Consider the following 114393-nt stretch of genomic DNA (forward strand, 5'->3'; position numbering starts at 1 on the left):
ACCGTTCTTCGAGGCGACGAACACGACGTTGCCACCGAGATTTTGCCGTCGCAGCAGCCGGAATGCTTCGCGCGACACGAGGAAATAACCGGTGGCGAGAATGTCGATATTCTTGTTCCACATGGCGAGCGTGGTTTCTTCCACCGGCGCGGAGGAAGCGATGCCGGCGTTGGAAACGAGAATATCCACGCCGCCGAATTCCACACTCGCTTGTGCGAAAGCGGAAATGACGGCGTCTTCCTGCGTCACATCCAGCTTGACGCTGCGTACCGCGTCCGCGCTGTAGCGCTTGGCGAAATCGCCCTTTGCGGCTTCCAGCGCCGCCTCGTCAATATCGGCGAGCACAACGCAGGCGCCCTCGGCCACCAGCCGTTCCGCCGTTGCCCGGCCGATGCCGCCAGCGCCGCCGGTGACGAAGGCCACGCGGCCGGCAAGGCTTTTGGGCTTCGGCATGCGCTGCAGCTTTGCCTCTTCCAGCAGCCAATATTCGATATCGAAAGCTTCCTGCTCGGGAAGACCCTGATATTCGGACACGGTGGAAGCACCGCGCATGACATTGATGGCGTTGACATAAAATTCACCGGCGATACGAGCGGTGGCCTTGTCCTTGGCAAAGGACAACATGCCCACACCGGGGATCAGGAAGATCACCGGGTTCGGGTCGCGTATTTTAGGCGAATTGTCGTGGCGGCAGGCTTCGTAATAACGTGTGTAATCGGCCCGGTAAGCCTCGAGCGCCTTGTCCAGACCGGCCATCAGCGCATCCACATCGGGATTTGCCGTATCGAGGTCGAGGATCAATGGGCGGATTTTGGTGCGCAGGAAATGATCCGGGCAGGACGTGCCGAGATTACCGAGCGGCTTCAGGTCATTCGAATTGACGAATTCGAGAACCGCATCCTGATCATCGAAATGACCGAGCTTGCGCTCCTCGCGGCCAATGCGGCCACGGATTTCCGGCATCAGCCGGGCAGCGATGGCGCGACGCTCAGTCTCAGGCAGGCTCTTGGCCACGGCACCACCAAAGATCGTCTTGCCTTCAGTCTGCCCCGCAAACCATTCGATCGCCTTGTTGATGATGGCGAGCGTCAGTTCGTAACAGGCCTTGGCGTCGTTATCCCAGGTGAACAGGCCGTGGCTTTCCAGCACCACGCCCTTGGCCTTCGGATTGGCCTTGACGAAAGCTTCCAGATCGAGACCGAGCTGGAAACCGGGACGACGCCAAGGCAGCCAGCCGATTTCATCGCCAAAGATCTGCTGCGTCAGTTCTTTCGAATTCTTCGACGCTGCAATCGCGATGATCGCGTCCGGATGCATATGATCGACGTGATCATAAGGCACGAAACCATGCAGCGGCGTATCGATGGAGGCGGCGCGCGGGTTGAGGTTGAAGGTGCAATGCGGCAGGAAACCGACCATGCGGTCCTCGTCAGCAACACCCTTGTAGATGCCCTTCAGCGCTTCCAGCTTGTCGAGATAGAGTGTCGAAAAGCCATCGATCTTGATGGTGCCAACATCGCCACCGGAGCCTTTGACCCACATGACGCGGACCTTCTCGCCAGTCAGCGGATCGGTTTCCAGCACTTTTGCGGAGGTGTTTCCGCCGCCGTAATTGGTGATGCGCTTGTCAGCACCCAGCAGATTGGAACGATAAAGCAGCTTGCCGGGCTCATCGAGCGTTCTGGCGTAAGCGTCGTCCCAACGGCTTTCGAGAAGGCGGGATGTTCCCGTCATGTCTTCCTCCCATATCGGTCTGCATTGGCGGCACCGGCATCGGCCCGCATCCATTGATCGCAGGTATCGCGCATGCAAAAGCACAATGTCAATCAAAAACGATCATAAATTTTCATGTTGCACCGCGAAATTGTTTAATTTGATCGTTCTTGATTGACAAGTTAAAGAGATTGCGAATAATCACAATCAGGAGGACCCCATGCACGAACGCGAACGCCATCGCATCATCTTGAGCGCCACGCAGGAAAAAGCTGTCGTGACGGTGCAGGATATTGCTGAACTGACGGATGCGTCGGAAGCGACGATCCGCAGGGATATCGCGTCTTTGCATGTTCAGGGCAAGTTGCGGCGTGTGCGCGGGGGGGCGGAGGCGGTGCATCCGCCGCAGCTCGGCAATCTCGCCGCCCGCCCCTTCCGTGTGTCCGAATCAGTCAACATCGACAAGAAACGCGCAATTGCGCGCAAAGCGGTCGATCTCTGCCATGAGGGTGACGCGATCATCCTGAATGGCGGCACGACGACATTCCAGATGGTGCATTACATGGCGGCGCGCAGGCTGCAGGTGATGACCAATTCCTTCGCGATTGCCGAGCATCTGGTCAAGCATTCCAAATGCAGCGTCAGCGTACCGGGCGGCGCGATCTATCGCGACCAAAGCCTTATCCTGTCGCCCTTCGAAAACGATGCGATCCGCAATTTTTATGCGCGGCGGATTTTTCTCGGCGCGCAGGGCGTCGGCGCACTTGGCATCATGGAATCGGACGCGCTGGTCATCCAGAGCGAACAGAAGCTGATGCGACAGGCGGAAGAATTGATCGTCATGGTCGATTCCTCGAAATTCAGAAAACGGTCCAGCCTCATTCTTTGCCCGCTCGAAAACGTCTCGACCATCATCACCGATGACGGGATTTCGGATGAAGCGGCGAGGATGGTGGAAAATGCCGGCGTCGAATTGCTGATTGCCGGCGCGGTGGCGGCGGATAAAACAGCCGGTCCGCCGGATGAGGAGAATTCTTCTTCGGTCGCTTGAGGAGCACCGATCAAGGAAAAACAAGGTTCAAAACGGGAGGAAAAGGGACATGAAACTTACACGCAGAACATTGACGAGCGTTTTGGCGCTGAGCGCAGCACTCTCTGTCGCCGGCTTTGGCAGCGTTGCGCAGGCCGCCGACGTGAAGATCGCGCTGGTGGTCAAATCGCTCGGCAACGGCTTTTTCGAAGCCGCCAACAAGGGCGCGCAGGAGGCCGCAAAGGACCTCGGCGGCGTCGAGATCATCTATACCGGTCCGACCAGCACCACGGCGGAAGGCCAGATCGAAGTCATCAATTCGCTGATCGCGCAGGGTGTCGATGCCATCGCCATTTCCGCCAACGACCCCGACGCGGTTGTTCCAGCACTGAAAAAGGCGGCGCAGCGCGGCATCAAGGTCATCTCCTGGGATTCCGGCGTGGCGCCTGAAGGCCGCATTCTCCAGCTCAACCCCTCGTCCAACGCGCTGATCGGCAAGATGTGCCTGCAGCTCGCCGCATCGCATCTGGAAGGCGGCAAGGGCGATTTCGCCATCCTGTCGGCCACCACCACCTCCACGAACCAGAATATCTGGATCGACGAGATGAAAAAGCAGCTGAAGGACTTCCCCGGCCTCAACCTCGTCACGACAGTTTACGGTGACGACCTTGCCGACAAGAGCTACCGCGAAGCGCAGGGCCTGCTCTCCTCGCAGCCGAATGTGAAGGTCATCGTCGCACCGACGACGGTTGGCGTTCTCGCCGCCTCGCAGGCCGTGAAGGATGCCGGCAAGATCGGTCAGGTCTTCGTGACCGGCCTTGGCCTGCCCTCCGAAATGGCGGGCGCGATCAAGTCGGGCGCCACCAAGGAATTCGCCATCTGGAACCCGATCGACCTCGGTTACTCCGCCACCCAGATCGCCTATCACCTTGTGAAGGGTGAAGCAGACGGCAAGCCGGGCTCGGAAATCGAAGCTGGCCGCATGGGCAAAATCAAGGTCGGCGAAAACAGCGAAGCGGCGATGGCTGATCCGTTCATTTATGATGCGAAGAATATCGATCAGTTTTCGAAGATTTTCTGATCTGAGAAGTTGCTGACGGCGGGCGGAGGGCACCCCCCTCTGTCCTGCCGGACATCTCCCCCTCAAGGGGGGAGGTCGACTCGCGGATAAGTCTCGCCCATCTCGACATTTGCGAATGAAGTGGTGGTAGCGCCTCCTGCCGATCTCCCCCCTTGAGGGGGAGATGCCCGGCAGGGCAGAGGGGGGTATCCCTCGCCGCTTCACTCAAAACTGACCGGTATGACAGAAGATGCGTGCTGAACCCCAAACTTTACCAATGACAGAAACCTCCAGCGCCACGCCCATTCTGGAAATGCGCGGCATCAGCCAGATATTCCCCGGCGTCAAAGCGCTGGATGGCGTCGATATCGCGCTGTACCCCGGTAAAGTCACCGCACTGATCGGCGAAAACGGCGCGGGCAAATCCACGCTCGTCAAGATCCTCACCGGCATCTACCGCCCCAACGAAGGCGAAATCCTGATGGATGGCCAGCCCATCACGTTTCACGGCGCGCAGGATGCCATCGATGCCGGCGTGACCGCCATTCATCAGGAAACCGTGCTGTTCGACGAGCTTTCGGTCGGCGAAAACATTTTCCTCGGCCATGCGCCGAAAGGCCGTTTCGGCCTCATTGACTGGAAGACCATCAATGCCCGCGCAAGCGTGCTGCTGGAACAGCTCGAAAGCACCATCGATCCTACCATCCGGCTGAAGGACCTTTCGATCGCCCAGCGCCATCTGGTCGCGATCGCGAGAGCGCTGTCCGTCGAGGCGCGCATCGTCATCATGGACGAACCGACCGCCGCCTTGTCACGCAAGGAAATCGACGATCTGTTCCGCATCGTTGAAAACCTCAAGCGGCAGGGCAAGGCGATCCTTTTCATCAGCCACAAGTTCGATGAAGTCTATGAAATCGCCGAAAATTACGCCGTGTTCCGCGATGGCAAGATGGTCGGCACGGGTAATCTTGCAGCTACACCGCAGGACGAAATCGTTCGCCTGATGGTCGGCCGCGACGTGACGAACGCCTTCCCCAAACAGGCCGTCAGCCTCGGCCCGACGGTTCTGTCAGTCCGCGATTATTCGCACCAGACGGAATTCCGCGATATTTCGCTCGATCTGCGCAAGGGCGAGATTCTTGGCCTTTATGGGCTGATCGGCGCGGGGCGATCCGAACTCTGCCAGTCGCTGTTTGGCATCACCCGCCCGGCTTCAGGTGAAGTGACGTTGAACGGCCAGCCGCTCACCATCCGCTCGCCTGAAGATGCGATCCGCGCCGGCATCGTTTATGTGCCGGAAGAGCGCGGCCGCCACGGTCTGGCGCTGGACATGCCGATCTATCAGAACATGTCGCTGCCATCGCTGACGCGCACCTCGCGCAAGGGTTTTCTGGCGGCGGCCAATGAATTCGCGCTGGCGCGCAAATATGCCTCGCGGCTCGATCTGCGCGCCGCCGCCCTCTCCGTGCCAGTCGGCACGCTGTCGGGCGGCAACCAGCAGAAGGTGGTGATTGGCAAATGGCTCGCCACCCAGCCCAAGGTCATCATTCTCGACGAACCCACCAAGGGCATCGATATCGGCTCCAAGGCCGCCGTGCACGGCTTCATCAGCGAGCTTGCGGCCGAAGGCCTGTCCATCATCATGATTTCATCCGAACTTCCCGAAATCCTCGGCATGTCCGACCGCGCCATCGTCATGCGCGAAGGCCTGATGGCGGGCTTGTTCGAACGCGCCGATTTTTCTCCGGAAAAGCTGGTGCGCGCCGCTACCGGCAACGCCTGAGAGGGGCAAAACCATGCAACGTTTCCTCAAAAATCGCGAATGGCTGCTGGCAGGCATCATCGTCATCATGATCGCCGGTTTTGCGCTGCGCGCGCCCGGTTTCAGCCGACCGGGTAATCTGGTCAACATCTTCAACGATACCTCCATCCTCATCATTCTGGCGCTCGGCCAGATGGCGGTCATTCTCACCAAATCCATCGATCTTTCGGTTGCCGCCAATCTCGCCTTCACCGGCATGGCGGTGGCGATGACCAATGCCGCCTTTCCCGGCATTCCGCTGCCGCTTCTCATCGCCATGGCGGTCGGCATCGGCGCGTTTCTCGGGTCGCTCAACGGCGTGCTGGTCTGGTGGCTCGGCATTCCGCCCATCGTCGTCACGCTCGGCACGCTTACCATCTATCGCGGCATGGCCTTCGTGCTGTCGGGCGGCGGTTGGGTGAACGCGCACCAGTTTTCACCCACCTTCCTCAACGTGCCGCGCACCATGATTCTCGGCATGCCGGTTCTTTCATGGGTGGCCATCCTCATCATCGCCGGGGCTTGGCTGGTGCTCAGCCGCACTTCCTTCGGCCGTTCGGCCTATGCGTCAGGCGGAAATCCCGGTGCTGCGGTCTATGCGGGCATCGATGTCGGCCGCACGCGCTTCTTTGCCTTCGTTTTATCCGGCGCACTGGCCGGTCTCGCCAGCTATCTCTGGGTGTCGCGTTATGCCGTTGCCTATGTGGATATCGCCGCCGGTTTCGAATTGGATAGCGTCGCAGCCAATGTCATCGGCGGCATCTCGATTGCCGGCGGTATCGGCTCGGTGGCAGGGGCAGTACTTGGCGCGCTCTTCCTCGGCGTCATCAAGAACGCGCTGCCCGTCATCGGCATCTCCCCCTTCGCGCAGATGGCGATTTCCGGCGTGGTCATCGTGCTTGCCGTCGTCTTCAACGCCCGCGCTGAAGCTCGAAAAGGCCGCATCATCCTGCGTGACCGGGCCGCAGCCGATCAGGCCAAGGAGGCCGCAGCATGACCTCGCAACCGACACAGACCCCGCGCATCATCCCGGACAAGCTCGGCACGCCGCTGCGGCGCGTCTTGGCCAGCTGGGAAGTGCTGCTGCTAGGCGTCGCCATCCTCATCTTCATCGCCAATTCGCTCGCCTCGCCCTATTTCCTCAATGCCTGGAACCTGTCGGACGCGACCTTCAACTTCACCGAAAAGGCGATCATCGCCTTTGCCATGGCGCTTTTGATCATCGCCGGCGAAATCGATCTTTCGGTCGCCGCCATCATCGCACTCGCCTCCACCGCCATGGGTGCGGCGGTGCAGATGGGTGTCGGCACGCCCGGCCTCGTCGCCATCGGCATCGGCACCGGACTTTTGTGCGGAGCTTTCAACGGCTTTCTCGTTGCGGGGCTGAAACTGCCGTCCATCGTCGTCACCATCGGCACCATGAGCCTGTTTCGCGGCATCTCCTATATGGTGCTGGGCGATCAGGCCTATGGCAAATATCCGGCGGATTTCGCCTATTTCGGGCAAGGCTACGTCTTCTCCGTCATCTCCTTCGAATTCGTGCTGTTCATCGTCATGGCCGTCCTCTTCGCCATTTTGCTGCACGCCACCAATTTCGGCCGGCAGGTCTATGTCATCGGCACCAATCCCTTTGCCGCCCGCTTCTCCGGCATTCCCGTCGAGCGCGTGAAGTTCATCCTCTTCCTGCTCACCGGCCTGATGAGCGGCATCGCCGCCGTCTGCCTCACCTCGCGGCTCGGCTCCACCCGCCCGTCGATCGCTCAAGGCTGGGAGCTTGAGGTGGTGACCATGGTGGTGCTGGGCGGCATTTCCATTCTCGGCGGTTCCGGCACCATTGCCGGCGTGGTCATCGCCGCCTTCGTCATGGGCCTCGTCACCTTTGGTCTCGGGCTGCTGAACGTGCCGGGTATCGTCATGTCGATCTTCGTCGGCCTGTTGCTGATCATCACCATCGCCATCCCCATCGTCGTTCGTCGCCTTAGAGCCATGAGAGGCTGAGCCATGCCGGAATTCGAAAAACACGCCTTCAAGATGAAACTCTTTCCCGGTAAACAGGCGGAATATCAAAAACGCCATGACGAAATATGGCCGGAACTGGTGACGCTGCTGCATGAGGCGGGCGTGAGCGATTACTCCATCCATCTCGACCCGGAAACCAACATCCTGTTCGGCGTGCTGACCCGCCCGAAGAACCACGGCATGGCGGCATTGCCCGAACATGCGGTGATGAAAAAATGGTGGGCGCATATGGCCGATATCATGGAAAGTAACCCCGACAATTCGCCCGTCGCAAAAGACCTGGTGCCGGTGTTCCATCTGCCATGAGCGACAGTATCAAGCCCCGCCACATCGCGGTCATCGATATCGGCAAGACCAACGCCAAGGTCGTGGTCATCGACACCGAAAGCGGCGACGAAATTGCCAGCGACAGGCGCTCCAACCCCGTTCTTCGCGACGGCATCTATCCGCATTACGATGTGGAGATGCTGTGGAGCTTCATTCTCGCCGCTCTTCGGCGATTTGGCAAAGAGGTGGGTTTCAACGCCATTTCCATCACCACCCATGGTGCGGCAGCGGCGCTTCTCGATGAGAACGGCGAGCTTGCCATGCCGGTGCTCGATTATGAGCACGCCTATCCCGCTGCTGTTCAGGAGGCCTATCTAGACATACGGCCTGTTTTTACTGAGACCGGCTCGCCGCAGCTTCCCGTCGGCCTGAACCTTGGCGCGCAGATCCATTTCCAGAAAACCGCGTTTCCGCGGGAATTCTCCAGGGTTCACAGCATCGTCACCTATCCGCAATATTGGGCGGGGCGGCTCACCGGCGTTCACGCAACCGAAACGACGTCCCTCGGTTGCCATACGGACCTCTGGAACCCTCGGCGGAAAGCTTTCTCCACGCTGGTCCAGCGTCTCGGCATCGCGCAATTGATGGCGCCGGTGCGTTCCGCTTTCGATGTGCTCGGGCCCATCCGCAAGTCAATGGCGCAGGAAATGGGGCTTTCGCCAGATATTCCGGTCTATTGCGGCATCCATGATTCCAATGCGTCGCTGCTGCCGCATCTCTTGCGCCGGGAGGGCGATTTTTCCGTCGTCTCGACCGGCACATGGGTGGTGAATTTCGCCATAGGCGGCACGGCGGAGGCGCTGGATCCTGCCCGCGATACATTGTTGAATGTCGATGCTCTCGGACGTTCCGTTCCCTCCTCCCGCTTCATGGGCGGCAGGGAATATGAAATGCTGACGCAGCAATTCGGGTCTGCTCAACACGAAGAGATCGAAGCCGCGCTCGGAAAGGTGCTGGCCAAAGGCATGATGCTGTTGCCCAGCGTCGTCAGCGGCTCGGGCCCCTTCCCGGACAAAACGGCTCGCTGGATCGCCGACGACAATGCCACAGTCGCGGAGCGCCACGCGGCGGCAGCACTTTATCTTGCTTTGATGACGGAGTTCAGTCTTTCGCTGATCGGCCGGAAAGGCTCGATACTGGTGGAAGGCCCCTTTGCCAGCAATGCACTTTATCTCAAGGCGTTGGCCGGTTTTGCCGATACGGAGGTGATAGCCGTCGGCGGCTCCACCGGCACCAGCGCGGGCGCCGCACTCCTCACCGGCATCAAACCACTTGCCGGCCGGGAGCGTCATTTCACTCCTGATACCATTGCCGGGCTTCATCCCTACCGCACCGACTGGCTCGCTCATCTGGCTTGACGCAACACCCGCAAAACACGAAATGCGGCCGCATAGGGGGCCGCATTCCATTTCGCCTGAAGATCAACCCTTGATGAAGGCCAGAAGATCGGCGTTCAGCACATCGGCATTGACGGTCAGCATGCCGTGCGAGAAGCCAGGATAGGTCGTCAGCGTGCCGTTTTTCAGCAGCTTCACCGATTTCAGTGCGGAGTCGGCAATCGGCACGATCTGGTCGTCTTCACCATGCAGCACCAGCGTCGGAACGCTGATCGCCTTCAGGTCTTCGGTCTGGTCGGTTTCAGAAAAAGCCTTGATACCGTCATAATGGGCTTTCGCGCCACCCATCATGCCCTGCCGCCACCAGTTCTGGATCACGCCTTCCTGAGCGGTCGCCCCGTCACGATTGAAACCGTAGAACGGGCCGGACGGCACATCGCGGAAGAACTGCGCGCGGTTTGCGGCCAGCGCCGAGCGGAAGCCGTCAAAAACCTCTATCGGCAGGCCTTCGGGGTTTGCCGCCGTCTTGAGCATCAGCGGCGGCACGGCGGAAACGAGCACGGCCTTGGCGACGCGGCCTGAGGGTTCGCCATGTTTGGCGACATAACGGGCAACTTCACCGCCGCCGGTGGAGTGGCCGATATGCACGGCATTTTTCAGATCGAGCGCCTCGACGACGGCAAAGGCGTCGGCGGCGTAATGATCCATGTCGTGACCTTCGGCAACCTGGGCAGACCGGCCATGGCCACGGCGGTCATGGGCGACGACGCGAAACCCCTTGGAGAGGAAGAACAGCATCTGCGCGTCCCAGTCATCGGAAGAGAGCGGCCAGCCGTGATGGAAGACGATGGGCTGGGCATCCTTGGGGCCCCAGTCCTTGTAGAAGATTTCGGTTCCGTCCGTCGTTGTCACAAAGCCCATGATCGTTTCTCCTTCGGTTGCGTTGGCATCTTCCGATACGCTGTCAGTTGTGCGCCGGTTTGATGGAGGGATGATGACGCAGGACAACGGTTGCGACAATTGCAACAATAGTTGGCATTGAATTGCTGTTAGTGAAATTATCTTTTCGATCCGCGTGGATGCACACGCATCGAACCGCTCCGCGCCCCTCACTATGGAGTGAGAACGAGAGGATAGGCACACGGTTACGTGAATTCAATCACCTGTTGGGCGACTGTTATCTTCAATCCACGTCGGGATCGTATTCCCTCGGGCTGTCATCCCTAGAGAACAACACGCAGGGTCCGCGGGAACCGCGCGGATCATAGGCATAACCCTTGGCCGTCAGCGCCTGCATGATATCACGGACCCCGGCGAGGCCATAAAGATGGTCGTGCAACTCGACGAATATGCGCTCCACACCGGTCAGATCGGCTCTACCGAGCAGGTCGCGCTCGGCGCCTTCGATATCCATCACGAGGGCGGTAATGCCGTGGCTGGCAATAAACTCGTCGATATTTTCGGAGGAGATTTCGATGCGCTGTTCATAAGGTCCCTGATTTTCGTCCATGGAGGACATCCAGAGATCCTTGCGGACGTAGAAAGGATAGGTGCTCGGCGCATCGGCAGTGAGAAGCCCCTGTGAAAACACGACATTGCCGCGGCAATTGGCCTCGAGTACCCGTTCTGCCAGCGCCGCCGTCGAAGGATTGGCTTCGAAAGCCCACACCGAAACATCGTCTATGCCGGCGATGATGGAGGTGATGATGCCGATGCCGGACCCCAGTTCCAGCACGCGGTCGCCGGGTTTGATGGCTTTCAGGACGCTGCGGGCCTCCTTGGCCTCATAGCTGCCGTCGGTCAGCGCCTGCCAGATGACGGGTGACACCTCATCGGAAGAAAGAGGCAGGGCAACTCCATGCACGTCCAGTATTTCCATGTCTCAAGCCTTTTCGCAAAACCCGGTCGTTTTCACCAGAACGATCCCGTATCGACCGGGAATGCTCTACAGCATCGGTGCAGCAACCGGTATCGGTTTTAGCAGGAACCGATGCATCCGGTTAAAATTTCGATACGCTTGGGATGACACAAAAACGGGGATTTCAGACGGAACTCCAGAACACCAGTTCCTTGGCCGGCAACGGCCTGCTGATCAGATAACCCTGCACCTGATCGCACCCCAGACGTCTGACGCATTCATATTGCTCTTCCGTCTCGATGCCTTCGGCAATCGTGGTCATCCGCAGACTACGGCCCACCCCGACCACAAATTCGACGATCGCCAGCGCGTCACGGTCGCTGGTAATATCGCGCAGGAAGGACCGGTCGATCTTGATCTTGTCGAAGGGTACGCCGCGCAAATTCGCGAGCGAGGAATAACCTGTACCAAAATCATCCATGGCGATCTTGATGCCGACATCCTTCAGCCGGGTCAGCGTATTGATCGTCTGGTCGCTCTTGTTCAACAGGATCGATTCGGTGATCTCAAGCTCAAGCCGGCTCGGCTCCAGCCCGCTTTTTTCAAGAGCACCCATGACGTTCTGGATGAGGTTGGTGCTGTGAAACTGAACCGGTGACAGATTGACCGCCACTTTCATGTCCTCGTCCCAGCCCATCGCCTCACGGCAGGCGGTCTCCATCACCCATTTTCCGAGCGAATGGATAAGTCCGGTTCGTTCCGCAACGGGAATGAACACGCTGGGCGGTACATCCCCCCGCACGGGATGCTTCCAGCGCAAAAGTGCCTCGAAACCGCAGAGCTTGCGTGTCTGCGTCGCCACCTGCGGCTGGTAATAGACTTCCATCTCATCATTCTGCAGCGCCGTCTGCAGATCGGCCTCGAAGGATTTCTTTTCGGTCAGCTGCTTCTGCATACGGACCTTGAAAACACTCGCCCGGCCCGGGCCGATGGCCTTTGCCTCATAAAGAGCCAGATCCGCGCGCTTGAACAATTCGTCCGCATCGACTGTGCCATGCGATATGGCGATGCCGATGCAGGTGCCGATTTTGACTTCCTGCTCGCCAAGCTGGTAGGTGCGGCTGATCTGGTCGATGAGCTTGGAGGCAAGGCGGCGGGCCGTATCCTCGTTAAGGTCATCGGACACCACGGCGAATTCGTCGCCGCCCAGCCGGCACACCATGTCGTAATCGCCGCTAATGCCGGAAAGACGCTGCGCCACGGCCTGAAGCAGCGCATCGCCCGCATCGTGACCAAGCGTATCGTTGACGTCCTTGAAACCATCGAGATCAAGCAGAAGGATCGCCGTCGTTCCTGTCCCGCCGAAGGATCGGCGCAACCTCTCGATCAATTCCTGGCGGAACAATGCCCGGTTGGGCAACCCCGTCAGCGCGTCGTGATAAGCGTCATGTTCCAGCCGGACATTCTTCGCCTGCAACTCCAGCGTGGCGGCGCGCAGGTCGTCCGTCAGGCCGCGCATGCTTTTCTGCGCCCGGTTCAACAGGTCGTTCTGGCGAAGCAGCAATATGACAAGCGCGATGCCGCACAGAATGAGGCCACCCGCCAGCGCGGTATAGACGATGTGCAGCTTGCGCACATCCTCATGGGCCGTATCTATGAGATTGACATCATAAGCCACTGATGACGAGGCCAATGTCGTCATCGGCGCATCGAGCGCGCTCATGGACGAGAGCAGATCCGGAACATCAGCCGGCGTCAGCTGGTTCATCTGCTGCTCCAGACGGGCCAAAACAGCGTCGAGGCGGGTTACGAGATCCCGCCACTGTTGTTTTTCATTGATGAAAGCCCCCAGATTGCCCTGTTTCAAAAGCTCCAGGCGGCTCAACATGATGTCCAGACGTAGCTGCAATTCGTCCCGGTCGAGCTTGCCGGGGCTTAGCGCGAATATGGCCAGCTTGTTCTGCAGGCGAAGATATTCCGCCACGGTCTGGCTGACAGCCCACGAATCGTTATAGCGGGCGAACTTTTGCAGAGCGGTTTGCCGCTCGGCAATGACGAAAGCGATATAGCCCGTTGCCAGGACGAAGCAACAGATGATCACCGCCACAAGTTTTCGCAAACGGCACCTTTATTCCACTATCAATTTGGCGACTTGCCAGGCGGACCGCGAATAATAGGTCTGCTTCTGCAATTCCGGGTCGCTGTCATAGGGGTAGATGACGAACAACGGACCCTTTTCTCGAACTGTCATGTAGTTGCCATCCAGTTTGATCGCCAGAATAACGTTAAATTTCTTAAAATCCTCAACCGGTATCGTGCTGACATAATCATTGAGAGCGACCGCCGTGATGCTGGTGCCCGTCGCGCCGACGACGTCCATCAATTTTGCCAGCGAAACACCATCGAAACGGACGCGGCCATCATGCCATGGCGTCGTCGTCTCCACCGTCACCATGCCAAGCGCCTCCAGCATGTCGCGATCGAACTTCGCGGCGCCGTCGGCGTTCGTATTGGTGATCTTTCCAGATATGGTTAATATCGGCTTGCCTTGCGGTTTGGCAATCGTTCCGGCTTCGGCACAGGAAAGCCACACGAGCGACAAGAACGCACTAAGAAGTACCCGGGCGAAACTCATACTTTTTCTCCATCGATAACGTTCACGTCGAAGGTTTTCGCCAACCGCTGATGGTCAAGGGAACCGACGTAAGCACTATATATCAGGAACGGATGTTATATCCTCACTGAGATTTTATCCGTATTTTCTCTAGGTTTTGAGTAAACCCTTTGGATAATTTTTCCGTCTTATTTGTACTTTTTTACGTTTCGCGCACTGTTATGACGCAGGCGAACCTCACTAATGCCGTCTCATCAAATTCGTCCGGCGCGACGAAGGCCAAATTGTGGCGGGAGCTTTCCTGCTCACATGGAGAAACATGTGATTCGCGCGAGCCGGAGGTTGTGGCCGGAAATCCGGCATCGGCGTGCAGGCTAGACCGAAATGACAAAAGACAAGTTCCACGTCACAGAAAAATCATCGCCTTTGCCGGAGCCGACGGTTGAAACATACCGCGTGGAACTTAATATAAAGACTGTCGTTTCCGTTTCCGGCAATTCCAGAATCCTCCGCCGGAAATGTCCAGGCACAAGTTCTGCGCAGCGAAAGCCGCGATGCCGGATATCGTCCGGCCAGGAAAATTCTGTTCACGTCTCCGGGTCGGACGGCATCCGCCGTATCGGCCGCATCATGAAGGTAGCCCCTATGCACACCTATCCCGACATCAAACTTCTCATTGATGGCGAATGGCGAGACGCCGTTTCCGGCAAGACGATCGCCGTGTCCGATCCGGCAACCGACGAGATCATCGGCGCAATCGCCCACGCAGAGAAGGAAGACCTCGATCTCGCACTTGCAGCCGCTGACCGTGGCTTCAAGGTGTGGCGCGACACCTCGCCCTTCGAGCGTTCGAAGATCATGCGCAAGGCCGCGGATATCCTGCGCGAGCGCAAGGACAGGATCGCCTATATGATGACCCGCGAGCAGGGCAAGCCGCTGGCGCAATCCGGTACCGAAATCATGGGGGCCGCCGATACCATCGACTGGTTCGCCGAAGAAGCACGCCGCACCTATGGCCAGGTTATCCCGGCGCGCGCGGCCGGCGTTTCGCAGCTTGCCATCAAGCTGCCGGTCGGTCCCGTTGCGGCGTTTACGCCGTGGAACTTTCCGATCAACCAGATCGTCCGCAAGCTTTCCGCAGCGCTCGCCACCGGCTGCTCCATCATCGTCAAGGCGCCGGAAGAAACCCCGGCATCGCCGGCAGAACTCATCCGCGCCTTCGTGGATGCCGGCGTGCCGGCGGGCGTCATCGGCCTCGTTTACGGCGTTCCATCAGAGATTTCGGAATATCTGATCCCGCATCCGATCATCCGCAAGATTTCCTTCACCGGCTCCACACCGATCGGCAAGCACCTCGCGGCGCTGGCCGGCAAGCACATGAAGCGCGCTACGATGGAACTCGGCGGCCATGCGCCGGTGATGATCTTTAATGACGCCGATATCGAAAAAGCGATCGAGGTGACTTCGCTTTCGAAGTTTCGCAATGCCGGACAGGTCTGCGTCGCTCCCACCCGCTTCCTCGTGCAGGACGGCGTGGCCGACCGTTTCCTTGAAGGTTTCGTGGAGGCCACGAAGGCAATCAAGGTCGGCAACGGGCTGGAAGACGGTGTCATCATGGGTCCGCTCGCCAATGAGCGGCGTATTCCCGCACTGGAAGGTCTCATCAGCGACGCGGTTTCCCATGGCGGCGAATTGAAGACCGGCGGCCGCCGCATCGGCAACAAGGGCAATTTCTTCGAGCCGACGGTTCTGGCCAACGTGCCGACCACCGCCAAAATCATGAATGACGAGCCCTTCGGCCCGGTCGCAATCATCAACCGTTTCTCGAGCTTCGACGATGCGATTGCAGAAGCGAACCGCCTGCCCTTCGGTCTTGCATCTTACGCCTTCACCGGCTCGGTCAAGACGGCACATGCGCTCGGCCATCAGGTAGAGGCCGGCATGCTGACCATCAACCATAACGGCCTTGCACTTCCCGAAGTCCCCTTCGGCGGCATCAAGGATTCCGGTTATGGCACGGAAGGCGGCTCGGAGGCCGTTCAGGCCTATCTGGAGACCCGCTTCATCAGCCAGATGAGCTGATTTGTACGAAAATCTCTTCTCCCCGCCGGGGAGAAGATGCCCCGAAGGGGTAGATGAGGGGGCAAGCTCTCCGAATAACTCTGGCCCTGCCCCCTCATCCCGCTGCCGCGACCTTCTCCCCGGCGGGGAGAAGAAGCGAGCCTTACCCACCCAGTCAGCCAGCACTCTCTGAAAGTTGCTCAGCCATAGCTTGCCTCCAGCCTCATCCTGCCCTAAAAGAACAAAAAGTGAACTTTGAGGGCGATATGAGCGACACGGCGGCACCGGCATTGAAGGAAATCTTCAACCGCGAAAAATTGCGACATATCGCCGATCAGACCAAAGCCGTTCACGGGCCTTTCGATGTGTCCGCCTTCATGGCGCTCGCAACGACAAACCTCGAGGCGCTTGGCATCATGCAACGCATGCGGCAGGTGGCGACCAGCCTGCATGCCACGTTGCCCGGCGACTATGCCCGTAACATCGAAATCCTGACCGCTGCAGCCCCCGGCATCGGCAATGGTTTTGCATCCATTTCGCTGCCGGAATATGTGGCGCTTTATGGTCTCGATGATTTCGATATTTCCATGCGGGCATTATCCTATTTCACCGGCTTCGGCTCCTCGGAATTCGCCATTCGTCATTTTTTGCAAAAGGATATCGCCCGTACCCTTGCCGTGATGGAAACATGGTCGCGGCACGAAAACGAGCATGTGCGGCGTCTGGCAAGCGAGGGCTGCCGGCCGCGCCTGCCCTGGTCGTTCCAGCTCAAACCGCTGATCGACGACCCATCGCCGGTGACCGCAATCCTCGACGCCATGAAAGCCGATGAGGCACTTTACGTCCGCAAATCCGTCGCCAACCACCTGAACGACATCACCAAGGACAATCCCGCCTTCGTGCTGGCGCTGATCGATACATGGCCAAAGGATAATCCGCATACGCGCTGGATCATGCGGCAGGCATTGCGCACGTTGATCAAGAAGGGTGACGCCGCCGCACTCTCCCATCTCGGCGCGCATAAGGAAGCGCAGATCGCGCTTGCCGCGTTTCAGGTCTCACCGGAGAAGGTTGTTCTCGGCAATCCGGTGCGGATTTCAGCCTCTTTCACCTCCGCGGCAAAGAGCCCGCAGAAGCTGGTGATCGATTACGCCGTGCATTACGTCAAGAAGAGCGGCGATGCCTCCGCGAAAGTCTTCAAATGGAAGGAGATCGAGCTTCAGCCGGGGGAAAGCTGCGCGCTGTCGATCAGCCGCGCCATGCGCGATTTCACCACCCGCAAGCACTATGCGGGTGTTCACAGGGTTGATCTCATGATCAATGGCAGATTGGCGGCCGAGGCCTCTTTCGAGCTTCTGATCTAAAGGCGGCGAGCGCCGCTTAAGCCGCCGGGAAAATCTTTGCCCGGCGGATAATGACTGAGCCACGGTCACCGGCGGCGACGTCATTTTCCGGCGGCACGTCGAATTCCAGGAGATCACCGCCATCGGTGCTGGCGATAACCCGCCGCTCACCCGCCCGGTCAAGAACCCGCGCCACCGAGGCCGGAATGCCTTCATGCAGGTCTTCCCACTCCAGATCGGAAGGACGGGCATAAATCTCGACGGCACCGTCTCCCTGAGTGTAGGAGAAGGGCAGCTCGTTGTCGCCGACATAGACCTTGCCGCCGCGCGCCACACCGGAGACCCGGTTGGCATCGCCGAGAAAGCGCATGACAAAAGCACTGTTTGGTTGGCGGCAGACCTTTTTTGGTGTGCCCTGTTGCACGATCTCACCCTGATTGAGAATGACGACACGGTCGGCAAGATCAAGCGCCTCTTCCTGATCATGCGTCACGAAAATCGTGGTGATACCGAGCGCATCGTGAATTTCACGCAGCCAGCGACGCAAATCGCGGCGGACATTGGCGTCCAGCGCGCCAAAAGGCTCATCCAGCAAAAGCACCTTGGGATCGACCGAAAGGGCGCGCGCCAGCGCCACGCGCTGCCGTTGCCCGCCGGATATCTGCGCCGGAAAACGATCCCCCAGACCATCGAGTTTGACGAGGTTCAGAAGCTCTTCAACGCGCGCGTCGATCGCTGGTTTGTCACGCTTGACCTTCGAGACCTTCAAGCCGAAGGCGATGTTTTCGTGCAGCGTCATATGCGGAAAAAGCGCGTAGTGCTGGAATACGAAACCCACGCCGCGATCGCGCACCGGAATATTGGTGGCGTCCTCGTCCCCAAACAGGATGCGGCCGCCATCGCTATATTCGAGACCCGCAACCATGCGCAAAATCGTCGTCTTGCCGGAGCCGGAAGGGCCGAGCAGCGCCAGAAGCTCGCCGCTTTCGATATCGAGTGAGACATCGCGCACGGCGCGGAAGGTATCGAAGGTCTTCACCACATTTTCGAGGCGGATTTTCATGGGAATCAGGTCTCCGTGGCGATGGCGGCATCGCCGTTGGTCTTTTTGCGCCCACGCCCGGCACCCCGCCGTTCCAACGCCACCTTGGCGATGATGGTGACGACGGCGAGCAAAGCAAGGATAGAGGCCGAGGCGAAGGCGCCCGCCGTCTGGTAATCGTGATAGAGCAGTTCGATATGCAGCGGCAGCGTGTTGGTCTGGCCGCGAATATTGCCTGACACGACGGATACCGCGCCGAACTCGCCCATTACACGGGCGTTGCAAAGCACAACACCATAAAGCAGTGCCCATTTGATATTCGGCAGCGTCACCGAAAAGAAAGTGCGCCAGCCGGATGCGCCAAGCGAGGTCGCCGCCTCTTCCAGATCACGGCCCTGCGCCTGCATCAGCGGTATCAGTTCACGCGCCACGAAAGGTGCCGTGACGAACATCGAGGCGATGACGATGCCGGGCAGTGCAAAGAGGATTTTGATGTTGTGCGCATCAAGGAACGGTCCGAACAGCCCCTGCAATCCGTAAACGAACAGATAAGCGACACCGGCAACAATGGGCGAGATGGAAAATGGTATTTCAATCAGCACCAACAGGAAGCGCCGGCCGGGAAAATCGAACTTGGTGATCGACCAAGCGGCCGCAACCCCGAAGGCGGTATTCACTGGCACGGCTATCAGCGCCGTCAGCACCGTGAGCATGATGGCGTGGCGGGTGTCGGGGTGGGTGATGGTGGCGGAATAGACCTTCCAGCCCTGCGAAAATGCCTCTACGCCGATGATGATCAGCGGTGCGACAACCAGCAAAGCGCCGATGACCAGCACGAAGGCGATCAGGCTGCGGCGAACCCAGTTTGCATCTCCGACGCGCGGCGGCTTGCGATGTTGGGAAAAGGCGCGCATGTCTAGCTCCTCACCGTATAACGCAGCGCGCGCGTCTGCAGGTAATTGGTCACCGCCAGCATAATGAAAGCGGTGATGAGCAGCACGGAAGCGATGGCGGCGGCGGCCTGATAGTCATATTCCTCCAGCCGGATGAAGACCAGCAATGCCGTGATTTCCGTCGAGAACGGCTGGTTGCCGGCAATGAAGATGATCGCCCCGAATTCGCCAAGGCTGCGGGCGAAGGAAAGCGACAGACCGGCCAGAAGAGCGGGCGTCAAGAGCGGCAGGATAACCTTGCGGAAAATTTCCATATCCGAACCGCCGAGCGATTGCGCCGCTTCCTCCAGCGCCGGATCGAGGTCTTCCAGCACCGGTTGCACGGTGCGCACGATGAAGGGCAGGCTGGTGAAAGCCATCGCCACCATGATTCCAACAGGCGTATAGGCCACCTTGATGCCGAGCGGCGCCAGCAGCGAACCGAACCAGCCATTGCCCGCAAACAGCGTCGTCAAGGCAATGCCGGCAACGGCAGTGGGAAGCGCAAAAGGCAAATCGACAATGGCATCAACGAGACGCCAGCCGGGAAAGCGGTATCGCGTCAGCACCCAGGCGAGCGCCAGTCCGAAAATGACATTGAACAGCGTGGCGGCCAGCGCGCAGAGCACGGTGACGCGATAACTGGCAACGGCGCGCGGCGAGGAGATAATCGCCCAATATTCGGCCGGCCCAAGGCTTGCCGCCTTAAACACCAGCGCCGAGAGCGGCAGAAGCACGATGATTGCAACGTAAGTCAGGGTAACGCCAAGGGACAATTTCAGCCCCGGCAGAACATTCCGCTTCAAACCCCCGCCCCCATTTCATCATGAAGCGACCCGGCAGTGTCCCGCCGGGTCGTTTTCAAGTTTTGTTTCGCTGTGATTAGCGGCTGCCGTAAAGCGTATCAAGCGTCGCGCCGGATGCAAAATGCTCTTTCTGGATTTTATTCCAGCCGCCGAAGACGTCATTGACGTTTACGAGACGGATGGCCGGAAAATCGCTCTTGAACTCGCCGACGACTTTTTCATCATGCACGCGGTGGCCGAACTGCGCCGCAATGCGCTGGCCTTCTTCCGTATAGAGGAAATCAAGGTAGCTCTTGGCCAGTTCACGCGAACCGCGCTTGTCGACCACCTTGTCCACAACCGCCACCGGAAATTCGGCCAGCAGGCTGACGGAAGGCACGACGCCCTCAACCTTGTCCTTGCCATATTGCTTGGCAATACCACGGGTCTCGGCCTCGAAGGTGATCAGCACGTCGCCGATTTCACGCTCCACGAAAGTGGTGGTGGCAGCACGGCCCCCGGTGTCGAAAACCGGCGTGTTGTCGAAGATTTTCTTGACGAATTCCTGAACCTTCTTCTCGTCACCGTTGAACTTCTCCTTGGCGTAAGCCGTGGCGGCGAGATAGGTGTAACGGGCGTTACCCGAGGTTTTCGGATTGGGGAAAACGACCTTCACGTCGTCGCGGGCAAGGTCGTCCCAATCCTTGATGCCCTTGGGATTACCGGCCCGCACGAGGAAGGACGGGAAGGAATAGAACGGCGAAGCGTCATTCGGGAAATCCTTCTGCCAGTCGGCGGAGACAAAACCCTGCTTCACCAGAAAATCGACATCGGTCACCTGATTGAAGGTAACGACATCGGCTTCCAGACCCTCAACGATGGCGCGTGCCTGCTTGGAGGTGCCGGCATGCGACTGATCGACAGTGATGCCCGGATGCTGTTTGATGAACGCCTCGTTCTCGGCCGCAAAAACTTCACGGGCGACATCGTAAGATGCGTTGAGAATAGTGGTCGGAGACTGCGCCTGCGCCGCGCCTGCAAAAAGGGCGGCAATGGCAGTGCCGATAATGAGAAGACGTTTCATGAATACCCCCGGAAAATCGAATGGTCCTCAACATAGAGGGCGGAGGCAACTCCGGCGAGAAACAGTCGTGCTTTACGGGATCATGAATTGGAAATTTCACCCAAAGAACAAAATTTCTACAGGCGATAATTTCATATATGGCGACAAGGCGGATTTCTTTTGCGTCAGGCTAGAGACGATGTTCGGGAAACAGATTGCCGGAATGATCAACAAGGTAGCGTGAAATATCCTCCTCGCGCACTTCTTCCAGCCGCCCCGGACGCCAGCGGGGATTACGGTCCTTGTCGACCAAGGCCGCACGCACGCCTTCGTAAAAATCATGCTGGCGCAATATCTCGGTGCCGGCGGCAAACTCCCGCTCCAGGCACTCGATCAGGCTTGCACTTTCGCGGCCAAGCCGCAGAAGCTTCAGTGTCAGTTTAAGGCTGGTGGGAGAGCGTTTTTGCAGAACTTCAAGCGTTTCTCGCGAAAAGGCATCGTCCCGCGCGGAAAGGGCGGCGAAAATTTCCTCGACCGTATCGAAACGGAATGTCGCATCGATGATATCCCGGTTTGCAGCCAGTATGCCTTCACCCTCATCAGTGGCATAGGCCGCTATCGCTGCCTCCAAACCTTCGACATCCGTCGTTTGCGACAGATCCTGCACCAGAGCTTCGAGACGGTCCGAGGGGACGAAATAATCGGCAAACCCGGCATAGATCGCGTCGGCAGCGGTAACGGCGTTGCCGGTCAGCCCCAGCCACGTGCCGCACTCGCCCGGCGCCTTCGGCAAAAGCCAGGAACCGCCAACATCCGGGAAATAACCGATACCCGTTTCCGGCATGGCGAGCCTTGTGCGCTCGGTGACGATGCGGTGGCTGCCATGCGCGGAAATGCCGACGCCGCCACCCATGACGATGCCATCCATCAACGCCACATAGGGTTTGCCAAAACGGGCGATCCGATAGTTGAGCGGAAACTCCTCGCGCCAGAAATCAAGCACCTGCGGGTCACCGGCCTTGCCGAGATCATGAATGATGCGGACATCGCCGCCGGCGCAAAGCCCTTTTTCGCCCTCCCCCGTCAGCACGACGCAGGAAATGCCGGGATCGTCCTCGAAACGCTGAAGCGCCTGGAACAGGGTGCGCACCATCGGCAACGTCAGGCTGTTGATGGCTTTCGGACGGTTAAGGCTGATGATGCCGGCTCCTTGCCGTCTCTCGACGATGACCTGTACCTCCGCTTCGGTTCCCAGTTCCAATCTCGCCTCCTCCGCTGCCGGTTCTCCGCCCATCTTGGCGGCCTTGGCGCAATCACGCAACGTTGATCTTGTCGTATGGGAACGTCTTTCGCTTAAACCGCTTTCCCAGGCGTAAAATGCCTGAAATCCGCTTTCGCAATGCAGCATGTTTGCTTGACGCCCGGAAGATGATGGCATGTAATGGGTTCTGGAAATGCCGGCATTGATTCCTGTCGAGCGTGTGCCGGACCAAGCGAAATGTCGCCTTCTCAAAGGCGCTGTAAACAGCAACGGGAGACGAGCATGCAGGTTTCGGAAAACGAGTGGATCAGCAAACGCGCCTATACACTCTGGGAAAAAGAAGGCCACCCTCACGGCCGCGATGCGGCACATTGGGAACAGGCAAAACATGAATTTTCACTTCTGAAGACATCGGAAGCGACGAAACCCGCGCAGCGCAAGAAGGCAGCTCCCAAAGCCGTCTCCGCTGATGCCGCCGCACCGGATGCAGAAGCCCCGGCGAAACCCAAAGCCCGCGCTCGCAAGGCTGCCGCTGCGAAATAAAGACCCACACATAGTCATCTGAAGCAGCAAATGAAAAAGCCCGACGAAATCTCGCCGGGCTTTGTCTGTTTAGCGGGCGTCGCAGCCCGGATCGCCGATCCTGCAACCGCCCTGGAAGTTCTCCGAGCCAGGCGCGCGGCGCTGCTCGTCCCACTGGCGGCGTTCAGGGCGGCGCTGGCCTTCATCCTGATTTTGCTGACGGTCGCGGTTGCGGTCCCGGTTATCATCTTCGACGCGGGGGCGATTGTCCTCACGGCGCGGCCTGTCGCCCTGATTTCTGTCACCCTGATTGCGATCACCCTGGTTCCAATCGCCATAACGGCGCTCCCAGCGGCCGTCATTCGGTCCGCCGCCCTGGCGCGGATCACGCGATTCATCGCGGCGGCCGTCGCGCCAGTCGTCCCGGCGGCCATCACGCCAATCGTCGCGCGGACGTGGGCGGTCCCAGTCTGCGCGCGGTGGCGGCGGTGCGGCATTCCAGTAACCGCCGGAGGGGCGACGCCAGCGATCACGCTCGCGGTAAAAATCGCGGTCGCGGTAATAACGGTCCCAATAACGACCGGCTTCGAAGGTGATGATCGGCACGCCGAGATCGCGGTAATAACGCGGCTCGACATAGACCCGGTTCTGCCGGTAGGTCGTTTCGATATAGCGCCCGGCAACCCAGCCGCGACCAGCAACGAAGGACACGTCGCACCACGGCGTATCCGAGAGGCAGCCATGCACCGTGAGCGGTGCGCCGTTCGGGATCACGACGACGGCCGGATAAGCCGTGCTCGGGCCGGAGCGCATATTCACGTTCGCTGTGGCAAAGCCGCGTGTCGCGGCTTCGGCAAGTGCCGGCGCGGCGAGCATGGCCACCAGCGCAATTGCGCCAAACAGTTTTCTCTTCACTTCTTTCTCCTCAGGCAAAGGCCCGCTTTGCCCTTGTCGGCATCCATCGTCTTCGATGGACGAGTATGCGTTCCGCATACTGCCACGATCGGAAAATACGCGTCTCTCCATGAACGCAGCATGAAACAAATGAGGCGCCGTATCAGTTCCACCTGCGGCATTGCGCGCCCGACAAATTGCCAGCGGAATGGCCCGTCGGTCTTGACTTCGGGGGGCAATCATCCGACTTCAGTGCAACAGCAATATGGAGCAGAACCATGAGCGAAACCGCACAGACGACCGTCGACCAGAGCGAAGTGGATCGTTTCTCCGCGATGGCTGCCGAATGGTGGAGCCCAACGGGCAAGTTCCGCCCGCTGCACAAGTTCAATCCGGTGCGGCTGGAATATATCCGCAACCGCGTCTGCGAGAATTTCGGCCGCGACCCGAAGGCGCATCGCCCGCTGGAAGGGTTGCGCGTGCTGGATATCGGCTGCGGCGGCGGTCTTCTCTCCGAGCCCGTAGCGCGCATGGGCGCCACCGTGGTGGGTGCCGATCCCTCGGAGAAGAACATCGGCATCGCCTCCACCCATGCGCGTGAAAGCGGTGTCACAGTGGACTACCGCGCCGTAACCGCCGAACAGTTGCAGGAAGCGGGCGAAACCTTCGACGTCATCCTCAACATGGAGGTTGTGGAGCATGTGGCGAATGTCGATTTCTTCGTCACCACCTGCGCGAAAATGGTGCGCCCCGGCGGGCTGATGTTCGCCGCCACCATCAACCGCACGCTAAAAGCCCGGGCGCTCGCCATCTTCGCCGCCGAAAACGTGCTGCGCTGGCTGCCGCGCGGCACCCACCAATATGAGAAGCTGGTTCGCCCGGAAGAGCTTGAGCGGCCGATGGTGGCAAGCGGCATGGATATCATCCACCGCACCGGCGTCTTCTACAACGTGCTGCAGGATCGCTGGAATCTCTCGCCGGATATGGACGTCAACTACATGATGCTGGCGAAACGGCCGGCATAAATCGGCATTCAGACTGGAATAGCCTGCACCGCCAACAGCAGTTCCTTTTGCCCGGCAGCATTTCTTGCGGCGATCTTCCGGACCTCGGCCCGGTCGATTTCAATCGGAGTTCCGTTCGCCGCGAAAGGCTGCTTGAAATTAAACGCCTGTGGCGACGGGCCGTGGTCGTGCAGATGCTCGAACCTTCTGACGGCATCTGTCCAGAGAGGATTATCCGCCGCGTCCACCCACCATAGAACAAGCGGCGGCCATTTCTGTGGAATATTCCAGTTGCGTCCGTGCTTCAGGGCCTCCGCATGCACACCGGAGTAGGAATACGCCATCAGCGATTCGAGATCGCGCCAGAGCGAAAAGGACGAAACACCGCTTGTCGCGCCGTTTTCCTTCAGGAAACGTGGGAAGACCTGCACGCCCCAGCTTGCGGGTCCGGGTTCGCCTTCGTAACCGGACCGGCCGATGAAACCTTCCGCGCGTTCGGCGGCCATGAAATTCAAAGGTTCGCGCCGGGCAAATCCGGCAACGGCGGGATCATCATAAGCGGCAATCTGTATTCCGAAATTATAGATTGCTAACCGCATAGCCAAACTCAGTTTATGTCGTCAGGTAAAGACGGCAGCGGCGCGATTTCTATGCCCTCGTCCAGCAAAGCCTTGGCTTCCTGCACGGAGGCATTGCCGATAATGCCGCGCTCGTCCGCCTCGCCATAATGGATTTTGCGGGCTTCTTCGGGGAATTTATCGCCGACATCCTCCGCATTGGCGCGGATATTGGCGACGGCCTCGCGGATTTTCGCAATCGCTTCTTTTTTCGCCGCGTCCATGGCGAGCGTCTGGCGTTCGTCTTTTTTACGGGCGGTGGAGACCGAAGGCGCCATCAGAAGTTTGGAGACCTGCACGGAATTGCAGACCGGACAGGACAGGAAACCGCGCTGCAACTGATTGTCGAAATCGTCGCTACCGGCAAACCAGCCTTCAAACTCATGGCCCTTCTCACAGGCCAGCGCATAACGGATCACGCCGCCTCACCTCCGGCAGGTTTCAGGAGAATAACCGTATCCAGCCCGAACTCGCGGGCATTGCGCAGATTGGGGATTTTTCCGCGCGCTGCCGCCACAAGAGACGTGTCGATCTCAGCGAAAATGATCTCTTCCCCCGCACCGCCGGCAATGGCCAGAACCTTGCCCCAGGGGTCGATGATGATGGAATGGCCGAAAGTTTCACGCCCATCTTCATGCACCCCGGCCTGTGCGGCGGCGATGACGAAAGCGCCGTTTTCAATGGCGCGGGCGCGCAGCAGAATTTCCCAATGGGCTTCCCCCGTCTGGCGGGTGAAGGCGGCAGGCACCGTCAGAATTTCGGCGCCGGCCAGCGCTTCTGCGCGGAAAAGCTGCGGGAAACGGACGTCATAGCAGATAGAAAAGCCAAATTTCGCCAGGGGAAGTTCGGCGATACGCGCCACTTCGCCGGGCTCATAGGCAGCGCTTTCACGCCAGCTTTCGCCATTATCGAGATCGACATCGAACATGTGGATCTTGTCGTAGCTGCAGATGCGCGAACCATCCGGCGCGAAGAGAAATCCGCGATTGGCAATCTTGCCATCCGGCCTGGCAATCGCCGTGGAGCCAATATGGACATGGATACCGAGTTCGCGCGCCAGCCTTGCGGCGGTGGCAACGATGATATCGCCATCGTCATCGCGCAGCTGGGCACGAAGCGCCTGTCTGTCCTTCTGGATCGCACCCGTCATTTCCGGGGTCTGGACATAAACAGCGCCTTCCGCCGCAGTGGCGCGCACCAGCCGTTCCATATCGGCGGCGTTTTTCGCTGGATCAACGCCGGAGCGCATCTGGATGGCAGCAACCTTGAAACTCATCACATCCTCCGTCGATCGGGCCGATCAGACAGCCAGCATCGCGTCCAGTTTGCCGGCACGCTCCAAGGCGTGCAGATCGTCGCAACCGCCAACAAGCTCGCCATTGATGAAGATTTGCGGAAAGGTCGTTCCGCCGGATTTCTCGATCATTTCCTGCCGGTATTCCGGTGTCGTGGTAGCGTTATATTCCGCATAATCAACGCCCTTGCTGTCCAGCAGCGCCTTGGCGCGCGCGCAATAACCACAAAAATCCCGCGTATAAATCGTCACCGGTGCCATGTCTTTCAAAGCCTCGCAAACGTGCGATGAACGCACGGTTTCCTCACATCATTCAGGCTTCATATAGGCCCGGAAATGGCCATTGCAAAGGTCAAAACTGTCACATCCGCGGCACCTGCCTTGCGCAGGGCACGGCTTGCCGCACCCACCGTCGCGCCGGTCGTATAGACGTCATCCACCAGCACCACGCGCTTGCCATGAACATCGGCTTCCCGGCCGGGCGCAAGCGAAAAAGCGCCGCGCACATTATCCCGTCGGGCGAGTGCGGAGAGCCCCACCTGACGCTCGGTCGGCTTCACACGCAACAGCGTGCCGGCGAGCAGAGGTTTGCCGGCCGCCCTCGCCAGATGCCGCGCCAGCTCAGCGGACTGATTGAAGCGACGGCGCAGGAAACGGTAGCGATGTAAGGGCACGGGCACAATGCAATCGCAGGCATCCACCGTTCCGTCGCTTGCCCGCAGCATCCATATCGCCATCAACCGGGCGAGATCAGTACGGTCCTGATATTTCAGCCGGTGCACCAGCTTACGGGCAGTGCCCTCATGGCTGGCAACGGCGCGCAGGCGATCAAAGGATGGCGGATCGGCAATGGCCCGCGCACTCACAACGCCTTCGCCATGATCGCGCGAAAAGGGGACACCCAAAACCTCGCAGAAAGGCCGTTCGATGAAGGCAACCTCCCGCCAGCAATCGGGGCACAACGCCCCCTCGCCGCCGGTCATGCGATTGCAGCCGGCGCAGGTTGGTGGGTGGACCATGCGGAAGGCCGCGCGCAACAGGCCACGGGCGGCGGCCGGCACGCTGGCAGACTTCGACAGCAACTCCGAAAACAGATCTTCACCAGCACCCATAAGGTTGACTTTAGCGCCGAACGGGTGCCTTTGCGAGAGCGATATGGTCCGGCCAGACACCGGAAAACGATGCCCCTGACGGCATGACAGCAAAGAAGCGGCCCGCCGACCCCAAGGCGCTATTGGCCGAGCAGGCAAGACGATGGATATTCTCTTTGACCAAGCCCTGATCGAACAAAACCGTCGCCGGGCATGGAACCGGCGCGACGACAAGGCCCTGTTTCTTCTCGATATGGCAGCTGAAGAACTCGCCGACAGGCTCGCCATTGTCGAGCGCCAATTCGAGACCGCGATCGAACTGCATGGCGGAACCGGCATCACCGCGCAGCGCCTGGCCGAGACGGGCAAGGTGGAGGCAATCCGCCGTATCGAGACCGAGAGCTGTTTTGCCACGGATGGGAATATTCCGCAGGCAGCCTCAATGGAACATCTGCCGCTTGAGGAGGCGTCCGCCAATCTCGTCGTTTCGCCGCTTGCACTGCATCTCACCAATGATACGCCCGGCGCGCTGATCCAGATCCGGCGGGCATTGAAGCCGGACGGCCTGTTTCTCGGCGCCATTCCCGGCAGCGGCACACTGCATGAACTGCGCGACGTGTTGCTGACGGCGGAGGCGGAACTGACCGGCGGCGCCAGCCCGCGCGTCATTCCCTTCGCCGATGTGCGTGATGTCGGGGCGCTTTTGCAGCGCGCCGGTTTTGCCCTTCCGGTCACCGATTCGGAAACCTATACGGTGCGGTACGATTCGATTTTTCCGCTGATGCGCGACCTGCGCGCCATGGGCATGGCCAATCCGCTGGCAAGCCGCAGCAGAAAACCGCTCAACCGCGCGTTCTTCCTGCGCGCGGCGGAGCTTTATGCCGAACGTTATTCAGACCCGGATGGACGGATAAGGGCGACATTTTCCATCATCTATGTTTCAGGCTGGGCGCCGCATGAGAGCCAGCAGAAACCGCTGAAGCCCGGCTCCGCCAAAATGCGCCTTGCGGATGCGCTGAAAACCACCGAGGTGAAATTGTCCTGAGCGCCCGCCCCAGCACTTTCAACTGTTTGCGAAAGTATCGGCGAGAAACTGAAAAACCGAATTGATATTGCTGCCGATGGTGCCGGCGCCAGCGATGAGCGCGGCGGAAATCACCCCAACGATCAGGCCGTATTCAACTGCGGTGGCAGCGTCGTCGTCCTTGCAGAAATTGATAAAAGAACGCAGCACAGGATATTCCCCATCCACCATCCGGTCTATCCGCAGGCCGGCAATATGCTTTATTGAAATCGAATATATCTTAAGACGACCAGTGTGAGGAATCGGTTACCGATGATGGTAAACGATCAGCAACCGCTATCGTTGTTATAACCGGTCACGACACAGGGCATTTCCGGCATCGGCTGGGTTATGCTGCGGCGAATGGAATAGGTCTTGCCCGTATCGGTCTTCTTGATCGAGCCGGTGCTGATCATGTCATAATTGTCGGGAAACTGTGCCACACGGGTGGATGATTTTCCGGCAAGCATGGGGGTGATGATCAGGGAGAGAGCGATAACGGCCGTGCCGAAAAGCAGCGCGACATTAAGAACGCCGGTGCGACGGGATTTATCGGAATAAGAGTGACGACCTTCCACCGTCTTCCAGAAATCCTCGTTCATGACCAACCTCGTCTCGCGCAGTTTACCGCTTCTTTAGATTAACAATCTGCCAGAGGGTGCTGAACGATCTCTTAACATAGCCCCGTTTTGGCACGGCAAAACGCAGCGAATGGAAGGTTTTCACGAAGCTGTGACGGTGTAAGGCGGCGTCTTAAAGCAGATCCTGCAGGAAAGGGATCAGCGGCTCGTCGGCCGGCGGCATGGGGTAGTCACGCAGGGCCATCGGCTTTACCCATTTTATCGCCTGACCCTCCCGGCCATGCGGGATGCCTTCATAACGACGGCACACATAGAGCGGCATCAGCAGGTGAAACGTCTCATAGGTATGGCTGGCGAAGGTCAGCGGTGCGAGGCAGGCGACCTTGGTCTTGATACCCAGTTCCTCGTCCAACTCGCGGACAAGGGTTTCCTCCGGCGTCTCGCCGTGCTCGACCTTGCCACCGGGAAATTCCCACAGGCCGGCGAGCGATTTGCCTTCCGGCCGCTGCGCCAGAAGAATGCGGCCATCCTGATCGAGAAGCGCGCAGGCAGCGACCAGCAGGATTTTTTTGCCCGCCTCACTCATTCTTCAGCACCCTTGTGCCAATAGCGATAACGATAAGCTTCGGTAAAACCGAATTTTTCGTAGAGCGCAATCGCGGCAGAATTGGTCGAAACCACCTGCAACCATGCGCTTTTCGCGCCGCTGATCCTCGCCCAGCGCAACGCCGAGGCTAAAATCTGCGTGCCGAGACCCTTTTGTCGTCGCGACTTGTCAACATCGAGGGAGATAATGCCGGCAAGATCGTTATCCTGCACGCAAATAACAGTCGCAAGCGGTTGGCCTTCAACTTCCTCGTTGATGAACAGGCCGAGTGTCGGCTTGATGGAACTGACGATCTCGGCAATCGCCGGACGCAGGGACGCATCGCCATCGCTGACCTTGAGACTGGCTTCCACAAAACGACCGATATCGTGGCTCGGCAGGCTGACGAGCGTCTCCGGAAGCTCCATGCCGGAAAGATCGGCCGTCATCACCTTGACTTCCTCAAACACGGACCAGCCGTCCTTGACGAGAAAGTCTTTCAGTTGCGGCGGCATCAGCGTCGTTTCGCGCACCACCAGCGGTCGGCCGAAATCCTCGAAACGCTTGCGTGCCTTTTCCAGCCGCACTGCGCTGTTGCCATAGTCGGACGGGTCAAGCGGCACCACGCAGTTGATGCGCTTGGAGGGATGCGACCCCGTCAGACGGATTTGCCAGCTGCCGTCATAAATCACCGACGAGGCCGGCCATGCGCGGAAGCTGACGGCTTCCAGACGGCGAACCAGTGGCAGATTGACGGCTTTGTTGTCCTGCATTCTCTTCGGCTCCAACGGTCAGCTCCGGTAGTCGCCGTTGATCGCAACATATTCCTTGGTCAGGTCGCAGGTCCAGACCGTGGCCGTACCCTGGCCGAGACCGATATCCACCTTCACCGGAATATCTTCCAGCCGCATGACGGCCGTGGTCTCCGCTTCCGAATAATCCGGGTCGCGCTCGCCGTTGACGGCCACGCGCACGCCGCCGAACCAGATAGCGAGACGGTCGCGGTCGGCCATTTCGCCTGACTTGCCGACGGCCATGACGACGCGGCCCCAATTGGCGTCTTCACCGGCAACCGCCGTCTTCACCAGCGGCGAATTGGCGATGGAAAGGGCGATCTTCTTGGCGGCGGCATCGTTTTCCGCGCCGGTGACGGTGACTTCCACCATCTTGCGGGCACCTTCGCCATCGCGAACCACCTGCAACGCCAGATCCTTCAGGAGATCGTTGAGCGCGGCACGGAAGGAGGACAGGCGCTCGTCATCGGCGCTCGTTACCTTCACCTGACCATCTTCGGCCGCCGCACCCGTGGCAAACAGCATCAGCGTATCGGAGGTGGATGTGTCGCTATCGACAGTCACGGAATTGAAGGTCGGGCCGACACCGGCCGAAAGCAGGGATTGCAGGGCGGCAGGCTCAATATCGGCATCCGTCACCACAAAAGAGAGCATCGTCGCCATATCGGGGGCAATCATGCCCGCCCCCTTGGAAATACCGTTGATCGTGACGACCACGCCGCCGATCTCGGCTGTACGGGTCGAGACCTTCGGATAGGTGTCGGTCGTCATGATCGCCTTGGCGGCTTCCTGCCAGAAATCGGCTTCCGCCCTGACATTCATGTCGCCGAGAACGCCGGCAAACTTCGAGGCGTCCAGTGGCTCGCCGATTACGCCGGTCGATGCCAGAAATACTTCGCCCTCAGAGCAGCCGACGGCAGCGGCGGCGGATTTCGCCGTCAGCTCGGTCGCCGCCTTGCCCTTGATGCCGGTAAAGGCATTGGCATTGCCGGAATTGACCACCACCGCACGTGCTGCGCCGCCGCCGAGATTGGCGCGGCAGAAATCAACCGGAGCGGAAGGGCATTTTGATTTGGTGAAAACGCCGGCCACGCTTGCCGGCTTGTCAAACACCATCAGGAGAACGTCGGTGCGGTTCTTGTACTTGATGCCGGCGGCGGCCGTCGCCATGCGAACGCCGCGCAGGGCTGGCATGTCGGGATAGGATTTCGGAGCGAGCGGGGAAACGGCAACGGACATGGAAAAGCGCCTGAAATTCTGGAAATGGGAGGTATGGAAGTGCCTGAGATGAAACGGGGCGGCCTCAAAGCCGCCCCGTAACAAGGTGATTATTACTGCTGCGGCGGCTGAGCCTGCTGTTCCTTCGTGGCTTCGTCGTAGCCCTTCTTCAGCGTCTCATCCATGATTTCGATCTTCTGGTCAGCCTTGGCCTTCTCGATGAGGGCAACGTACTTGTCACGCATGACAAGCTGACGAACCTGCGGCTCCACCTGCTCGAAAGCCGGCGGCGGGGCGATGCGCTTGTCTTCCAGCTTGATGACGTGGAAACCGAACTGCGTCTTCACCGGGGTCTTGGTGTAAGCGCCCTTTTCGAGACCAAAAGCGGCTTCTTCGAATTCCGGCACCATGCGGCCCTTACCGAACCAGCCGAGATCGCCGCCGTCATCCTTGTTGGAATCGGTCGACTTTTCCTTGGCGAGTGCGGCGAAATCCTTGCCCGAATCAAGCTGCTTGATGATGTCCTTGGCTTCATCTTCGCTGGCGACGAGGATGTGGGCAGCCTTGATTTCTTCTTCCTGCGGCAGGGCTGCGACTTCCTTGTCGTAGCGTGCCTTCACTTCATCAGCGGTGACGGCATCAACCACATGCTTGCGGAAATAGGCGTTGTGCAGCTCACGGTCCTGGATGAATTCCATGCGCTTCTTGAAATCTTCGGTCTTTTCGAGACCCTCGGCGCTGGCATTCTTCACGAGAAGCTTGACGTCGATCGCGCCGGAAAGGGCTGCGACCTTCTTCTGCTCGTCGGGAAGCTGCGCGAGCTGCGGATCGAGGTTGCCCATGGCCAGATCGAGTTCGGACTGGTGGATTTCCAGATCGCCGACCTTGGCGACAACCTTGTCTTCCTGTGCAAAAGCCGGAAGCTGGAGGCCGAGCGTGGCCACAATCACCGCAGCCGCAATTTTATTATAGCGCAACATTTTGAACCTTTCGGGGACAATGCCGGCTCCAGACATGGTTTCCGGCTCTGAAAAAACTTCCAAACACCGGATTGTGGCCATTCTGTAACGGGCAGAACCGTTGACATCATTTGCCCCCCCTCTTATCTGTCACGCAACCTCGCGTCCAGATACGTTGAAGGGCGAAGTCCGTCATTTGTTGCTGAAATCGGCATGACGGAGAAAAGCGCCCGTGAAAACGGAATTTCAGAAAGGGCCAGTAAGATGGTCAGTCTCGGCGGAATAGCCCGCAAGTTGTTCGGTTCGGCAAATGAACGCCGCGTCCGCTCCTATAAAAGCAAGATCGCAGCCATCAATGCGCTGGAAGAGGCCACCAAGGCTTTGTCCAACGAAGCGCTGGCGGCAAAGACGGCGGAGTTCCGCCAGCAGCTTGCCGATGGCAAATCGCTGGACGATCTCCTGATCCCGGCTTTCGCCGTCGCCCGTGAGGCGTCACGCCGCGTTCTGCACATGCGCCCCTTCGACGTGCAGCTGACCGGCGCCATGATCCTTCATGGCGGCGCCATCGCCGAAATGAAGACCGGTGAAGGCAAGACGCTGGTGGCGACCCTTGCGGTCTACCTCAACGCGCTGGCCGGCAAGGGCGTGCATGTCGTTACCGTCAACGACTATCTCGCCAAGCGCGACGCCGCCACGATGAGCAGGCTTTATGGCTTCCTCGGGCTGACGACCGGCGTCATCGTGCACGGGCTGGATGACGACCAGCGCCGCGAGGCCTATGCCTGCGACATCACCTACGCGACGAATAACGAGCTTGGCTTCGATTATCTGCGCGACAACATGAAATACGACCGCGCCCAGATGGTGCAGCGCAGCCACAATTACGCGATCGTCGACGAAGTCGATTCGATCCTCGTCGATGAGGCGCGCACACCGCTGATCATTTCCGGCCCGCTGGACGACCGCTCCGATCTCTACAACACCATCGACGCCTTCATTCCGCTTCTGTCGCCGGAAGATTACGAGATCGATGAAAAGCAGCGTTCGGCCAACTTCTCCGAAGACGGCACCGAGAAGCTGGAAAACCTGCTGCGGGAGGCGGGTCTCCTGAAGGGCGAATCGCTTTACGACATCGAAAACGTCGCCATCGTTCACCACATCAACAATGCGCTGAAGGCCCACAAGCTTTTCACCCGCGACAAGGACTACATCGTCCGTAACGACGAAATCGTCATCATCGACGAATTCACCGGGCGCATGATGCCGGGCCGCCGTTATTCCGAAGGCCAGCACCAGGCGCTGGAAGCCAAGGAAAAGGTGCAGATCCAGCCGGAAAACCAGACGCTGTCTTCCGTCACCTTCCAGAACTATTTCCGTATGTACTCCAAGCTCGCCGGCATGACCGGTACGGCATCGACGGAAGCGGAAGAGTTCGGCAACATCTATGGCCTCGACGTCATCGAAGTGCCGACCAACCTGCCGATCCAGCGTATCGACGAGGACGACGAAGTCTATCGTACCGGCGAGGAGAAGTTCCTGGCCATCATCACCGAAATCAAGGCGGCACATGAGCGTGGCCAGCCCGTTCTGGTGGGCACGACATCGATCGAAAAGTCGGAGCTTCTGGCCCATATGCTGCGCCAGTCCGGCTTTACCGATTTCCAGGTTCTGAACGCCCGTTACCACGAGCAGGAAGCCTATATCGTTTCCCAGGCCGGCGTTCCCGGCGCCGTCACCATCGCCACCAACATGGCCGGTCGCGGCACCGACATCCAGCTCGGCGGCAACGTCGACATGCGCCTCGAGCGCGAGCTGGAAGGCATGGAGCCCGGTCCGGAGCTTGATGCGAAGGAAGAGGCAATCCGCGCCGAAATCAAGGTGCTGAAGGAAAAGGCGCTCGCCGCCGGCGGTCTCTACGTCATCGCGACCGAGCGCCACGAAAGCCGCCGTATCGACAACCAGTTGCGTGGCCGTTCCGGCCGTCAGGGCGACCCCGGACGCTCGAAATTCTATCTGTCGCTCCAGGACGACCTGATGCGCATCTTCGGCTCCGAGCGCATGGACTCGATGCTGCAGAAGCTCGGCCTGAAGGAAGGCGAGGCAATCGTCCATCCGTGGATCAACAAGGCGCTGGAACGTGCCCAGAAGAAGGTCGAAGCCCGCAACTTCGAGACCCGCAAGAACCTTCTGAAATATGACGACGTGCTGAACGACCAGCGCAAGGTGATCTTCGAGCAGCGCCTCGAGCTGATGGAGGCCGACAATATCGGCGAAACCGCAGCTGACATGCGCAACGAAGTCATCGAAGCGCTCGTCACCAAGCATGTTCCGGAAAATGCCTATGCCGAACAGTGGGATATTGCCGGCCTGAAGGCTGGTATCGCCCAGTTCCTGAACCTCGACCTGCCGGTGGAGGAATGGGCCAAGGAAGAAGGCATCGCCGAGGACGACATTCTTCAGCGCGTTACCGAGGCCGCCGACAAATACGCTGCCGAGCGTGCGGAACGTTTCGGTCCTGAGATCATGACCTATGTGGAACGTTCGGTCATTCTCCAGACAATCGACCATCTGTGGCGCGAACATATCGTCAACCTCGATCACCTTCGCTCCGTCGTCGGTTTCCGCGGTTACGCCCAGCGTGATCCGTTGCAGGAATACAAGGCGGAAGCCTTCGAACTGTTCCAGTCGCTGCTTACCAATCTGCGCGAAGGCGTCACCGCCCAGCTGATGCGCGTGGAACTGGTGCAGCAGGAACCGCAGCAGCCGGAACTGCCGGAAATGACCGCCCATCATCTCGACCCCGTCACCGGCGAAGACGAGATGTCGTATAGCGCGCCCGTCGCTTTGGTGCCGGCCGAAGAGCGCGATCCGAACAATCCCTCCAGCTGGGGCCGTATCGGGCGCAATGAAATGTGCCCCTGCGGCTCGGGCAAAAAATACAAGCACTGCCACGGCGTTTACGAACAGGCGTAAACCTGAGGCCCATTTTTGATAGCAATCGCCCGTAACCCCGTGTTGCGGGCGATTTTCTTTGCGCCCGTTCATTGCTGTTGACGGATATCAGCGATTTCCAATATGGGAGCTGATCATCTTCCTGAAAGCGCTTTCATGAGCGCATCCGGAAGCGTCGGACGCGCTCGCAATCTTTGTTTTTGCGCATTTTCCGGACGTAAGACCGCTACGCACGTTTACTGGAAATGTTTTCATGGCCCCTCGCGATCTCGCCGCCTATATTTTTCTCGCGCTCGCATGGGGAATGTCTTTCCTGCTGCTTCTGCATGTCGTCGCGGCCTTCGGCTGGATTGGTGCCGTCACGCTTCGCTCGCTTGTCACCGCCGTCACCCTCTTTCTCATCGCGCGGGCCGCGCGCCGCCAGCTGGCATTTTCCGCCAGCTGGCGTACTTTCACCGTCGTTGGAGCGACAACGGTTGCCGGGCAGCTGATCGGCCTTTCCTACGCAACACCGCTGGTCGGCACCGCCATGGCCGCCATTCTGGTGGCGACAATTCCGCTTTTTTCCATGCTCATCTCGCAGATATGGGGGCTTGAGCGGCTGACGCGGCAGGGTGTTGCCGGCCTCGTCATCGGCTTTGCCGGCATCGTCCTGCTCGTCGGTTTTCCCGCCGTTCCCGTCACGACCGGTTTCATCATCGGCTGCGCCGCCGCTGTCGCCGCCTGTATCTGCGCCGCCTATGGCAGCAACTATGCCAGCCACCACCTCAAAGGCGTTGGCTCCTGGGAAATCACCATCGGCTCCTTTCTGGCGGGCGGCCTGATGACCCTGCCGCTTCTTCTGGCCGTGCCATTGCCCGGAACGCCGGCTCTCATCGACTACGGTTACCTGCTGATACAGGCGGTGGTCATGAGCGGCCTCACTTACATCACCTATTTCCGGCTCGTCTCCACCATCGGTGCAACGAAGACGATCAGCGTTGAATTTGCCGTCACTGTCGTGGCGGTTCTTATCGGCGCTCTGGTGCTGGACGAACCCCTGTCACTTCCCCAGCTTTTGGGCGCGGGCATCATCATTTTGGGCTGCGCACTCGTGCTCGATCTTCTGCCCAAGAAAAAAGCGCCGCCCACGCCATCCGGCGCATGAAGGGTTTATTAGCGTTTTCCACTAATAGTCGTGGCGGCTATCGCTGATCAAGCGTGATCGCGTTTGCGACGCGAGGGAAAAATGCAACCGGGCAAGTCAGATTATGAGCATTATTGGGATCCCTTGCGGGCTCTCCTCATGCTGCTCGGCATTCCCTATCACGCCTCCCTGCTCTACAGCCACGCCCTGCCCTGGGATATCAAGGATTTTGAGACCAGCCCGGTCCTGACAGCACTTGGCGCGGCGCTCGTCACGTTCCGCATGCCGGCGTTTTTTCTGGTGGCCGGTTATTTTTCAGCCATGGTCGTCGGCAAGAAGGGCAAGATGCCTTGGTTGAGGCAGCGTTTTCTGCGCCTTGGCCTGCCCTTCATCGTGGCCTTGCTCCTGCTCGGGCCTCTGCAACTTTTCCTGCTGCAACTGGCCGGCGTCGCCAAGGGCGATATCCCCGCCGACCGGCTGATGCAGAGCCTGCCGGGTCTATTGCGCCCGAGTGAACAATGGATCATGCATCTGTGGTTCCTGCCCGCCCTCATTGCCTATTCCGTCCTGCTTGCCGGCCTGCTGTTCCTCGCGGAACGCCCGCCACTGGCCTATGCCAGAGACTGGTTCGGCAGGGCGCGGGCACGTTATCCGGCCCTGTTTTTTGTCGCGCTCTGCGCCTTTCCCGTTTTGTGGGAGCTTATGGTCTACGGCTCGGGCCTGCTTGCGGGCAAAACCGGAAATGGCCTGTTTATCCTCTACGAACGGGCCTCCGATCCTTATGCGCGCTATCTACCGTTCTTTCTCATCGGGGCGCTGTTGAACCGCGACCGGGTTCTCTTTCACCGTTTTCGCCAGACGGGGTCTATCACCGGCATTATCGCCTTCGGCACCATCGCAACCGCCGTGACGCTACGGCTGCAAAATCCCTTTTCCAGTTCGGCCATGCTCGTGCTGGTTTCGGCGATTGCGGCGGTGGCGGCAAGCCGCCTGCTGATCGACCTCGCCTGCCGCTATTTCGACAGGCCAAGCCGGATTGCCGGACGGATGACGGATGCCTCCTTCACCATCTACCTGTTTCATCACCCGCTGATTTACGCTTTTGGCACGCTTTTCATTCTGATCTCGCTGCCGCCCATCCTCGAATTCACGATCATCGTCGCGGCGACAACCTTTACGGCCTATCTGCTGCACCAGATGATACGCCGCAGTCCGCTTGCACTTTTTCTTCTCAACGGCACCCGCAAGCCGCGGGCGGCAAACGACATCGGGACAGGCGCCGCCGCCTCCCAAACCCTTCGTTAAGGATAAGGCGGTTACAATCCAGCTGCCTATTTAACTGGAAATGATGGCGTGTGGATCATGGCTATCCTCAACACGGCGGAAAAAGCCTTACCCGCAGGCCTGCGCGCGAAGCTCTCGCCGCTGGGAGCGAAAATCGCCGTCCTCGTTTGCGCAAGGGATGATGTCTCCCGCGCCCAGCGCATGGCGTTGGTTGCCTTTGCGGTGCGCATCGTCAGCGCCGGCATCGCCTTCATCTCCCAGATCATCCTGGCGCGCCTGATGGGCGAATTCGAATACGGCCTCTTCGCCTTTGTCTGGGTTCTGGTGATCCTGTTCGGCAATCTGTCCTGCCTCGGTTTCCACACCACTGTCATCCGCTTTTTACCCGGCTACCGTCTTGAGGACGCCCATGACAAGATCATGGGGCTGACATCGACGGCACGCATCTTTGCCATGCTGTCCGCCAGCACGCTGGCGCTTTGCGGCTTTGTTTTCCTGTATTTCTTCGGTGAGCGTATCGCCGCCTATTACCTCATTCCCGTTGCACTGGCGCTTTTCACCCTGCCGATGGTGGCGCTTGGTGATGTGCTGAACGGCACTGCGCGCGCCAATGGCTGGGCAATATCAGCCCTCAGCCCCACCTATATCGTTCGCCCGGTACTGATATTGCTTTTCATGCTGGTGGCGATCGGGCTTGGCGCGGAAAAAACCGCGACAACGGCCATGCTCACCGCGCTTCTCGCCACCTATGTCACCACGCTGTTCCATTTCGCTTTCCTCAACCGACGGCTTAACCGGAATTTCCGCAGCGTCGCCCGGCGGATCCATTTCAGCCACTGGATGCGGTTTGCCTTTCCCGTGTTCCTGATTGACGGTATCGGCTTCCTGATGACCAATTCGGATGTGGTGATCGTCGGTCTCTATCTGCCACCGGATCAGGTCGGCATTTATTTTGCGGCGGCGAAAACCATCGTGTTGATGCAATTCGTATTTTTCTCCGTGCAGGCGGCCGCAGCCCCGCGTCTGGCCGCCCTGATTTCCGCCAATGACCGGCAAGAGCTGGCCGGTTTCGCCAGCCAGGCGGCGCGCTGGGCCTTCTGGCCGTCGCTTGCCGTCGGTTGCGTCGTGCTTCTGGCCGGCCCATTCCTGCTCTCTCTGTTCGGCCCCGGTTTCGTTCAGGGTTATCAGCTGATGTTCTTCCTCTTTGCCGGTTTTCTCGCCAAAGCACTGATCGGTCCGGGGGAAACGCTGCTGAACATGGCCGGCAAACAAAAATTGTGCGTTGCTCTTTATATTATCATCTTCGGTTGCAATATTGCACTCAACATGTTGCTCATTCCGGTCTATGGTCTGGCAGGGGCTGCGGCAGCGGTTGCAATAGCCATGTGCATAGAAGCTGTGTTACTGCATGTAGCCATTCGCCGCACACTCGGGATCGTCCTTTTTGCCTTCAACGATCCCCGGGCGGGTCAAGACACTGGGAAGGCGGTGTAACGATAAGCATGTCCAGCGACCCAAAGAATCCCGATTTTCAGGATCCGCGCATCGCGGCGCTGATGGCGTCGGCGGAGCGTGACCGTCCCGTGGCGGACAGCAGCCGGCGCGTGGGACGCGACGGCCGCGAATTCTGTATCTATCCGGGCCAGCTCGGTTACGACATGCAGGAAGAACTCGACTTCCTGTCCAACCGTGTCATGGAGGCGAATGTCTTCTTCACCGGTCGGCTTCTTGCACCAGCCATGCCGCGTATCGACGACAAGTCCGTGCGCTTTGCCCTCATTCGCGACGAAAACGGCGCCAGAAGCCGCATGCGCTTCCTGATGCCCTTTACCGTTGAAAAGCCGGGCTTTTCCATCGGGCCTTCCATTCTGCGCGTCTGGGCCAATCCGTTTGGTCCGCTCGGCACGCCGCTGGTCGATACCGAGGGGGCTGCGGAAACACTCGACAATCTTTTCGACGCGCTTTCCGACCGGGAAATGCGGCTGCCGAATGTGCTCGTGCTGCCGGATGTGCGGCTTGAAGGACCTTTCGCCCGCATGTTCAGGGCGATCGCGCTCAGCCGCAACCTGCCGGTGACGACGACGGGCAATTACCAGCGGCCGATGCTGGAAAGCCTCCTGGATGGCGAGGCCTATCTGCGCAATTCGCTTGCGCCGCACCATCAGCGGGAAATGCGCCGCCAATGGCGTCAGCTCGAAAAACTTGGGGCCATCGCCTACACCGTGACCCGGCAGCCGAAGGACATACGTTACCGTATGGAGGAATTCCTGGCGCTGGAGGCAAGCGGCTGGAAAGGCCGCAAGCGCACCGCGCTGGTGAACGACCGTTACCGTGCCGCCTTTGCCCGCGAGGCGATCACCAATCTGGCGGAAGCGGATGCCGTGCGTATCCACACCATCGATCTCAACGGCGCGGCGATCGCATCCATGATCGTTTTCTTGACGGCCGGCGAGGCCTATACGTGGAAGACAGCCTTTGACGAGAACTATGCGCAGTTTTCGCCCGGCAAATTGCTGGTGCAGAAACTGACCGACTGGCATCTGGACGATGCTAATATTCTACGCAGCGACAGCTGTGCGGTGCCCGATCATCCGATCATGAGCCGTTTCTGGCAGGAACGGCAGGAAATGGGCACATTGGTTGTCGGGCTGACACATAACAGCGACCGGGACGTGCGGCAGGTTTCCACGCAGGTGGATATGTACCGCAACACCCGCAACCTCGCCCGCAGCCTGCGCCAGAAAATCCTCTCCTTCGGACGCAAGGGCAATTAATCGCGAAGGACGCCGAGGGCGTCCTTCGGATTGCTGTCGTGGCAAGACCTGCGTCAGCGTGACGCCGTCCTGATCATCTTGCACAATTGCGTCAGCGCGGCATCATATCCGCCGCCCAGAATATCGGCGCAACGGCGGGCGAGCCTGATCTGCTCGGTTCGCGACATGTCATTATAGGCCTGAACGGCGTTGCGCATCGCGCCAGGTGACATCGTGCCCGGGTTGCCGGGATTGGACGGATTTCCCGGGCTTCCAGGATTTCCCGTGGAACCCGAACCGCCAATGCCGACACCAACCCCAAGGCCAAGACCACTCGATCCGCCGACATTGGCCCCGACATTGGCATTGATGCCGTTGGAGCCGCCAACCGAAGCGTCTACACCGGCGCTGACGCCGCTGGAACCGCCGACGGATGCGTTGACATCCGCATTGACCCCGTTGCTACCGCCGACAGACGCATTGACATCCGCGCCCAAACCGCCGCCGCTTCTACCGCCAACGTCGGCACTGGCATTGACACCATTGCTGCCGCCAACGGAAGCATCGACACCAAGCCCACCGCTGCCATTGCCGCCGACACTGGCATTCACCCCGTTTTCGCCGCCGATCCCGATATCCAGCGCATGTGCGTTGACGGGCAAGATAAGGCAGGCAGACAGTAATAAATTGCGAGAAAGCGCCCTCATAATTTCCTCCCTATGAGTTCTGGCTATTCCCGCCCCGCGTGGAAATTCCACGCTGGCATCATAATTCAATTAGTAATTGCGTATATTCTAATTTGTTAGAGGTATCTAATATTACGTTAATGCTGCAACCGCAGGTGTATCGATACGGGACCCACGAACCCCTCCCTTCCTTCACTACCGGGCCGGAACAGGCAGGAAATAGCCGCCACAAACACGCGTAAATAAGAAGGATAAATCAGCTTTGGGGTTGCACGCATGGCCTTGGCCGTGATAGACGCCGTGGCATTACCACCGTTGCCCCAATGGCGGAATTGGTAGACGCGCCGCACTCAAAATGCGGTTCCGCAAGGAGTGCTGGTTCGATCCCGGCTTGGGGTACCATTTCCAAAATCGGCATTGATTTTATTCATTTTTATCCGGGATTTCCCGATATCCCTTCGACCATGGCATGGCGGCCCGCATCCTCACGAAACTTTGCTTGTCCGCCCCGGGTTTATTACCAGGCTTTCATTTGCCAGACGCTTCGGACTGAATTAGACGAATCCCGTAACACACCGTTGATCGGCGACTTAATTTCGCCATCACGCCCGCCTTTTTGAAAGCCCGTCCGGGATATCTGCTTCTTCGCGAAGTTTGAGGAAAACATCATGGCCAATGCGACCACCGCCGACAACAGCCGCACGCTCGCCGCTCTCGGCGTCACGGCGGGAATGATCTTCACCGTCGGCTCCGCCCTCGGTTTCCAGCATATTGGCGGTTATACACCGTGCGCCTTGTGCCTGCTGCAGCGCGACCCCTATTATTACGCCATTCCGCTGGGCATATTGGCCGTTGCGACCAGCGTCTTCAAACTGCCGGTTCAGATCACGCGGCTGCTTCTTGCCTTGATCGGCGTGGCGATGCTGATCGGCGCCGGGCTTGGTGTTTATCATGCCGGTGTGGAGTGGGGTTTCTGGGAAGGCCCGATCACCTGCGCCACCGGCGCGCCGTCCATCACCACCAATGCCGGCGATCTTTTGGGCAACCTGAACGCCATCAAGGCGCCTTCCTGCAATGACGCCGCACTTCGGGTGCTCGGTCTTTCTTTCGCGGGCTGGAACGTCATCGCAAGCATTGCGCTTGCGGCCATCGCCTTTTTTGGCGCGAGCCGTAAAAGCCGGTAAGCGGAAAACCGCGTGCAGTCCTGAAGATCAGGGCTGCAGCTCGGTATCCCAGTAAAGATAGTCCATCCAGCTTTCGTGCAGATAGTTGGGCGGGAACAACCGCCCATTATTGTGCAAATCCTGAACCGTCGGCTGAAAGGGCTTCTGCGCCGGGAACATGCCCGCCTGTTTGGGAAGCTTGCTGCCTTTTCTAAGGTTGCAGGGAGAGCACGCCGCCACGACATTGTGCCACGTGGTTTCACCGCCATGCGCGCGGGGGATCACGTGGTCGAAGGTCAATTCGTCCCGCGTGCCGCAATATTGGCATTCGAACTTGTCCCGAAGGAAAACGTTGAAGCGCGTGAAGGCGGGGTTGCGGGTGGGCTGCACATAGGTCTTGAGGCTGACGACGCTCGGCAGCCGCATGGAAAAGCTGGGGGACGATACCGCGTGATCATATTCCGCGATGATGTTCACACGGTCTAGAAAGACAGCCTTGATCGCGTCCTGCCAGGACCACAACGACAAGGGATAATAACTCAGTGGCCTGTAGTCTGCGTTCAGAACGAGCGCCGGCAGGGCCTGTGGTGAAACTGCAATCGTCAAGGGCTTCTCCTGAGCGATTCGGCATCTGCACATGTATATTAGGTCCGTTGTTACAGGATTGTGAAGCCTATAAATGCAGCGGAGAAGAGCTTAATTTTTCAGCGGGAAAAAGGCTCTTTTATGTTCCTGAAGACCTTGCGACAGTCCGCCCGACGGCTTGCCGCCTGACAACCGCGTGAACAGCGATTCGCCGCTCCCGGTCACGAATCGGTCTCACGCTTGTTGCGCCATTGGTGATATGATTATCGCGACCGAGAAAGCGGCGCGCACATCCCGTTCGGACACCTATCGGTCGCTCCACCAGCAGGAGGAAAACGCATGGTCTCGCGCAGGCATCATCCACCGGCAGCGTTGCGAACCGGACTGGCAACCGGCCTGTTTGTCCTTACGATAAGTCTGGCCGCATTGGCCCATGCGCAGCAATATCAGAATTTCGAAGTCACCCCGGATGGTCGCGGTGGTGCGCAGGGCACGATCGGCGGCCGCAATTTTGAAATCGAACGCAACTATGACCGGCCGCCGACAAACCGCCGCTCATCATCAGACGCGCGGCGCGACTATAGAAGCCGCGCGCCGCAACAAACATGCCTTACAGACACCGAGGGCAGAACCCGCTGCAACTGAACGCCACTGCGCCGCTCTCCCGGTCGGCTTCCTCCACCGGCAACAAAATTCGATTTCACTAAAAAGCAATCTATCGACTTAAACGGCCTGCAAGAAAGGGCCGGTATGTTCAGGCACAGATAAAACAACTGTGCAGGGGCAGGGACATGGCGAAGAGAACAGGCCGTCTTGTAAAGACTTTGGCAGTCGCCGTCGGCATGGCGGCAAGCATCGCGACGACGGCATCGGCCGTTCAGCTTGGTGGTCTCGCCAAGAACCCGGTTACAGCGCGGCCCGGCCAGTTCATGTCAACAAGCCGCCCCACCATCGCGCCCATCGCCTTTGCCAAATTCTGCGACAATGCCGCCGACCAGTGCGTCCGCATTGGCGATCGTGATACGATCGAGCTGACGAAACAGAAGCGCACGGAATTGCAGCGCATCAACTCCGAGATCAACACCGCGATCGTCTATGTCGGCGAGCTGGAGGGGCAAGATGAGTGGAAGCTCAATCCGGCAAGCGGTGACTGCGACGACTACGCCGTGACCAAGCGACAACGCCTGCTGCGTGCCGGCTGGCCATCGGGTGCGCTTCGCATCGCCACAGCCCGCACCCCGAACGGTATCGGCCATGCGGTTCTGGTCGTCAGCACGACCCAGGGTGATCTGGTGCTGGACAATCGCACCAATGTCGTCAAGCCGTGGAAAGCGGTGGATCTGAAATGGATCAAGATACAGTCGCACGAAAACCCGCGCGTCTGGCTGAAGCTCTAGAACGTCTTCAGCAAAGCTGCGCGTCCCCTCGTTTCGCGAGACCAGACGCGCGCTCGACCGGCAATTTAAGGCGTCATATCTTTCGAATCTGAAAGAGGCTATGCTGTCCTCTCATATCGAAGCGTCCTCGACTGGAAAAACGCCACCGACGCGGCGCTTCAGAGGACCATTTACAGAGACCTGAACCTCCTAACGGCCTAGCCTCAGGAGGCCGTACGGCCGCCACAGTCAACACGCTTGACCTTGTAGCGGAGAGACAGTATCGGCAGCTATGCCCAAGGTGCTCAACTGGATTCGCGGTCGTAAACAGCCAGCCCCCCGTGACGACCGGAGGCGCCGCAGGCTGGACCTTGGCGACAAGCCCGCCTCCTTTCCGATCTATGCCATTGGTGATGTGCACGGTTGTCTCAACCTGCTTTTACAGGCGGAACAGAAAATCCTTGCGGATCTGGCTCCTGACCCCTCTCCCGCTCTGGTCGTTCTCGTCGGGGACTATGTCGACCGCGGACAGAATTCCTGTGGTGTCATAGACCATCTTCTGCAGCCGCCGCCGGCGCCACTGCGCCGTATCGCGCTGTGTGGCAATCACGAGCAGCTGTTCAGCGACTTTCTCGAAAACCCGCAGGACAACATGCACTGGCTGGATTTCGGTGGCCGCCAGACACTGTTGTCCTATGGCGTCGATATCGATTATTTCATGCACAAGGGCCGCTTGCGGCTCCAGCCTTTCAGGGATGCATTGATCGGCGCGATTCCGCTGACCCACCGCCAGCTTTTATCCAGCCTGCCGGTCTATGCCCGCATCGGACCTTATATTTTCGTGCATGCCGGCTTCCGGCCAGGACTGCCACTGGATACGCAGACCGATGAGGACATGTTGTGGATCAGGGAGCCATTCCTGTCGCAGGGAGCTGGCCTCGACCTCCTTGTCATTCATGGCCACACGCCGGCCCCAGAACCGCAGACCGGCCCGCAACGGATCGGTATCGACACCGGCGCCTTCACGACGGGCAAGCTAACGATCCTGAAGCTTTCAGATGCCGGCCCGCAATTGATTGTCTGACTCGGTCACCGGCAGACCATAAATCAACGGGCCTCAAAATCTCGATCTTCGGCCTTTCGAGCAATCAATCCCGTTTGAAGTCCAGAATATTGCCAAGCGCCGCCATTTGCTGGCGTTTCCATTCAACGGCGTCGCTGAACGCCCTGTCTCCCAGTTCCCATCGCTGCTGCTGGCTGGAGGCAAGCAACAGGACCGCATTGGCAAAACCCTGATGGTCATCATCATCGACGACGATCACGCCGTTGCGATAGTGCTCCGAAAGGCCCCTCGCGCCTGTTTGGGTGCTCACCGTTGGAACACCTGCCGCCAGAGCGTCGAGCAGTTTTATGTTGATGCCCGTGCCCAGCGTAATCGGATTGATCGACAGCGGCGCGCGCGAAAAAGCATCTTTCAGATTATCGACACGACCAAGCTTGAGAACGCCTTCCCTGTCTTCGATCCTGTTGCATATGCTGCCCGCCAAAACCAGCCGGATATCCGGCCGCGCAGCCCTGATCAAAGGCAAGACATTCTGAAGGAAGCCGTTGAGGGAAATGGCATTGGCATCATTGCCGGAACCGAGAAATAGAAAATCGTCCGACGTAAAGTCTTCCACTCGTTGATTGAGATCGAGAATATGGCTGACGGTCGTAACGGTCGGCCTTTCATTTCCGAGCAGCTGCCTGAATATCCGCTCTTCTTCTTCCTGGATGGAAAGAACGACATCGGCGCGACGAAAGGCCTTGCGTTCCGCCTTCGGCGGAACCGAGAACCAGTATCCATATTTGTTGGCGGTCTTAACGAACGCCCTGTGACGATCAGCAAAGGAGTCGTGCGTATCGAGAATGCGAAGCACATTCGCCGGCAGCCCCCTGAACGCCCGTGAATGAAATGCATATTCCACGATGACCGCATCGACCCCCAGCCGGCGCTGAACATCCCGTATCTGCCGGCCTATTTCCGGATAATAAAATTCATCGAGGTAATTGTAGAACCCTCTGTCGCGGCCAAGTACTCGGTAAATCTTCCGAACCGCCCGAAATACGGTCAATCCAACTTCGAAAGCCGGGTCCTCGGCAAACCGCTCATTCAGGCTGTCCCGCTTTCGGGACACAAAATGCAGATGGCCGGACCCGAATTCAACCTCATGAGCGGCGGGATCGAAATCGTCTATTATCGGAGTATCGATATAAACGAAATGCACGTCATGGCCGAGCGACCGCACCGCGCGGGTGAGTTGCAATATCCTGCTGCGATTGCCGGCATTTGCAGGTACAGCGGGAATGGCTGAGACGAAAGCGACCCTCATATCGATATCTCAAGGTCGACCGGAGAATACGTCAAACAGCTGGAAGTTCTTTTGCGAAAGCGCAAGAACATCTGGCAGTTTCCTCTTCACCTTTTCACCGACGTCATCCACTCGGTCGACAAAATCGATCAAGGCGCGCTTGATGCCGTCTTCAGTGTAAAAGGCAGCCGGCGAAAGAAGATCGTCTACTGGCAGATCAAAATGCTGATACAGCCCCTCGAACTTTCCCTGATAAGCGATACATATGACAGGGACACCTTTGCCGAGTGCGGCAATTGCAAGATGCATGCGGCCACTGACGAGGCCGTCAAGTTGCCCCGCAACACCCTTCAGAAACGGCGCAGCCCATTCGCCATCCAGATATCGAACCCTGTCACCGAGTGCTGCGGGCATAAGCCCGGCAATGGCCTTCAGGCATACCTGATCGCCGAAGCCCTCGCGGTAATCATGCGGGATAAGCAGCCAGCATACCGGCCTTTCATCGGCAACAGATTGCAGGGCTTCCGCCCCGCGCCTGACGATTGTCTCAATCTGTAAGCGATCGGCATTTTTGAACAGCATGGGATGCAGATTGAAACCCATCACCCTGTATCCTTCGGCACGCTTTCGCGCGATCCATGAACTTGTGCTCTCATCAGGCTCGGATGGGACGAGGCTGAACGCGGAATCGGCAACGAGTGCCGCATTGGTCTTTGCAAAGGACTTCAGGCGATCAAGAGAAACGGCATCGCGCACATTGAGCGAAACTGCCGGGTGAAGAGAGCGATAAAACATGGCCAGAGCGGGATGCGGCTTGTCATTGAAACTGAAACCAAGGATCACGCTGCTGATCCCGGCGGCGGCAGCGAGGTCAGCGCTGGCAAGAAGTTTTGCACTCATCAGCGGTTGATAGTACCCGTCCATGACATCAGCGCCGATGACGACAACGCAATCATAGTTTCGTGCCGAGAACTGCTCCACCAAGGCCCCTATGAAATCGGCCCTGCCGAAGATATCGACAGGAGAAAAACCCCGCTGAAAAACGGGACCGATGAATTCGGATCCTTCGACAAGAATATCCACTTCCACATTCGGATTGCTTGAACGCGCTTGTTGCAGCGTGGCCGTGATCATCGCGTCATCACCAACCGAACCTAAAACGGTCACGGGGTCTCCGGTCACGATCAGAAGCCGTTTCGGCCGATCGCCGGCGTTGACAGGCCTTATCCGGCGCTTTTGTTCCTGCAGGTCGTTAAAGAATTGCCGAAGCGCAATATCCCTGTTGCGCCGCTCATTATACGCCACCAGCCTTTGACGCAGCGGGGTCGGCAGCAGTCTTTTTATCAGCTTGCGCATTTGCCTTCCTTTCGAGAGAAGATTTTGCCCGTGACAAGCCTGACGACACGCCTGGCCTCATTCCTTGCGGTCAGGGCCATGAGCAGAAGATATGCAAGGGCGAATATGGACCCGAGGAGCATTCCCGATATGAACTCCCCCGCCCCCAGAGCTTTGACTTCAGGGCGCATCCACTGCACCAGAAGAAAGCAGAAGGCGCAGGAGGCAAAGCTGGGCAGAAGCAGGAGAAATATCTTGAGAAGCCGAACCCCAAGCTCACGTGCGACATAAAAAAACGTGAACGGCGTGGAGGTCAGCTGCCCGAAAACATAAAGAATGACCATTGCCCCGATACTGTCCGCAGGGACCAACAGAATGAGGAGAATGGTCGAAATCGCCTTCACGCTTCCGGCAATCAACACCCTGTCCGGTCTTCCCCGCGCGGAGAGAAAAGGCCCGTTCTGAAACTGAACGCATTGCAATGCGCCGAGGAGAAGAAGCGGCTGCGCAACCTCGTCCGCCCCCTGCCAGCGGGCGCCAAACAATACGCTGCATATTTCCGGCGCCAATGCTGCCGAAAGCACGAAGATGGGAGTCGAAACAATCGCCGATATCGTGATCGACTGTTTATATAGTTCCGCCATGCGCTCTCGCTCATGCGATATGCGCGAAAGGACCGTCAACGAGACGTCATAAAGTGCCGCCTGAAGCAACTGCATCAGAAGCTGATAGAGGCGGCTGCCAACGGTATAGAGCCCGAAGAGAGCCACGCCGTAATGTCCGAGGATCATGACATCGATCAGACGGGTGGAGCCAAAGTCAACGATGCGCAGACCCAGAGCGGATGAACCGAACCGAAGCAGCTGGATAAATGTGTCGGGCTTCAGCGTCGTTCCTGGAAGCCAGTAGGGTTTTCGCCAGAGCCAGATCAACGTGACGATGGTTGCAACATAACCCTGAACGACGAGGCTCCAGACACCAAGCCCCGCGATCGCGAATATAATCGCTGCGCCGCCACCGAGAATGTTGGAAATGAAAGTCCTGATCGCCAGAGGCTTGAAGGCAAGCGCCCGCCGATAATTTAATTCCTGAAAGAGGGAAGCCGTGTTTAACGGCAGCAACAGGCAAACCGCAATGATGATCGGCGCGAGCCCCTCAACCTCGAACCAGCTTTCCAGCCTCGGAGACAGCAGCCAGACAGCAACCACAAACACCGTCGCGACGGCCACCGACACGTAAAATGGCAGGTTGATGTCACTCGGCTCAAGATTGCGCTTCTGCACGATGGCGTCGGCAAATCCGAATTCGGAGACCAGCTGAATCAACATCAGAACCAGCCCTGCCGCCGCAACCATGCCGTAATCGGTGGGACTAAGAAAACGGGCAAGAACAATGAAAAGAACCGAGGTAAAGAGCTTTCCACCCCAGTTCTGGACGATGGACCAAAAAATACCTCTGATAGCGGCGCTGCCTATGGAATTGGATTCCGACATCAGTTGACCACCAGTTTCAAAGCTGGCCGCGACCAAACGGCCTTCATCAGGATCAGAAAACGATCGGAGCTCCAGATGAGAAGACGGGCTTTACCCATACTGTCTTCCGCCACCGTTTTCCTCGAAGAGTATCTGGCGGCGGACAAATCCATTGCCCGCCTGTAATCCGCGTTCCCGGCAATTCACCAGAACCCCAGTGTTGAGGTTTCAGGCTCTCCTGAATTGCCGTTTCCAAGTGTCGATTGCCTCCACCGGCAACTTTATCGGCGGTGGCTCGCTGCCGGCAATCCAGTTCGACATGCTGTCGAAATCCTTGCGGTCCATGGTCGGCAGACCGGTATCCTTGGAAATTTCCGTAGCTCGATTATCGACTTTGACGATCAGGGCGCGGCGGAATTTCTGCATTGCGCGGATACCGCCATGCAGGCGCGTCCCGACGAAATCCACATCCTCATTGTCAAGAAAGTGGTTATAGGCGGCGAGCGTCGGATCGATAAACTTCAGCCCGGAAATATTCATGGAAGCCAGATAGGCCGCATCTTCACGCTGCTGCGGCCAGAAATAGACGGTGTCGTAACGATCCTTCAGAATTTCAATCATCTTTTTGTCCTCCTCCTGGCGATTGAGGTAGAAGGTCAGCGTTGTAACAACGGAAGAGGCCTTGGCAGTGGGAATGGACTTGCAATGGTCCGGATCAAGCCCCCACATGGTCGGGCAAGAGGTGTTCAGAACCTTTTTGCCGAGGGACCTGAGTTTTTCGGCGGTGTAATTGTCGCGCACCGCATGCGTGAATTCATCCGACAGAATTTTTTTCAGAATCCAGCGCGAATAGGCGTTCGGCTGTTTCATGTAGTTCATCCAGCCGCAGCCGAGCAGAACAGTCTCCCGGAAGGCGAAGGCATCCCACGGTAGCAACTTCCACAACACGCGGGCCTCCATGTTCGATGCGAGAATATTGGTGCCGGCAACAAAGGCAGCTTCGCTCTTGCGCAGCAGCGACTTCGAGACGTTCGTCATATATTCATGGGTCGCCACATGATAGGGATAAGCTTGAGGAACAACCTCAAGCAGCACATCCTTGACGGCATCGAGAATGATCTGATCGCCGAGATTGTCCGAGGCTACGGTTGTATCGAGAATGGTAATCGTCTTCATTGGAACCTCGTCCTGAAATTAAGTCGTTCTGCAATTTCATTTTCGTGAAAAAAGCGCCCTGGCCTCTTTGAGCACCCCCCTTATGTCCCCGGGCATCGTGACAAAAAGCAGAGCCGGATAGATCACCGCCCCTGCCGAGACCAGCAGGCATAGTGTTACCGGTTTGGAGAAACGTTCGCCCATCATCCAGTAGAGACCGCTAACCAGAACAGCCATGGTGAAGGCCGCGATGAGCGGCAACATGCAGGTGCGAAGCGTACCGCCTATCGAAATGCCGGCGCTGTTTCGGACGCTGACTAAAGCGACCGGCCACGTCAGATAGGCCCTTACGACATGAGCAAGAGTAACCGGCAGCAAGCCGAAAGGCGCAGCGGCAAGACCGAGCCCACAGCCGATAACGACCTGCAGAAACGACAGATACAGGGTTTTACCGCCCTGCCGGATGGCGGTCAGAAGCGGCCAGACGAAGGAATTAGCGACAAACGGCAGAGCCGTCAGACATAATAATTGCGTGACCGGTGCGGCGGCGGCCCAGTTTTCGCCGAAGGTAACGGGAATAAGAACCGGCGCCGTGGCCGCAAGGCCAAGGAAACACGGGAAAGCAATGATGCCCGACAGCCGGATAAAGCCGAAATAGGCATTTTCGAGGGATTTGTTCTCGGCATTGATGCGTGCATAACTCGTCAACGCTACCGATGTCAGGGGAATGACGGCCAGCTGACTGACGAGATCAATGCACCGCCATGACAACCGGATATACCCCACGGCCGCGGTCGAGAGAAAAGTTGCGGCGATAAGCTCCTGCAGGCGGACATTGAGGCCCATCAGGAAGTTTGCCGCAAAGATGCGCGACCCGAAACTCCACTGATCCGCCACATAGGCTCTGACGAAACGCGGACGCGGAATCCAGCCGCAGGCAATCCAGTTCATACAAGTCGTCACAACACTGGCGATCAGCCTCTGCACGACCATTGCCCATACGCCCCAACCATTCAGGGCCAGAGCGATTGCGATCACACCGGCGAGAAAATTGGACAGGAGCGCACGCATGGCAAGCTTGCGAAACGCGAACTCACGCTGCAGGCGGGCTTCATGGATGGTGCCAGCGCCCATGATGAAGAGAACGGTGGAGAGCGCCATCAAGACCGGGCTGAGTTCCGCAATTCCGAACAGCCCCGCGAGAAACGGCGCCGCCAGCGAAAGCAAGGCGCACAACACGGCTCCCCACAAAAGTGAAAACCAGAAAGCCGTGTCCGCATAGTCTTCGTCCAGCTCCGGTCGCTGCAACACCGCCTCCGGCAATCCGCCGCGGGCGATGACGAGGATGATATCCACGAAAACCGTTGCGATGGCGACAAGTCCAAACTCGTCCGGCGTCAGCAGGCGCGCCAGAATGAGGAAGACGACGAAAGACAGAAAGACGTTGCCATAACCGCCGACCGCACTCCACAGGGCGCTCGTGACCGAGCGCCTTTCAAGACGGGGAGCGTTTTCGTCCAACTTCAACATCTGCAAAACCCGGAAACACGGGATGGCGCCCTGCCCGCGGCTGAAAGATCAGCGCGTGGCATCCGCACGCCCGTCATGCGGCTGCAGCCTTGCTTTTCGCCAGCACGTCTTCATAGAGCTTCACATAATTTTCGCCGACCCGCCGTGAGGTGGATTCCTCGACGATATTTCCGAAATCGGCCTCCGTCGGCAATTGCTCGCGCGAAAGCGTCAGCACCCGGCGAATGCGCGCGGCAAGGTCAGCGGCATTGCCCGGCTCGAACAGCCAGTCGTGATTGGTCTCGCCGATGAGTTCCGGGATACCGCCCGAGGCCGCGCCGATGACCGGAACGCCCATGGCATAGGCCTCATAAATCGTGCGCGGCGAAGGTTCGGCCCAGAAAGAGGGAACGATCAGAACATCAATCTCTTCGAAAAACTCCTTCGGCTTCGCCCAGCCGATGAATTCGATCGGCAGATCGCCCGCCTGCTTCGTAAAACGCTCGATGGAATCGTCCATCGCCTGGCCGGCGACCAGACAGCGCCAGTTGCCATGGCCGATCTCCCTGAAAGCATCGACCATGTTGCCAACGCCTTTTTCGGTATTGATGCGGCCGATATAGCCAAAGGTCAGCGGCTTGCCGCTCCGGTCGATCCGCCGGCGGGCGACCGGATCGCCCTCCGGAACCGTGCAGGAATAGAAGATGATGCGTCGCAGGCTTTCGGGAATATGGTGGAACAGTCCATGATTGACATGCGTCTTGAGGATTTCCGTCCCAACGCTCGCGACCGCGCCAATATAACGTTGCGTGAATTTCTTGGTGAAATTCACCACCTGACAGCCCAGATGGATATGCTCGCAGGGTTTTCCGCCCTTGAACATGGCGGCATTGCCGCACAGGAGATCATATTCGCAAATCGTATGGACGATCGGAATGCCGCGCCTATGCGCCGCCCGCCACACCAGCGTGGTAACGTCCAGCAGCGAATGGGTGTTGAGAACATCCGGCCTGAAATCGTCAAGAACGGCTTCGAACTGCTTCTCAACGTTGAAATTCCACTGCTGCCTGATCTTCTGCATACGCCTTTGCTGCGGCGTGTGTTGAGGCCAGTCCTCAAGCCAGAAATCATTATTGTGGAACATGCGGTAAACGCTGACGCCGTTGCGCACCGTTTTGGGCTCCGCCTGCCGTTCAATGCAGGCGGCGCCGACGGTATGCCCCATGGAGACGAGTTCCTCGGCAAGGTGCTCGACCGACCGTTCGCATCCGCCGACAATATGCGGCGGGTAAAGACTGCTCAAATGGAGAATTCGCATGCGGATACGCTCTATTTTCCTTAATCGAAAATTTATGACTTCCGCTCTGGCCTTGCCACGCTCCCGAAGTGCCGGGAGCCAGTGAGACATTTGTAAAAAAATACAAAAGCCGGAGCGGAACTAACATTTGAAAATATGAATAACCAAAAATTCACTTTCAAAAAGCACGGGAATTGAGGGCATTTCAAGTGATTTCTTTTCGCGGTGCGACAAAAGTCATCCCGTGTTGCGAAAAGAGCCGGTCCCGTGCTACGTCATCTGAATACGAAATATCCGGACTAAAGCGGCAGTTTATGCTGTCTGGAACGGTGACTGCTTTATATTTTCTTATTTTGCAAACATGGATTTGATGGCGGCTGAAAAAACGCCGCGAAGCTTTCAGGACATTCTAACCGCAGCATATTGAGAGACGACGCCCGCATTTAATCGGCGCCCACCCAGCCATGCCTCACTTTGCACTGTCCGCCATGATTATCAGGAGACACAGATGAACGGAAAACAGCCGATCACCATGGGCCGCCTGACACGGCGCAGCCTGCTCTCGGCAACACCTTTCGCATTGGCCGCCGCCACCGGCTCCTATCCCGCATTCGCACAGACCCCGTCCGTTTTTTCCGCCGATACGGAAGCCTTTCTCGATAGTGTGGGCGTGTGCGGCCATTTCGCTCGCCCGACGGGCATCTATCCGGAAGCCTTCGAGCGCATCCTGCCTGAACTTGAGGCGCTGGGCGTGCGCCATCTGCGCGATGAGGGACTGATCACCGCAAGAGACAGCCGCAACAGCCCCGCCTTTCAGCGCCTGCGCCAGATCGTGGCGGCCGGCCTTCGCCTTACCATCATCTGTTATGATGATCTCAATCCCTATGTTTCCACGCCGCTCGACAGGATCGCTGATTTCCACGACTGGTGTGACGGCGGCATCGCCCTCTTCGAGGGCAGCAATGAACCGGTGCTGACGAAGGATCCCGCGAACGCGCCCGGCATTTCGGCCCGGCATCAAACGGCGCTGCGCGAGATCATCCACTCGACGCCCGACCTCAGCGGCGTTCCGCTTGCGGCGCCAAGCTATGTCCTGACGAACAGGGAACTGGCGCTGGATCTGCAGGCGGTCAGCGACTACGGCAACATTCACCCCTATGCCGGAATGGAGCATCCCGAAACGACCGGGCCGGGGGCGCTTTCCAAATCTATTGCCGCCTCGGCGCATATCACGCCCGGCCGCCCGGTGCTCGCCACGGAAATCGGCTACCATACGTCATTGCAGCCGAAGACCTTCCATTTCCCCGTTACCGAGGGGATCAAGGCGCGCTACATGCCCCGCGCGCTTTTGTGGTGTTTCCTCAGCCGCATCCGCCGGGCCTATATTTATGAAATGGTGTCGAGCTTCGCGCAGGATGAGACAAACCCGGAATCATCCTTTGGCCTGCTGCGCCACGATCTGAGCCGAACGCCCGCTTATGAGGCCGTGCGCGCCCTTCTGTCGCTTTGCAAGGCGAAGCGGCAAACCAGCCCGGCGGAAAGGCGCCTCGATTTTCTCCAGAGCGATGCCGAAAGGGTGACGTTGCGGCTGGCAAGGCCCGACGGCGCGCTGCTTGTGCCGGTGTGGCTCGGCATCCGGGGCTGGCAATGGCCGGCCCGGATCGAAAATCCGCCCGCAGAACGGCTCGCGGTCTTTTCCGTAACCAGGCCTCACAATCAGGTCATCGCCCACCGCTTCAGCGACGACGGATCCGTGACCCAGCGGGTGATCGCGCAGCAAGGCGGGCAATACCAGCTCTCCGTCAGCGACCAGCTCACCGTTCTGGAGGTTTTCTGAGGGCTGAGGGCGAAATTTCGCAGTCGCAAAATTTTATATATCGTGCCAACCTTATGCGTGATAGCCTGTTTTGATAAATGACTTTTTGTCCGCGCAAGCGGACACAAATAATACCAAATATATTTTTTTCTTTTTTTACAGATGATGATGATGATGACGCAAAAATTTAACAATGCGCCTGCTGTGGGGACGCAACGTCTCGATGTCGTTCAAATGATGCGTGCCGTGGCAGCCGCTATGGTTGTCGGCCTGCACGCGAATGTCAGCTGGGAATTTACACTCTTCCCGCTCCATGTGTTGAGACTTGGTGCTGGGGTGGACCTCTTTTTCGTTATCTCCGGCTTCGTCATCGTTTATGCTTCCAGACCGTATTTTGCGGCCGCGGGTGGAAGTGCGGCGTTTCTTTTGCGCCGACTTCTGCGTATTGTTCCTCTATATTGGTTCGCGCTGACACTGCGGCTTATCGTGTTGGCGGGAGGTGCTTTTCTTGGCGTAAAGACATTTCCGTCACTCCAGGCAATTCTGACTTCCTATTTTTTTATCCCTTATGACACCATTGGATATGGTGACGCCTATCCGTTTCCCATTCTCGACCTCGGCTGGACGCTGAACTACGAGATGTTTTTTTATATGGTCTTCGCAGCTTTCATCTTCCTGTCTCTGGAGCGCGCCGTCCTGGTGACATCGAGCATCCTGTTCGGCGCTATCCTGATCGGCCCAGCCCTGAACCTTCCCTTACCGTTCAGCTTCTGGTTCCAGCCGATCATTCTGGAGTTTGTCGCGGGAATGGTGCTCGCGACACTGTTTCTACGCGGAGTACGCATCCCCCCCATAGTCGGCGCCGCGATGGCTATTGGTGGCCTTGCAGTCTGGAAGCTCCTGGAAGTCGACATGTTCGGGCCCGCTTGCGGTCCCGGCTGCTATTCTTTTCCCCGACTACTCGTTTTTGGCGGCGGCGCGATTCTTCTGATGACGGCAGCAACCCTGACGCGGGGGATTGCCCTGCCCCGCTTCGCCCAGCCGCTTGCTGCGCTGGGGGATTCCTCCTATGCGCTCTACCTGTTGCACCCTTTTATTTTTCTCGGCTTCAAGGTTGCTCTGAGTGTTTTCACGCTTCCCCCGGGCTGGAACAACGTCGCCTATTTCGTCATCGTCGTCAGTACCATCGCCATAGCCCACGCTTTTCATATATTTGTCGAAACACCCGCGAACACATGGCTTCGTAACCACGTGATAACACCCCGACGAAAAGTCGCAGCCTCCTGACACCAAGGGCGGTATCCGCAGCCAGGCCGTTAAGGATAGGGAGATGTTCATATCCCGAGCCTATTTTAACACTTGATCGTTTGCTTGGGCTGTGCGATTTAAAGGAAAATTTTAAGGTGTTGGATAACCATGTTCGACATCAAATTACTTAAAGTCGTATTTTAAAAATTTGGAGAGTTGTGATGTCCCGCCCTCGTAATGGCTCGACGCTCGCTGGTGCAGTGTTGATGGCCAGCATGGTTGCTTTTTCTGTATCGGCCAATGCCCAGAATGTTGAAACAGCACCGATCGTTGCCCAGACGCCGACGACAGAAAGTGCTCCTGCTGCAGCCCCCGTCAAGGCCGCAGACGAAACCACCGCCGCATTTCTCGGTCGCGTTCAAGGCACCAATCCCGAGATGGTTACGCTTTCTGCCGCGGAACTGTTCAAGCAGTCTCCAACGCCTGGAACGATTGGTGATCTGATCGCCATCGCCTCCAGCACTGATGCCGCCGCTGCGGATCTGACCGGAAAAGTGATGGGCGGTTTTCCCGTTATCGCGGTTTCCACCAGCGCGGCGCAATTTTCCGAACAGCTCTCCGCACTGGTTCTAAGTGATTCCGGCCAGCTGCCCGCCATCGTCTCACTTGCTCAAAAAGTCGCGAACAAGGATTTCTCCGAAGTTGTCGGTGAAGGTCTGGCGCTTGCCTATTCCACGGCGATGCAGAGGGGCAACACGATACTCGCAGCCGCCATCCAGCTGCAGACCAAGGGCACAGGCGTGCCCTCCGATCTTCTGATTGCCTTTAGCGAAAATATCGAGGGAACGGCGGCCGGCCCGGCTGCGCCGGCAGCCGCTGCTGCTGCAGCTTCGCCGATTGGCGGCGCCGGCTCCACACCAGCCAGCGGCAACAGCGTCGGCGGCTCGGCGGCCACGGGCGCCGAGGCAGGCATAGCGCAGGCCGGCGGCGGAAGCGCACCCGTTGGCGGTGGCGGTACCGGTGGCACTGGTGGCGGTGGAACGTCGACCATCTTCAACATCACGGTTTCAACCGGAAGCACCACCACGCCAATCAGTACAAGTCCTGTCTGAAATTGGCTTTGCCATCCTCGTTACGGGGATGGCCTTCGCCTGTCCCACGATGCAACCGAGACTTGGCGGGCTTTATGCTCGCCGAAAAGAGCGAGGCTGACAGTTGTTGCAAAGGCACGATCCCCTGACGATGAGCGATTATGATAAAAACGCCTTTACGGCGGATTTTATCGATATCGAAGCGGTTCTGGCAGCGATCCGCCGGCAGTGGCGCATTGTCCTTGCGACCATCGCCATCGCCGGAACAATCGGCCTAGCTTATGCCGCAACGGCTGTTCCGATCTATTCGGCCAGCGCAACCCTGTTGATCGACCGCAACAATAGCCAGGTCGTCGAACAGCTTTCAACGATCGGTGGCGTCATAGAGGACGAGGCGTCGATCCTCAGCCAGGTCGAGGTCATACAATCGGAAACCATCGGGCTCGCCGTCGTCGACAGTCTCAATCTGACGGAAAACCAGGAATTCAGGGCGACACGCGCATCACTTCTGAGCTCGATGTTCGGCATGATCCGGTCGCTGGTCAATGTTTCGCAGTGGTTCTCGCCGGCAAAAGGAACGGTCATCGATGACGGAACGCTGAAGAGAGCGCTGTCGGACCAGTTGTTGCAGAGCCTTTCCGTCAAGCGCATCGGCCGTACCTACGCGCTGGAACTGACCTATAATTCAACATCGCCGGCTCTCGCCGCCCAGATCGTCAATGCCGTGGCGGCGGCCTATCTCGTAGATAAGCTGAATTCCAAATACGAGGCAACGAAGCGGGCCAGTGACTGGCTGTCCGATCGAATAGCCGAATTGCGTCAACGGGCGCTGGATACCGATCTGGCCGTGCAGAAATTTCGTGCCGAACACAATCTGATCGAGACGGGCAATAACGGCCTGCTTTCCGACCAGCAACTGGCGGAACTGAACAGTGCGCAAATTCTGGCCCAGTCAGACACGGCCAAAGCGCGCGCACGGTTCCAGCGTATCGAACACATTCTCGCCACCGACGATGTTGATGCCGTCGTCACCGATATTCTCGATAGTTCGGTCGCAAATGATCTGCGCAAGAAATACCTCGAATCCTCAAAAATTGAGGCTGAAATCTCTGGTCGGCTTGGCGAAAACCATGTTCAGGCGGTGCGTCTGCGCAATGAAATGCAGGAATACCGCCGACTGATGTTCCAGGAAGTCAGCCGGATCGCGCAAAGTTACAAAAGCGATCTCGAGGTCTCTGAGGCAAGGGAAAAAACCCTTGAGGCAAGCATTGCCAGAGCCACCAATGTCAGCAATTCGGCCAGCCAGACCCAGGTTCAGCTTCGCGAGTTGCAGCGCGAGGCTGAAACCTACAAGAACATGTATCAAACCTTCCTGCAGCGTTATCAGGAAGCGATGCAGCAGCAATCCTTCCCCGTGACGGAAGCACGCGTGATCTCCAAGGCAATGCCGCCTAAAATTCCGAGCAAGCCGAACAAGCCGATGCTCCTGGCGCTTTTCATGATCATGGGGGCAGCCGCTGGCGGCGGCATCGCCATGTTCCGCGAATTCCGCGACCGCTTCTTCCGCACCGGGGAGCAGGTTCGCGATGTTCTCGGGCTGGAGTTTCTGGGCAATACGCCACTCATCCCGAACAAGCCGGGCGAGGAAGTCCTCTCCAAGGGTCGGGAGGACAGCCCCGCCGCCACCCACCCGTCCAATGTTGCCCGTTACGCTGTCGATCACCCGCTATCCTCCTTTGCCGAAACCCTGCGCAGCACACGGCTTGCGCTCGATCTGGGCATTCCCGCGAAAAGCGGCGCACGGGTGGTGGGCGTCGTATCGGCCCTGCCGAGCGAAGGAAAATCAACCATCTCCATCAATCTGGCACAGCTTCTGGCCGGACAGGGCGCGCGGGTTTTGCTGCTGGATGCGGATATCCGCAATCCGGGCGCCACACGCGCCTTGGGTCGCCATGCAGGTGAAGGCCTGCTCGAAGTCCTGCTGGAAGGTCGTAATGTGCGTGATGTGCTGCTGCGCGACGAAAAGACAGGGCTCGCTTTCCTGCCCACGGTCGTCAAGCAACGTGTGCCACACTCTTCCGAACTCCTGACCTCGGCGCAGATGCACAAATTGCTGGCTGAGGCGAGCGGCGCGTTCGATTATATAATCGTCGATCTGCCGCCGCTCGGTCCGGTGGTCGATGCACGGGCGATGGCCGGCCGGATTGACGGTTTCGTTTTCGTCACCGAATGGGGTAAAACCGCGCGCAGGGCAGTCCGCAACACCATCGAAAACGAAGTCCATATCCGCAAAAAATGCCTTGGCGTCATTCTCAACAAAGTGGATACGGAAAAGCTGAAGCTCTACCGGGCTTATGGCTCGAGCGAATATTATTATTCACGCTACACGCGCTATTACCATGACTGACAAGGACGGTATGACGCGCCTGCGTAAAGTCTTTGCGGTCGTGCCGGTCCTTATCATTTCCATATTCGTTCTGGCCGTCGCAGCCCAGGCATTTTCCGAAAGCCGGCGTTTTTCCGACATCGTTGCAATGGCGAGAATTGCCGACGACAAAAACGGCCTGGCACCCGATCTGCTTGCGAACACGGTAAGCCAGCTTCATCCGGTCGTGACGGAGAAAATCTGCCGTTCGGATATCGTCAAGGCCGGATTGCGACTGATTTTGGCTGATCTCGATGCAAGTGTCGCAAAGGTCACGCCAGAGGCCGCTGCGGCGCGTCTAGGCTTTGCCGAAACCTATATTCGTCATGCGCTCTCTTGTCTTCCCGCCAATGGCGATGTGTGGCTGCGTCTTGCCATGGTTCGCTCGCTGCGCAACGCCTCGCCCCTGGAGACAGCCGTGTTGATGAATTTTTCCCAGCTTTACGGGCCGGCTGACGCCAATCTGATACGCGGGCGCTTCGCCATGTGGCGGCAATTTCCAAAGGAGACCCTGCCGCAGGCCGAGGCGGCGCGAGACGCGGATACCGCGATCGTCTGCGGCAAGGAAGGAGAAATCCTGCGCTGGACCCTGCGTGATGTCTGCCCACAGGAGCCTGCGGGCACCGTGAAACGCTCCATGCCGCTGCGGTGACGTGAAAACGCGATCGCGCTTTGACGTTCTGCACATCGCCACCACAAAGAATTCTTACAAAGACGAAAACTCATGACGCCCACCCTCACCCAATCGGAAGCGCTGTCCTCCTCACTCCCACGACCGGTCGTGTTTCGCGATTATTTCCGGGCGGTCGCCACGGTCGCATTCTGGGCAATTTTTCTGCTCGCGCTTCTCAATCGCGGCGCAACGGAAATAGAGAGCCGCATCGTTGTCACGCTTGCGATTTATCTTCTGCTGGTGCCGGCCATCATCGCCTTCGGGCCGCCCCGGGGCGGTGCCGGCAAGGCGCTCGTAGCGACCTGCTTTTTGCTGGGCGCGCTCATCGTTCAGATATTGCTGCAGGCATCATCCCTGCCAGGCCTTGCCTTGCCCAACCCGGCATGGTCCGCCGCCACCATGTTCACGCAGATCGCACCAGCCGCGACGATCTCGCTCACCCCGGCGGATGATCGCCTCGGCCTGCTCAGCGCCGCCCTGCCCTTCGGCGCCTTCATGGCCGGCCTTGTGATTTTCGATACTGACGAGCGCGCGGCAAAAACATTGCGATGGTTCGCAATAGGCGGCGGCTGGCTTGCGCTATGGTCGATCGTGCAGTTTCTGCTTTTTCCGGATATGCTCGGCTTCATTCAAAAACGCTACTATCTTGGCAGCCTGACCGGCCTTTTTGTTAATCGCAATACCGCCGCAACCCTGTTCGGTCTCATCCTGCTTGCGCTCTTCTCATTGTTTCACAAACGGCTGCAGGCTCCGGACTGGCACATGGTACGGGCACTCGTGGCAAATCGCCTGACGGTGCCGGCCGACCAGAAGCGCCTCATCCGCAAGGCAGCCTTTGCCGGCGTACTCGCCGCCCTCTGCTTCATCGCATTGATGCTGACCGGATCGCGCGCCGGGATCATGTCCAGCTTCGTAGCGCTGCTTTTCCTTATCCTTCTGACTGTCTTCAACTCACCTTCCAGAGCCAACAGCAGCGCAACTCCACGGCGCCGGCGCCGCGGGTTCAAGCGCCGGGCGGCGATCATGCTCGCCATGGTCGTCGGCCTGTTCTCGCTTTTTGCCAATCGGGTGGCGCTTCGCATGGAGACACGTCTGGAAGACGACATGCGCTTCTGTTACATGCCGGGCATCACTCGTGCCATCGCCGACAGCTGGCCCTGGGGATCGGGGCTTGCGAGCTTTGCGGAAACCTACGCGCCCTATCACGCGGCCCAATGCGGGGTGAACGCCGTCGTCACCCATGCCCACAATGTCTATGCCGAAGGCCTGCTGACGCTTGGCGCCGCATTCCCGTTTTACGCGGCCTTTTTCGCGCTTGCCCAATTGATCATTTTTATTATCGGGATGCGCAAACGCAAAAGCTATCGTTACGCTTCCCATCTCGGCCTTGCAGGTCTGCTGCTAATCGCACTGCATTCGACCCTTGATTTTTCATTGCAGATTCCCGGCTTCGCCATGGCTTATGCCATCTTCCTCGCCCCTATCGTCACACTTTGCCTCAATTCGCCGGGAACTGACCGGGATGGCCGACGACGGCAGCGGCAGGGTCCAACCGATCCTTCAACGCCCGCACGTGTGGGGCACGACGAAGCGGCACACCTGGTATTTCGAAACCAAAGCGGCTGACCTGCGCGTTCACTTACTGGATGCCAAGTAACTGTAACGATTGTAGAACTGAAGACAGAGACGAGAATTTCAGCATGCGGATATTGCAGATAACCTCGCTATTTTCTCCGGACCGGGTGGGGGGCGCGGAAATTTTCGTGGAAGACCTTGCGCGCGGACTGGCGGACAAGGGACATACGGTTGCCGTAGCTGCCATTTCCCGGGAACAACAGGCCGCCGAGCGGCGTGATGGTTTTGCCATTCATCGCCTCGGGCACACCACGCCGTTTTTTATCGGAGACTGGGAACGGCAACCGGGATGGAAGCGAAAATATTACAAGATCGCCGTACAGCTCGATCCGCGCCTCGTGCGTCGGCTGGCACATGTCATCGATGATTTTCGCCCGGACGTCGTCAACACACATTCGCTGTCGGAATTGACCCCACTGATCTGGCCGATGATCCGCAGACGGGGCATCCCGCTCGTCCATTCCCTGCATGATTTCACCAGCATGTGCACAAATGGTTCCCTGTTTCACGACGGGCATATCTGCGATGGCAGCAGCAGGAAATGTCGCGCCTTTTCCTATCTGCACCGCCGTTGCCAATGCGCCGTCGATGCCGTCGCCGGCGTCGGTCACGACATTGTCGAGCGCCATGTACAGGCGGGCTTCTTCACCCATGTCCCGGCAGACCGCCGCGCCGTGATCTGGAACGCCATCCCACCGCCGGCCCAACAGAAAGCTCGCAGTCCCCGCCCGCGTGGACAACCGCTTGTCTTCGGTTATCTCGGCCGCATCGAAGCCCCCAAAGGTGCGGACCTGCTGATCGACGCTCTGCAGCGGCTGCCGCCACAGGGTTGGCGACTGGTCATGGCCGGTCGCGCGCCCGGCGGCATCGGTCCCTATCAGCAAAAAACCATCGGTCTTCCCGTTGAGTTTCCCGGCTATGTCGAGGCGGACAGTTTTTTTGCTGGCATAGATTGCCTGATCGTACCGCCCTTGTGGCCGGAGGCTTTCGGGCGCACCGTTGCAGAAGCCATTCTGTGTGGCGTACCCGTCATCGGCGCCAACCTCGCAGGCGTCGCCGAACAGATCGGCCGGGACAGGCCGGAACGCCTGTTTGCGCCAGGCAACGCCAGCGAACTCGCCACACGCATGGTGGAAGCCATGCGCAACCCGACGATCCTTGCGGAGTCTCCCGAAACCAGGGAGAGAATTTCGCAAGGAGTAGCACCCGAGCGGGTGGTTGCGGCATATGAAACGCTTTATTCCGATCTGCGCGTCCGTACCGGTGGCTAAACACCGGTAGAGTGATAGCTTTTACCTATTCGGCGACAGGAACAGCACCCCATCCGAAAGGAATGCATGTTGTTAGCGCCGCGACATCTCATCAAAGAGCGTTGCATAGCTCTCCGCCGCGTTCCGCCATGAATATAGCGCGCGGTTTTCATAACCCGCCTCGCGAAGATTGCCCACCAGATCCGGCTCCCGAAAAAGTCGTTCCAGTGCCGCGACAAGGCTGTCAGCATCGGCAGGATCGAAAGTGAGAGCGCCCTTGCCGGCGATTTCAGGCGTGGCGGAGCGGTTGGAGCAGATGACCGGGCATCCCAGTTGCTGCGCCTCCAGCACCGGCAGGCAAAAACCTTCATAGGTCGAGGGCACACAAAGGCAGGCAGCGTGGCGGTAAAGCTCGGCCAATTGCCGGTCATCTATGCCGGAAAGCCGGATCAGCCGTGCCTTCAACTCCGGATCATGCAGCACGCTGCCGATTTCCTCTGCATCGTCACGGCCGACATGAACGACATGCAGGGCCGGCATTGTCTTGCCCAACCGTGCAAACGCCTGGCCCAGAAGAGTAAAATTCTTGTTGGACGTCGCGTTTCCGACCGCCAGTATATAAGGCCCCGGCACTGGCCGCGCGCTGCCAGCAGAATCGGGATCGACCTTCAACGTGCTGTCGGAATGGATCGTCAGGCTTTTGCCGGCAGCGGCAGGATAAAAGTGGGACAGGTCCCTTCGTGTCGCCTCGGATACACAGGTGATCCGATCTGAACCAGCCATCATCAAGCGAAAGATGAAATCGGTCGTCAAGGTTGCCCGCCAACCGATCTGTTCGGGAATGGTCTTGAAATAAAGATCGTGAACAAGGGTAACCCGCCGTTTGCCGCCGAGAGGACTTCCAAATGGATCCGCATTGAATAGCACGTCAATATCGTGCCGGCGGCACAGTGCGGGCAGCGTAGCGGCTTGGCGCAGCACATCGAGAACCATGATGCGCGGCCGTGGCGTCTCCAGCAGTTGCAAACGGCTGTCGCGCAGGTTTTCAGGCAGCTGCGCCCGCGTCCAGGGAGCGCGCAGAATATAGTCGTCCTGCGTCTGGTCCAACAACCGTTCCAGCAGGCTGAAGGTTACACGGGCGACGCCGGACGGCTTGCCGCCATATTGGCTCGGCATGTTTACGAGAATGCGCATCCTGGCCTTTCCGCTTGTCCACGCTGTCTATCCGGATCGATCACCCGCCCAGTCTCACACCACTTCCGACAGAAGTGCGGACACCGAACGGCAGGTTTCCTCCAGCGAAAAGCGACGGCTCACATCCTCCCGCCCCTTCTGCGCCAACCGTTCCGCCAGAGCTGGATGCGAAAGGATGCAGCCGAGTGCTGCGGCAAGCGCCGATGTGTCACCCGGTGGCACAAGAAGACCCGTTTCGCCATCCCGGATGATTTCGGTCACCCCGCCGCCGCGTGTGGCGACAACCGGCCGACCGCACATCATGGCTTCGACCACCACCCGACCAAAAGGTTCAGCGACAATCGAAGTATGGGCAACGGCATCCATAGCCGCCATCAGTTCCGGCACATCCGAACGAAAGCCGAGGAAACGGACCCGGCCATCAAGGCCAAGGCGGGATGCCTGCTCGCGGATGCGCGCCTCATAAGCTTCCTGTCCAAAAAGCGCGCCGCCAACGATAATGGCCTGGACACCATCCATCGCCGCAATCGCCTCCAGAAAGACATGCTGGCCTTTCCATTCGCTCAGCCGGCCAAATAGCCCGACGATCGGCTGTGGACCAAGGCCGAGTTCCCCGCGCAGCCGTGCGGCTCTTTCGGGGTCGTATGCCACCGCGATTGCAGGATCGAAGCCGTTATAAACGATACGGACCTTCTCCGCCTCGCCGCCGGCTTCAACGAAGGCCCGGCCGGTTTCCTCAGAATTGACGGCCACCAGCCTCGCAAAAAATCGGGCAAAGGCCAGCGAAGCACGGCGATTGGCGGAACTGAAGGCGGGATCCGTAACTATATCGTGCAAAATCCAGACGAGCGGACGGCGGCTGAGTTTCGCCGCAAGCGCGCAGACAAAAAGCGCCTTTTGCGAATTGGCGCAGATGACATCGTAATGCCTTGCCTCCCGGCTCAACTGCCAGGCAACGGCCGCCACGTCGGCCGCGCCGCGAAACATAGCGCCGAACGAGGAATCGCGGCGGATCGACAGCATTTTTTCTCCGGCCGACAGCAGGACCGGAGGCCTGCCGGCCGCTGCCAGATCCTCGGCAGCGCCACCGCCACTGAGAAAACAGGCACGCCAGGAATCTGGCCCAGCCTTGACGAGATCGGCGAGGAAAAGCTCAGCGCCACCCTTCTCTCCGGTGTGGCTGACAAAAAGCGCGGATGTCATGCTCTTACCTGCGGCGCGCAGATGCCCTGGAGCAGCCATGGCTCGCAATGACGGGCATGATCAGACACCCAGTAAAAAAGTTCGGCTGAGGCGGCAACGGCAGGGATATCTTCCCCCGTCGATCTGGTATAAGAATGGCAATGTTTACTTGCGATTAAAAGAAAAGACATTCAAACCTTTATGCGGATTTATATTTTAGCCCGCGCGAAATAAAAAATAATAATCAATTTAAATATTTTAGAAGAAATCGAAGAAAATTTCATGACGTTTAATTTTACCGCTGTTCAGCGTTCAACTCCTGGCGCTTTTTCCCCGGATCTTATGGTGGGGTTATCCTAGCGCCAGACCAGGAGAACGAACGATGACACCGCTCAAACGCAAGATATGCATATATATGCCGGCAACGGAAGAGGTGTCGGCATGATCGGCGTGACGCTCGGTATTATTCCCGGCAACAGGGGAGCCGTGGTCCCCTCCCTAAACGCACTTTCAACTTTGCGCGCGCGCCTGACTGCTGGCCAGAACGCCACGATTTTCGTGAATGGTGACAGCACCGCCTATGCCGACGGGGGACCATTCCAGCAGTTCGCCTCCATGCTTGGCGATCTGCACAATGCGCAGGTCGTGTTGTACCGCTGGGCCGAATGGCAGACAAATGCCGCGACCGGACCAAAGGCTTATGCCGATCCGACCACGCTGCGCACCGGCGCGGGACCAACGCTCACAGTCTACCTCGCGGCACTGCCCGGCGGTATGGCAGGCTACATGCTTGCGGACCAGCGCGCGATTGCGCTGAGGATTCCACGCCCCGATCTGTGCATCCTGCATCATGGTCACAATATGCAAAGCTTCGAGACGCCGGGGCGTATCTTAAGTTCCGGACGGTCCGCACTGCTCGGGCCACTCGGCATGACCGAGTGGCAATGGCCCGGCACACCCCAACTCATCACCCCCCAGAATCCCTGGCGCGACAGTACGGATTACGACAAGGTCTATCAGGCAATCCTCGATCTGGCTCGATCCCACCCAAATCTAACGCTGGTGGATACACATGCGGCATTTGTGGCAAAGGGCAAGGACGCTACACTCTACCGGGATAACATCCATCCGAACGATGCCGGCTCACAGCTCATTGCCCGCACTCTGTTCGGTTCCTATCTGGCTTCGGCGCCCGATAGCGGCTTTCAGACACCGTGCTGGCCGAAGCTTCCCGCTGCAAATCTCATCGCCAACGGCGATTTCACCGAGTGGTCAGGCTCTGCCCCGGCGGGCTGGAACCTGAGCGCGCCCGGCACCGCCGTCAAAAGCACCGACACTACTTTTTCTCCATCCTTCGCTTACAGTCTCGCCTTGCGCGCCAATGGCAACCAGTCGGCCGCGCTGTTTCGTTATGTCCGGAACGCAGAGGCCGCGGCGATAATCGGCAAAACCATATCCTTCGCGATCCTCTATAAAAACAGCGCTGAGCAACGCACGCCTTATATCACTCTGGTTACGAAAAGCGGCGGAGCGACACGGACCATCAATTGTTCAGCCCTGCAATTTTCGAATGTGAACACTTCTGTAAACAGCGGCTGGATGTGGGCGACGGCAAACGCAATCTCCATAGACCCCGACATCAGCCCGGATGGTTACTCATTTTATCTGAGGATAATGCCAGCCTTTGGCACCACTCCGCCCAGTTCCAACGAACCGCTTTACATTCAGAGAGTAATCGCCGTTGAAGGTGCCATGCCAAAAGGCAACCTGAGCGCTGAAAGACCGTGAAAACTCTGTCTTGCACGACGAGGTCGTCAAGACCACTATCCGCCGCCATCATCGCGCTGCCTCGCAATGATGGTGCCCTACCAACAGGACCGTCTCAGGTCCGCCAGTGAAAGACACAGGCCGCGAATGACCAGACGTGCAAATATGGTGTCATTGCCGGGTTTTATCATGGCGATGCCCCTTTATCCTTCGAGGACAATAAGGGTTCCTGGTCACTTCCTGTCGATCTTCGTTTTCTTCATTGGCTTCTTCATTCAATGCAATGTCCTGACCAGCAATCTGGGCCTGCGCTTCCTCAACATTACCGATATGCTGGTGCTGATGACCTTGCCCGTTATCGCCCTGCTTTACATTCGTTGCCTGACGCCTTCCATCCTTCTGTTTTACCTTGTCCCGCTCACTTTACTTTTCGTTCTCTCGGCTGGATTTGCCGATGATCGCGGCGAAGGAGAATTTTACACGACGGCGATGACCTATTTTTACGCCGTCTATTTTCTGTTTTTCGCCTATCTGCTGTTCAAGGAGAACCTTCTTGAGCTGTTCTGCTGGGGCATGTTTGCGGGCTTCGTTGCTGTGACGATCCTGCTGTTTCTGGACATTTTCATACATGACCAACTGGCCCCCCTCGGACTGTCATTCAACTTCGATGAAGCCGCCGTACTGGAAGCCGCTGCAAAAGGTGAAATGAGTCCGCTGCTCTTGCGTGTCGAGAAGGCTGGCGGAATTTGGCCGGTAGGCAATACAGCCGGTCCGGCCTTTGCCCTTGCCGGCGCGGCAGCCGCATATCTTGCCGAACGCTACCGGCGTCCGGCTCTGTTCGCCGTGTTTCTGCTTGGCTATCTGGCAAGTTTCACGCTCACACTCAACCGGTCGGGCGTGTTTGCCGTTCTCGCCATCGGGCTCTATTTCTATATCAGAAACTTCTCGATCAGGATGCTGCTCAGCACCTATTTCGGCTTCGCTCTTTCCGCCCTTGTCCTCGCCTCGGTACTACCATTGGGCGTCTTCGATTTCGCAGAACAGGCATTTTCGAAGCGTTTTGTGGAGGACAGCAACAGCAGCAACAATGTGCAGGAAAGGCTAGGGACGATCGTCGGCGGCTTTCAGGTGATGCTCAATCATCCTTTGGGCGTCGGCTTCACCGCACGGAGCCAGGAATTATCGGCAATATCGCATAGCGGCACACCGCATAACGGTTTTCTGGCCACCGCCTATGCATCTGGCATCGGCTTTTGTTTTCTCAGCGCCTTTGCGCTTGTTTATGCGATTTTCCGGAAGCGGAAAATCGGCTTTTTTACCTATTCGGCGATCGGGGTCATCATCGGTTATCAATTTGAAGAGCTGAATTTCAATCCCGTCTTCATGGCCCATATCGGCCTTGCTCTCGCATATGCTTTCATCGATCTGGACTTCAGGCTTTTTCTGAAAAATACAAAGCTGCGCATCGCAGGAATAGCCAATGAAGACACCCTGGCGACAACACAGCCCACCTGAGGGGCTGCACGAAACTTCAGGCAACCGCGATGATTTCAATTTCCTTCCCACCCAAACTGACCAGATCACCGGCCGCTTTCCCCATCAACGCCCGGGCGACAGGGGAAACATAAGACATCGACCCCGTGGCAGGATCGGCCTCGTCTTCACCGACAATCCGGAATTGTTGCGTCCGTCCGTCATCGCGGCTGAAGGTTACCAGGCTGCCAAAAGCGACGACGCCATCCGCAGGTGGGTGCGGCATGAGTCGGGCGGTGCGGACACGCTCGGCGAAATACCGGATATCGCGCAGGGGGGTGGCGGAAAGCCGCCGTCTTTCATTGACGTCTTCAATGGCGTTGGCGGCTTCGCAGGCTTCACGCGCCGCGTGCAGCTGCAATTCCAGCGCTTTCAGTCCGGCCTCGGTCACCAGATTGGGATGTGGCGAAATCACCCGATCAGGCAGAACCGTCTCAGCTGCTGTTTCGGCACTGTCTTCCTTTGTAAAGGCTACGCTCAATCCTGGCACTCCAATGTCGTTGAGACGCCGCCCGGGGCATCTCTCTCCAGTCCAGTTTTGCCATTGCTCCCCTTGATGGAGCAAGACCGCAATGCCCAGAAACCCGCATAGAGGGAACATACCCCTCATTTCTGGCTCTAACACGAGGCTTTTTGCCCTGCTAGGTTGTCTTGCAGGAGGAGTGAGGACACCAACGCTAACGAACAGGAGACGGCAATGGCCCGGACAGTAGTGAATGCGCTTGGGGATACGCTCTATTATAGCGACAGTTCCACCGGATTTTTCTCCGCCACGGGGTCCGGCCCACTGCTCGCCGGCACCGGCGGTAATGATTCCATGTGGGGCGATAGTTCCGTCAATGTGACGATGGCGGGCGGCACGGGCGATGATATTTATTATCTCTATTCCGGCATCAACCGCGCTGTGGAAAATGCCGGGGAAGGCATCGATACGATCGATACCTGGATGAGCTACACCTTGCCCGACAATTTTGAGAATCTCAGGGTGACGGGCGACGGCCGTTACGCTTTCGGGAACTCGCTCGACAACATCATCACCGGTGGATCGGGCAGCCAGACGATCGATGGCGGAGCCGGCAATGATGTGCTGATCGGCGGCGGCGGGGCCGACACCTTCGTCTTCACCAGCGGCAACGGCACCGATCTCATCATGGATTTCAGTGCTAACGATACGATCCGGCTCAACGGTTACGGCATTACATCCTTCGATCAGCTTGTCAGCAATGCCACGCAGCAAGGCAGCGATCTGTGGCTGAATTTTTCGAACGGCGAAGCCGTGGTTCTTGCCGGAACGACCATCGACGACCTTCAGGCCGACCAGTTCGAACTCAGTCTCGACCGGTCATCCCTGACACAGACCTTTGCCGATGAATTCGATGCGCTGTCACTGCGTAGCGGCGATCAGGGAACCTGGGATGCCAAATATTGGTGGGCACCGGAAAAGGGAAGTTCGCTGACGACGAATGGCGAGGCGCAGTGGTATATCAACCCCGCCTATGCCGGCACGTCGGAGGTCAACCCGTTCAGCGTCGAAAACGGCGTACTGACCATCACCGCTGCGGAAACCGCACAATCGGTCGCCGATGAGGTCGAGGGTTACGATTATACTTCCGGCATGCTGAACACCTATTCCTCCTTCAGCCAGACCTATGGATATTTCGAAATCCGCGCCGATATGCCGACCGACCGGGGCGCCTGGCCGGCCTTCTGGCTTCTGCCGGAGGACGGATCATGGCCGCCGGAACTCGATGTCATTGAAATGCGCGGCCAAAATCCCAACACGCTCATCATGTCCACCCATTCCAACGCCACGGGTGAACAGACATCGGTCGTCAACAATGTCAGCGTGCCGAGCACGGAAGGGTTTCACACCTACGGCGTGTTGTGGGAAGCAGACCATATCACCTGGTATTTTGACGATGTCGCCGTGGCGCAGACGGATACGCCTGATGATATGCACGACCCCATGTATATGGTCGTCAATCTCGCCGTCGGCGGCATGGCGGGAACGCCCTCAGCCAATGATTTCAGCGACGGCTCGCAGATGATGATCGACTACATCAGGGCCTATTCGCTGTCCGACTGGGCCGCTTGATAAAAACGCCGGCAGCCGCGTCCAGAACTGCCGGCGTTACAGACATCAGCCTTTGCAGGCTGTGCCTTGTTCGAACGCCTTACTCAGCCGCAAGCTGTGTCCGTGCGGCATAAAGCGACATGAGGTGCCGCGCCGTTTCCAGACTTGCCGGCTGCTCGGCGCGGTAACGGCGGCTAATTTCCATCGTCAGCACCGTATCCGGAAGGAAGGTCAGTTCCGAGAAGATGCTCTCCCACTCGATATCCCCCCAGCCGAGCGGCATATGCAGATCGCCGATACCAAGGGCGGTATTTTCCTGTGTGAAATAGGCCTCGTAGAAGCCTTGCGGCCGGCCGAAGGAATCGTGCACATGCAGATGGCCGGCAACGGGCGCCATGGCGCGAAGCTGTTCGCGGAAATCGAGACCACGATAGGTGGATTCGAGATAGGCATGGCTGAAATCGATCAGCGCCACGACATTGTCGTGACCGACCGCCTTCACGGTCGCGGCCACCTCGGCCGGCGTCTGGCGATACTGGCCGGGTTCGGTGGAGAAGATATTCTCAAGCGCGATACGCACACCATAGGGTTTGCAGAATTCCGCAAGCTCGAACAGCGCTTCGCGCTCACGGGCATCGGCATCGGCACGCTCGGCAATCTGGTCCGCACGCAGCGCGCCACTATGCTGGACGAGAATGCCCGCGCCGATGCGGTCGCAGAGGACAGCGAGCGCCTTGGCGGCATCAATCTGGTAACGGCAGGTCACCGGGTCCATGAAGTTGGACGACACCAGACCATGCACGGTGTAGCGGAAATCAAACTCTTTCGCGAGCGCCACGAACCGGTCGGCGCGCTCCTCGATGATACGGCCGCCGGCGATCATATCGAGGCTGGTCGCCGCGATTTCCACCGTGTCGCAGCCAATCTCGGCCAGTGCCCGCAGATCGCTTTCAAGAGTGGCCAGTTCGCCGTCGTTCGAGCCGGCGTTGAAACCGGTACCAATCAGATTTGTCATGTCGTCATCTCTAGGGAGTAAGTAAGGTTATGTTAGTTCAGGCAGCCGCGCGGCACGCCGCGCCGTATCGAACAGGTCCGGGCGATCGATATTGACGTAGTCTACTCCGGCCAATGCGATCTCATTATGAAGGTCCATGTCATCGCCGCCGTAATAGGCCATGACTTCGAGACCGGCCTTGCGGCATGCCGCGACAAGTCCGGGCTTGCGCATCTGCGCCGGTGTGATCTCGATGATCGAGGCATGATGCACCGCCGCCGCCAGTGAGGGCGACTTGGCAATGTCAAGCGTCATCATCTTGCGAAGCTCAGGCGCGGCGGCGGCCAGGCCCCGGCGCATCTCTTCGGAAAAGGAGAAGAAGAACGTATCGCGCACCATGCCGAGATCCCGCACCAGCGCGGCGACCTTGACCGGGTCGCAATATTTCAGCTCGACATAAACACCGCAGCGGCCACGCAGATGGCGCAAATAGGCATCGAGACGCGGCACCACCGCCCCCTTGGAGCTTTCTCCGAACCAGCCGCCGGCATCCAGCGCATCGATCTCGCTCGACAGGGCATGACCGATCGGTCCGGTGCCATTGGTGGTACGATCAAGCGTTTCATCGTGAAAGACATAAAGCACGCCATCCGCGCTCTCGCGCACGTCAAGCTCGATGTAATCAGCACCCTGCTGCAAGGCGAGATCAGCGGCGGCGAAGGTGTTTTCCGGTGCAAAGCGATTGGCGCCGCGGTGGGAGACTATTTTGGGCATGGAATGTCCTGTCAGTTTACGGGTTCCGGCTGACGCGCCGGAATGGTCGAGTGCTGTGAAAGATCGGCGTGCAGCCCGGCGATGCGATTGCCGGTGACGCCGAAAATCAGTGTCAGGCCGGATGCGCAGGCAAGGCCGACCCGTTCACCCGGTGCATGTCTTATCGTCTCGCCATATTCCAGCGCGTGCACCATGCCTGCGGGCGTATCGACCGTGTAGAAAACCTCGCGCCCCATCGGCTCGACGGTAGCGATCTCGCCCTCAAGCCGTGCTTCGGCGGGTTTGACCAGCGCAATATCCTCAGGACGCAATCCGAAGGTGATCTCGCCATCGTAATGGGTATTGAGCTCAAGCCGCGCGTCGCCGATCCGCAATCCTTCGCGCTCAGCCCGCCCCCTCAGTAGGTTCATTGGCGGCGTGCCGATGAACCCGGCGACGAACAGATTGTCGGGCCGGCGATAAAGATCGTCAGGCGTGCCGATCTGGGCAATCGCACCATTGTTCATGCAGATGATCCTGTCGGCCATGGTGATCGCTTCGATCTGGTCATGGGTGACGATCAACGTCGTGATCTTCAGCCGCTTCTGCAGGCTTTTCAGTTCGGCTCGCATAGTGATGCGCAGCGTCGCATCGAGATTGGAGAGCGGCTCGTCCAGCAAAAGGATGTTCGGCTCCTTGACCAGCGCTCGGGCCAGCGCCACGCGCTGCTGCTGGCCGCCGGAAAGCTGCGAAGGCCGCCGGTCAAGCAGTGCGCTGATCTGCACGAGGCTCGCCGCCTCTTCCACCCGCCGCGCCGCTTCCTCACGCGGAACATTCTTGAAGCGCAGCGGAAAGGCGATGTTCTGCCGCACCGTCAGATTGGGATAAAGCGCATAGGACTGGAAAACGATGCCGACATTGCGGTCACGCGCATCGATGCGGTTGACGTTGTGACCGTCAAAGGCAATCTCGCCGCCGGTCGGGGCATAAAGCCCGGCCAGCAGGAAAAGCGTGGTCGATTTTCCGCACCCGGACGGGCCGAGAACGGCGACAAATTCGCCGTCTTCGATAGCAAGCGTCATTGGTTGCAGCACGCGGGTGTCGCCCCAGCTTTTGGTGACGTTGTTAAGGGTGATCCTGGCCATGGCGATTATCCTTTGATCCCGCCGAAACTCATCTGGGTGATGTATTTCTGCGTGAAGATGTAGATGATCAGCACAGGCAGCAGATAAACGATGCCGACAGCGGCGATCATGCCGTAATTCACGCCCACGCTGTCCTGTGCCACGAAGAAGAGATAGAGGCTCATCGTCATCTGGCTTTTTTCGATGAGCAGGGTCTGGACGAAGACATACTCCTCCCAGCCGCGCAGAAAGGTGAAGGTGGCGACCGCGATCAGCCCGCTTCTCACCTGCGGCAGAACCACCATGCGGAAGGCCTGAAAACGCGTCGCACCATCGGTGACGGCGCTCATTTCGATGTCCCAGGGAACATTGTCGAAGAAGCCCTTGAGAACGAAGATCGCAAAGGGCAATTCCAGCGCGCTCATGACCAGCACGACGCCGAAGAGATTATTGAGCAAGCCCATGTAATGCAGCTGCACGAAGATCGCGACGGTGAGCGCGAGTGCGGGAAAGGCATGCAGCAGCAGCAGCCCGCGCAGCACGTTTTCACGCCCGGCAAAGGTGAAGCGCGACAACGCATAGGCGGCGGGCGTGGCAACCAGCGCGACAATCAGCGTCTGCGAAGCGGCAAACAGCAGCGAGCTGCGCATGGCGGTCCAGACGGACGGCATCAGCGCCATGCGCGTGGTGCCGGTTTTCTCGATATCACGGCTCCACAGGAAGCTGTAGTTCTCGATGGTCAGATGCGGCAGCACCAACACAAAAACCAGCGCCGCCACAACAACGGCGAGCGCCAGCCAGAGCAGCAGGGGATTACGCAGGCGCTGGGAATAGAGTGCGACCGCAATCACGCTGGCATAGGCAAAAGCGGCGATTGCACCACTGCGCCACAGCACGAGCCGGCTGAGATTGTCGTCGGAACTCGTCAGCGATTTCACCAGTAGCCACAGATAGGGCAGGAGAACGGGAACCGAAACCACCGTCAGGAACACGAGGATGACGGGAAGAAAACCGGCGCGGTGAGCGATGCTGCGCTTTTCAAGGCGCGTCCAATCCGGCTTCAGATCAAGGGCACGCCTGTTATGGGCAGGTGCCTGTGTGTGGGCGAGCGTCATCACAGCACCTCGATTTTGGCAGGAGCAAAGGTCGAACGCATATTGCTGAGGCGCCATTGCACCAGCGTCACGGCGACGCCGATGGCCATCAGGCCAAGCGCCAGCGCCGCACCATAGGCGTAAGCGCCGTTTTCGAACGCGCGGCGGTAGATATAAAGCGCGTAGGTCGTGCTGTCGTAGACCGGGCCGCCACCGGTGATCAGCAGAATATATTCATAGGTCGTCATCAGCGACAGCGCCTGATAGAGCGTGATGAAGCGGACCGGTGCCGAGAGCGCCGGTGCGACGACATGGCGAAGCACGCCCCATTCGCTGGCGCCATCGACACGCGCCGCATTGGCCAGATGCGACGGTATGGAGCGGATGGAGGATGTGAGAATGACCATGGCGAAGGATGCGCCGACAACACCGTTCGCCACCACCACCAGCAACAGCGGAAAGTCGTTGCGCAGATTGAGAGCGGGTGCGCCGAGCGCGCCGAGAAACTGGTTGAGCAGGCCCGATGAGGTGGGATCGGCGATCCATATCCACAGCACGCCGTAAAGCACGGCCGGGCTCATGCGCGGCAAAAGCCACAGACCGCGAAAGAAATTGCCGATCCGGTCCGGGATCGCCGTCGTCGTCACGGCCAGCAGCGCGCCGAGGCCTATATTGAAGAAGAACAGCGTCGCGCCGACATAGATGAACGTCGTCAGAAGCACGATTGGCAGGCGCATGTCACGTTGCACCATGCGCTGGAAATTCTCGACCGTGAATTTTCCCACCTTCAGATTTGCGCCCATATCGGTAAAGGCGATCACCAGATTGACGACGATGGGCGCAAGAAAAAACACCCCGAGCAAAGCGAGAGCCGGTGCCAGATAAAAGATCGGCCGGGCCGGGCGACGCGCCCTGAGCTGGAATTGAGACATTACGATATACCGGTGGGAACGCAGGAAAGCCGCCCGGCAGAACCGGGCGGCGTGGTGTCAGGCAAACTCAGTTGCTTGCGGTTTCACGGATTTCGACGTCTGCGCCGAATTGCAGCTCAAGTTCGTCGGCGATGAAATCAACCGCCTGAGCGGCCGTCATCTTACCGGTCTCAACCGCCTGCAGGCCGCTGAACAGCACCTTGTTATAGCTGCCGAACTTGGTGTGATTGGGCACGAACTTCGCGTCCTTCATCATCGGCGAGGCAGCGGAAAGGACCCAGTTGTCCCGGTATTTCGGCATGGCCGTCTGGGCGTTGCTGATAGCCGTATGATAGGAGGTCACGGCGTGTTCGTTGTTGAAATAGGGCAACGTCGCGAGCGCCACGAGATCGGCGGCGATATCGGCATTTTTGCTCTTGGGATTGACGGTATAGAGCAACGGATGCGACAGGTTGGCCGGTTTGCCGCCCTTTTCGGCTGCCGGCGCGGAAATCCAGCCGATCTTGTTGAAATAGCCCGCGCCATCGGTCGGCCAGGTCGCGCCGTTCTTCTCACCCACCTGCCAGGCAACCGCCCACACACCCTGATGGAAGATGAAAGCCTTTTCCTGCTTGAAGGCAGTCTGGATGGCTTCCCAGCTCATGGCGGTGTTGTCGACCGGGGTAACGCCCTGCTTGGCGTTGCGCTCGTACCAGCCCAGCGCCTTGACCATTTCCGCCTTGGGGAAGACGAGCTTGCCGGTCTTTTCGTCCATGAACTTCACGCCATAGGACTGGAACACCATCAGATAATCGATGCCGACATTCGGGCGGTGCAGCATGCCATATTGCGCGGCCTTGCCGTCAACCACTTCCTTCGACAGCGCGGTCAGATCGTCGAGCGTAAACTCACCGGCATCGACCTTGGCCGGCAGGCCCTCGATGAAGGCTTCGTCCTTGCCGATCTTGCGCAGCATATCCTTGTTGTAGAAGAACATACGGATTTCCGCGTCCTGCGGAATGCCATAAATCTTGCCGTCGGTTGCTTTGGCCGAGTCCCACAGGACCGGCAGGATATCGCCGTAGACCCAGGGAGCGGCGGCAATCTTGTCTTCCATCGCCATCGCATAGCCATCCTGCGCGAACTGGCCGATCCATTCATGCGGCAGAATGTAGACATCCGGTCCCTGCCCTACCGAAAACGCCTTCAGCGTATCGAGTGCGAAGCCATCCCAGCCCTGCACGCTGCTGTTGTTGGTATCGATGACGATACGCTTGTCGACACCGGCGGCCTTGAACTGCGCATTCATGACGCCGGCCGCCGCTTCGATGTTGGTGATGCGGGCAGGCGCATTCTTGTCGGCAAGCGTCCAGAGCTTGATGTTGATGTCTTCGGCAAAAGCAGCGGCCGGCAAAAGCGCGCCGAGGGCGACCGTCGCCGCCAAGGAGAGAGACTTGAACATGTGATCCATTCCCGTTGAAACTGATTATTTAATTAAGTTGCTTAATTTACAGCTTTATGACATTTCCGGTGACAAAGCTGGGAGAGCGAAACTTTGGCTGACAGACGAAACGGTGGGCTTGCGGGTATTGGCGCGACACAGGGCGCGCTTCTGGGCTACATAAGGCGCAAGGGCTCGGCCTCACGGGTCGAACTTGCCGAGTATTGCAGCGTAACGCCGGCTGCCGTCAGCATGATGACACGCAATCTGCTGGAACGTGGCCTTATCGAGGAAGGCGCGCGCCGGCAGGAGGGTCGCGGTGCCCCCCATATCGACCTCATGCTCAGGAAAAATGTCGGTTACGCCCTGGGAGCACATGCCAATCGTTATTCGGTCACGCTGACGTTGTTGAATTTCAGCGGGGAAATCGTCGGCGAATTACGGATGCGTGGCGCCTATGACGCCTTTTCCGACGTCCAGCGGGCGCTTCAGGATGGATCCGAAGAGCTGCTGTCGAAAAACGCGGTCAACCGAGACGACCTGATCGGCGCGGCGATTGCCATGCCCACCCGCTTTCGCAAAGAGGCGATGTCTCTCGACCTTGCCGAAGAGGTGATTTCCTGGGCGGGCTCCGACCTTTCCACCATGCTGCGCGAGGCGCTGCGCTGCCCGGTGATCATCGAAAACGATGCCAATGCGGCCGCGATGGGCGAACTGACGCTCGGCAACAAGGCGGCACACGAGAACTTCGCCTATCTCTATCTGTCTGAAGGCATCGGCGGCGGCATCATCATCAGGAACGAGCTTTATCGTGGTTATCTCGGCAATGCCGGCGAGATTGGCGCTCTGCGCGGCCGTGGAGACTCCCGCCCTTCTTTCGAAGACCTGGCGGCCTGGTGTCTTGAGCATGTGGGCGAAAAACCCTCGGGGCGCGCGCCGGATGTCTGGACGGATTATCTGTTGCGCAATGCCGACGTGCTCGATGCATGGCTGGAGCGGGCCGGGCCGCAGGTCGCCCGCCTCGGCTTTGCCGTCAGCGCCGTGCTCGCACCCACCGCCATCTATGTCGGCGGCACCTTACCGCGAATAGTACGCGAGAAGCTGATGCAATGGCTGGATTATGAATGGTCGAACCCGTTTAACGGCTCGAAGGTCATACAGCCGCAGGTCCTGCTGCCGGAAGTCGTCGCGACGGACCCCGTGGCCTTCGGCGCAGCGGCAATGATCCTGCACGGCATCAGCGAACTTGGCTGATACCCCGCGCGTGAGCGGTTCAGCCGAGATTGTTCACCATGAAATAAATCAGCCAGCAATGTGCGATCGCCAAAACCGCCCAGGCCCATTTTGCGACCCTGATATCGGCATCAACGACCGTGTTGCTGATCTCAGCTCCACCCGGAACCTCTTCGCCGCGGCCATCCCGTGTCAGAGACGGGGATGACGCCTTGATATCCGGCTCGATGACGGCATAAAGCCTGTCGTTGCGCATCGATGCACGCGGCTCATCGTCGACGCTCTCCGCTTGGGAAAGCGCGCCGTCGCCGGAAGCGTAATTCACCGCCAGAAGTTGCGATGACACCCGCCTGTTACGCATGTTACTTCGATTGGGCATCATAATTGTCCACATAATAAAAATAAAAATATCCACCAGTAGTACCGGATAAAGCCGTGGCTCTTCCGGGCATGTCAGCGATATGCGCAGTTCACGAGCGTCTACCGACCAGGTATTTCCCCCATGCCTTTGCGTCCCCCTGAACGCAAAAGGCCCCGGTAATCACCGTCCCGGGCCTGCCGGCAAATCGCGCCTGGCCGCGTAAGGCTTGGCCTCCCGCTGGATCAGGAAGACGGATTTTTCGACCGGAAGCGGCTCGGCCGTCCGGTACCGCTGAAACCGTCTGGAATATTCGAACCGGATCAGCCTGCCTTCGAACTTCCCCGCCAGAACGCGATAGCCGTTGACGAATTCGTTCAGGATTTCCAGCTCTTCCCCCCACAGCCAGCCACCGTAAGAGGTGCCCTCGTTCGAACGCAGCACGATCTCGAAAAAATGCCCGCCCGCCACCACCGGCATGCGAAAAAGAATATCGAGATTATCCTCATCCTGATCATCACACTTCTCAGCCGATAGCCTGGCATGGGCAACTTTCGCATGAACCAGCGCCGAGACCGGATAGAACGGACGTCCCTTGAACCACATGAACTCGCTGACCGCGTATCCGACATCGTCGGCACGCTGGTAAGGTTCAGTACGCGGCTCGAACGCCATGTAGCTTCCGTTGAACGCTATCAATTTCGAAATTTCCCGATGCCTGCCCGCTGCATGTCCGCTGTTTTCCGCCCGTCTTTCATGCTTCTGTCTGCGACAATAGGCAGGCCGCGTCACACCAGCGTCAAATGGAACGCTATGATGACTTTCAATTTCCCGGACACGTTGTTAGATGGTGATTCATGAGGGGACGAAAGTGGCTGGGAACGCTGAACTGATACCGATCAGGCTTTTTGGCACCCCGCGCTGTGACGCGGTGAGGGAGGCGTTTTTCCCGTCCAAGGGTTTTGCCCTCATCGCAGCCCTCATTCTTGCGCCCAACCAGTCGCTTTCCCGCCAGTCCGCCGCATCGCTCCTGTGGGAAAATGTCGAGCAAAAACGGGCACTCGGCAACTTGCGACAGCTGATCCTGCGCCTTCAGAAGCTGCCCAATGAAGACGAGGCCATCCTTCTCACCGAAGGGAACGATCTGAAGGCCGGACAGCTGGCGCAGCGGACCGACCTTGCGATCTTTCTTGTCGGCGCCAGAGCCGAAGACCCGATGCGCCGGCTGCAGGCCCTGCTGGAATTCGGCGGCGATCTGCTGGATGGGCTGGATGCCGGGCAGGATCATCTCTACCTCTGGCTGTTGTCGGAACGCCGCCGTCTCAAGGACCTGTTCTTTTCGAGCTACACGCAGCTTCTGGAGGAGCTGACCCGCTTTGGCCGCGCCAGCTCCAATGATATCGCGAGACTTGCCGAATGCGCGCGCAATATCGAACCGGAACGCGAGGAAACCTACCGCGCCGCCATGGCCGCCTATGCGCGGATCGGCAATATCAGCGCCTGCGAAGGTATGTTCGGCCTGTTGCTGGAGCAGCTGCGTCAGGAGGAACGTTCGCCGGAAGCCGAGACCGTGGCGCTGAGACGCCGGATACAGAGCCTCGCCTCGACGATAGCCACCCCCGCCGAGCCGGACGACGCCAACCGGCGAAAAGCCACTGCGAAACCGCGCGTCGCCTTCGGCCTGCCGGCGCGGGTGGATGGGCTGCCGGCATCGCCGGTCATGCATGCCTTTATCGAGGATGTCGCCAACAGCCTGGTGCGCTATCGAACATTTACCGTCCTTTCGCCGCACAGCACCTTTGCTCTTTCACGAGGCCGGGCCGATGATGGTTACGCCATGCTGCGGGCCGACTACCGGATCATGTCGTCGGTTTTCGACGATACCGGCATGTCAGTGGCGCTGATCGAGGAAGCGACCGGCGAAATCGTCTGGTCGCTGGAAGTGGTCCTCTCCGAGCGGCACATCCACACCGCCTTTCGTCTGCTCTCCAAACAGGTGGCTGCGGCGCTTGCCCGTGAGATCGAGCGGCTGCAGGTGGAACCCGACCGGAACCACAGCGGCGAGGCCTACCGGCAATTGCTGGAGGGCCAGCAGCTCCTGCGCGGCAAATGCGACCTGCCGCTTCTGCGCAGAGCCCGTTCGATGTTCCGCAGAGCCGTCGATCTCGATCACAACATGGCCGTCGCTCGCGCCCGGGTGGCGCAGAGCCTGCAGCTGGAATGGCTGATGCTGGGCGGCAACGACCCTCACCTGCTGCACCGCGCCAAGGCGGAGGCTGACGCTTCCGTGGAAATCGACCCCGCCCTCGGCGTCGGCCACTGGATGTGCGCCGTGGTGGCGCTCTACCAGCGGGATTTCGACATATCCGCCGAAAAATTCTTCGAGGCGGAGGCGCTTGCGCCCAACTCCGCCGACCTCCTGCTCCAGCATGCGGATGCGCTTGCCCACTTTGGCGATGCCGAGACCGCCTGGGAGAAATTCCAGCAGGCGATCGATCTCAACCCGCTCGCACCCGATATCTACTGGTGGGCAGGCGCCAGCATCGCCTTCAAGCGCGAGGATTACGGCGCGGCGGTGGAATTATGCGCGCGAATGGAAAATGACGAGCCGGCCCTGCGGGTTCTGACCGCAAGCCACGCGCTGCATGGGGATTTGGCCGCTGCACGGGAAACCGGCGGCAGGCTTCAGGAAAACTATCCGGGTATGTCGGCGAGGGAGATCAGCAGCCTTTCTCCAGACCGCGACCCGATAGCGAATGAGAAATTCTATCACGCACTTCGATTAGCTGGGATCAAATAGGAGATATTATGTCCTCGCATTTCTTCATTGTTGGAAAAAAGGGCTTCGGCGTTCTTTTCATTCGCACGACGCCGCTGAGGGTTGCGTCCGTATCGCATGAGACGATCGCGGCCTATGAAGCCAGCCACCCCGGCGTGGACGGCTATGCACGCGTCGCGGCTGCGGCAAAGGCCATGCTCGTCCGCCAGGACGGCCAGCCCGAGGCTGAGCTGGACCAGGTCCAGATCCAGGGCATCGAAGCTCTCGTCGCCGGCGGCGCCGTGGTTTCCGAGGCAGATTTCGCCTTTATCGGTGAAGTGACCGACGCCGGCTGGGATTTCAACCGCATGGTGCAGGCACCGATCGGCGCGGCGCTGAAGGCTGTCGGTCCGGCGGGTTCCGTCACCGGCGAGCTGTTCGACGCCATCCTTGCCGACGACGCCAACTCTGCACCCTGATCGCGGTTCCGCAGCCTTGACCGGTGCCGGTGCTCCCATATCAGCGACAGCGGCTTCGAGGCATGCGGACGCATCGTTCTTCGATCCCGAACTGCTCCGGCAGTTCGGGATTACCCGCGTCGGTGACGTGACCGGTCTCGATATTATCGGCATACCCGTCTGGTTTGCGGTGCGCCCCAATTCGCGCGGACTTTCGGTTTCGCAAGGCAAGGGACTTGTTGCGGAACAGGCGCGGCTCTCGGCGATCATGGAAGCCATCGAAGGCGCCGTCGCTGAAGATACCCGCAAACATGTCTCGGCCTTCGGCTCCCTCGAGCAGATGCGGGCAAAGGGCGTTCCTCTCATTCCTTTCGAAACCGTCGGCCGCGTCGATCCGGACAGGCTCGATCCTCGCCGCGAACGCGGCTGGGTGAAGGGAATATCCGTTCGCCAGCAGCAGGAGGTATTTGCTCCTTACGAACTCATCGGCATGGATTTTCGCGCGGATTTCCCTTGGGATCGGCAGGCTTTCCTCATGAGTTCGCAGGGTCTCGCGGCGGGGTTTAACGACGACCATGCGGTTCTCCACGCCTTGCTCGAACTCGTCGAAAACGATGCCTGTTTTCTCGTCGATACATTCGAAACCCGCACGATCGCGCCGGAGCCGGTCACATTTCCGGCCGGCGTCGATACGTCGTTCGACAGCCTTGTTGACCGCCTTTCAGACATTGACCTGAAACCGTCCTTCTTCGACATGACGAATACACTCGGCGTGCCGGTGGTGATGGCAAGCCTTCCCCGCTCCGTTAACGCGCTGGACGGCCCCGCAACCCGTAATGCGGCGGGCGCGGCCTGCCGGACCGCAACCTATGACGCCGCCGCTGCAGCGCTGCTCGAAGCGATCCAGTCGCGACTGACGGATATCAGCGGTGCGCGGGATGATCTCTCCCCGCTGCGTTACCGGCGGGACATGTTGAGTGCGCCTGCATCAGCGCGGCAGCCGGTAGAGCGGACGCCGGTGCAGCTTGATCTTGTAACGGATGGCAGATCTTCGCCACCCTGGCGCAAGCTTGCCGAGCGCCTTTTTACCGCAGGGATTGAGGACATTTATGTCTTCGCACTGGAAACGGGTTTCCCGGGCCTCAATGTCGTGCGGGTTCTGGCAAGCGGCCTTACCCCGACCAGCGGCGGCCTGCAAAACATATCGCCGCGGACACTCGATCATTTCCTGAGCACCGGAGGTGTTCGATGAAAACCGTGGTTTTTGCCGGCCCCTCCATCCACGGCGTCACTGGCAAAAAAACGTCAGGTCTCGATCTTCGCGGACCCGCCGCCTGCGGTGATATTTTCGATGCCGTGCAGCAGGGCGTCCAGACGATCGGTCTCATCGACGGCCTTTATGGGGACTGCGCCGCCGTCTGGCACAAGGAAATCCTGCATGCCCTGTCATCCGGCGTCACCATTCTCGGTGCCGCCAGCATGGGAGCGCTCCGGGCGGCGGAATGTGCGGCCTTCGGCATGATCGGCATCGGCGAAATCTTCGAAGCCTATCGCGATGGACGACGGTTTTCCGACGCCGATGTGGCCGTCAGCCACGCGCCGGGTGAACTTGGCTATCGCCCACTGACAATCGCGCTGGTCGACGCCGAGGCAACGCTGGAAGCGTGCCGCGATAAAATCGCACCGGAAGAACACGATACTCTGCTGCACGCCGCCCGGCATCTGCATTTTACCCGCAGAACATGGCGCGCCATTGCCGCTGAAGCCGGGCTTGGTTCGGACGTGGCAAATCTTCTGGCCAAAGAGGCCGTTTCCGTAAAAAGAAACGACGCGGTCGAACTTCTGGAGGTGCTCAATGCCGGGGACCTGCCGTCCCCGCCATCGCCATCATGGAAATTCCAGAACACGGTGTTTTTTCAGCAATTAGCTGCACGGCGGATGACAGGAGAAAAGACGCCGTGACAATTTCCCGGTCTCCGTCTTTCGTGCCCGATTGTGGTGGACTGATTGACACGATCGCATTCGCGCTTCCGGCATCGTTTTTTACCGAGCACCGCGACAGGGATGGCATTTCGCCACTCCTTCCCATCGGAAACCTGCTTTCGGCCCTGCCCCGCGAAATGATCGCGGCCATCGTCGTCGACCGGGCCTGCCTTTCATCGGCGCAGAACTGGCTCGAAAGGCTGGCGCCCCCCTGCGCCGCCGAGTTGCTGCCGCTTGATGAAAACAGCAGCATTTCGCACCCGTGGATACAGGATATCGTCCATGTTCGGACCGATGGAAAAGGCACCGCGACCGAACTGGTTTCGGCAGCGGGAAACGCCAGCGCCAGCGCGCTTGCCAGGCGTTTCGGGCTCGTAACGGCCGTTTCGGACGTCCTTTTGGATGGTGGCAACCAGCTGGTTGGTGCGGATTTTCGGCTGGTCGGACACTCGAGCCTCCAGGACAGTAGCGGGGCAGGTGTCGGGAGCAACGCCGTAGAATGTTTGCAGCAATGGCAGAAGGTTCAGGTTCTCGACGGCAGAACAGTCTACAGTTTTGGATACCGGCCGGAAGACCTTGGAGTTACGGAGGCCACGCTCGACCTTTCCCAGGCAAGATCAGCCCCCATGCCGATGGCCGCCCGGAAAATGCACCAATGCGGTTTCCACGTTGACCAGTTCGTTGCGGTAACCGGTCTGAGGCAGGAAAACCGTCCACTGCTTCTGGTCGCCGATCCGGTGGCGCATGCGGGATGCAGCAGCCGTGCGGCGACGGATCTGAAACGAAAACTCGACGCCTCGGTGCTTTCGCTGATCCGGGACGGTTTCGCAGTAATACGAAATCCCATTCCCCTTTCACCGGCCATCGACAGCAACAAATGTATTCCGCGACTTTACAACAATGCCATTCTTGAAAATGTCGCACGATCAGGCCAAAAACAGCCATTCGTCTGGCTGCCGCATTTCGGCGACGAGGAGGCGCTTGAGGAGTTCGACGAAGACAACAGGCAAATCTGGGAAAGGCTCGGTTTTCATCCCATCGGCGTGGCCGGATGGAGCCATCTCGCAAGCCGCAACGGGGCGTTGCGTTGCGCCACAAAGGTTATAAACCGGGCCTCGTGACGTGTTCTGTAACTGTAAAACTGCGTTATTTTGTCAATAAGAGTTCATATTACCCGTGGAAATTGTGTTGAATGTCTACCTTCAACAATATTAATTGATAATTATCCGATTTAAGACCCTCAACATGGAGGAATTTATTATGCAGCCCAAACTTCCCAGCCCGATCGACGTGCATGTCGGCACCCAGATCAGAATGCGGCGCAAGTCGCTCGGCATGAGCCAGAGCGCTCTGGCCGGCCGGCTCGGCATCACCTTTCAGCAGGTCCAGAAATACGAAAAAGGCGCCAATCGCGTTGGTGCATCGCGTTTACAGGCCATCGCATCGGTTCTCGGCGTCGATGTCAGCTCGCTTTTCGCCAATGCCACGCCCGATGTCGGAAACGACAATCCGGCCATCGGCTCGATAAACGCCATGCAATCCTTCGTCGCTTCGAATGAAGGATTTTCGCTCAATCAGGCCTTTTCGCGAATCAAGAGTTCAAGCATTCGCAGAAGCATTGTCGCCCTCGTAACATCGCTCGCAGCGACCGAAACGGCGGAAAATACGGCCGCGCCGGAGAAAAAGAACGATGAGTAACGCAGGTGTGACGCTCGCGTGACGCTCGATATGGTCGAAAATGAATAACGCGGGATCAACGCGTTTTCATACTGTCGATTGTCGAGAGGGAAGCATGGCGGCGTCTACCACAGCAATACTTGAACAGGACAATTCAGACGAGATTCTGGCGCTTGGAAGGATGGTTTCATACCTTTGCCAACGCTCGAAATCCATGGAACTGGGCATGTCGACCTATTTCCTGGAAATGGCATTGTTGTCGCTGGCCCAGGATATCAATCAGCACGGCCTGCCGCATGCAGGCGCAGAGCTGAATTCCAGCGGTTTCGCATCGGCCGATCTGCATTGAGCAATTTCCTATTCGCAGCCGCATAGATGCCTAAGACGGAACGTTCCCGCACCGTCCTCCAGACGGGAACCTCCTGAAATAAGTTGGCGCATCTTGCATCTGCCTGTATTCGCATAACCCCTCCCACGGGATTTCATCGCAAATGATGATCGAGGCCCGGTTTTTCGCCGGGCCTCGCCTATTATCAGGGCAACGCAATCCGGGTTGATCCAGAGCTGCCGATCTTCAAGCCGCTGTTGCGCCAGAAGATCAACCATTTCGCCCACTGCCGGTACATGCGGCGAAGGCACTCAAGACGCGACAGCGCCCGGCCCCGGCACCGCACCCGGCGGCACCTTGCCCAGAATGATCATGCCCAGAACCTCGTCTTTCGTGACATCCTCGGTCCGGGCATGGCCGACAACCTTGCCGTTCTTCATCACGAAGACCCGGTCGGCCAGATCGAAGACATCGTGAATATCGTGGCTGATGAGGAAGATGCCGATGCCCTGCCGTTTCAGTTCCTTGACGAGGTCGCCAACCTGCGCCGTTTCCTGTGGCCCAAGTGCTGCCGTCGGTTCATCCATGATGAGGATGCGAGCGTCGAAGAGAATGGCGCGGGCGATGGCAACGGACTGCCGCTGACCGCCTGACAGCGCCTTGACCGGCTCTTTGAACCGCCGGAAATTGGGGTTGAGACGCCCCATCACTTCGCGGGCCGAGGCTTCCATGGCGACATCATCAAGCGTGCCCCATTTCGTCTTCAACTCGCGGCCGAGATAAAGATTGGCCGCCGCATCGACATTGTCAGCCACGGCAAGCGTCTGGTAGATGGTCTCGATACCGTATTTCTTGGCGTCGCGGGGGTTACGGATATCCGCATCCTCGCCGTTGATAAGGATATCGCCGTCATCGCGCCGGTATGCGCCAGACAGGATTTTGATGAGCGTCGATTTGCCCGCGCCATTATGGCCGAGAAGGGCAACCACCTCACCGGGGAAAAGATCGACAGAGGCGTTTTCCACTGCATGGATGCCGCCGAAGGAAATGGAAATATTGCGCATTTCCACGAGGGGCGTGACTTGGTCCGTCATAGGAGTTCTCCTCGGTTCTTACTTGGCGCGGGCGCGGTAGATCGTGTCGAGCCAGACGGCGACGACCAGAACCACACCGACCACGATGCGCTGGAAGGGCGTATCGATGCCCACCAGCACCATGCCGGATTGCAGCGATTGCATGACGAGCGCGCCGAGCATCGCGCCCGCGATGGTGCCGACACCGCCGGCAAGCGAGGTGCCGCCGATGACGGCCGCCGCGATGGTGTAAAGCTCATCCAGCTCGCCCTGCGCATTGGTGGCGGCGTTGAGGCGGGCGGTCGAAATCGCCGCAGCGATGGCGCATAGAACGCCCATCAGCGTGAAAATCTTCACCGTGACCCAGCGGGTCTTGATGCCGGCCAGTTCCGCCGCTTCCGGGTTGCCGCCGATGGCAAAAACGTAGCGTCCAAAGCGCAGCCGCGTGGCGATGAAGGTCATCACCGCGCCCACGGCGAGCGCCATCAGAACCGGAACGGCAATGCCGTGCGAGATGAACAGACCACCTTCAGGCCAGACGATCCCGTTTGCATCGGCATAGTTGCGGGCGATGTTGATCGGCCAAGGATAGCTGTTCACGACGGCAACGAAACCGACGACGATGAGGCAGCCGAGCGCCACCAGAAAATATTCCGCCCAGACCGGCCGCAGCGGAAAACCGAAACGGCGGCGCTGGTGGCGGGAATTGAGAATGGCCGCCACGATGGCGACGCAGGCGACGACGGCGGCGATCCAGCTCCATGTCGCGCCGATCGAGCCATTGGTGCCGCCGCCCATCAGACGGAAGGTGGAATCCATCGGCGCAACGGTACGGCCACTGGTGATGAACCAGGTGCCACCGCGCCAGACCAGCAACCCGCCGAGCGTGACGATGAAGGATGGCACGTTCAGGAAAGCGATGATCGAGCCCTGCAACATGCCGATGGCGCCACCGACAAGAATGCCGGTGAGAAGCGTGACGATCCATGTCGCCCAATGTTCGAAACCGAGGATCTGCGGCAGGATTTCCGCCTGCATGACCCCCATGATCATGCCGGAAAAACCGAGGATCGACCCGACCGACAGATCGATATTGCGGGTGACGATGACCAGCACCATGCCGGTTGCCATGACAGCCACGGAAGCAGTCTGCACCGAAAGGTTCCAGAGGTTTCTGGGCGTCAGGAACAGGCCGCCGGACAGGATATGAAATCCGATCCAGATCAGAAGAAGCGCGCCGACCATGCCGAGCAGCCTGGTATCCAGCTCCGTGGCGCTGATGAAGCGCGTTATCGAGCCTGTCTTTTCCGCCTTGGGAGACGCTGTGGAATTGGATTGGGTCATATCGGCCATGAACTGCCGGTCCTCCTTACATCTGAAAGGCGCCACGCCACCAAGGTGGCGCAGCGCCCAAAGCTGGACCCTTGGGTCTTAGTCGCAGGCCTTGACGGTTCCAGCCTTCACACCCTGGCAGGCCGTTTCCTTCTTGATCCAGCCGGCATCGACGACGACGTTCAGATTGTCCTTGGTAATAGCAATCGGCTTGAGGAAGACCGACTGCATCGCTACCTTCTTCGGACCGCCATCAAAGGAGGTGACACCCTTGATTTCCGTCATCTTCTTGCCGCCGGCCAGCTCCAGCGCGATGCCGGCCGCTTCCTTGCCGAGTTCACGGCTGTCCTTCCAGACCGACACCGTCTGCGTGCCAAGCGCGACGCGGTTAAGCGCAGCGAAGTCAGCATCCTGACCGGAAACGGGAACCGAACCGGCCATGCCCTGCGCAGCGAGCGCGGCAATGGCGCCACCGGCCGTGCCGTCATTCGAGGCAACGACCGCATCGACCTTGTTGTTGTTCTTGGTCAGGAATTGTTCCATGTTCTTCTGGGCATTTTCCGGCTTCCAGCCATCGGTATAGGCTTCGCCGACATTCTTGATCTTGCCGCCGTCGATGGCCGCCTTCAGCACTTCCTGCTGACCAGCGAAGAGGAAGTCCGCATTCGGATCGGAAGACGAACCCTTGATGAAGACGTAGTTACCTTCCGGCTTCACCTTGAACACTTCGGCAGCCTGAAGACGACCGACTTCCTTGTTGTCGAAGGTGATGTAGAAGGCGTTCTGATTTTCGATCAGGCGGTCATAACCAACGACCGGAATGCCTTCGGCAACGGCCTTCTCCACCGCCGGGCCAATCGCGTCGCTATCCTGCGCCAGGATGATCAGCGCATTGGCGCCCTGCGAAATCAGCGATTCCACGTCGGTCAGCTGCTTTGCGGCGGAAGACTGCGCATCGGCGGAAATGTATTTCGCGCCGGCCTTGTCGAGTGCTGCCTTGATGGCCGCCTCATCCGTCTTCCAGCGCTCTTCCTGGAAGTTCGACCAGGACACGCCAACGACGAGATCAGCCGCGATGGCCGCAGTATGCAGGGAAACGAGTACAGCCGTACCCGCCAAAAGCTTGGCAAATGAATTCATGATGTCCTCCCGGTAAGGGCGAAGCCTGCACCTCCATGCAGGGAAAACGCCCGGAAAAAGCTGTCGGCCTTTGTGGTTACACAATTTTCTCGACAGTCGAGAAAATTAATGTCAGAGATTCCGAATGCTGTCAACAACGGCTGCGGGCAGCATCCGGGTGCCTTGATCTTGCTCGCGGCATGCGCCATCAGACGAGGTGAGCACGACAGGAAAAAGCCGTTCAGGGAGCAGGCCCCAGCCCATGTCCGCCATTGCAAGTACGGAACTGGTGCGCCAGAAAAACAGCCTGTCGGTGATGGCGGCCCTGCGTCTGCACGGCAGCCTTTCCCACACGGACATGTCGTCGTTTACCGGGCTTGCCTCCGCCACCGTTTCGGCCATCACCATGGAACTGGAGCGTGCCGGTCTTATTATGCGCAAGGAACAGCTCACCGCCACCGGTCGCGGGCGGCCGCGCATTCTCTTTGCGCCGCGCGGCGCATTCTGCCACGTCGCCATCGTCATCATCTCCTCCGACAGCGTGCAATATTCGCTGGTCGACTATGCCGGCAAGCTGGTGGATCGCTTCACCGAACAGAGATTAGCTGCCGAGAGAGGCAGATTCGGCGGGGCGATCCTTGCTGGTCTCGCACGACTTGCGGACCGCTCGCGCATCGACCGTCACGATATTCTTCAGGTGTCGATCAGCAGCAAGGGGCTGGTGGATGCGGCAGCGGCAACGCTCGTCTGGTCGCCGGTACTCGGCAATGAAAGGATCGATTTCCGGCAACTGCTTTCCGGGGACCCCCGCATCCGCGTGACACTGAACAACGAAACCCTGCTCGCCGCCAAGGCAATCTGGATGCGTGAGCAGGCGAAGACAGATGAGAACGCGCCACCGGAGGCGCTCGTCACCCTGTCACTCGGCCACAGCATCGGCCTCGGCATTGCCCGCTCCGCAGGCGGCACGATCGATGTCAGCGCCCCCAATTTCGGCCATATGCTGCATCTGGCCGATGGCGCCTTGTGCCGCTGCGGCACCAAGGGCTGTATCGAAGCCTATTCCGGGTTCTACGCCATCCTGCGCTCAGCCTTCGAAGCACCGCCACAAGCCGAACCGGCGAAATTCGTGCCGATTGCGGAGGTGGACAAGATCGCCACCTCTGCCCGCGCCGGCGGCCGCATGGCGCGCTTTGCCTTTCGCACGGCCGGGCTGGCGCTCGGTAACGGTCTTTCACGCCTTTTCAGCCTGCATGGCCATATGCCGGTTTTTATCACCGGACCCGGCACCCGCTACTACGATCTTCTGGAAAGCGGCCTGCATGACGGCCTTGCGCAATCGCAGGCGGTACGTTTCGGCGGCATGCCTAAAATAGGCATCGCGCCCGACGAACCAGAACTGGTGTTCGAAGGGCATATGGAACACGCGCTTTCCACCGCCGACGATTATGTATTAAGCGCTGAAAACCTGCAGAAACCGGCAAGGAACTCTGGCAACTGATTGAGACCTAACGCGCTTCCGCGATAATACACAGCCACCTCCCTAAAGGCGGCGGAGGCCTTCACGATGCATCGTATTTTCCGGCAATTTAACTCCGCTGGCGATCCCAAGCCACATCAGCAACTGGATAAAATTCCAGCCAAGATCAACTTGTCCCGGCTCCAGCCCAAGCCGGGCCGACTCAGGAAAGGCATGGTGGTTGCCGTGAAAGGACTCGCCGAAAGTGACCACTGCTGCTGTGGGAATATTGTAGCCCTGCACGGCGACATTATCGACTGCCCATCCCTGATGTCCTCCGCGATGTGCGAAATGGCCAACAAGCCAATGCCCAATCAATGAAACCGAAATGCGCACCGCAGTGCCCCACACCACCCAGCTCCAGCCACCGAGGAGATAAAACAACAACATCCAGGGGAATTGCTGCGCCATCCAGCTCCGCTCCAGGAACTGGTAAAACCCGTCATTCGCAACCTCCGGCTCAATAACGAACGTTGGCGGATGCTTCAGTATGACTGCACAATGCATCTGCCACCAAGCATCAACGAAAAAGGAACGCCGGTGCGCGTAAAGATCATGGCACTTCGTCTGTCGTTGGGCCCAATCGCGGATGTCATGGGCGTAAATCATGCCAAACGGTCCAGCCATGCCGACCAGCGTGCCAAGATAGACCAGCAGGCGCTCAACAGCCTTGCCGGTGCGGAACGAGCGGTGGATCAGCAGCCGGTGCATCCCCACTGAATGCCCGGCGCAGATGGTGATCATGGTCATGACAACGAACAGAGTGAAACTGCTCCAGGAAAATGTCAGCGGTCCGAGCATCACCGCCGCCGCTATCATTGACCCGGTCCAGAGCGACTTTGCTGGCATCCAGCATACCCGCCCTTCGCTTGCATCGGAAAGCGGTTGCGAGATCATGCGTCCTGTGGAAACCGTCATCACAATATCCTCTCCATGCCGTGCGCACGCTTGCCTCGCCAGCCACCAAATGATACTTATTTAGTCTATAAGCTAATTACCTTTGTAATTGATTTTTATAATTAGGCAATTAGCTAATTAACTCAAGCGCCGATATTTGTGAATTGCCAATGAAAGGCAGGACGATGTGACTGGGCAGGAAAATGATTCCAACATGCTGGCAGAACAGGTAACGACTCCGCCCATGCAGCTTGTCTTCGAGGCACTTGCGTCCGCCCCACGCCGCAAAATCCTGGCCTATCTCTCCCATACGGATCTTACGGCCGGGGAAATTGCTGCACGCTTTGACATGTCAAAGCCTTCCATCTCACAGCATCTAAATGTGTTGGAAACCGCCGGTTTGATCTCCGGCAAGCGCGAAGGCCAGTTCATTCGCTATTCGCTGACACCGAACAAGCTGGTGAACACACTCAACAGCTTCGTTCAGGACGTCTGCCCCGTTGGCCGACCGCTTAAGAAGGAAAGCAAGGGGTTGGCGAAACTGAAGTCGGATGAGACGACGTGAAAGCTCGATTGCGAACCGTTGAAGGCCTTCCCGAAGCCGGCGAGACATTCGGGGAACTGACGGGCAATTGCTGAAGGCTCAGGCCCGCTCCGCCACGGCTGCAGTTTCTTCCTCGGCGCCCGTCAAAAGCCGGACGAATTCATCCAGACCGGCCGCCTGTTCCTTGCTGAGCAACAGGCCCTGCTTCGTCCGCCGCCAGAGAATATCCTCGGCCGTGCAGGCCCATTCATGCTGCACCAGAAAGCGAACCTCGCATTCGTAAAGCGTGCCGCCGAAATGGCGGCCGAGACCGGACACATCGGTGGCCGGGCCGAGCAGATCTACCGCTTTGGTGCCGTAATTTCTGACGAGACGTTCCGCATGGCGGCGGTCAAGAAAGGAATAGCGGTCGATAAGCCCTCTCACCTGAGCATCATAGCGCTCCACACTGAAATCGCCGCCGGGCAGGTGGGAGCCAGCCGTCCACGGCTTGCCCTTCTCGCCGATTGCCGTGCCGATCTTTTCCAGCGCATGTTCCGCCAGCCGCCGATAGGTGGTCAACTTGCCGCCGAAAATGTTGAGAAGCGGCGCTTCGCCTTCGCCTTCTTCCACCTTCAGCACATAGTCGCGTGTGGCTTCCTGCGCTTTCGAGGCGCCGTCATCGAAGAGCGGCCGCACGCCCGAATAGGTCCAGACGATGTCTTCCGGCTTTACCGCTTCGCTGAAATAGTCACTTGCCGCATTGCAGAGATAGGAAATCTCTTCCTCCGAGATGCGAACCTTGGCCGGGTCGCCCTGATAATCACGGTCCGTTGTGCCGATCAGCGTGAAATCCCGCTCATAGGGAATGGCGAAGATGATGCGGTTGTCCGGGTTCTGGAAGAAATAGGCGCGCGGATCCGAGAACTTCTTGCGCACGATGATGTGGCTGCCCTGTACGAGGCGGACATTGTGAATATCGTTACGGCCAAAGACGCCGGACAGCACAGTGTCCACCCATGGGCCGGCGGCATTGACCAGCATGCGCGACCGGTGTGTGGCGGAATGTCCGGTTTTTTCGTCCAGCGTCTCGATGAGCCAGAGACCGCCTTCACGTTTTGCGGAGACGACCCGCATGCGGTTCATGATCGTGGCGCCACGATCCGCCGCGTCGCGGGCGTTCAGGACCACGAAACGGGCATCGTCGACCCAACCGTCGGAATATTCGAAAGCCTTGGCGAAAACCGGTTTCAATGGCTTGCCTGCCGGGTCTTGCCGTAGATCGAGCGTGCGGGTCGCTGGCAGGAGCTTGCGGCCGCCGAGATTGTCATAAAGAAACAGGCCGAGCCGGACCATCCAAGCCGGGCGTATACCGCCTTTCTGGATAGGCAGAACGAAGCGCATCGGCCAGATGACATGCGGCGCCATAGCCCAAAGGATTTCCCGCTCCATCAGGGATTCGCGCACCAGACGAAACTCGTAATGTTCGAGATAACGCAGACCGCCGTGAATGAGCTTGGTGGCAGCCGAAGACGTGCCGGAGGCAAAATCGCCCTTTTCCGCAAGCGCCACGGAATAACCCCTGCCCACCGCATCGCGGGCAATGCCGCAGCCATTGATGCCGCCACCGATGACAAAAAGATCGAAAATGGTCTCGCCGGACATAGAGCCTCCACGACAGCGCAGGGGATCGTATCCCCATCGTTGAAAGACAATTGCCATAAAAACGAAAACAAAACGAATGTCAAAAGAAAACAAACGAAACACGTTTTGGCAAAAGCGGTCGGCGGCTGCTCACCGTTCACCGCATGGCCAGCGTCTTATGTGCTCTGTGTTTCAGCCGTGTGTCGGGGTAGCCTGCTCGAGTTCATAGAGCACGCCGCCCATGTCTTTCGGGTGCAGGAAAAGAACGGGATTGCCATGCGCGCCGATCTTCGGCTCGCCATCGCCCAAGATGCGGACGCCCTTTTTGACGAGATCGTCGCGCACTGCCAGAATATCCGGCACCTCGAAGCAGAGATGATGCGTGCCGCCAGCCGGGTTCCTGTCGAGGAAGGCGGTGATGGGCGAATTTTCCCCGAGCGGATGAAGGAGTTCGATCTTGGTGTTGTCAGCCTGAATGAACACCACGGTCACACCATGTTCGGGCAGGGATTGCGGCTCCGAGACATCTGCGCCCAGCGCCCTATAACGGGCAATGGCGGCATCCAGATCGGGCACCGCGATGGCGACGTGGTTCAATCTTCCGAACATGGGTGTCTTTCCCTCATGCGTTGCGCCGGATGCCTTCCAGCAGGTCGAGGACCTTGTTGGCGGCATCCATGACATTGGTGCCCGGTCCGAAGATTGCCGAAACCCCGTGGTCGAGCAGGAATTGGTAGTCCTGCCGCGGAATGACGCCGCCGACGACGACGATGATATCGCCCGCACCCTTCTGTTTCAGCGCGTCGACCAGCTGCGGCGCCAGCGTCTTGTGGCCAGCTGCGAGCGACGACATGCCGACCACATGCACTTTGCTTTTAACGGCAAGATCGGCCGCCTCAGTGGGTGTCTGAAACAGCGGCCCCGCCAGCACGTCGAAACCGATATCGCCGAAGGCGGAGGCGATGACCTTCGCACCGCGATCATGCCCGTCCTGCCCAAGCTTGGCGACCATGATGCGCGGTTTGGTGCCGATCCTTTCCGCAACGCCGGAAAGTCGGGCGGCGAGCGTGGCCAGCTCCGGCTCGTCTTTATAGGCCTCGCCGTAAATATCGCTCACCACCTCCGGCACTGCGGCATGATCGCCGAAGGCCAGGCGCAGCGCATCGGAAATCTCGCCGACCGTGGCGCGGGCGCGGGCGGCAATGACGGCGGCTTCGAGAATATTGCCCTTGCCGCTGCGCGCGACTTCGGACAGTGCAGCCAGCGCCCTGGAAACATCTCCACCATCCCGGCGGCGTTTGGTGTCCTCAAGCCGGCGGATTTGCGCGGCGCGCACGGCGGCGTTGTCGATATCGAGGACATCAATATCCTCTTCGCTCTCCAGCCGGTAGCGGTTGACCCCGACGATGACCTCTTCGCCTTTGTCCACCGCTGCCTGTCGGCGTGTCGCGGCCTCCTCGATCAGCCGCTTCGGCAGACCCTCCGTCACGGCCTTGGTCATGCCGCCAAGCGCCTCGACTTCCTCGATCAGCGCCCAAGCCTTTTGCGCCAGCTCATCGGTCAGGCTTTCAACGTAATAGGAGCCGGCCAGCGGATCGACGACTTTTGTGACGCCGGTTTCATGCTGAAGGATAAGCTGGGTATTGCGGGCGATGCGGGCAGAAAACTCAGTCGGCAGGGCAATCGCTTCATCGAAGGAATTGGTGTGCAGCGACTGCGTGCCACCAAGCACGGCGGACATGGCCTCAAAGGCGGTGCGGACGATGTTGTTATAGGGATCCTGTTCCTGCAACGATACACCGGATGTCTGGCAATGGGTGCGCAGCATCAGCGACGAAGCCTTTTGCGGCTTGAACTCTTCCATGATGCGCGACCACAGGAAGCGGGCGGCGCGCAGCTTTGCCGCCTCCATGAAGAAATTCATGCCGATGGCGAAAAAGAACGACAGACGGCCGGCGAAATCATCGACATTCAGCCCTTTGGCAAGCGCAGCGCGAACATATTCCCGCCCATCCGCGAGCGTGAAGGCCAGTTCCTGCACCAGCGTCGCGCCCGCCTCCTGCATGTGATAACCGGAGATCGAGATGGAATTGAATTTCGGCATCTCCTTGGCCGTATATTCGATGATATCGGCGATGATCCGCATCGAAGGTTCGGGCGGATAGATATAAGTATTGCGGACCATGAACTCCTTGAGGATATCGTTCTGGATGGTGCCGGAAAGTTTTTCGCGGGAAACGCCCTGTTCCTCGCCAGCGACGATGAAATTGGCAAGCACGGGAATAACAGCGCCATTCATGGTCATCGATACCGAGACTTTTTCGAGCGGGATGCCGTCGAACAGGATTTTCATGTCCTCGACGCTGTCAATCGCCACGCCAGCCTTGCCGACATCGCCTTCTACCCGCGGATGGTCGCTATCGTAACCACGATGGGTGGCAAGATCGAAGGCGACGGACACGCCCTGCTGGCCGGCGGCGAGCGCCTTGCGGTAAAAAGCGTTCGAGGCTTCCGCCGTGGAAAAACCGGCATATTGACGGATGGTCCAGGGCCGCCCGGCATACATGGTGGCACGCGGGCCGCGCGTGAACGGCGCAAAGCCCGGCAGGCTTTCGAGATGGGAAACCTGATGCAGATCGTCGGCCGTATAGAGCGGCTTTACCTCGATGCCTTCAGGCGTGTGCCAGACGAGTGTTTCCGGTGACCGCTTCAGCTCCTTTTCGGCAAGCTGCAGCCAATCCCGCACCGTTTTTTCACCCGACATGCATCTCTCCCCTTCTGCATTTCATTTTAGTACTGTGACGGGCAATCGTGACCGAAATCCAGCAATCCCCTGCCCGGCCAAACCTGCCGACCCGGTAAACCGCTCCGGCCCGCATCCGTTCCGGAGAAATGGCAACGGCCATCACTCGAATTCGAGGATCACCTCATCCACAGCAAGGCTATCGCCCGGTTTCGCCGAAACCTTCGCGACGCGGCCGCGTTTTTCCGCACGCAGGATGTTTTCCATCTTCATGGCCTCCACCGTCGCCAGCGCCTGACCGGCCTCCACCTCGTCGCCTTCGCTCACCGTGACGCCGGTGATAACGCCCGGCATGGGGCAGAGCAGCAGTTTCGAGGTATCCGGCGGCAGTTTTTCCGGCATCAGCAGCGCCAGTTCCGCCACGCGCGGGCTGCGCACGCGGGCAACAACATCCATGCCCCGCCAGCGAAGGCGGATCGCGGCCCCGGCAAGATCGACCTTGGCGGCGATCACCTCGCCCGCCACCGTGAACAGCCCCAGCCTCTGGCCGGGAAGCCAGCCGGTATCGACCGTCAACGCCGCACCGTCCTCAAAACGGATCGCAGTGCCATTCGCGCCGGTTTCAACGCCGACCCGGTGACGGGAAGCGCCAAACGACACTACCCAGTCCTGACCGACGATGCGGCGATGATTACCGATGGTGCCGGAAATTTCCACCGCGCGGTTCTGCAGCCGCTGCTGAATAATAGCCGCAATGGCGGAAAGTTTTCGCGCAGCGGCGTCATCCGGCTCGACGCCGGAAAAGCCTTCCGGAAATTCTTCCGCGATAAAGCCCGTCGTCAGGCGACCGGCGCGAAAACGCTCATGCTGCATGACCGCCGACAGGAACGGCAGGTTGTGGCCGATACCCTCCACCTCGAAACGGTCCAGCGCCTCTCCCATGGCGTCGATTGCCGTTTCGCGGTCCTTGCCCCAGCTACACAGCTTGGCGATCATCGGATCGTAATACATCGATATCTCGCCGCCTTCGAAAACGCCGGTATCGTTGCGGATCACGGTGCCGTTTTCCTGCGCGCCCTCCTGCGGCGGGCGATACCGCGTCAACCTGCCGATGGAGGGAAGGAAGTTGCGATAGGGGTCTTCGGCATAAAGCCGGCTTTCTATCGCCCAGCCGTTCAGCTTCACATCCGCCTGCCCGAAGGACAGCTTTTCACCAGACGCGACACGGATCATCTGCTCGACTAAATCAATGCCGGTGACGAGTTCCGTGACCGGATGCTCCACCTGCAGGCGGGTATTCATTTCCAGAAAATAGAAATTACGGTTACCATCAACGATGAATTCCACCGTTCCGGCAGAATGATAGCCGACAGCTCTTGCCAGCGCGACGGCCTCTTCGCCCATGGCTTTTCGTGTCGCCTCATCCAGAAATGGCGACGGCGCCTCCTCGATAACCTTCTGGTTGCGGCGCTGGATCGAGCATTCGCGCTCACCGAGATAAAGAATGTTGCCGTGCTTGTCGCCCAAGACCTGAATTTCGATATGGCGCGGCTGGGTGACGAATTTCTCGATGAAGATGCGATCATCGCCAAAAGAGGATTTCGCCTCGTTCTTCGAAGACTGGAAACCCTCACGCGCCTCGACGTCGTTAAAGGCGATGCGCATGCCCTTGCCACCACCGCCGGCAGAGGCCTTGATCATGACAGGATAACCAATCTGCGATGCGATCTTCACTGCCTCTTCGGCATCGCCGATCAGCCCCATATGGCCGGGAACGGTGGAAACACCCGCTTCCGCGGCGAGTTTTTTCGAAGTGATCTTGTCGCCCATCGCCTTGATGGCGCCGACGGGCGGGCCGATGAAAATGACGCCCGCCTTCTCGAGCGCCTCGGCAAAGGCGGCATTTTCCGACAGGAACCCGTAACCCGGATGTACCGCATCCGCCCCGGTTTTTGCGATTGCCTCCAGGATTTTGTCGATGACGATATAGGACTGCGACGAAGGGGCCGGGCCGATATGAACGGCTTCATCCGCTTGTCTCACATGCAGCGCATTGGCATCCGCATCAGAATAGACTGCGACGGTGGCAATGCCCATTTTCTTAGCCGTCTTAATCACCCGGCAGGCGATCTCGCCGCGATTGGCGATGAGGATTTTCTTGATCATGCGGTTATTCTCCCCTCGCATCGTCATCATCGTCGCGAAATTTTTTCTCATAAGGCATCAGCAAGATCGCCGAGGCAGCGGCGGCCGCGCCGAAGAGCGACGCGATGGGCACGACGACCAGCAGCACGGGCACGACTGGATTTGCGGCACGGCCGATCCGCGCGCCCAAACCGCCAATATCGAGAAAGATCAGTGCCGCCCCGACGCAGATACCGATCAAAACACCAACCGCCGCATTGAGCGCCATGAAGCGCAGCATCTGCCGATGATCTTGCTGCGCGGCCTCCGGTGTCAGCCTGGGTTTCAGGTTACGATTACCGGATGCCTTACCGGAGCCAGGGCGATGCCGCTGCCGCAGCCAGCGATGCAGCCAATCCATATCGATCTGAAATATACCGACACCCATTTTGCCTCCCTCCTCCATTATCAAACGTCACCCCGTCACCTGTCGCTTTCCGCTAAGGAATCCGCAGACACGGTCAGATACGAAAAAGGTACGGCATCCGTCAGCCAAACGCCGTTATCGGCCAGGTAGAAACGGCAACCATCCGCAGACATCTGAGCGGCATCGACAACAAGGACCACAGGCTTTCCATGCCGTTGTCCGACGGCAAGCGCGGTCGTCCGGTCAACGGAAAGATGAACCTGTTGCCTTTGCCCCGGGTGCAGGCCTTCCCGCAGGATGGGTTCGAGAAAACGGGTCGCCGTACCGTGAAACAATTGCGGCGGCGGCTCAACAGGCGGCTGGCCAAGATCGACCTTCACGGAATGCCCCTGCGCCGCCCGGATGCGGCGACCGTCTTCCGAGAGCGTGAAGCGTTTCTTGTCGCTTTCTGCAACGACCGCAAGCAAGCCCGCCTCATCGAGCGGCGTGCCACTCGCATTGGCTTTTGCCAGCAGGTCTGCGACATCCGCCCAACCCTGATTATCCAGAGTGAGGTCAATACTTTCAGGCGCATGGCGCAGAACATAACTCAGGAACTTGCTGGTAGCCGTCGACATCGAATTTCATTCCCCGCTGGCGGATGACAGCACCCTCAAATCTCGAAAAAATTCTCGAAGGATTCCGGGAAATTCTGCCGGGCGACGCGTTCGTCGATGACAAGCATCGCCTGATAGGACAACGGATCGAAATTCTTCTCCGCTGGCAAGACCTCACGGCCGAACAGCAGGCTGAGGCGAGCGGCGTCGAGATTGCCGCGCTCGAACGGTTCCGGACCGAAATGGTGCCAGAGCGAATGCAGGAAAGCGGCGTCGATGCGGTGTTCCTTGGAGTCGTCGCGCGCCCGGCGGGGTATCATCTTGACAGGCGTTACCCCTTTGGGGTTGGCGCGGCGGATGGTGAACTGGACGCCCGTGCTTGGCATGCCGGAGGGAAACCCCTTGTGTTTGGTCATTTCGGGCAGGTTCGCCATCTCTAGTCCTTCCAGAAGCATTTCCAGTAAAATGCGTAAATTCAAATAATGAGAGCGCTTCCAGGGTTCCAGTAAAACCAGAAGCGCTCCAGTCTTTTCGTTATGCCTTGCCGATCTTGTCCTGCGTCTTCGTCTCGAAGTCGGAGGCATCGTGGCGTTCATGCAATTGTTCGGACGGTTCGCCCGAGGTCTTGTTGACGATCACACCGCGTTTTACCGCCGGGCGTTCGCCGATTTCAAGCGTCCAGCGCATGACGTTCTTATAGCCGTCTGCTTCAAGGAAAGCACCGGCATCGCCATACGCCTGACCGAGAGCGATCTTGCCATACCACGGCCAGACGGCCATGTCGGCAATCGTGTATTCGTCACCGGCCAGATAACGGTTTTCAGCGAGATGCCGGTCCAGCACGTCCAGCTGGCGTTTAACTTCCATGGCGTAACGGTCGATGGCGTATTTGATCTTCACCGGCGCATAGGCGTAGAAATGCCCGAAACCGCCGCCGAGGAAGGGGGCGGAGCCCATCTGCCAGAAAAGCCAGTTCAGCGCCTGCGTGCGGGCATTGCCCTCTTTGGGCAGGAAAGCGCCCAATTTTTCCGCGAGATAAACGAGGATCGAACCGCTTTCGAAAACCCGCGTCGGCTCTGATGTCGAATGATCCATCAGCGCCGGGATTTTGGAATTCGGGTTGACGCCGACAAAACCAGAACCGAACTGGTCGCCTTCGCCGATCTTGATCAGCCATGCATCATATTCGGCGCCCTTGTGGCCAGCGGCCAGCAATTCTTCCAGCATGATGGAAACCTTCTGGCCATTCGGCGTCGCCAGCGAATAAAGCTGCAGCGGATGTTTGCCGACCGGCAGTTCCTTTTCATGGGTGGGACCGGCAATCGGACGGTTGATGCTGGCGAACTGGCCGCCATTGCCCTTGTCCCAGGTCCAGACCTTGGGCACTTCATATCCGGCGGGGAAATTATCTGCAGAGGAATTTTCGGCCATAAAACTCTGTCCTTGTGCGTTTCGGGAGGGCATCCGCAAGTCCGGGCGCCTGAACATCATTATAGTAAGGTGGCCGAAGCATTTTTCCAGCCCCGCAGCGGATCAGAGCGGAATGGTATCGTGTTTCTTCCAGCGGGTTTCGACACTCTTGTTGCGCAGCGAGGCAAACGCACGGGCGATGCGGCGGCGCGAGGAATGCGGCATGATCACCTCATCGATGAAACCGCGTTCCGCCGCCACGAACGGATTGGCGAAACGCTCCTCATATTCCTTCGTGCGCGCGGCGATCTTCTCGGGATCGGCAAGCTCGGAGCGATAGAGGATTTCCGCAGCGCCCTTGGCGCCCATGACCGCGATTTCCGCCGTCGGCCAAGCGTAATTCACATCCGCACCGATATGTTTCGAAGCCATCACGTCATAAGCGCCGCCATAGGCCTTGCGCGTAATCAGCGTCACCATCGGCACCGTCGCCTCCGAATAGGCGAAGAGAAGTTTTGCGCCGTGCTTGATGACGCCGCCATATTCCTGCGCCGTACCCGGCAGGAAGCCCGGCACATCCACGAGCGTCAACAGCGGAATGTTGAAGGCATCACAGAAACGCACGAAACGGGCGGCCTTGCGCGAGCTGTCGATATCGAGGCAACCGGCCAGCACCATCGGCTGGTTTGCGACAACCCCCACCGTCTGGCCTTCGAGACGGATGAAGCCGGTGATGATGTTGCGGGCAAAGGCTTCCTGCAACTCGAAGAAATCCCCCTCATCGGCAAGCGCGTGGATCAGTTCCTTCATGTCATAGGGCTTGTTGGAACTGTCGGGGATCAGCGTATCGAGCCGCGCTTCCAGCCGCGCCGGATCGTCATGGAACGGGCGGACCGGCGGTTTTTCGCGGTTGTTCAGCGGCAGGAAATCGAACAGCAGCCGCACATGTTCCAGCGTTTCGATGTCATTTTCGTAAGCGCCGTCAGCGACGGAGGATTTTTTCGTATGGGTAGAGGCCCCACCCAGCTCTTCAGCCGTGACGATTTCGTTCGTCACCGTCTTCACTACATCCGGCCCGGTGACGAACATGTAAGAGGTGTCGCGCACCATGAAGATGAAATCGGTCATGGCAGGCGAATAGACCGCACCACCGGCACATGGCCCCATGATAACGGAGATTTGCGGCACGACGCCGGAGGCGACGACATTGCGCTTGAAGACGTCGGCATAACCGCCGAGCGAAGCGACGCCTTCCTGAATACGCGCGCCGCCGCTGTCGTTAAGCCCAATCACCGGCGCGCCGTTCCTCACCGCCATATCCATGATCTTGCATATCTTCTGGGCGTGGGTTTCCGAGAGCGAACCGCCAAGCACGGTGAAATCCTGGGAAAACACATAGACCTGCCGGCCATTGATGGTGCCCCAGCCGGTAACGACGCCGTCGCCGGCGATCTTCTGGCCCGCCATGCCGAAATCCACCGCCCGGTGGGTGACATACATGTCGTATTCTTCGAAGGAGCCCTCATCCAAAAGCACGTCGATGCGCTCGCGCGCCGTCAGCTTGCCCTTGGCATGCTGCGCCTCGATGCGCTTGACGCCACCGCCGAGCCGCGCCTCTTCCCGCCGCGTTTCCAACTGCTCCAGAATGCCGGGCATGTTTCCTCCATGCGTTGTTATTACGATCCATAGCCCAGAAAATAGTCGTCCAGAAGCCTTGATCGTGCGCGTATGCGTGCCATAAATATTTGCAATATTAAATTTTGCAAAGTTGCAACATGGCGACGGAAAAACTCTTCATCGGCCGCAAGGTTCGCGGCCTTCGCGAAAATGCCCGCGCCACGCAGGCACAATTTGCCGAACGGCTGGGCATCTCCGCAAGTTACCTGAACCAGATCGAGAATAACCAGCGCCCGGTTTCGGCCAGCGTTCTGGTGACGCTGGTGGAGAAATTCCAGCTGGACATGGCGGAACTGGCGACCGGCGAAAACGACCGGCTGGTTTCCGCCGTGCGCGAGGCGCTAAAAGACCCGTTATTCATGAATTATGAACCGGGGCTTCAGGAGTTGAAGCTGATTGCCCAGAACGCGCCGGGTTTTGCCCACGCGCTGCTACGCGCCCATCAGGCCTATCGCCAGAACAGCGAGCAGCTGGTGCAACTGGATGACCGGCTGGGTCGCGGAACCGCACAGGTGGAGAGAACACCCTATGAGGAGGTTCGTGACTTCTTCCACTTCGTCGACAATTACGTCGCCGAGATCGATCTTCTGGCCGAGCAGCTGGCGGAGGAACTGGAGATAGAAGGCGGCGAGACCTACGGCATTCTGGCGGCGCATCTGCGCGGCCGTTACGGCATCCACATCACAAGAACGGAGGCGGCAGGCGGTCTGATCCGGCATTTCGATCCTGCCGGCAAAACGCTCGCGCTCAGCTCCTACATGGCAGCGCCGACCCGCAGCTTTCAGCTGGCGTTGCAGATAGCCCAGCTTCACGCCAGCGCTTCGATAGACAGGCTGCTGGCCGGCGCCGGTTTCCGCAATACGGAAGCGGCCGAAATCTGTCGTATCGGGCTGCACAATTATTTCGCCGCAGCCCTCATCCTGCCCTATGGCCCATTTCACCGGGCGGCGCAGGAGCTGCGCCACGATCTCGAGCTTCTGGCGGTGCGTTTCGGCGCGAGCCTCGAACAGGTGGCGCACAGGCTCAGCACGCTGCAACGGCCGGGCATTAAAGGCGTGCCGATCTTTTTCGCCAAGATCGACCGGGCCGGCAACATCACCAAACGCCACAGCGCCACACGACTGCAATTTGCCCGGTTCGGTGCGGCCTGTCCGCTGTGGAATATCCATCAGGCTTTCGAAAGCTCCGACAGGATCGTGCGGCAGCTGGCGGAAACGCCTGATGGCGTGCGCTATCTTTCCATTGCCACCCAGATCGAGAAGGCCGGCGCCGGTTTCAATACCGAGAGGCCGCGTTATGCGATTGCACTCGGCTGTGAAATTTCCCACGCGCAGAATTTCGTTTATGCCGATACGCTCGATCTTGGCAATTCAGGCTCCTTCAAACCCATCGGCATTTCCTGTCGGGTCTGCGAAAGGGTGGATTGCGTGCAGCGCGCCGTACCGCCGCTGAAACGCAAACTGCAATTCGACCACCTTTCGCGCGGCGCATTGCCTTATAGCATCGCAGATTTTTAGCCTTCAAAGCCCGCTCATGGCAGCGGCACCATGGCGCGGCGCATGATGTTGGCATAATAGCCCCAGAAAAGCCGGGCAGCGACGGAGCGCCACGGCGACCAGAGTGTCGCCCGCTCCGCCAGCCATTTCGCTTCCGGCCTCACTTCCAGATCAAGCGCATGCGCCACTGCCGATCTCAGCGCCACATCCCCCACCGGAAAAATATCCGGATGCCCGCCGCAGAACATCAGATAGACCTCTGCCGTCCATGGGCCGATACCACGAAGCGCGACCAGCTCGGAAAGGGCAGCTCCCGGCTCCTTGCGCACCACGCCGTCCAGATCGATCTGCGCTTCCGTGACGGCACGCGCCAGCCCTTCCAGCGTCGTCGCCTTGGCACGGGAAAGGCCGAAAGTGGCGCGCAGCTCCTCCGGTGCGGCCAGATAATTTTCCGCCGTGACCACCCCGTCGGTGCCGGCAAGGATTCGCGCCCAGATGGCATTGGCGCTGGCGCGTGACACCATCTGCGAGACGATGATATGGGCAAGGCCGGCAAAGCCGGGCTCATGAATGCGCAGTTCCAGCGGGCCGGCTTTTTCGATGACGAGGCCGAGCGCAGGATCGAGGCGGGCCAGATGCTCCAGCCCTTCGTTGATATCATCCATTCTGGTAATGATTTTCATCTTCGTCATTCCGTATCCGCCCTGCCCGCAGCCGGCTGGCGGGGTGCTTTAAAACATGGCAGAAGAAACCATGCCTTCGCCTCTCCGTCAAAAACCGGTTTACCGCTTTGCGCCAAGCCCTAACGGCCTGCTGCATCTCGGCCATGCGCTTTCCGCCTTCCTGAACCATGATATGGCGCGGGACAATGGCGGCCGCTTTCTGCTGCGTATCGAGGATATCGACCAGACGCGCTGCACGCCGGAACTGGAGCAGGCGATCTATGATGATCTCGGCTGGCTGGAGCTGGGCTGGGAAAAACCTGTCAGGCGTCAATCGGACCATTTCGATGCGTATCGGGTGGCGCTGGACAGACTGATCGGCGCCGGCCTTGCCTACCCTGCCTTTCTGAGCCGTGGAGAAACCAAAGCGATCGTCAAAGCCTTCGAGGCAGATGGCGGGCTTTGGCCGCGCGATCCGGATGGCGCACCGCTTTATCCATCCGTGGACCGCGAAAGGCCTGAGACGGAACGGGCAGCGCTGCTTGCCTCCGGTCGGCAGCATGCCTGGCGGCTCGACATGAAAAAGGCGATCCGCGCCGCCGATAACCCCCTGTTCTGGCAGGAGAGCGGCGATGGCGAGACGGGACAAATCGAGGCGCTGCCAGCACTCTGGGGCGATGTGGTGCTGTCGCGTTCCGACGCGCCTTCGAGCTATCATCTTTCCGTTGTGGTAGATGATGCGCTGCAGGGCATCACTAACGTGGTGCGCGGCATGGACCTGTTCCACTCAACCGCCATCCATCGGCTGCTGCAGCACCTGCTGGACCTGCAGCAACCCACCTATCATCATCACCGGCTGATCCTCGGCGCGGACGGGCGCAAGCTTTCAAAAAGTGAAGGTAGCACCGGGCTTTCCGCCCTCCGCGCGGAAGGGGCGACACCCTCAGATATCCGCCGGCTTGTCGGCCTCCTCTAGCGCCCGCTCACGGCGAGCACCGTTGCTGCCGATATTGCGGCGGATGATCTGCCGCACCTTGTATTTCATGAGCGCGGCATTGACCTCCGCACCGAGCATGAAGATGACGCCGACCATATAAAGAAACACCAGAACCACCATGACAGAGGCGAGACCCGCATAGGTGGCCGCATAATTGGCAAAGGTGGAAAGATAATAGGCAAAGATCGCCGCACCGATGACCCAGAAGATCATCGTCAGCAGGATACCCGGCCAGACGTCCCAGATGCGCCGCTTTCCGGCCGGAAGCCACAGGTGCGCCGCCACCAGCCCCGCCGTCAGCACGACGATGGTGCCGTAGAGGCCGAGGTTGGAGACTGTGTTCAGTATATCCGTCAACCACGGAAACCGCTGTTCGGCAAAGGAGGTGGCGACCGGCACGGCAACGAGCACGATGCTGATGCCGGTGAAGACCACCACTGCGATGAGCACATATAGCAGGCTGAGCAGGCGGGTGATGTACCACCAGCGGGTTTCGGTGACGCGATAGGCGCGGTTCAGCGAAATTCTCAGCGCCTCGACGCCGTTGGAGGCGAAATAGGCGGCGGCCAGCACCGAGATCGTCAGCAGCCCGCCGCGCGGAATGGTGAGCACCTGCTGCACCTGCGCGGCAAGTGGCCCGGCAATCGCCTCCGGCCAGGTATCGAAAATCAGATGCACCGCCGTTTCGGAAAACTGGTCGGCCCCCAGAAAACCCGCCAGAGCCGTGCCGAAGATCAGGAACGGGAAAAGCGCGAGCAGAATGGAGAGCGCCATATGGCTCGCCATCGCCCAGCCGTCATCCTCGGCGAAATGGGAATAGGCATCGAAGGCAACCTTGCCTGCCAGGCGCACTGCGGCAACCATGTCACCTCCATTAATCGGCATTTCATTTGTAACTTCGAGCCGAATATGGGAAATCAGCTTTGCTTTGTACAGCGCGCCAACCCGTCTTTCGGTTCCCGCCGAGGCACGAATTTTGCGCAATTCAATTTTCGCAGGCCGGACCATCGGGCCAGAACACCATTCGGCTTCCCGGAGCGGCAGATGTCTGAAAAACCCGTCATCATCATCACCGGATGTTCCTCGGGCATCGGCGCTTATTGCGCCGGCGCGCTCCACCGGGACGGCTGGCGGGTCTTCGCCACCGTGCGTCGCATCGTCGACATGGCCGCGCTTGAAAACCAGGGCATCGAAACCCTGATCATGGATTACACCAAGCCGGAAACCATCGCCGCCCTGGTGGACACCGTCGCAGCCCGCACCGGCGGCCACATCGACGCGCTGTTCAACAACGGAGCCTATGGTCAGCCGGGCGCGGTGGAAGATCTGCCGGTGGAGGCGCTGCGGGCGCAGTTCGAAACCAATGTCTTCGGCTGGCACGATCTGACAAGCCGGGTCATTCCTTTCATGCGCAAGCGTGGTTCGGGCCGCATCGTGCATTGCTCCTCCATTCTCGGCCTCGTGCCCTATCGGTATCGTGGCGCCTACACCGCGTCGAAATTCGCCATTGAGGGGCTGGGCGTCACGCTGCGCATGGAGCTTCAGGGCAGCGGCATCCATGTGAGCCTGATCGAGCCCGGTCCGATCACCTCAAAATTCACCACGACGGCGCTTGCCCATGTCAGGGACAAGATCGATCTGGAAAATTCGGCCCATGCGGTGGAATATAAACGCCAGCTGGCCCGCATGGATGGTTCAGGCCCCGTCAACCGCCACAAGCTTGGCCCCGACGCCGTTTATGCCGTGCTGAAACACGCCCTGACCGCCGCGAAGCCAAAACCGCATTATCCCGTCACCGTTCCAGCCAAACAGGGGCTGTTGCTGAAACGGCTCTTGCCTGCCGGACTGTTCTATCGTCTGCTGCGCAGATTCGATTGAGGAGGAGTAACCCCTAAATGTCCGGCTTCACCAGTGTTCTGGCCCTTATTGTCATGGGCCTTGTCGTCATCGTGCTGATACGTGGCCTTTTCAACATGCTGAAGGGACAGGACGCCAACCGTTCCAACAAGCTGATGCAGCTTCGTCTGCTGTTACAGGCCATAGCCATCGTGCTGATCATGCTGACGCTCTGGCTCACCGGCGGCGGCCGTTGACATGGTCAAGTTGAACAAGATCTACACCCGCACTGGCGACAAGGGCACGACAGCGCTGGTTTCCGGCCCGCGCCGACTGAAGCACGATCTGCGCGTCGAGGCCTATGGCACGGTGGACGAGACCAATTCGGCCATAGGCGTCGTGCGGCTGCACACGGGTGGGCTGGAAAAGCTTGATGCCATGCTGTTCCGCATCCAGAACGACCTCTTCGATCTCGGCGCCGATCTCGCCACACCGGACAATGGCGAGCCGCTGTCCTACGAGCCGCTGCGCATCGTCGAAAGCCAGGTTACCCGGCTCGAAAACGAAATCGACGAAATCAACGCCGCGCTTGACCCGCTCACTTCCTTCGTGCTGCCGGGCGGTAATGCGGCAGCGGCCAATCTGCATTTGGCGCGCACGATCTGCCGCCGGGCGGAAAGGCTCATGGTGGCGCTTTCAGTCACTGAGAACGAGATCGTCAGCCCGGCGGCCATCAAATATGCTAACCGCCTGTCCGACTTCCTGTTCGTGGCCGCCCGTTTCGCCAATGACACGGGCAAGGCCGATATTTTATGGGTTCCCGGCAAGAACCGCTGACAACTGTTCCACCAAAGGGCATTCGATGTTCATACCACTGCACGATGCGAATTCCCTCAAACATATCCGAGTGCAATATGTCACGATCGGCCTGATCGTGGTCAATGTGCTGGTCTGGCTGTTTACCGGCGTGCTTGCCAGCGACGTGCAGGCCAATGCCGCCGCACTCGGCCTCGGCTTCATTCCCGCCGTGGTGTTCGACTACGCCTATCTGGAGCCGGCCTTGCAGGTCGTGCCTGATGATCTGACCTTCGTCACCTATGCGTTCCTGCATCTCGATTTCTGGCATCTGGCCGGCAACATGCTGTTCCTCTGGGTCTTCGGCGACAATGTCGAGGACGCGCTCGGCCATTTCCGTTTCCTGATTTTTTATCTCGCCTGCGCCGTAGCCGGTGCGCTGTTGCACGGTTTTGTCGGCCCTACGTCGGAAGGACCACTGATCGGTGCATCCGGTGCGGTTTCCGGTGTCGTCGCGGCGTATTTCCTGCTGCATCCAAAGGTGCGCGTGTGGGTGCTGGTCTTCATGCGTATTCCGTTGCCCCTGCCCGCCTTCATTCCGCTGGCGCTGTGGATTGGCCAGCAGTTCCTGATGCTGGCGCTCGGGCTGGAAGAAAACGTCTCCTGGGGCGCGCATGTGGGCGGCATATTGGCAGGTGCCGTCATGGTGCTTTTCATGCGCAGGCCGGGCGTTCCGCTGTTCGACCGCACCATTGTTCCGCCGAGGGCGGCGCAGTTCAAGAATCCGTCGCAAACGGCAGGGTTGTCGCAAATCGAACGGGGCTATGACGGGGGCGGATAAGCCCACGACGAAGAGATGAAGTATTTACGTGAACGTCAACGTAAGATATGCCTTACGTGCATGTGATAATGAACATTGCTCCGTTGTATTTGCGGGAAAAATGCTTATCCATGTCGCCAACCTGTTTTTGGAGGTCCGCGCGGTCTATTCACCAAGCGGACAGGAGTTTGAGGAAAGCCGCCGATGAAAATCCTTGTCCCCGTTAAACGAGTCGTCGATTACAACGTGAAAATCCGCGTGAAATCGGATGGTTCGGGCGTTGAGCTTGCGAATGTGAAGATGTCGATGAACCCGTTCGACGAAATCTCGGTGGAAGAGGCGCTTCGTTTGAAAGAGGCCGGCAAGGCCGAAGAGGTTGTGGTCGTTTCCATCGGCCCGGCCAAGGCGGAAGAAACGCTGCGCACGGCGCTTGCCATGGGCGCTGACCGCGCCATCCTGATCGAGACCGACGAAGCGGTGGAGCCGCTCGCCGTCGCCAAGCTGCTGAAGGGCGTGGCGGAGGCCGAACAGCCCGGTCTCGTCATCGTCGGCAAGCAGGCGATCGACGACGATTCGAACCAGACCGGCCAGATGCTGGCAGCTCTCCTCGGCTGGGGCCAGGGCACCTTTGCCTCCAAGGTTGTGCCGTCCGACGGCAAGGTCGCCGTGACGCGTGAAGTTGATGGCGGCCTGCAGACCGTGGAGCTGAAGCTTCCCGCCGTCGTCACCACCGATCTTCGTTTGAACGAGCCGCGTTATGCTTCGCTGCCGAACATCATGAAGGCGAAGAAGAAGCCGCTCGACAAAAAGGCTCCGGCCGATTTCGGCGTCGACGTTTCGCCACGCCTCAAGGTGCTGAAGACCGAGGAGCCGGCAGGCCGCAAGGCTGGCATCAAGGTTGGCTCGGTCGCCGAGCTGGTCGAAAAGCTCAAAGCTGACGGCGTCCTCTAAGGTTTCGGAAAAGGGAGATTATATTATGGCCATTCTTCTTCTGGCAGAACACGACAACGCAACCCTTTCCGACCTGACGGGCAAGACGCTGACGGCAGCAACCCAGATCGGCGGCGACGTCCACGTACTGGTCGCCGGCTCCGGCGCGAAGGGCGCTGCGGATGCGGCTGCGAAACTGTCGGGCGTATCCAAGGTGCTGCTCGCCGATGACGCCTCCTATGCCAATTCGCTGGCAGAACCGCTGGCGGCGCTGATCATCTCACTTGCACCTTCCTATGACGTCATCCTCGCACCTGCCACCGCCTCGGCCAAGAACGTGCTGCCGCGTGTGGCAGCGCTTCTCGACGTGGCGCAGGTCTCGGAAATCATCGAGGTGGTCTCCGCTGACACCTTCAAGCGCCCGATTTATGCCGGCAACGCCATCCAGACGGTGCAGGCGACTGACGCCAAAAAGGTCATCACCGTGCGCCCAACCGCCTTTGCCGCCGCAGCTGAAGGCGGTTCGGCAGCGGTTGAAACCATCGGTGCGGCCGAAAACCCCGGCCTTTCCAGCTTCGTTTCCGATGCGCTGGCCTCGTCCGACCGTCCGGAACTGACCTCTGCGAAGATCATCATCTCGGGCGGCCGCGCGCTTGGCTCCTCGGAAAAGTTCAAGGAAGTCATCCTGCCCGTCGCCGACAAGCTGGGGGCCGCCGTTGGCGCGAGCCGTGCGGCAGTCGATGCCGGTTATGCGCCGAACGACTGGCAGGTGGGTCAGACCGGCAAGGTGGTTGCACCGCAGCTTTATATTGCTGCCGGCATTTCGGGCGCCATCCAGCATCTGGCTGGTATGAAGGACTCGAAGGTCATCGTCGCCATCAACAAGGATGAGGAAGCACCGATCTTCCAGGTTGCCGATTACGGCCTCGTCGCCGATCTGTTCGTGGCCCTGCCAGAGCTCGAAAAGGCACTGTGATTTTAAGCAACTGGGCAAGGCGGCGCGTTTTTTGAACGCGCCGCCTTCTCTTTTCCGGCCAGATGCGTAACATCGCCGCCAATGACGCAGACCAAGCCATACAGGAGAACTACATATGACCGCCCCCTTTAAGAATATCGGTATCATCGGAGCCGGTCAGATGGGGTGCGGCATTGCGCATGTTTCCGCCTTGGCGGGCTACAAAGTCCATATTTACGACCTCTCCAAGGACGGCATCGAAGCCGGGCTTGCCACGATAAACGGTAACCTCGCCCGCCAGGTGACCAATGGCAAACTATCCGACGACGCCCGCAAGCAGGCGCTGGCGCTCATCAGCGGATCGACTGATGTCAACGATCTCGCGCCGATGGATATCGTCATCGAGGCCGCGACCGAGAACGAGGAGATCAAGCGCAAGATCTATGCGCAGGTCTGCCCGGTCCTGAAACCGGAGGCGTTGCTCGCCACCAACACCTCATCGCTTTCCATCACCCGTCTAGCATCTGCGACCGACCGTCCCGAACAGTTTATGGGCATCCACTTCATGAACCCGGTGCCGGTCATGAAGCTGGTGGAACTGGTGCGCGGCATCGCCACCAACGAAAAGACCTTCGACGCGGCCAAGGACTATGTTCGGACACTGGAAAAGGCGATCACCGTCGCCGAAGATTTCCCGGCCTTCATCGTCAACCGCATCCTGCTGCCGATGATCAACGAGGCGATCTATACGCTTTACGAAGGCGTCGGTTCGGTGGAAGCCATCGACACCGCCATGCGGCTCGGTGCCAACCACCCGATGGGTCCGCTGCAGCTTGCCGACTTCATCGGTCTCGACACCTGTTTGTCGATCATGCAGGTGCTGCATGACGGGCTGGCCGACAGCAAATACCGCCCCTGCCCGCTGCTGGTTAAATATGTCGAGGCCGGCTGGCTCGGCCGCAAATCCGGCCGCGGCTTTTACGACTATCGCGGCGAGACGCCGGTTCCGACGCGCTAAGCGGGCATCTCCCCGGACGCTGGATGAGGGAGGGAAACCCCTCCCGCCACGTTTTACGAACTATCTGGCCTTCACCGCCGATACCAGCGCCTTGGCATCTTCGCTATCCCACGCCGCGGGGCCATTCATGGCAGCGAGAAGGCAGCCGTTTTCGTCGAGCAGCATGGTCGCGGGCAGGCCGAAGGCGAGGCCTTCCTTTTTCAGCGTGTTGAACACACCCATGGAACTGTCGCGGTAAAGCTTCAGCGCATCGATCTTGTATTCGTCCATGAAGGCTCTCGGCTTTTCGTCCGCGCCGATGTCGATATTGACGGTGACCACCTCGAAATCATTGCCGCCTTTTTCTTTCTCAAGCGCGTTCAGCGCCGGCATCTCCTCCCGGCACGGCACACACCATGTGGCCCAGAGATTGAGAAGGACCGCCTTGCCCTTGAGATCGGCAAGCGTCATATCCTGTGCCTCCGGGCCCTTGAAGGACAGCGGGACGACACGCGGCCTGTCCGCGGCGGACATGGCGGCCACCTGCCCCTTCAGAAAGGGTTTCAGCGAGGCGATGCGGTTTGCAGCACCTTCACATAAACCGGCGTCAGCGACCGCTGCCCCTTGAACCGGGCTCTCAGACCCAATATGCCTGAACCAGACCGCGCCCGCGCCAAACACGACACCGGCAACGGCAGCAATTGCAACCAATTTGGCGGATGGAAGCCTGAACGGCCTTTTTTCTGTCATCGAATACTCCAGGGCACTGCGAACATGGCTGACGGCACAGATCAGAAATCCTCCAACCAGATGTGGGGCGGACGTTTTGCTTCCGGTCCATCAGCCATCATGGAAGAGATAAATGCCTCCATCGGCTTCGACAAGAAGCTTTACGCCCAGGACATCCG

At 58.9% G+C, this 114393-nt stretch carries 108 protein-coding genes and 1 tRNA gene (2 of these 109 running past the window's edge); 52 read left to right on the forward strand and 57 right to left on the reverse strand.

The genetic code is table 11. From position 1 onward, the window contains the following. On the reverse strand, positions 1-1734 hold the 5' portion of the coding sequence (locus FCH38_RS10645; protein WP_174373736.1) for a bifunctional rhamnulose-1-phosphate aldolase/short-chain dehydrogenase. 363 nt of this gene lie to the left of the window's left edge; only the first 1734 of its 2097 coding nucleotides appear in the window; it begins with the start codon at positions 1732-1734; its stop codon lies off the left edge, out of view. A gap of 199 nt (positions 1735-1933) precedes the next feature. Between FCH38_RS10645 and FCH38_RS10650 the strand changes: the two genes are divergently transcribed. The 7 genes from FCH38_RS10650 (at position 1934) to FCH38_RS10680 (ending at position 9308) form a co-directional block, all read left to right on the forward strand. Next, positions 1934-2764 carry a DeoR/GlpR family DNA-binding transcription regulator gene (locus tag FCH38_RS10650; RefSeq protein WP_174373737.1) on the forward strand — a complete coding sequence of 277 codons (831 nt, stop codon included), beginning with the start codon at positions 1934-1936 and terminating at the stop codon, positions 2762-2764. Positions 2765-2813: 49 nt separating this feature from the next. Further along, positions 2814-3824 carry a rhamnose ABC transporter substrate-binding protein gene (gene rhaS / locus FCH38_RS10655; protein ID WP_174373738.1) on the forward strand — a complete coding sequence of 337 codons (1011 nt, stop codon included), beginning with the start codon at positions 2814-2816 and terminating at the stop codon, positions 3822-3824. A 229-nt stretch (positions 3825-4053) separates the two neighbouring features. Further along, positions 4054-5586 (forward strand): sugar ABC transporter ATP-binding protein, encoded by a 1533-nt coding sequence (locus FCH38_RS10660; protein WP_174373739.1) that lies wholly within the window; start codon positions 4054-4056, stop codon positions 5584-5586. A gap of 13 nt (positions 5587-5599) precedes the next feature. Beyond that, on the forward strand, positions 5600-6601 hold the full coding sequence (locus tag FCH38_RS10665) for an ABC transporter permease (protein WP_174373740.1): 1002 nt from the start codon (positions 5600-5602) through the stop codon (positions 6599-6601). Beyond that, positions 6598-7602, forward strand: a complete 1005-nt coding sequence (locus tag FCH38_RS10670) for an ABC transporter permease (RefSeq protein WP_174373741.1) — start codon at positions 6598-6600, stop codon at positions 7600-7602. The genes FCH38_RS10665 and FCH38_RS10670 overlap by 4 nt, the downstream gene beginning before the upstream one ends. A 3-nt stretch (positions 7603-7605) precedes the next feature. After that, positions 7606-7929 carry an L-rhamnose mutarotase gene (gene rhaM / locus FCH38_RS10675; RefSeq protein WP_153514559.1) on the forward strand — a complete coding sequence of 108 codons (324 nt, stop codon included), beginning with the start codon at positions 7606-7608 and terminating at the stop codon, positions 7927-7929. After that, on the forward strand, positions 7926-9308 hold the full coding sequence (locus tag FCH38_RS10680) for an FGGY-family carbohydrate kinase (RefSeq protein WP_174373742.1): 1383 nt from the start codon (positions 7926-7928) through the stop codon (positions 9306-9308). Before rhaM ends, FCH38_RS10680 begins: the two co-directional genes overlap by 4 nt. 63 nt (positions 9309-9371) lie before the next feature. Here FCH38_RS10680 and FCH38_RS10685 read toward each other — a convergent pair whose 3' ends face one another. The 4 genes from FCH38_RS10685 to FCH38_RS10700 form a co-directional block, all read right to left on the reverse strand. After that, positions 9372-10208 (reverse strand): alpha/beta fold hydrolase, encoded by an 837-nt coding sequence (locus FCH38_RS10685; protein ID WP_174373743.1) that lies wholly within the window; start codon positions 10206-10208, stop codon positions 9372-9374. Positions 10209-10470: 262 nt separating this feature from the next. Then, positions 10471-11166 carry an FkbM family methyltransferase gene (locus FCH38_RS10690; RefSeq protein ID WP_174373744.1) on the reverse strand — a complete coding sequence of 232 codons (696 nt, stop codon included), beginning with the start codon at positions 11164-11166 and terminating at the stop codon, positions 10471-10473. A 163-nt stretch (positions 11167-11329) separates the two neighbouring features. Continuing rightward, positions 11330-13252, reverse strand: coding sequence for a putative bifunctional diguanylate cyclase/phosphodiesterase (locus FCH38_RS10695; protein ID WP_309574338.1), 1923 nt, complete (start codon positions 13250-13252; stop codon positions 11330-11332). Positions 13253-13273: 21 nt separating this feature from the next. Continuing rightward, a complete protein-coding gene (locus FCH38_RS10700) occupies positions 13274-13780 on the reverse strand; it encodes an oxidoreductase (RefSeq protein ID WP_174373745.1) in 507 nt (168 codons plus the stop codon). 624 nt (positions 13781-14404) lie between these two features. On the opposite strand from FCH38_RS10700, the gene FCH38_RS10705 reads away from it, so the two are divergent. Next, positions 14405-15841: an NAD-dependent succinate-semialdehyde dehydrogenase gene (locus FCH38_RS10705; RefSeq protein WP_174373746.1), complete on the forward strand. Its 1437-nt coding sequence runs from the start codon at positions 14405-14407 to the stop codon at positions 15839-15841. Positions 15842-16086: 245 nt separating this feature from the next. Then, complete coding sequence (locus FCH38_RS10710; protein WP_174373747.1) at positions 16087-17184, forward strand: DNA alkylation repair protein; 1098 nt, start codon at positions 16087-16089, stop codon at positions 17182-17184. Positions 17185-17200: 16 nt separating this feature from the next. Here FCH38_RS10710 and FCH38_RS10715 read toward each other — a convergent pair whose 3' ends face one another. The 5 genes from FCH38_RS10715 to FCH38_RS10735 form a co-directional block, all read right to left on the reverse strand. Then, on the reverse strand, positions 17201-18226 hold the full coding sequence (locus tag FCH38_RS10715; protein ID WP_174373748.1) for a sulfate/molybdate ABC transporter ATP-binding protein: 1026 nt from the start codon (positions 18224-18226) through the stop codon (positions 17201-17203). 5 nt (positions 18227-18231) lie between these two features. Continuing rightward, complete coding sequence (gene cysW / locus FCH38_RS10720) at positions 18232-19119, reverse strand: sulfate ABC transporter permease subunit CysW (RefSeq protein ID WP_174373749.1); 888 nt, start codon at positions 19117-19119, stop codon at positions 18232-18234. 2 nt (positions 19120-19121) lie between these two features. Beyond that, positions 19122-19943, reverse strand: a complete 822-nt coding sequence (gene cysT / locus FCH38_RS10725) for a sulfate ABC transporter permease subunit CysT (RefSeq protein WP_174373750.1) — start codon at positions 19941-19943, stop codon at positions 19122-19124. 76 nt (positions 19944-20019) lie between these two features. Beyond that, positions 20020-21006, reverse strand: a complete 987-nt coding sequence (gene cysP, locus FCH38_RS10730) for a thiosulfate ABC transporter substrate-binding protein CysP (protein ID WP_149899362.1) — start codon at positions 21004-21006, stop codon at positions 20020-20022. A 169-nt stretch (positions 21007-21175) separates the two neighbouring features. Next, positions 21176-22246, reverse strand: a complete 1071-nt coding sequence (locus tag FCH38_RS10735) for an enoyl-CoA hydratase/isomerase family protein (protein ID WP_174373751.1) — start codon at positions 22244-22246, stop codon at positions 21176-21178. 282 nt (positions 22247-22528) lie between these two features. Here FCH38_RS10735 and FCH38_RS10740 point away from each other — a divergent pair, with 282 nt between their 5' ends. After that, positions 22529-22789, forward strand: coding sequence for a DUF2934 domain-containing protein (locus tag FCH38_RS10740; protein WP_153514546.1), 261 nt, complete (start codon positions 22529-22531; stop codon positions 22787-22789). A gap of 69 nt (positions 22790-22858) precedes the next feature. Here FCH38_RS10740 and FCH38_RS10745 read toward each other — a convergent pair whose 3' ends face one another. Next, positions 22859-23683, reverse strand: a complete 825-nt coding sequence (locus FCH38_RS10745) for an SH3 domain-containing protein (RefSeq protein WP_174373752.1) — start codon at positions 23681-23683, stop codon at positions 22859-22861. A 257-nt stretch (positions 23684-23940) separates the two neighbouring features. On the opposite strand from FCH38_RS10745, the gene ubiG reads away from it, so the two are divergent. After that, positions 23941-24687 carry a bifunctional 2-polyprenyl-6-hydroxyphenol methylase/3-demethylubiquinol 3-O-methyltransferase UbiG gene (gene ubiG / locus FCH38_RS10750; RefSeq protein ID WP_142841419.1) on the forward strand — a complete coding sequence of 249 codons (747 nt, stop codon included), beginning with the start codon at positions 23941-23943 and terminating at the stop codon, positions 24685-24687. Positions 24688-24695: 8 nt separating this feature from the next. On the opposite strand, the gene FCH38_RS10755 is transcribed toward ubiG, so the two are convergent. The 5 genes from FCH38_RS10755 to FCH38_RS10775 are packed head-to-tail and all read right to left on the reverse strand — an operon-like array spanning position 24696 to position 27689. Beyond that, on the reverse strand, positions 24696-25265 hold the full coding sequence (locus FCH38_RS10755) for a DUF3291 domain-containing protein (RefSeq protein WP_174373753.1): 570 nt from the start codon (positions 25263-25265) through the stop codon (positions 24696-24698). A gap of 8 nt (positions 25266-25273) precedes the next feature. Further along, positions 25274-25702, reverse strand: coding sequence for a DUF1178 family protein (locus FCH38_RS10760; protein ID WP_174373754.1), 429 nt, complete (start codon positions 25700-25702; stop codon positions 25274-25276). Further along, positions 25699-26559, reverse strand: coding sequence for a carbon-nitrogen hydrolase family protein (locus FCH38_RS10765; protein WP_174373755.1), 861 nt, complete (start codon positions 26557-26559; stop codon positions 25699-25701). Before FCH38_RS10765 ends, FCH38_RS10760 begins: the two co-directional genes overlap by 4 nt. Positions 26560-26583: 24 nt before the next feature. After that, the gene (gene grxC / locus FCH38_RS10770; protein WP_174374011.1) at positions 26584-26838 is read right to left on the reverse strand and encodes a glutaredoxin 3; all 255 of its coding nucleotides are present in this window, start codon (positions 26836-26838) and stop codon (positions 26584-26586) included. Positions 26839-26897: 59 nt separating this feature from the next. After that, positions 26898-27689 carry a ComF family protein gene (locus FCH38_RS10775; protein ID WP_174373756.1) on the reverse strand — a complete coding sequence of 264 codons (792 nt, stop codon included), beginning with the start codon at positions 27687-27689 and terminating at the stop codon, positions 26898-26900. Positions 27690-27831: 142 nt separating this feature from the next. Here FCH38_RS10775 and FCH38_RS10780 point away from each other — a divergent pair, with 142 nt between their 5' ends. Further along, the gene (locus tag FCH38_RS10780; protein ID WP_153514536.1) at positions 27832-28713 is read left to right on the forward strand and encodes a methyltransferase domain-containing protein; all 882 of its coding nucleotides are present in this window, start codon (positions 27832-27834) and stop codon (positions 28711-28713) included. Positions 28714-28731: 18 nt separating this feature from the next. Here the strand turns inward: FCH38_RS10780 and FCH38_RS10785 are convergent, their stop codons facing one another. From FCH38_RS10785 to FCH38_RS10810, 6 genes are all read right to left on the reverse strand, one after another. After that, positions 28732-28923 carry a Flp family type IVb pilin gene (locus FCH38_RS10785; protein WP_174373757.1) on the reverse strand — a complete coding sequence of 64 codons (192 nt, stop codon included), beginning with the start codon at positions 28921-28923 and terminating at the stop codon, positions 28732-28734. A 95-nt stretch (positions 28924-29018) separates the two neighbouring features. Then, complete coding sequence (locus FCH38_RS10790) at positions 29019-29333, reverse strand: hypothetical protein (protein ID WP_142841425.1); 315 nt, start codon at positions 29331-29333, stop codon at positions 29019-29021. A 151-nt stretch (positions 29334-29484) separates the two neighbouring features. Further along, positions 29485-29898, reverse strand: a complete 414-nt coding sequence (mutT, locus tag FCH38_RS10795) for an 8-oxo-dGTP diphosphatase MutT (protein WP_149899371.1) — start codon at positions 29896-29898, stop codon at positions 29485-29487. Then, on the reverse strand, positions 29895-30671 hold the full coding sequence (locus FCH38_RS10800) for a GNAT family N-acetyltransferase (protein ID WP_174373758.1): 777 nt from the start codon (positions 30669-30671) through the stop codon (positions 29895-29897). The genes mutT and FCH38_RS10800 overlap by 4 nt, the downstream gene beginning before the upstream one ends. An 18-nt stretch (positions 30672-30689) precedes the next feature. Next, positions 30690-31931, reverse strand: a complete 1242-nt coding sequence (gene argJ, locus FCH38_RS10805) for a bifunctional glutamate N-acetyltransferase/amino-acid acetyltransferase ArgJ (RefSeq protein WP_174373759.1) — start codon at positions 31929-31931, stop codon at positions 30690-30692. A gap of 92 nt (positions 31932-32023) precedes the next feature. After that, positions 32024-32890: a peptidylprolyl isomerase gene (locus FCH38_RS10810; RefSeq protein ID WP_149899374.1), complete on the reverse strand. Its 867-nt coding sequence runs from the start codon at positions 32888-32890 to the stop codon at positions 32024-32026. Positions 32891-33133: 243 nt separating this feature from the next. On the opposite strand from FCH38_RS10810, the gene secA reads away from it, so the two are divergent. The 5 genes from secA to FCH38_RS10835 all read left to right on the forward strand — a co-directional run bounded on the left by secA (position 33134) and on the right by FCH38_RS10835 (position 41005). Beyond that, positions 33134-35842: a preprotein translocase subunit SecA gene (gene secA, locus FCH38_RS10815; RefSeq protein ID WP_174373760.1), complete on the forward strand. Its 2709-nt coding sequence runs from the start codon at positions 33134-33136 to the stop codon at positions 35840-35842. A 232-nt stretch (positions 35843-36074) separates the two neighbouring features. Then, the gene (locus tag FCH38_RS10820) at positions 36075-36968 is read left to right on the forward strand and encodes a DMT family transporter (protein WP_174373761.1); all 894 of its coding nucleotides are present in this window, start codon (positions 36075-36077) and stop codon (positions 36966-36968) included. A gap of 81 nt (positions 36969-37049) precedes the next feature. Beyond that, positions 37050-38252, forward strand: a complete 1203-nt coding sequence (locus FCH38_RS10825) for an acyltransferase family protein (RefSeq protein ID WP_174373762.1) — start codon at positions 37050-37052, stop codon at positions 38250-38252. A 57-nt stretch (positions 38253-38309) separates the two neighbouring features. Further along, complete coding sequence (uppV, locus tag FCH38_RS10830; protein ID WP_174373763.1) at positions 38310-39725, forward strand: Wzx-type polysaccharide biosynthesis protein UppV; 1416 nt, start codon at positions 38310-38312, stop codon at positions 39723-39725. Positions 39726-39733: 8 nt separating this feature from the next. Continuing rightward, the gene (locus FCH38_RS10835; protein WP_174373764.1) at positions 39734-41005 is read left to right on the forward strand and encodes a GNAT family N-acetyltransferase; all 1272 of its coding nucleotides are present in this window, start codon (positions 39734-39736) and stop codon (positions 41003-41005) included. A 53-nt stretch (positions 41006-41058) separates the two neighbouring features. Here the strand turns inward: FCH38_RS10835 and uppQ are convergent, their stop codons facing one another. Next, positions 41059-41691, reverse strand: coding sequence for a polysaccharide biosynthesis GNAT family N-acetyltransferase UppQ (gene uppQ / locus FCH38_RS10840; RefSeq protein ID WP_174373765.1), 633 nt, complete (start codon positions 41689-41691; stop codon positions 41059-41061). Between the two features lie 296 nt (positions 41692-41987). On the opposite strand from uppQ, the gene FCH38_RS10845 reads away from it, so the two are divergent. After that, positions 41988-42072 (forward strand) — tRNA-Leu (locus FCH38_RS10845). A gap of 266 nt (positions 42073-42338) precedes the next feature. Further along, complete coding sequence (locus FCH38_RS10850; protein ID WP_046799774.1) at positions 42339-42854, forward strand: disulfide bond formation protein B; 516 nt, start codon at positions 42339-42341, stop codon at positions 42852-42854. Positions 42855-42881: 27 nt separating this feature from the next. On the opposite strand, the gene FCH38_RS10855 is transcribed toward FCH38_RS10850, so the two are convergent. Then, positions 42882-43439 (reverse strand): HNH endonuclease, encoded by a 558-nt coding sequence (locus FCH38_RS10855; RefSeq protein ID WP_080813864.1) that lies wholly within the window; start codon positions 43437-43439, stop codon positions 42882-42884. A 318-nt stretch (positions 43440-43757) separates the two neighbouring features. Between FCH38_RS10855 and FCH38_RS10860 the strand changes: the two genes are divergently transcribed. From FCH38_RS10860 to FCH38_RS10870, 3 genes are all read left to right on the forward strand, one after another. Continuing rightward, entirely contained in the window at positions 43758-44063 is a 306-nt protein-coding gene (locus FCH38_RS10860) for a hypothetical protein (RefSeq protein WP_174373766.1), read from the forward strand. Between the two features lie 146 nt (positions 44064-44209). Beyond that, positions 44210-44815, forward strand: a complete 606-nt coding sequence (locus tag FCH38_RS10865; protein WP_149899381.1) for a transglutaminase-like cysteine peptidase — start codon at positions 44210-44212, stop codon at positions 44813-44815. A gap of 271 nt (positions 44816-45086) precedes the next feature. Continuing rightward, positions 45087-45878: a metallophosphoesterase family protein gene (locus FCH38_RS10870; RefSeq protein WP_149899382.1), complete on the forward strand. Its 792-nt coding sequence runs from the start codon at positions 45087-45089 to the stop codon at positions 45876-45878. Between the two features lie 64 nt (positions 45879-45942). Here the strand turns inward: FCH38_RS10870 and FCH38_RS10875 are convergent, their stop codons facing one another. From FCH38_RS10875 to FCH38_RS10900, 6 genes are all read right to left on the reverse strand, one after another. After that, positions 45943-47166, reverse strand: coding sequence for a glycosyltransferase family 4 protein (locus tag FCH38_RS10875; RefSeq protein ID WP_153514524.1), 1224 nt, complete (start codon positions 47164-47166; stop codon positions 45943-45945). A gap of 9 nt (positions 47167-47175) precedes the next feature. Next, on the reverse strand, positions 47176-48501 hold the full coding sequence (locus FCH38_RS10880) for a polysaccharide pyruvyl transferase family protein (RefSeq protein WP_153514523.1): 1326 nt from the start codon (positions 48499-48501) through the stop codon (positions 47176-47178). Next, positions 48489-49973, reverse strand: a complete 1485-nt coding sequence (locus tag FCH38_RS10885) for a lipopolysaccharide biosynthesis protein (protein WP_153514522.1) — start codon at positions 49971-49973, stop codon at positions 48489-48491. The genes FCH38_RS10880 and FCH38_RS10885 overlap by 13 nt, the downstream gene beginning before the upstream one ends. A gap of 207 nt (positions 49974-50180) precedes the next feature. Continuing rightward, positions 50181-51128, reverse strand: a complete 948-nt coding sequence (locus FCH38_RS10890) for a polysaccharide pyruvyl transferase family protein (RefSeq protein ID WP_153514521.1) — start codon at positions 51126-51128, stop codon at positions 50181-50183. Positions 51129-51164: 36 nt separating this feature from the next. Beyond that, positions 51165-52637, reverse strand: coding sequence for a lipopolysaccharide biosynthesis protein (locus tag FCH38_RS10895; protein WP_153514520.1), 1473 nt, complete (start codon positions 52635-52637; stop codon positions 51165-51167). Between the two features lie 73 nt (positions 52638-52710). Next, a complete protein-coding gene (locus FCH38_RS10900; protein WP_174373767.1) occupies positions 52711-53934 on the reverse strand; it encodes a glycosyltransferase family 4 protein in 1224 nt (407 codons plus the stop codon). Between the two features lie 487 nt (positions 53935-54421). Between FCH38_RS10900 and FCH38_RS10905 the strand changes: the two genes are divergently transcribed. The 7 genes from FCH38_RS10905 (at position 54422) to FCH38_RS10935 (ending at position 64072) form a co-directional block, all read left to right on the forward strand. Further along, positions 54422-55750, forward strand: coding sequence for a hypothetical protein (locus FCH38_RS10905; protein ID WP_174373768.1), 1329 nt, complete (start codon positions 54422-54424; stop codon positions 55748-55750). 150 nt (positions 55751-55900) lie between these two features. After that, positions 55901-57016 (forward strand): acyltransferase family protein, encoded by a 1116-nt coding sequence (locus tag FCH38_RS10910; protein ID WP_236776593.1) that lies wholly within the window; start codon positions 55901-55903, stop codon positions 57014-57016. Between the two features lie 182 nt (positions 57017-57198). Further along, positions 57199-58089, forward strand: coding sequence for a hypothetical protein (locus FCH38_RS10915; RefSeq protein ID WP_174373769.1), 891 nt, complete (start codon positions 57199-57201; stop codon positions 58087-58089). A gap of 130 nt (positions 58090-58219) precedes the next feature. Then, a complete protein-coding gene (locus FCH38_RS10920; RefSeq protein ID WP_174373770.1) occupies positions 58220-60475 on the forward strand; it encodes a polysaccharide biosynthesis tyrosine autokinase in 2256 nt (751 codons plus the stop codon). 10 nt (positions 60476-60485) lie between these two features. After that, a complete protein-coding gene (locus tag FCH38_RS10925; protein ID WP_174374013.1) occupies positions 60486-61145 on the forward strand; it encodes a hypothetical protein in 660 nt (219 codons plus the stop codon). A 72-nt stretch (positions 61146-61217) separates the two neighbouring features. Further along, positions 61218-62792, forward strand: coding sequence for an O-antigen ligase family protein (locus tag FCH38_RS10930; RefSeq protein WP_174373771.1), 1575 nt, complete (start codon positions 61218-61220; stop codon positions 62790-62792). A 74-nt stretch (positions 62793-62866) separates the two neighbouring features. Beyond that, positions 62867-64072 carry a glycosyltransferase family 4 protein gene (locus FCH38_RS10935; RefSeq protein ID WP_174373772.1) on the forward strand — a complete coding sequence of 402 codons (1206 nt, stop codon included), beginning with the start codon at positions 62867-62869 and terminating at the stop codon, positions 64070-64072. 72 nt (positions 64073-64144) lie between these two features. On the opposite strand, the gene FCH38_RS10940 is transcribed toward FCH38_RS10935, so the two are convergent. Together FCH38_RS10940 and FCH38_RS10945 are read right to left on the reverse strand one after the other, a co-directional pair. Continuing rightward, positions 64145-65245: a glycosyltransferase family 4 protein gene (locus FCH38_RS10940; RefSeq protein ID WP_174373773.1), complete on the reverse strand. Its 1101-nt coding sequence runs from the start codon at positions 65243-65245 to the stop codon at positions 64145-64147. A gap of 54 nt (positions 65246-65299) precedes the next feature. Further along, positions 65300-66448, reverse strand: coding sequence for a glycosyltransferase family 4 protein (locus tag FCH38_RS10945; RefSeq protein WP_174373774.1), 1149 nt, complete (start codon positions 66446-66448; stop codon positions 65300-65302). Between the two features lie 420 nt (positions 66449-66868). On the opposite strand from FCH38_RS10945, the gene FCH38_RS10950 reads away from it, so the two are divergent. Continuing rightward, a complete protein-coding gene (locus tag FCH38_RS10950) occupies positions 66869-68215 on the forward strand; it encodes an SGNH/GDSL hydrolase family protein (protein ID WP_174373775.1) in 1347 nt (448 codons plus the stop codon). 126 nt (positions 68216-68341) lie between these two features. After that, complete coding sequence (locus tag FCH38_RS10955) at positions 68342-69709, forward strand: O-antigen ligase family protein (protein ID WP_174373776.1); 1368 nt, start codon at positions 68342-68344, stop codon at positions 69707-69709. Positions 69710-69725: 16 nt separating this feature from the next. Here FCH38_RS10955 and greA read toward each other — a convergent pair whose 3' ends face one another. After that, the gene (gene greA, locus FCH38_RS10960; protein ID WP_153514837.1) at positions 69726-70208 is read right to left on the reverse strand and encodes a transcription elongation factor GreA; all 483 of its coding nucleotides are present in this window, start codon (positions 70206-70208) and stop codon (positions 69726-69728) included. A gap of 216 nt (positions 70209-70424) precedes the next feature. Here greA and FCH38_RS10965 point away from each other — a divergent pair, with 216 nt between their 5' ends. Continuing rightward, positions 70425-71822 carry a family 16 glycosylhydrolase gene (locus tag FCH38_RS10965; RefSeq protein WP_174373777.1) on the forward strand — a complete coding sequence of 466 codons (1398 nt, stop codon included), beginning with the start codon at positions 70425-70427 and terminating at the stop codon, positions 71820-71822. Positions 71823-71901: 79 nt separating this feature from the next. Here the strand turns inward: FCH38_RS10965 and FCH38_RS10970 are convergent, their stop codons facing one another. The 6 genes from FCH38_RS10970 to FCH38_RS10995 form a co-directional block, all read right to left on the reverse strand. Beyond that, the gene (locus tag FCH38_RS10970) at positions 71902-72816 is read right to left on the reverse strand and encodes a TIM barrel protein (RefSeq protein WP_174373778.1); all 915 of its coding nucleotides are present in this window, start codon (positions 72814-72816) and stop codon (positions 71902-71904) included. Between the two features lie 27 nt (positions 72817-72843). Continuing rightward, positions 72844-73569, reverse strand: coding sequence for a glycerophosphodiester phosphodiesterase (gene ugpQ, locus FCH38_RS10975; protein ID WP_174373779.1), 726 nt, complete (start codon positions 73567-73569; stop codon positions 72844-72846). Between the two features lie 11 nt (positions 73570-73580). Next, the gene (locus FCH38_RS10980) at positions 73581-74693 is read right to left on the reverse strand and encodes an ABC transporter ATP-binding protein (RefSeq protein WP_174373780.1); all 1113 of its coding nucleotides are present in this window, start codon (positions 74691-74693) and stop codon (positions 73581-73583) included. A 5-nt stretch (positions 74694-74698) separates the two neighbouring features. Next, positions 74699-75787: a carbohydrate ABC transporter permease gene (locus tag FCH38_RS10985; protein WP_174373781.1), complete on the reverse strand. Its 1089-nt coding sequence runs from the start codon at positions 75785-75787 to the stop codon at positions 74699-74701. Next, positions 75787-76698, reverse strand: coding sequence for a carbohydrate ABC transporter permease (locus tag FCH38_RS10990; RefSeq protein ID WP_153514504.1), 912 nt, complete (start codon positions 76696-76698; stop codon positions 75787-75789). The genes FCH38_RS10985 and FCH38_RS10990 overlap by 1 nt, the downstream gene beginning before the upstream one ends. A 67-nt stretch (positions 76699-76765) precedes the next feature. Beyond that, entirely contained in the window at positions 76766-78139 is a 1374-nt protein-coding gene (locus FCH38_RS10995; RefSeq protein ID WP_174373782.1) for an ABC transporter substrate-binding protein, read from the reverse strand. Positions 78140-78232: 93 nt separating this feature from the next. On the opposite strand from FCH38_RS10995, the gene FCH38_RS11000 reads away from it, so the two are divergent. Beyond that, positions 78233-79372 (forward strand): ROK family transcriptional regulator, encoded by a 1140-nt coding sequence (locus FCH38_RS11000; protein WP_153514502.1) that lies wholly within the window; start codon positions 78233-78235, stop codon positions 79370-79372. A gap of 19 nt (positions 79373-79391) precedes the next feature. On the opposite strand, the gene FCH38_RS11005 is transcribed toward FCH38_RS11000, so the two are convergent. Both FCH38_RS11005 and FCH38_RS11010 read right to left on the reverse strand, forming a co-directional pair. Beyond that, a complete protein-coding gene (locus FCH38_RS11005) occupies positions 79392-79730 on the reverse strand; it encodes a hypothetical protein (RefSeq protein ID WP_174373783.1) in 339 nt (112 codons plus the stop codon). 162 nt (positions 79731-79892) lie between these two features. Next, positions 79893-80384, reverse strand: a complete 492-nt coding sequence (locus tag FCH38_RS11010) for a hypothetical protein (RefSeq protein ID WP_174373784.1) — start codon at positions 80382-80384, stop codon at positions 79893-79895. 172 nt (positions 80385-80556) lie between these two features. Between FCH38_RS11010 and FCH38_RS11015 the strand changes: the two genes are divergently transcribed. From FCH38_RS11015 to FCH38_RS23590, 7 genes are all read left to right on the forward strand, one after another. Next, positions 80557-82509 (forward strand): BTAD domain-containing putative transcriptional regulator, encoded by a 1953-nt coding sequence (locus FCH38_RS11015; RefSeq protein ID WP_174373785.1) that lies wholly within the window; start codon positions 80557-80559, stop codon positions 82507-82509. A gap of 8 nt (positions 82510-82517) precedes the next feature. After that, positions 82518-82946 (forward strand): hypothetical protein, encoded by a 429-nt coding sequence (locus FCH38_RS11020; protein WP_046799798.1) that lies wholly within the window; start codon positions 82518-82520, stop codon positions 82944-82946. A 37-nt stretch (positions 82947-82983) separates the two neighbouring features. Further along, positions 82984-84177: a YcaO-like family protein gene (locus tag FCH38_RS11025; protein ID WP_174374014.1), complete on the forward strand. Its 1194-nt coding sequence runs from the start codon at positions 82984-82986 to the stop codon at positions 84175-84177. Beyond that, positions 84174-84887, forward strand: coding sequence for a TfuA-like protein (locus FCH38_RS11030; RefSeq protein WP_174373786.1), 714 nt, complete (start codon positions 84174-84176; stop codon positions 84885-84887). Before FCH38_RS11025 ends, FCH38_RS11030 begins: the two co-directional genes overlap by 4 nt. Next, positions 84884-86029 carry a hypothetical protein gene (locus tag FCH38_RS11035; protein ID WP_174373787.1) on the forward strand — a complete coding sequence of 382 codons (1146 nt, stop codon included), beginning with the start codon at positions 84884-84886 and terminating at the stop codon, positions 86027-86029. Before FCH38_RS11030 ends, FCH38_RS11035 begins: the two co-directional genes overlap by 4 nt. A 139-nt stretch (positions 86030-86168) precedes the next feature. Further along, positions 86169-86606: a helix-turn-helix domain-containing protein gene (locus FCH38_RS11040; RefSeq protein WP_149899410.1), complete on the forward strand. Its 438-nt coding sequence runs from the start codon at positions 86169-86171 to the stop codon at positions 86604-86606. Positions 86607-86700: 94 nt separating this feature from the next. After that, positions 86701-86934, forward strand: a complete 234-nt coding sequence (locus FCH38_RS23590) for a hypothetical protein (protein WP_174373788.1) — start codon at positions 86701-86703, stop codon at positions 86932-86934. A 290-nt stretch (positions 86935-87224) separates the two neighbouring features. Here FCH38_RS23590 and FCH38_RS11050 read toward each other — a convergent pair whose 3' ends face one another. The 3 genes from FCH38_RS11050 to xylF form a co-directional block, all read right to left on the reverse strand. Next, the gene (locus FCH38_RS11050) at positions 87225-88007 is read right to left on the reverse strand and encodes an ATP-binding cassette domain-containing protein (RefSeq protein ID WP_149899412.1); all 783 of its coding nucleotides are present in this window, start codon (positions 88005-88007) and stop codon (positions 87225-87227) included. 18 nt (positions 88008-88025) lie between these two features. Beyond that, positions 88026-89339 carry a sugar ABC transporter permease gene (locus FCH38_RS11055; RefSeq protein ID WP_174373789.1) on the reverse strand — a complete coding sequence of 438 codons (1314 nt, stop codon included), beginning with the start codon at positions 89337-89339 and terminating at the stop codon, positions 88026-88028. Positions 89340-89417: 78 nt separating this feature from the next. After that, the gene (gene xylF / locus FCH38_RS11060) at positions 89418-90458 is read right to left on the reverse strand and encodes a D-xylose ABC transporter substrate-binding protein (RefSeq protein ID WP_153514495.1); all 1041 of its coding nucleotides are present in this window, start codon (positions 90456-90458) and stop codon (positions 89418-89420) included. 241 nt (positions 90459-90699) lie between these two features. Here xylF and FCH38_RS11065 point away from each other — a divergent pair, with 241 nt between their 5' ends. Further along, complete coding sequence (locus FCH38_RS11065; RefSeq protein WP_174373790.1) at positions 90700-91938, forward strand: ROK family protein; 1239 nt, start codon at positions 90700-90702, stop codon at positions 91936-91938. A 42-nt stretch (positions 91939-91980) separates the two neighbouring features. Here FCH38_RS11065 and FCH38_RS11070 read toward each other — a convergent pair whose 3' ends face one another. Next, positions 91981-92877 carry an acyl-CoA desaturase gene (locus tag FCH38_RS11070; RefSeq protein ID WP_174373791.1) on the reverse strand — a complete coding sequence of 299 codons (897 nt, stop codon included), beginning with the start codon at positions 92875-92877 and terminating at the stop codon, positions 91981-91983. A 190-nt stretch (positions 92878-93067) separates the two neighbouring features. Between FCH38_RS11070 and FCH38_RS11075 the strand changes: the two genes are divergently transcribed. Further along, on the forward strand, positions 93068-93418 hold the full coding sequence (locus tag FCH38_RS11075) for a metalloregulator ArsR/SmtB family transcription factor (protein WP_236776607.1): 351 nt from the start codon (positions 93068-93070) through the stop codon (positions 93416-93418). A gap of 78 nt (positions 93419-93496) precedes the next feature. Here the strand turns inward: FCH38_RS11075 and FCH38_RS11080 are convergent, their stop codons facing one another. The 9 genes from FCH38_RS11080 to FCH38_RS11120 all read right to left on the reverse strand — a co-directional run bounded on the left by FCH38_RS11080 (position 93497) and on the right by FCH38_RS11120 (position 103976). Next, entirely contained in the window at positions 93497-95041 is a 1545-nt protein-coding gene (locus tag FCH38_RS11080) for a glycerol-3-phosphate dehydrogenase (protein ID WP_174373792.1), read from the reverse strand. Positions 95042-95212: 171 nt separating this feature from the next. After that, complete coding sequence (mce, locus tag FCH38_RS11085; protein WP_174373793.1) at positions 95213-95629, reverse strand: methylmalonyl-CoA epimerase; 417 nt, start codon at positions 95627-95629, stop codon at positions 95213-95215. 13 nt (positions 95630-95642) lie between these two features. Beyond that, on the reverse strand, positions 95643-97784 hold the full coding sequence (gene scpA / locus FCH38_RS11090) for a methylmalonyl-CoA mutase (RefSeq protein ID WP_174373794.1): 2142 nt from the start codon (positions 97782-97784) through the stop codon (positions 95643-95645). 141 nt (positions 97785-97925) lie between these two features. Further along, entirely contained in the window at positions 97926-99929 is a 2004-nt protein-coding gene (locus FCH38_RS11095) for an acetyl-CoA carboxylase biotin carboxylase subunit (RefSeq protein WP_174373795.1), read from the reverse strand. A gap of 4 nt (positions 99930-99933) precedes the next feature. After that, a complete protein-coding gene (locus tag FCH38_RS11100) occupies positions 99934-100335 on the reverse strand; it encodes a hypothetical protein (protein WP_174373796.1) in 402 nt (133 codons plus the stop codon). Positions 100336-100370: 35 nt separating this feature from the next. Continuing rightward, positions 100371-100931, reverse strand: coding sequence for an RNA 2'-phosphotransferase (locus FCH38_RS11105; RefSeq protein ID WP_174373797.1), 561 nt, complete (start codon positions 100929-100931; stop codon positions 100371-100373). Positions 100932-100966: 35 nt separating this feature from the next. After that, entirely contained in the window at positions 100967-101344 is a 378-nt protein-coding gene (locus tag FCH38_RS11110) for a hypothetical protein (RefSeq protein WP_149899423.1), read from the reverse strand. Between the two features lie 100 nt (positions 101345-101444). Continuing rightward, the gene (gene yghU / locus FCH38_RS11115) at positions 101445-102341 is read right to left on the reverse strand and encodes a glutathione-dependent disulfide-bond oxidoreductase (protein ID WP_174373798.1); all 897 of its coding nucleotides are present in this window, start codon (positions 102339-102341) and stop codon (positions 101445-101447) included. A 102-nt stretch (positions 102342-102443) separates the two neighbouring features. Next, positions 102444-103976 carry an acyl-CoA carboxylase subunit beta gene (locus FCH38_RS11120; protein ID WP_142841474.1) on the reverse strand — a complete coding sequence of 511 codons (1533 nt, stop codon included), beginning with the start codon at positions 103974-103976 and terminating at the stop codon, positions 102444-102446. 119 nt (positions 103977-104095) lie between these two features. On the opposite strand from FCH38_RS11120, the gene FCH38_RS11125 reads away from it, so the two are divergent. Then, a complete protein-coding gene (locus tag FCH38_RS11125) occupies positions 104096-105514 on the forward strand; it encodes a helix-turn-helix domain-containing protein (RefSeq protein WP_174373799.1) in 1419 nt (472 codons plus the stop codon). A 14-nt stretch (positions 105515-105528) separates the two neighbouring features. Here the strand turns inward: FCH38_RS11125 and FCH38_RS11130 are convergent, their stop codons facing one another. Next, entirely contained in the window at positions 105529-106185 is a 657-nt protein-coding gene (locus FCH38_RS11130) for a DNA-3-methyladenine glycosylase family protein (RefSeq protein WP_174373800.1), read from the reverse strand. 46 nt (positions 106186-106231) lie between these two features. Here FCH38_RS11130 and gluQRS point away from each other — a divergent pair, with 46 nt between their 5' ends. Beyond that, positions 106232-107131: a tRNA glutamyl-Q(34) synthetase GluQRS gene (gene gluQRS / locus FCH38_RS11135; protein ID WP_174373801.1), complete on the forward strand. Its 900-nt coding sequence runs from the start codon at positions 106232-106234 to the stop codon at positions 107129-107131. On the opposite strand, the gene FCH38_RS11140 is transcribed toward gluQRS, so the two are convergent. After that, positions 107099-108016: a YihY/virulence factor BrkB family protein gene (locus FCH38_RS11140; RefSeq protein ID WP_149899427.1), complete on the reverse strand. Its 918-nt coding sequence runs from the start codon at positions 108014-108016 to the stop codon at positions 107099-107101. The two genes, gluQRS and FCH38_RS11140, sit on opposite strands and share 33 nt — an antisense overlap. Positions 108017-108196: 180 nt before the next feature. Here FCH38_RS11140 and FCH38_RS11145 point away from each other — a divergent pair, with 180 nt between their 5' ends. The 7 genes from FCH38_RS11145 to FCH38_RS11175 all read left to right on the forward strand — a co-directional run bounded on the left by FCH38_RS11145 (position 108197) and on the right by FCH38_RS11175 (position 113506). Next, entirely contained in the window at positions 108197-109030 is an 834-nt protein-coding gene (locus FCH38_RS11145; protein ID WP_174373802.1) for an SDR family oxidoreductase, read from the forward strand. Positions 109031-109047: 17 nt separating this feature from the next. Then, the gene (locus tag FCH38_RS11150) at positions 109048-109245 is read left to right on the forward strand and encodes a twin transmembrane helix small protein (RefSeq protein ID WP_046799819.1); all 198 of its coding nucleotides are present in this window, start codon (positions 109048-109050) and stop codon (positions 109243-109245) included. 1 nt (position 109246) lies between these two features. After that, positions 109247-109825, forward strand: coding sequence for a cob(I)yrinic acid a,c-diamide adenosyltransferase (locus tag FCH38_RS11155; RefSeq protein WP_174373803.1), 579 nt, complete (start codon positions 109247-109249; stop codon positions 109823-109825). A 25-nt stretch (positions 109826-109850) separates the two neighbouring features. Further along, complete coding sequence (locus FCH38_RS11160; protein WP_174373804.1) at positions 109851-110624, forward strand: rhomboid family intramembrane serine protease; 774 nt, start codon at positions 109851-109853, stop codon at positions 110622-110624. A gap of 183 nt (positions 110625-110807) precedes the next feature. Next, on the forward strand, positions 110808-111554 hold the full coding sequence (locus tag FCH38_RS11165) for an electron transfer flavoprotein subunit beta/FixA family protein (protein ID WP_149899431.1): 747 nt from the start codon (positions 110808-110810) through the stop codon (positions 111552-111554). A gap of 25 nt (positions 111555-111579) precedes the next feature. Then, on the forward strand, positions 111580-112509 hold the full coding sequence (locus tag FCH38_RS11170; protein ID WP_174373805.1) for an electron transfer flavoprotein subunit alpha/FixB family protein: 930 nt from the start codon (positions 111580-111582) through the stop codon (positions 112507-112509). A gap of 115 nt (positions 112510-112624) precedes the next feature. Then, entirely contained in the window at positions 112625-113506 is an 882-nt protein-coding gene (locus FCH38_RS11175; RefSeq protein ID WP_149899433.1) for a 3-hydroxybutyryl-CoA dehydrogenase, read from the forward strand. 60 nt (positions 113507-113566) lie between these two features. Here FCH38_RS11175 and tlpA read toward each other — a convergent pair whose 3' ends face one another. Then, positions 113567-114235, reverse strand: coding sequence for a thiol:disulfide interchange protein TlpA (gene tlpA, locus FCH38_RS11180; RefSeq protein ID WP_174373806.1), 669 nt, complete (start codon positions 114233-114235; stop codon positions 113567-113569). Positions 114236-114259: 24 nt separating this feature from the next. On the opposite strand from tlpA, the gene argH reads away from it, so the two are divergent. Beyond that, positions 114260-114393 carry the 5' portion of an argininosuccinate lyase gene (gene argH / locus FCH38_RS11185; RefSeq protein WP_174373807.1) on the forward strand. 1267 nt of this gene lie beyond the right edge of the window, so only the first 134 of its 1401 coding nucleotides appear in the window; its start codon is at positions 114260-114262; the stop codon falls past the right edge of the window.

The sequence above is a fragment of the Agrobacterium tumefaciens genome, from assembly GCF_013337285.1.
GTDB classification, from domain to species: Bacteria; Pseudomonadota; Alphaproteobacteria; order Rhizobiales; family Rhizobiaceae; genus Agrobacterium; species Agrobacterium burrii.

What these genes read in the sequence shown, in the direction of transcription:
- FCH38_RS11125 (WP_174373799.1), top strand. Translation starts at nt 104,096, where the DNA reads ATGGCGACGGAAAAACTCTTCATCGGCCGCAAGGTTCGCGGCCTTCGC.
- FCH38_RS11050 (WP_149899412.1), bottom strand. Translation starts at nt 88,007, where the DNA reads ATGACGGACCAAGTCACGCCCCTCGTGGAAATGCGCAATATTTCCATT.
- FCH38_RS10665 (WP_174373740.1), top strand. Translation starts at nt 5,600, where the DNA reads ATGCAACGTTTCCTCAAAAATCGCGAATGGCTGCTGGCAGGCATCATC.
- FCH38_RS11020 (WP_046799798.1), top strand. Translation starts at nt 82,518, where the DNA reads ATGTCCTCGCATTTCTTCATTGTTGGAAAAAAGGGCTTCGGCGTTCTT.
- FCH38_RS10955 (WP_174373776.1), top strand. Translation starts at nt 68,342, where the DNA reads ATGACCAGACGTGCAAATATGGTGTCATTGCCGGGTTTTATCATGGCG.
- FCH38_RS11065 (WP_174373790.1), top strand. Translation starts at nt 90,700, where the DNA reads ATGTCCGCCATTGCAAGTACGGAACTGGTGCGCCAGAAAAACAGCCTG.
- rhaM (WP_153514559.1), top strand. Translation starts at nt 7,606, where the DNA reads ATGCCGGAATTCGAAAAACACGCCTTCAAGATGAAACTCTTTCCCGGT.
- FCH38_RS10765 (WP_174373755.1), bottom strand. Translation starts at nt 26,559, where the DNA reads ATGAGTTTCAAGGTTGCTGCCATCCAGATGCGCTCCGGCGTTGATCCA.
- FCH38_RS10800 (WP_174373758.1), bottom strand. Translation starts at nt 30,671, where the DNA reads ATGCAGGACAACAAAGCCGTCAATCTGCCACTGGTTCGCCGTCTGGAA.
- FCH38_RS10680 (WP_174373742.1), top strand. Translation starts at nt 7,926, where the DNA reads ATGAGCGACAGTATCAAGCCCCGCCACATCGCGGTCATCGATATCGGC.
- FCH38_RS10705 (WP_174373746.1), top strand. Translation starts at nt 14,405, where the DNA reads ATGCACACCTATCCCGACATCAAACTTCTCATTGATGGCGAATGGCGA.
- FCH38_RS10810 (WP_149899374.1), bottom strand. Translation starts at nt 32,890, where the DNA reads ATGTTGCGCTATAATAAAATTGCGGCTGCGGTGATTGTGGCCACGCTC.
- FCH38_RS10715 (WP_174373748.1), bottom strand. Translation starts at nt 18,226, where the DNA reads ATGAAAATCCGCCTCGAAAATGTGGTGAAGACCTTCGATACCTTCCGC.
- FCH38_RS11170 (WP_174373805.1), top strand. Translation starts at nt 111,580, where the DNA reads ATGGCCATTCTTCTTCTGGCAGAACACGACAACGCAACCCTTTCCGAC.
- FCH38_RS11075 (WP_236776607.1), top strand. Translation starts at nt 93,068, where the DNA reads ATGCTGGCAGAACAGGTAACGACTCCGCCCATGCAGCTTGTCTTCGAG.
- FCH38_RS11140 (WP_149899427.1), bottom strand. Translation starts at nt 108,016, where the DNA reads ATGGTTGCCGCAGTGCGCCTGGCAGGCAAGGTTGCCTTCGATGCCTAT.
- FCH38_RS11040 (WP_149899410.1), top strand. Translation starts at nt 86,169, where the DNA reads ATGCAGCCCAAACTTCCCAGCCCGATCGACGTGCATGTCGGCACCCAG.
- xylF (WP_153514495.1), bottom strand. Translation starts at nt 90,458, where the DNA reads ATGAATTCATTTGCCAAGCTTTTGGCGGGTACGGCTGTACTCGTTTCC.
- mce (WP_174373793.1), bottom strand. Translation starts at nt 95,629, where the DNA reads ATGTTCGGAAGATTGAACCACGTCGCCATCGCGGTGCCCGATCTGGAT.
- FCH38_RS10965 (WP_174373777.1), top strand. Translation starts at nt 70,425, where the DNA reads ATGGCCCGGACAGTAGTGAATGCGCTTGGGGATACGCTCTATTATAGC.
- FCH38_RS10700 (WP_174373745.1), bottom strand. Translation starts at nt 13,780, where the DNA reads ATGAGTTTCGCCCGGGTACTTCTTAGTGCGTTCTTGTCGCTCGTGTGG.
- cysW (WP_174373749.1), bottom strand. Translation starts at nt 19,119, where the DNA reads ATGCGCGCCTTTTCCCAACATCGCAAGCCGCCGCGCGTCGGAGATGCA.
- FCH38_RS10940 (WP_174373773.1), bottom strand. Translation starts at nt 65,245, where the DNA reads ATGCGCATTCTCGTAAACATGCCGAGCCAATATGGCGGCAAGCCGTCC.
- FCH38_RS10920 (WP_174373770.1), top strand. Translation starts at nt 58,220, where the DNA reads ATGAGCGATTATGATAAAAACGCCTTTACGGCGGATTTTATCGATATC.
- FCH38_RS10740 (WP_153514546.1), top strand. Translation starts at nt 22,529, where the DNA reads ATGCAGGTTTCGGAAAACGAGTGGATCAGCAAACGCGCCTATACACTC.
- FCH38_RS10780 (WP_153514536.1), top strand. Translation starts at nt 27,832, where the DNA reads ATGGATATTCTCTTTGACCAAGCCCTGATCGAACAAAACCGTCGCCGG.
- FCH38_RS11150 (WP_046799819.1), top strand. Translation starts at nt 109,048, where the DNA reads ATGTCCGGCTTCACCAGTGTTCTGGCCCTTATTGTCATGGGCCTTGTC.
- tlpA (WP_174373806.1), bottom strand. Translation starts at nt 114,235, where the DNA reads ATGACAGAAAAAAGGCCGTTCAGGCTTCCATCCGCCAAATTGGTTGCA.
- FCH38_RS10885 (WP_153514522.1), bottom strand. Translation starts at nt 49,973, where the DNA reads ATGTCGGAATCCAATTCCATAGGCAGCGCCGCTATCAGAGGTATTTTT.
- ubiG (WP_142841419.1), top strand. Translation starts at nt 23,941, where the DNA reads ATGAGCGAAACCGCACAGACGACCGTCGACCAGAGCGAAGTGGATCGT.
- FCH38_RS11010 (WP_174373784.1), bottom strand. Translation starts at nt 80,384, where the DNA reads ATGGCGTTCGAGCCGCGTACTGAACCTTACCAGCGTGCCGACGATGTC.
- FCH38_RS11145 (WP_174373802.1), top strand. Translation starts at nt 108,197, where the DNA reads ATGTCTGAAAAACCCGTCATCATCATCACCGGATGTTCCTCGGGCATC.
- yghU (WP_174373798.1), bottom strand. Translation starts at nt 102,341, where the DNA reads ATGGCCGAAAATTCCTCTGCAGATAATTTCCCCGCCGGATATGAAGTG.
- FCH38_RS10865 (WP_149899381.1), top strand. Translation starts at nt 44,210, where the DNA reads ATGGCGAAGAGAACAGGCCGTCTTGTAAAGACTTTGGCAGTCGCCGTC.
- FCH38_RS10905 (WP_174373768.1), top strand. Translation starts at nt 54,422, where the DNA reads ATGAACGGAAAACAGCCGATCACCATGGGCCGCCTGACACGGCGCAGC.
- FCH38_RS11100 (WP_174373796.1), bottom strand. Translation starts at nt 100,335, where the DNA reads ATGGGTGTCGGTATATTTCAGATCGATATGGATTGGCTGCATCGCTGG.
- FCH38_RS10990 (WP_153514504.1), bottom strand. Translation starts at nt 76,698, where the DNA reads ATGTCTCAATTCCAGCTCAGGGCGCGTCGCCCGGCCCGGCCGATCTTT.
- FCH38_RS10900 (WP_174373767.1), bottom strand. Translation starts at nt 53,934, where the DNA reads ATGCGAATTCTCCATTTGAGCAGTCTTTACCCGCCGCATATTGTCGGC.
- FCH38_RS11130 (WP_174373800.1), bottom strand. Translation starts at nt 106,185, where the DNA reads ATGACGAAGATGAAAATCATTACCAGAATGGATGATATCAACGAAGGG.
- uppV (WP_174373763.1), top strand. Translation starts at nt 38,310, where the DNA reads ATGGCTATCCTCAACACGGCGGAAAAAGCCTTACCCGCAGGCCTGCGC.
- ugpQ (WP_174373779.1), bottom strand. Translation starts at nt 73,569, where the DNA reads ATGCCCAAAATAGTCTCCCACCGCGGCGCCAATCGCTTTGCACCGGAA.
- FCH38_RS11055 (WP_174373789.1), bottom strand. Translation starts at nt 89,339, where the DNA reads ATGGCCGATATGACCCAATCCAATTCCACAGCGTCTCCCAAGGCGGAA.
- FCH38_RS11095 (WP_174373795.1), bottom strand. Translation starts at nt 99,929, where the DNA reads ATGATCAAGAAAATCCTCATCGCCAATCGCGGCGAGATCGCCTGCCGG.
- FCH38_RS10870 (WP_149899382.1), top strand. Translation starts at nt 45,087, where the DNA reads ATGCCCAAGGTGCTCAACTGGATTCGCGGTCGTAAACAGCCAGCCCCC.
- FCH38_RS10995 (WP_174373782.1), bottom strand. Translation starts at nt 78,139, where the DNA reads ATGTTCAAGTCTCTCTCCTTGGCGGCGACGGTCGCCCTCGGCGCGCTT.
- FCH38_RS11110 (WP_149899423.1), bottom strand. Translation starts at nt 101,344, where the DNA reads ATGGCGAACCTGCCCGAAATGACCAAACACAAGGGGTTTCCCTCCGGC.
- FCH38_RS10690 (WP_174373744.1), bottom strand. Translation starts at nt 11,166, where the DNA reads ATGGAAATACTGGACGTGCATGGAGTTGCCCTGCCTCTTTCTTCCGAT.
- mutT (WP_149899371.1), bottom strand. Translation starts at nt 29,898, where the DNA reads ATGAGTGAGGCGGGCAAAAAAATCCTGCTGGTCGCTGCCTGCGCGCTT.
- FCH38_RS10875 (WP_153514524.1), bottom strand. Translation starts at nt 47,166, where the DNA reads ATGAGGGTCGCTTTCGTCTCAGCCATTCCCGCTGTACCTGCAAATGCC.
- FCH38_RS11005 (WP_174373783.1), bottom strand. Translation starts at nt 79,730, where the DNA reads ATGCCCAATCGAAGTAACATGCGTAACAGGCGGGTGTCATCGCAACTT.
- FCH38_RS10660 (WP_174373739.1), top strand. Translation starts at nt 4,054, where the DNA reads ATGCGTGCTGAACCCCAAACTTTACCAATGACAGAAACCTCCAGCGCC.
- FCH38_RS10910 (WP_236776593.1), top strand. Translation starts at nt 55,901, where the DNA reads ATGATGACGCAAAAATTTAACAATGCGCCTGCTGTGGGGACGCAACGT.
- grxC (WP_174374011.1), bottom strand. Translation starts at nt 26,838, where the DNA reads ATGGCACCGGTGACGATTTATACGCGGGATTTTTGTGGTTATTGCGCG.
- FCH38_RS10860 (WP_174373766.1), top strand. Translation starts at nt 43,758, where the DNA reads ATGGTCTCGCGCAGGCATCATCCACCGGCAGCGTTGCGAACCGGACTG.
- rhaS (WP_174373738.1), top strand. Translation starts at nt 2,814, where the DNA reads ATGAAACTTACACGCAGAACATTGACGAGCGTTTTGGCGCTGAGCGCA.
- FCH38_RS23590 (WP_174373788.1), top strand. Translation starts at nt 86,701, where the DNA reads ATGGCGGCGTCTACCACAGCAATACTTGAACAGGACAATTCAGACGAG.
- FCH38_RS10835 (WP_174373764.1), top strand. Translation starts at nt 39,734, where the DNA reads ATGTCCAGCGACCCAAAGAATCCCGATTTTCAGGATCCGCGCATCGCG.
- FCH38_RS10890 (WP_153514521.1), bottom strand. Translation starts at nt 51,128, where the DNA reads ATGAAGACGATTACCATTCTCGATACAACCGTAGCCTCGGACAATCTC.
- FCH38_RS10880 (WP_153514523.1), bottom strand. Translation starts at nt 48,501, where the DNA reads ATGCGCAAGCTGATAAAAAGACTGCTGCCGACCCCGCTGCGTCAAAGG.
- FCH38_RS10670 (WP_174373741.1), top strand. Translation starts at nt 6,598, where the DNA reads ATGACCTCGCAACCGACACAGACCCCGCGCATCATCCCGGACAAGCTC.
- FCH38_RS10790 (WP_142841425.1), bottom strand. Translation starts at nt 29,333, where the DNA reads ATGAACGAGGATTTCTGGAAGACGGTGGAAGGTCGTCACTCTTATTCC.
- FCH38_RS10950 (WP_174373775.1), top strand. Translation starts at nt 66,869, where the DNA reads ATGATCGGCGTGACGCTCGGTATTATTCCCGGCAACAGGGGAGCCGTG.
- FCH38_RS11105 (WP_174373797.1), bottom strand. Translation starts at nt 100,931, where the DNA reads ATGTCGACGGCTACCAGCAAGTTCCTGAGTTATGTTCTGCGCCATGCG.
- FCH38_RS10825 (WP_174373762.1), top strand. Translation starts at nt 37,050, where the DNA reads ATGCAACCGGGCAAGTCAGATTATGAGCATTATTGGGATCCCTTGCGG.
- FCH38_RS10650 (WP_174373737.1), top strand. Translation starts at nt 1,934, where the DNA reads ATGCACGAACGCGAACGCCATCGCATCATCTTGAGCGCCACGCAGGAA.
- FCH38_RS10915 (WP_174373769.1), top strand. Translation starts at nt 57,199, where the DNA reads ATGTCCCGCCCTCGTAATGGCTCGACGCTCGCTGGTGCAGTGTTGATG.
- secA (WP_174373760.1), top strand. Translation starts at nt 33,134, where the DNA reads ATGGTCAGTCTCGGCGGAATAGCCCGCAAGTTGTTCGGTTCGGCAAAT.
- FCH38_RS10785 (WP_174373757.1), bottom strand. Translation starts at nt 28,923, where the DNA reads ATGGTGGATGGGGAATATCCTGTGCTGCGTTCTTTTATCAATTTCTGC.
- FCH38_RS10945 (WP_174373774.1), bottom strand. Translation starts at nt 66,448, where the DNA reads ATGACATCCGCGCTTTTTGTCAGCCACACCGGAGAGAAGGGTGGCGCT.
- FCH38_RS10970 (WP_174373778.1), bottom strand. Translation starts at nt 72,816, where the DNA reads ATGACAAATCTGATTGGTACCGGTTTCAACGCCGGCTCGAACGACGGC.
- gluQRS (WP_174373801.1), top strand. Translation starts at nt 106,232, where the DNA reads ATGGCAGAAGAAACCATGCCTTCGCCTCTCCGTCAAAAACCGGTTTAC.
- FCH38_RS10820 (WP_174373761.1), top strand. Translation starts at nt 36,075, where the DNA reads ATGGCCCCTCGCGATCTCGCCGCCTATATTTTTCTCGCGCTCGCATGG.
- FCH38_RS11120 (WP_142841474.1), bottom strand. Translation starts at nt 103,976, where the DNA reads ATGCCCGGCATTCTGGAGCAGTTGGAAACGCGGCGGGAAGAGGCGCGG.
- FCH38_RS10980 (WP_174373780.1), bottom strand. Translation starts at nt 74,693, where the DNA reads ATGGCCAGGATCACCCTTAACAACGTCACCAAAAGCTGGGGCGACACC.
- FCH38_RS10930 (WP_174373771.1), top strand. Translation starts at nt 61,218, where the DNA reads ATGACGCCCACCCTCACCCAATCGGAAGCGCTGTCCTCCTCACTCCCA.
- FCH38_RS10710 (WP_174373747.1), top strand. Translation starts at nt 16,087, where the DNA reads ATGAGCGACACGGCGGCACCGGCATTGAAGGAAATCTTCAACCGCGAA.
- FCH38_RS10685 (WP_174373743.1), bottom strand. Translation starts at nt 10,208, where the DNA reads ATGGGCTTTGTGACAACGACGGACGGAACCGAAATCTTCTACAAGGAC.
- FCH38_RS10850 (WP_046799774.1), top strand. Translation starts at nt 42,339, where the DNA reads ATGGCCAATGCGACCACCGCCGACAACAGCCGCACGCTCGCCGCTCTC.
- FCH38_RS11160 (WP_174373804.1), top strand. Translation starts at nt 109,851, where the DNA reads ATGTTCATACCACTGCACGATGCGAATTCCCTCAAACATATCCGAGTG.
- FCH38_RS10925 (WP_174374013.1), top strand. Translation starts at nt 60,486, where the DNA reads ATGACGCGCCTGCGTAAAGTCTTTGCGGTCGTGCCGGTCCTTATCATT.
- FCH38_RS11080 (WP_174373792.1), bottom strand. Translation starts at nt 95,041, where the DNA reads ATGTCCGGCGAGACCATTTTCGATCTTTTTGTCATCGGTGGCGGCATC.
- FCH38_RS10985 (WP_174373781.1), bottom strand. Translation starts at nt 75,787, where the DNA reads ATGACGCTCGCCCACACACAGGCACCTGCCCATAACAGGCGTGCCCTT.
- argJ (WP_174373759.1), bottom strand. Translation starts at nt 31,931, where the DNA reads ATGTCCGTTGCCGTTTCCCCGCTCGCTCCGAAATCCTATCCCGACATG.
- FCH38_RS10935 (WP_174373772.1), top strand. Translation starts at nt 62,867, where the DNA reads ATGCGGATATTGCAGATAACCTCGCTATTTTCTCCGGACCGGGTGGGG.
- FCH38_RS11175 (WP_149899433.1), top strand. Translation starts at nt 112,625, where the DNA reads ATGACCGCCCCCTTTAAGAATATCGGTATCATCGGAGCCGGTCAGATG.
- FCH38_RS10755 (WP_174373753.1), bottom strand. Translation starts at nt 25,265, where the DNA reads ATGCGGTTAGCAATCTATAATTTCGGAATACAGATTGCCGCTTATGAT.
- FCH38_RS10895 (WP_153514520.1), bottom strand. Translation starts at nt 52,637, where the DNA reads ATGTTGAAGTTGGACGAAAACGCTCCCCGTCTTGAAAGGCGCTCGGTC.
- FCH38_RS11015 (WP_174373785.1), top strand. Translation starts at nt 80,557, where the DNA reads ATGGTGATTCATGAGGGGACGAAAGTGGCTGGGAACGCTGAACTGATA.
- cysP (WP_149899362.1), bottom strand. Translation starts at nt 21,006, where the DNA reads ATGAAACGTCTTCTCATTATCGGCACTGCCATTGCCGCCCTTTTTGCA.
- uppQ (WP_174373765.1), bottom strand. Translation starts at nt 41,691, where the DNA reads ATGAGGGCGCTTTCTCGCAATTTATTACTGTCTGCCTGCCTTATCTTG.
- FCH38_RS10775 (WP_174373756.1), bottom strand. Translation starts at nt 27,689, where the DNA reads ATGGGTGCTGGTGAAGATCTGTTTTCGGAGTTGCTGTCGAAGTCTGCC.
- scpA (WP_174373794.1), bottom strand. Translation starts at nt 97,784, where the DNA reads ATGTCGGGTGAAAAAACGGTGCGGGATTGGCTGCAGCTTGCCGAAAAG.
- FCH38_RS11155 (WP_174373803.1), top strand. Translation starts at nt 109,247, where the DNA reads ATGGTCAAGTTGAACAAGATCTACACCCGCACTGGCGACAAGGGCACG.
- FCH38_RS11030 (WP_174373786.1), top strand. Translation starts at nt 84,174, where the DNA reads ATGAAAACCGTGGTTTTTGCCGGCCCCTCCATCCACGGCGTCACTGGC.
- FCH38_RS11165 (WP_149899431.1), top strand. Translation starts at nt 110,808, where the DNA reads ATGAAAATCCTTGTCCCCGTTAAACGAGTCGTCGATTACAACGTGAAA.